At 48.6% G+C, this 115,343-nt stretch carries 97 protein-coding genes (2 of these 97 only partly in view); 61 read left to right on the top strand and 36 right to left on the bottom strand.

The window, feature by feature from the left end:
- Window positions 1-414, top strand: the 3' end of a protein-coding gene (locus B5M13_RS24175) for a rhamnogalacturonidase (protein ID WP_080058111.1). 915 nt of this gene lie to the left of the window's left edge; only the last 414 of its 1,329 coding nucleotides appear in the window; its start codon lies off the left edge, out of view; it ends in the stop codon at window positions 412-414.
- Window positions 415-428: 14 nt separating this feature from the next.
- On the opposite strand, the gene B5M13_RS24170 is transcribed toward B5M13_RS24175, so the two are convergent.
- Entirely contained in the window at window positions 429-866 is a 438-nt protein-coding gene (locus B5M13_RS24170) for a hypothetical protein (RefSeq protein WP_080058110.1), read from the bottom strand.
- A 223-nt stretch (window positions 867-1,089) separates the two neighbouring features.
- Between B5M13_RS24170 and B5M13_RS24165 the strand changes: the two genes are divergently transcribed.
- Window positions 1,090-1,590 (top strand): hypothetical protein, encoded by a 501-nt coding sequence (locus B5M13_RS24165; protein ID WP_080058109.1) that lies wholly within the window; start codon window positions 1,090-1,092, stop codon window positions 1,588-1,590.
- A gap of 148 nt (window positions 1,591-1,738) precedes the next feature.
- Entirely contained in the window at window positions 1,739-2,215 is a 477-nt protein-coding gene (locus B5M13_RS24160) for a nuclear transport factor 2 family protein (RefSeq protein ID WP_080058108.1), read from the top strand.
- 7 nt (window positions 2,216-2,222) lie between these two features.
- Here the strand turns inward: B5M13_RS24160 and B5M13_RS24155 are convergent, their stop codons facing one another.
- Window positions 2,223-2,738, bottom strand: a complete 516-nt coding sequence (locus B5M13_RS24155) for an acyl-CoA thioesterase (protein WP_080058107.1) — start codon at window positions 2,736-2,738, stop codon at window positions 2,223-2,225.
- A gap of 184 nt (window positions 2,739-2,922) precedes the next feature.
- Between B5M13_RS24155 and B5M13_RS24150 the strand changes: the two genes are divergently transcribed.
- The 7 genes from B5M13_RS24150 (at window position 2,923) to B5M13_RS24120 (ending at window position 13,757) form a co-directional block, all read left to right on the top strand.
- Window positions 2,923-3,930 (top strand): fasciclin domain-containing protein, encoded by a 1,008-nt coding sequence (locus B5M13_RS24150; protein WP_080058106.1) that lies wholly within the window; start codon window positions 2,923-2,925, stop codon window positions 3,928-3,930.
- A 248-nt stretch (window positions 3,931-4,178) separates the two neighbouring features.
- Complete coding sequence (polA, locus tag B5M13_RS24145) at window positions 4,179-7,259, top strand: DNA polymerase I (protein ID WP_080058105.1); 3,081 nt, start codon at window positions 4,179-4,181, stop codon at window positions 7,257-7,259.
- A gap of 139 nt (window positions 7,260-7,398) precedes the next feature.
- Complete coding sequence (locus B5M13_RS24140) at window positions 7,399-9,141, top strand: serine hydrolase (RefSeq protein ID WP_080058104.1); 1,743 nt, start codon at window positions 7,399-7,401, stop codon at window positions 9,139-9,141.
- A gap of 380 nt (window positions 9,142-9,521) precedes the next feature.
- A complete protein-coding gene (locus B5M13_RS24135; protein WP_080058103.1) occupies window positions 9,522-10,697 on the top strand; it encodes an MFS transporter in 1,176 nt (391 codons plus the stop codon).
- Between the two features lie 92 nt (window positions 10,698-10,789).
- Window positions 10,790-11,740: an SPFH domain-containing protein gene (locus B5M13_RS24130; protein ID WP_080058102.1), complete on the top strand. Its 951-nt coding sequence runs from the start codon at window positions 10,790-10,792 to the stop codon at window positions 11,738-11,740.
- A 54-nt stretch (window positions 11,741-11,794) separates the two neighbouring features.
- A complete protein-coding gene (locus B5M13_RS24125) occupies window positions 11,795-12,532 on the top strand; it encodes a universal stress protein (RefSeq protein ID WP_080058101.1) in 738 nt (245 codons plus the stop codon).
- A 241-nt stretch (window positions 12,533-12,773) separates the two neighbouring features.
- On the top strand, window positions 12,774-13,757 hold the full coding sequence (locus B5M13_RS24120) for a glycosyltransferase family 8 protein (RefSeq protein ID WP_080058100.1): 984 nt from the start codon (window positions 12,774-12,776) through the stop codon (window positions 13,755-13,757).
- A 23-nt stretch (window positions 13,758-13,780) separates the two neighbouring features.
- On the opposite strand, the gene B5M13_RS24115 is transcribed toward B5M13_RS24120, so the two are convergent.
- From B5M13_RS24115 to B5M13_RS24090, 6 genes are read right to left on the bottom strand one after another with little or no spacing between them, the layout of a single operon-like run.
- Complete coding sequence (locus B5M13_RS24115; protein ID WP_080058099.1) at window positions 13,781-14,230, bottom strand: GNAT family N-acetyltransferase; 450 nt, start codon at window positions 14,228-14,230, stop codon at window positions 13,781-13,783.
- A gap of 9 nt (window positions 14,231-14,239) precedes the next feature.
- Window positions 14,240-14,716: an OsmC family protein gene (locus tag B5M13_RS24110; RefSeq protein WP_080058098.1), complete on the bottom strand. Its 477-nt coding sequence runs from the start codon at window positions 14,714-14,716 to the stop codon at window positions 14,240-14,242.
- 4 nt (window positions 14,717-14,720) lie between these two features.
- Entirely contained in the window at window positions 14,721-15,047 is a 327-nt protein-coding gene (locus B5M13_RS24105) for a cupin domain-containing protein (protein ID WP_170061186.1), read from the bottom strand.
- A 39-nt stretch (window positions 15,048-15,086) separates the two neighbouring features.
- Window positions 15,087-15,731, bottom strand: a complete 645-nt coding sequence (locus B5M13_RS24100) for a LysE family translocator (protein WP_080058096.1) — start codon at window positions 15,729-15,731, stop codon at window positions 15,087-15,089.
- A 12-nt stretch (window positions 15,732-15,743) separates the two neighbouring features.
- Window positions 15,744-16,193, bottom strand: a complete 450-nt coding sequence (locus tag B5M13_RS24095; RefSeq protein ID WP_170061185.1) for a GNAT family N-acetyltransferase — start codon at window positions 16,191-16,193, stop codon at window positions 15,744-15,746.
- A gap of 47 nt (window positions 16,194-16,240) precedes the next feature.
- Complete coding sequence (locus tag B5M13_RS24090; protein WP_080058094.1) at window positions 16,241-16,864, bottom strand: pyridoxamine 5'-phosphate oxidase family protein; 624 nt, start codon at window positions 16,862-16,864, stop codon at window positions 16,241-16,243.
- A gap of 118 nt (window positions 16,865-16,982) precedes the next feature.
- Between B5M13_RS24090 and B5M13_RS24085 the strand changes: the two genes are divergently transcribed.
- The 5 genes from B5M13_RS24085 to B5M13_RS24065 all read left to right on the top strand — a co-directional run bounded on the left by B5M13_RS24085 (window position 16,983) and on the right by B5M13_RS24065 (window position 24,324).
- Window positions 16,983-18,497 carry an aminotransferase-like domain-containing protein gene (locus B5M13_RS24085; protein WP_080058093.1) on the top strand — a complete coding sequence of 505 codons (1,515 nt, stop codon included), beginning with the start codon at window positions 16,983-16,985 and terminating at the stop codon, window positions 18,495-18,497.
- A gap of 143 nt (window positions 18,498-18,640) precedes the next feature.
- A complete protein-coding gene (locus tag B5M13_RS24080) occupies window positions 18,641-19,567 on the top strand; it encodes a bestrophin family protein (RefSeq protein WP_080058092.1) in 927 nt (308 codons plus the stop codon).
- A gap of 230 nt (window positions 19,568-19,797) precedes the next feature.
- The gene (locus B5M13_RS24075) at window positions 19,798-22,464 is read left to right on the top strand and encodes an ABC transporter permease (protein ID WP_080058091.1); all 2,667 of its coding nucleotides are present in this window, start codon (window positions 19,798-19,800) and stop codon (window positions 22,462-22,464) included.
- Between the two features lie 87 nt (window positions 22,465-22,551).
- Entirely contained in the window at window positions 22,552-23,460 is a 909-nt protein-coding gene (locus B5M13_RS24070) for a helix-turn-helix domain-containing protein (protein WP_080058090.1), read from the top strand.
- Between the two features lie 99 nt (window positions 23,461-23,559).
- A complete protein-coding gene (locus B5M13_RS24065; protein WP_080058089.1) occupies window positions 23,560-24,324 on the top strand; it encodes an SDR family NAD(P)-dependent oxidoreductase in 765 nt (254 codons plus the stop codon).
- A gap of 120 nt (window positions 24,325-24,444) precedes the next feature.
- On the opposite strand, the gene ygiD is transcribed toward B5M13_RS24065, so the two are convergent.
- The 5 genes from ygiD to B5M13_RS24040 all read right to left on the bottom strand — a co-directional run bounded on the left by ygiD (window position 24,445) and on the right by B5M13_RS24040 (window position 27,370).
- Window positions 24,445-25,278: a 4,5-DOPA-extradiol-dioxygenase gene (gene ygiD, locus B5M13_RS24060; RefSeq protein WP_080058088.1), complete on the bottom strand. Its 834-nt coding sequence runs from the start codon at window positions 25,276-25,278 to the stop codon at window positions 24,445-24,447.
- 64 nt (window positions 25,279-25,342) lie between these two features.
- A complete protein-coding gene (locus B5M13_RS24055) occupies window positions 25,343-25,867 on the bottom strand; it encodes an NAD(P)-binding domain-containing protein (protein ID WP_080058087.1) in 525 nt (174 codons plus the stop codon).
- Between the two features lie 114 nt (window positions 25,868-25,981).
- Window positions 25,982-26,563 (bottom strand): Crp/Fnr family transcriptional regulator, encoded by a 582-nt coding sequence (locus B5M13_RS24050; protein WP_080058086.1) that lies wholly within the window; start codon window positions 26,561-26,563, stop codon window positions 25,982-25,984.
- A gap of 54 nt (window positions 26,564-26,617) precedes the next feature.
- Window positions 26,618-27,019: a hypothetical protein gene (locus B5M13_RS24045; RefSeq protein WP_245859465.1), complete on the bottom strand. Its 402-nt coding sequence runs from the start codon at window positions 27,017-27,019 to the stop codon at window positions 26,618-26,620.
- A 30-nt stretch (window positions 27,020-27,049) separates the two neighbouring features.
- Window positions 27,050-27,370 carry a thioredoxin family protein gene (locus tag B5M13_RS24040; RefSeq protein WP_080058084.1) on the bottom strand — a complete coding sequence of 107 codons (321 nt, stop codon included), beginning with the start codon at window positions 27,368-27,370 and terminating at the stop codon, window positions 27,050-27,052.
- Window positions 27,371-27,560: 190 nt separating this feature from the next.
- On the opposite strand from B5M13_RS24040, the gene B5M13_RS24035 reads away from it, so the two are divergent.
- Together B5M13_RS24035 and B5M13_RS24030 are read left to right on the top strand one after the other, a co-directional pair.
- The gene (locus tag B5M13_RS24035; RefSeq protein WP_080058083.1) at window positions 27,561-28,778 is read left to right on the top strand and encodes a PAS domain-containing sensor histidine kinase; all 1,218 of its coding nucleotides are present in this window, start codon (window positions 27,561-27,563) and stop codon (window positions 28,776-28,778) included.
- Entirely contained in the window at window positions 28,756-29,814 is a 1,059-nt protein-coding gene (locus B5M13_RS24030) for a response regulator (RefSeq protein WP_080058082.1), read from the top strand. Before B5M13_RS24035 ends, B5M13_RS24030 begins: the two co-directional genes overlap by 23 nt.
- Window positions 29,815-29,957: 143 nt before the next feature.
- Here the strand turns inward: B5M13_RS24030 and B5M13_RS24025 are convergent, their stop codons facing one another.
- Both B5M13_RS24025 and B5M13_RS24020 read right to left on the bottom strand, forming a co-directional pair.
- On the bottom strand, window positions 29,958-30,323 hold the full coding sequence (locus B5M13_RS24025; RefSeq protein ID WP_080058081.1) for a hypothetical protein: 366 nt from the start codon (window positions 30,321-30,323) through the stop codon (window positions 29,958-29,960).
- Window positions 30,324-30,407: 84 nt separating this feature from the next.
- Window positions 30,408-32,663: a T9SS type A sorting domain-containing protein gene (locus B5M13_RS24020; protein WP_080058080.1), complete on the bottom strand. Its 2,256-nt coding sequence runs from the start codon at window positions 32,661-32,663 to the stop codon at window positions 30,408-30,410.
- A gap of 90 nt (window positions 32,664-32,753) precedes the next feature.
- Between B5M13_RS24020 and B5M13_RS24015 the strand changes: the two genes are divergently transcribed.
- The 6 genes from B5M13_RS24015 to B5M13_RS23990 all read left to right on the top strand — a co-directional run bounded on the left by B5M13_RS24015 (window position 32,754) and on the right by B5M13_RS23990 (window position 41,764).
- The gene (locus tag B5M13_RS24015; RefSeq protein ID WP_080058079.1) at window positions 32,754-34,070 is read left to right on the top strand and encodes a UDP-N-acetylmuramoyl-tripeptide--D-alanyl-D-alanine ligase; all 1,317 of its coding nucleotides are present in this window, start codon (window positions 32,754-32,756) and stop codon (window positions 34,068-34,070) included.
- Window positions 34,071-34,233: 163 nt separating this feature from the next.
- On the top strand, window positions 34,234-35,541 hold the full coding sequence (locus B5M13_RS24010; protein WP_080058078.1) for an AAA family ATPase: 1,308 nt from the start codon (window positions 34,234-34,236) through the stop codon (window positions 35,539-35,541).
- Between the two features lie 100 nt (window positions 35,542-35,641).
- Window positions 35,642-36,235, top strand: coding sequence for an RloB family protein (locus B5M13_RS24005; RefSeq protein ID WP_170061184.1), 594 nt, complete (start codon window positions 35,642-35,644; stop codon window positions 36,233-36,235).
- A gap of 247 nt (window positions 36,236-36,482) precedes the next feature.
- On the top strand, window positions 36,483-39,224 hold the full coding sequence (locus B5M13_RS24000) for an NHL repeat-containing protein (RefSeq protein ID WP_080058076.1): 2,742 nt from the start codon (window positions 36,483-36,485) through the stop codon (window positions 39,222-39,224).
- A gap of 57 nt (window positions 39,225-39,281) precedes the next feature.
- Window positions 39,282-39,920 (top strand): GDSL-type esterase/lipase family protein, encoded by a 639-nt coding sequence (locus B5M13_RS23995; RefSeq protein ID WP_080058075.1) that lies wholly within the window; start codon window positions 39,282-39,284, stop codon window positions 39,918-39,920.
- 182 nt (window positions 39,921-40,102) lie between these two features.
- Entirely contained in the window at window positions 40,103-41,764 is a 1,662-nt protein-coding gene (locus B5M13_RS23990; protein ID WP_080058074.1) for a beta-N-acetylhexosaminidase, read from the top strand.
- Window positions 41,765-41,833: 69 nt separating this feature from the next.
- On the opposite strand, the gene B5M13_RS23985 is transcribed toward B5M13_RS23990, so the two are convergent.
- Window positions 41,834-42,310 (bottom strand): GNAT family N-acetyltransferase, encoded by a 477-nt coding sequence (locus tag B5M13_RS23985; protein ID WP_080058073.1) that lies wholly within the window; start codon window positions 42,308-42,310, stop codon window positions 41,834-41,836.
- A 216-nt stretch (window positions 42,311-42,526) separates the two neighbouring features.
- Between B5M13_RS23985 and ahcY the strand changes: the two genes are divergently transcribed.
- From ahcY to purQ, 5 genes are all read left to right on the top strand, one after another.
- Window positions 42,527-43,837: an adenosylhomocysteinase gene (gene ahcY, locus B5M13_RS23980; RefSeq protein ID WP_080058072.1), complete on the top strand. Its 1,311-nt coding sequence runs from the start codon at window positions 42,527-42,529 to the stop codon at window positions 43,835-43,837.
- Window positions 43,838-44,116: 279 nt separating this feature from the next.
- Window positions 44,117-45,265 carry a hypothetical protein gene (locus B5M13_RS23975; RefSeq protein WP_245859464.1) on the top strand — a complete coding sequence of 383 codons (1,149 nt, stop codon included), beginning with the start codon at window positions 44,117-44,119 and terminating at the stop codon, window positions 45,263-45,265.
- Between the two features lie 126 nt (window positions 45,266-45,391).
- The gene (locus tag B5M13_RS23970) at window positions 45,392-46,132 is read left to right on the top strand and encodes a 5'-nucleotidase C-terminal domain-containing protein (RefSeq protein ID WP_170061183.1); all 741 of its coding nucleotides are present in this window, start codon (window positions 45,392-45,394) and stop codon (window positions 46,130-46,132) included.
- Window positions 46,110-47,036 (top strand): bifunctional metallophosphatase/5'-nucleotidase, encoded by a 927-nt coding sequence (locus B5M13_RS23965; RefSeq protein WP_080058070.1) that lies wholly within the window; start codon window positions 46,110-46,112, stop codon window positions 47,034-47,036. The genes B5M13_RS23970 and B5M13_RS23965 overlap by 23 nt, the downstream gene beginning before the upstream one ends.
- A gap of 108 nt (window positions 47,037-47,144) precedes the next feature.
- The gene (gene purQ, locus B5M13_RS23960) at window positions 47,145-47,831 is read left to right on the top strand and encodes a phosphoribosylformylglycinamidine synthase subunit PurQ (RefSeq protein ID WP_080058069.1); all 687 of its coding nucleotides are present in this window, start codon (window positions 47,145-47,147) and stop codon (window positions 47,829-47,831) included.
- Window positions 47,832-47,909: 78 nt separating this feature from the next.
- Here purQ and B5M13_RS23955 read toward each other — a convergent pair whose 3' ends face one another.
- Entirely contained in the window at window positions 47,910-48,803 is an 894-nt protein-coding gene (locus B5M13_RS23955; protein ID WP_080058068.1) for a cyanophycinase, read from the bottom strand.
- A gap of 213 nt (window positions 48,804-49,016) precedes the next feature.
- On the opposite strand from B5M13_RS23955, the gene B5M13_RS23950 reads away from it, so the two are divergent.
- Both B5M13_RS23950 and B5M13_RS23945 read left to right on the top strand, forming a co-directional pair.
- Window positions 49,017-49,259 carry a helix-turn-helix domain-containing protein gene (locus tag B5M13_RS23950; protein ID WP_080058067.1) on the top strand — a complete coding sequence of 81 codons (243 nt, stop codon included), beginning with the start codon at window positions 49,017-49,019 and terminating at the stop codon, window positions 49,257-49,259.
- A 218-nt stretch (window positions 49,260-49,477) separates the two neighbouring features.
- On the top strand, window positions 49,478-49,705 hold the full coding sequence (locus tag B5M13_RS23945; protein WP_155297322.1) for a hypothetical protein: 228 nt from the start codon (window positions 49,478-49,480) through the stop codon (window positions 49,703-49,705).
- A 41-nt stretch (window positions 49,706-49,746) separates the two neighbouring features.
- Here the strand turns inward: B5M13_RS23945 and B5M13_RS23940 are convergent, their stop codons facing one another.
- On the bottom strand, window positions 49,747-50,133 hold the full coding sequence (locus tag B5M13_RS23940) for a hypothetical protein (RefSeq protein WP_080058065.1): 387 nt from the start codon (window positions 50,131-50,133) through the stop codon (window positions 49,747-49,749).
- Between the two features lie 131 nt (window positions 50,134-50,264).
- Window positions 50,265-51,278: a LacI family DNA-binding transcriptional regulator gene (locus tag B5M13_RS23935; RefSeq protein ID WP_080058064.1), complete on the bottom strand. Its 1,014-nt coding sequence runs from the start codon at window positions 51,276-51,278 to the stop codon at window positions 50,265-50,267.
- Window positions 51,279-51,635: 357 nt separating this feature from the next.
- Between B5M13_RS23935 and B5M13_RS23930 the strand changes: the two genes are divergently transcribed.
- The 9 genes from B5M13_RS23930 (at window position 51,636) to B5M13_RS23890 (ending at window position 69,190) form a co-directional block, all read left to right on the top strand.
- Window positions 51,636-54,683, top strand: coding sequence for a SusC/RagA family TonB-linked outer membrane protein (locus tag B5M13_RS23930; RefSeq protein ID WP_080058063.1), 3,048 nt, complete (start codon window positions 51,636-51,638; stop codon window positions 54,681-54,683).
- 105 nt (window positions 54,684-54,788) lie between these two features.
- Window positions 54,789-56,264: a RagB/SusD family nutrient uptake outer membrane protein gene (locus tag B5M13_RS23925; RefSeq protein WP_080058062.1), complete on the top strand. Its 1,476-nt coding sequence runs from the start codon at window positions 54,789-54,791 to the stop codon at window positions 56,262-56,264.
- Window positions 56,265-56,370: 106 nt separating this feature from the next.
- Entirely contained in the window at window positions 56,371-57,507 is a 1,137-nt protein-coding gene (locus B5M13_RS23920; RefSeq protein ID WP_179950459.1) for a hypothetical protein, read from the top strand.
- A 1-nt stretch (window position 57,508) separates the two neighbouring features.
- Complete coding sequence (locus B5M13_RS23915) at window positions 57,509-59,314, top strand: FAD-dependent oxidoreductase (protein WP_080058061.1); 1,806 nt, start codon at window positions 57,509-57,511, stop codon at window positions 59,312-59,314.
- Window positions 59,286-60,287: an FAD:protein FMN transferase gene (locus B5M13_RS23910; protein WP_080058060.1), complete on the top strand. Its 1,002-nt coding sequence runs from the start codon at window positions 59,286-59,288 to the stop codon at window positions 60,285-60,287. Before B5M13_RS23915 ends, B5M13_RS23910 begins: the two co-directional genes overlap by 29 nt.
- Window positions 60,288-60,334: 47 nt before the next feature.
- A complete protein-coding gene (locus B5M13_RS23905) occupies window positions 60,335-62,854 on the top strand; it encodes a glycoside hydrolase family protein (protein ID WP_080058059.1) in 2,520 nt (839 codons plus the stop codon).
- Window positions 62,855-62,961: 107 nt separating this feature from the next.
- On the top strand, window positions 62,962-64,686 hold the full coding sequence (locus B5M13_RS23900; protein ID WP_080058058.1) for a sodium:solute symporter family protein: 1,725 nt from the start codon (window positions 62,962-62,964) through the stop codon (window positions 64,684-64,686).
- Between the two features lie 186 nt (window positions 64,687-64,872).
- Window positions 64,873-66,921, top strand: a complete 2,049-nt coding sequence (locus B5M13_RS23895) for a glycoside hydrolase family 2 protein (protein ID WP_080058057.1) — start codon at window positions 64,873-64,875, stop codon at window positions 66,919-66,921.
- Window positions 66,899-69,190, top strand: coding sequence for an FAD-dependent oxidoreductase (locus B5M13_RS23890; RefSeq protein ID WP_080058056.1), 2,292 nt, complete (start codon window positions 66,899-66,901; stop codon window positions 69,188-69,190). Before B5M13_RS23895 ends, B5M13_RS23890 begins: the two co-directional genes overlap by 23 nt.
- 94 nt (window positions 69,191-69,284) lie before the next feature.
- Here B5M13_RS23890 and B5M13_RS23885 read toward each other — a convergent pair whose 3' ends face one another.
- Window positions 69,285-69,935 carry an HAD hydrolase-like protein gene (locus tag B5M13_RS23885; protein ID WP_080058055.1) on the bottom strand — a complete coding sequence of 217 codons (651 nt, stop codon included), beginning with the start codon at window positions 69,933-69,935 and terminating at the stop codon, window positions 69,285-69,287.
- A gap of 208 nt (window positions 69,936-70,143) precedes the next feature.
- Between B5M13_RS23885 and B5M13_RS23880 the strand changes: the two genes are divergently transcribed.
- Window positions 70,144-71,109, top strand: coding sequence for a lipid A deacylase LpxR family protein (locus tag B5M13_RS23880; RefSeq protein WP_170061182.1), 966 nt, complete (start codon window positions 70,144-70,146; stop codon window positions 71,107-71,109).
- Between the two features lie 561 nt (window positions 71,110-71,670).
- Here B5M13_RS23880 and B5M13_RS23875 read toward each other — a convergent pair.
- The 3 genes from B5M13_RS23875 to B5M13_RS23865 all read right to left on the bottom strand — a co-directional run bounded on the left by B5M13_RS23875 (window position 71,671) and on the right by B5M13_RS23865 (window position 80,389).
- Window positions 71,671-75,093 carry a VCBS repeat-containing protein gene (locus B5M13_RS23875; protein ID WP_080058053.1) on the bottom strand — a complete coding sequence of 1,141 codons (3,423 nt, stop codon included), beginning with the start codon at window positions 75,091-75,093 and terminating at the stop codon, window positions 71,671-71,673.
- 277 nt (window positions 75,094-75,370) lie between these two features.
- Window positions 75,371-77,227 (bottom strand): RagB/SusD family nutrient uptake outer membrane protein, encoded by a 1,857-nt coding sequence (locus B5M13_RS23870; protein ID WP_080058052.1) that lies wholly within the window; start codon window positions 77,225-77,227, stop codon window positions 75,371-75,373.
- 18 nt (window positions 77,228-77,245) lie between these two features.
- On the bottom strand, window positions 77,246-80,389 hold the full coding sequence (locus tag B5M13_RS23865; protein ID WP_245860096.1) for a SusC/RagA family TonB-linked outer membrane protein: 3,144 nt from the start codon (window positions 80,387-80,389) through the stop codon (window positions 77,246-77,248).
- 666 nt (window positions 80,390-81,055) lie between these two features.
- On the opposite strand from B5M13_RS23865, the gene B5M13_RS23860 reads away from it, so the two are divergent.
- From B5M13_RS23860 to B5M13_RS23845, 4 genes are all read left to right on the top strand, one after another.
- The gene (locus B5M13_RS23860; RefSeq protein WP_245859463.1) at window positions 81,056-85,282 is read left to right on the top strand and encodes a hybrid sensor histidine kinase/response regulator transcription factor; all 4,227 of its coding nucleotides are present in this window, start codon (window positions 81,056-81,058) and stop codon (window positions 85,280-85,282) included.
- Between the two features lie 61 nt (window positions 85,283-85,343).
- The gene (locus tag B5M13_RS23855) at window positions 85,344-86,357 is read left to right on the top strand and encodes a hypothetical protein (protein ID WP_245859462.1); all 1,014 of its coding nucleotides are present in this window, start codon (window positions 85,344-85,346) and stop codon (window positions 86,355-86,357) included.
- 89 nt (window positions 86,358-86,446) lie between these two features.
- Window positions 86,447-87,811 carry an enolase C-terminal domain-like protein gene (locus B5M13_RS23850; RefSeq protein ID WP_080058049.1) on the top strand — a complete coding sequence of 455 codons (1,365 nt, stop codon included), beginning with the start codon at window positions 86,447-86,449 and terminating at the stop codon, window positions 87,809-87,811.
- A gap of 40 nt (window positions 87,812-87,851) precedes the next feature.
- Entirely contained in the window at window positions 87,852-88,289 is a 438-nt protein-coding gene (locus tag B5M13_RS23845; RefSeq protein WP_170061181.1) for a YybH family protein, read from the top strand.
- A 138-nt stretch (window positions 88,290-88,427) separates the two neighbouring features.
- Here B5M13_RS23845 and B5M13_RS33565 read toward each other — a convergent pair whose 3' ends face one another.
- Both B5M13_RS33565 and B5M13_RS34470 read right to left on the bottom strand, forming a co-directional pair.
- On the bottom strand, window positions 88,428-88,568 hold the full coding sequence (locus B5M13_RS33565; RefSeq protein ID WP_155297321.1) for a hypothetical protein: 141 nt from the start codon (window positions 88,566-88,568) through the stop codon (window positions 88,428-88,430).
- Between the two features lie 142 nt (window positions 88,569-88,710).
- Window positions 88,711-88,836, bottom strand: a complete 126-nt coding sequence (locus tag B5M13_RS34470) for a hypothetical protein (RefSeq protein ID WP_262508056.1) — start codon at window positions 88,834-88,836, stop codon at window positions 88,711-88,713.
- A 156-nt stretch (window positions 88,837-88,992) separates the two neighbouring features.
- Between B5M13_RS34470 and B5M13_RS33560 the strand changes: the two genes are divergently transcribed.
- Together B5M13_RS33560 and B5M13_RS23840 are read left to right on the top strand one after the other, a co-directional pair.
- Window positions 88,993-89,157 carry a hypothetical protein gene (locus B5M13_RS33560; RefSeq protein ID WP_155297320.1) on the top strand — a complete coding sequence of 55 codons (165 nt, stop codon included), beginning with the start codon at window positions 88,993-88,995 and terminating at the stop codon, window positions 89,155-89,157.
- Window positions 89,158-89,177: 20 nt separating this feature from the next.
- Complete coding sequence (locus B5M13_RS23840) at window positions 89,178-91,526, top strand: mechanosensitive ion channel family protein (RefSeq protein ID WP_080058047.1); 2,349 nt, start codon at window positions 89,178-89,180, stop codon at window positions 91,524-91,526.
- A gap of 8 nt (window positions 91,527-91,534) precedes the next feature.
- Here B5M13_RS23840 and B5M13_RS23835 read toward each other — a convergent pair whose 3' ends face one another.
- Complete coding sequence (locus B5M13_RS23835) at window positions 91,535-93,025, bottom strand: cellulose synthase family protein (protein WP_080058046.1); 1,491 nt, start codon at window positions 93,023-93,025, stop codon at window positions 91,535-91,537.
- Between the two features lie 299 nt (window positions 93,026-93,324).
- On the opposite strand from B5M13_RS23835, the gene B5M13_RS33555 reads away from it, so the two are divergent.
- From B5M13_RS33555 to B5M13_RS23820, 4 genes are all read left to right on the top strand, one after another.
- The gene (locus tag B5M13_RS33555) at window positions 93,325-93,504 is read left to right on the top strand and encodes a hypothetical protein (RefSeq protein WP_155297319.1); all 180 of its coding nucleotides are present in this window, start codon (window positions 93,325-93,327) and stop codon (window positions 93,502-93,504) included.
- The gene (locus tag B5M13_RS23830; protein ID WP_080060061.1) at window positions 93,501-94,526 is read left to right on the top strand and encodes a sensor histidine kinase; all 1,026 of its coding nucleotides are present in this window, start codon (window positions 93,501-93,503) and stop codon (window positions 94,524-94,526) included. The genes B5M13_RS33555 and B5M13_RS23830 overlap by 4 nt, the downstream gene beginning before the upstream one ends.
- Before the next feature lie 306 nt (window positions 94,527-94,832).
- Window positions 94,833-95,297, top strand: a complete 465-nt coding sequence (locus tag B5M13_RS23825) for a response regulator (protein WP_080058045.1) — start codon at window positions 94,833-94,835, stop codon at window positions 95,295-95,297.
- Window positions 95,298-95,466: 169 nt separating this feature from the next.
- A complete protein-coding gene (locus B5M13_RS23820) occupies window positions 95,467-96,603 on the top strand; it encodes an acyltransferase family protein (RefSeq protein ID WP_080058044.1) in 1,137 nt (378 codons plus the stop codon).
- Between the two features lie 49 nt (window positions 96,604-96,652).
- On the opposite strand, the gene aac(6') is transcribed toward B5M13_RS23820, so the two are convergent.
- On the bottom strand, window positions 96,653-97,093 hold the full coding sequence (gene aac(6'), locus B5M13_RS23815; RefSeq protein ID WP_080058043.1) for an aminoglycoside 6'-N-acetyltransferase: 441 nt from the start codon (window positions 97,091-97,093) through the stop codon (window positions 96,653-96,655).
- A 124-nt stretch (window positions 97,094-97,217) separates the two neighbouring features.
- Here aac(6') and B5M13_RS23810 point away from each other — a divergent pair, with 124 nt between their 5' ends.
- The gene (locus tag B5M13_RS23810; protein WP_080058042.1) at window positions 97,218-98,063 is read left to right on the top strand and encodes a 3-keto-disaccharide hydrolase; all 846 of its coding nucleotides are present in this window, start codon (window positions 97,218-97,220) and stop codon (window positions 98,061-98,063) included.
- Window positions 98,064-98,115: 52 nt separating this feature from the next.
- Here B5M13_RS23810 and B5M13_RS23805 read toward each other — a convergent pair whose 3' ends face one another.
- Together B5M13_RS23805 and B5M13_RS23800 are read right to left on the bottom strand one after the other, a co-directional pair.
- The gene (locus B5M13_RS23805; protein WP_080058041.1) at window positions 98,116-98,490 is read right to left on the bottom strand and encodes a DUF3244 domain-containing protein; all 375 of its coding nucleotides are present in this window, start codon (window positions 98,488-98,490) and stop codon (window positions 98,116-98,118) included.
- Window positions 98,491-99,173: 683 nt separating this feature from the next.
- Window positions 99,174-99,515: a winged helix-turn-helix transcriptional regulator gene (locus B5M13_RS23800; RefSeq protein ID WP_080060060.1), complete on the bottom strand. Its 342-nt coding sequence runs from the start codon at window positions 99,513-99,515 to the stop codon at window positions 99,174-99,176.
- Window positions 99,516-99,640: 125 nt separating this feature from the next.
- On the opposite strand from B5M13_RS23800, the gene B5M13_RS23795 reads away from it, so the two are divergent.
- From B5M13_RS23795 to B5M13_RS23785, 3 genes are all read left to right on the top strand, one after another.
- The gene (locus tag B5M13_RS23795) at window positions 99,641-100,051 is read left to right on the top strand and encodes a DoxX family protein (protein ID WP_080058040.1); all 411 of its coding nucleotides are present in this window, start codon (window positions 99,641-99,643) and stop codon (window positions 100,049-100,051) included.
- A gap of 197 nt (window positions 100,052-100,248) precedes the next feature.
- Window positions 100,249-101,175 carry a helix-turn-helix domain-containing protein gene (locus tag B5M13_RS23790; protein WP_080058039.1) on the top strand — a complete coding sequence of 309 codons (927 nt, stop codon included), beginning with the start codon at window positions 100,249-100,251 and terminating at the stop codon, window positions 101,173-101,175.
- A 217-nt stretch (window positions 101,176-101,392) separates the two neighbouring features.
- Window positions 101,393-102,277: an NAD(P)H-binding protein gene (locus tag B5M13_RS23785; RefSeq protein ID WP_080058038.1), complete on the top strand. Its 885-nt coding sequence runs from the start codon at window positions 101,393-101,395 to the stop codon at window positions 102,275-102,277.
- Between the two features lie 137 nt (window positions 102,278-102,414).
- Here the strand turns inward: B5M13_RS23785 and B5M13_RS23780 are convergent, their stop codons facing one another.
- Window positions 102,415-102,813, bottom strand: coding sequence for a T9SS type A sorting domain-containing protein (locus B5M13_RS23780; protein ID WP_080058037.1), 399 nt, complete (start codon window positions 102,811-102,813; stop codon window positions 102,415-102,417).
- Window positions 102,814-103,025: 212 nt separating this feature from the next.
- Here B5M13_RS23780 and pgeF point away from each other — a divergent pair, with 212 nt between their 5' ends.
- Both pgeF and B5M13_RS23770 read left to right on the top strand, forming a co-directional pair.
- Window positions 103,026-103,823, top strand: coding sequence for a peptidoglycan editing factor PgeF (gene pgeF, locus B5M13_RS23775; RefSeq protein WP_080058036.1), 798 nt, complete (start codon window positions 103,026-103,028; stop codon window positions 103,821-103,823).
- Between the two features lie 44 nt (window positions 103,824-103,867).
- Complete coding sequence (locus B5M13_RS23770; RefSeq protein WP_080058035.1) at window positions 103,868-104,110, top strand: GlsB/YeaQ/YmgE family stress response membrane protein; 243 nt, start codon at window positions 103,868-103,870, stop codon at window positions 104,108-104,110.
- A gap of 75 nt (window positions 104,111-104,185) precedes the next feature.
- On the opposite strand, the gene B5M13_RS23765 is transcribed toward B5M13_RS23770, so the two are convergent.
- Window positions 104,186-105,325 (bottom strand): acyl-CoA dehydrogenase family protein, encoded by a 1,140-nt coding sequence (locus B5M13_RS23765; RefSeq protein WP_080058034.1) that lies wholly within the window; start codon window positions 105,323-105,325, stop codon window positions 104,186-104,188.
- 363 nt (window positions 105,326-105,688) lie between these two features.
- Between B5M13_RS23765 and B5M13_RS23760 the strand changes: the two genes are divergently transcribed.
- Together B5M13_RS23760 and B5M13_RS23755 are read left to right on the top strand one after the other, a co-directional pair.
- Window positions 105,689-107,020, top strand: a complete 1,332-nt coding sequence (locus tag B5M13_RS23760) for a UDP-glucose dehydrogenase family protein (RefSeq protein ID WP_080058033.1) — start codon at window positions 105,689-105,691, stop codon at window positions 107,018-107,020.
- A 244-nt stretch (window positions 107,021-107,264) separates the two neighbouring features.
- The gene (locus B5M13_RS23755; protein WP_080058032.1) at window positions 107,265-108,245 is read left to right on the top strand and encodes a UDP-glucuronic acid decarboxylase family protein; all 981 of its coding nucleotides are present in this window, start codon (window positions 107,265-107,267) and stop codon (window positions 108,243-108,245) included.
- 128 nt (window positions 108,246-108,373) lie between these two features.
- Here the strand turns inward: B5M13_RS23755 and B5M13_RS23750 are convergent, their stop codons facing one another.
- Window positions 108,374-109,723 (bottom strand): sensor histidine kinase, encoded by a 1,350-nt coding sequence (locus tag B5M13_RS23750; protein ID WP_080058031.1) that lies wholly within the window; start codon window positions 109,721-109,723, stop codon window positions 108,374-108,376.
- A 291-nt stretch (window positions 109,724-110,014) separates the two neighbouring features.
- On the opposite strand from B5M13_RS23750, the gene B5M13_RS23745 reads away from it, so the two are divergent.
- Window positions 110,015-110,770 carry a hypothetical protein gene (locus B5M13_RS23745; RefSeq protein WP_080058030.1) on the top strand — a complete coding sequence of 252 codons (756 nt, stop codon included), beginning with the start codon at window positions 110,015-110,017 and terminating at the stop codon, window positions 110,768-110,770.
- Between the two features lie 247 nt (window positions 110,771-111,017).
- On the opposite strand, the gene B5M13_RS23740 is transcribed toward B5M13_RS23745, so the two are convergent.
- A complete protein-coding gene (locus tag B5M13_RS23740) occupies window positions 111,018-112,025 on the bottom strand; it encodes an ankyrin repeat domain-containing protein (RefSeq protein WP_080058029.1) in 1,008 nt (335 codons plus the stop codon).
- 157 nt (window positions 112,026-112,182) lie between these two features.
- Entirely contained in the window at window positions 112,183-112,500 is a 318-nt protein-coding gene (locus B5M13_RS23735) for a hypothetical protein (protein ID WP_080058028.1), read from the bottom strand.
- A 303-nt stretch (window positions 112,501-112,803) separates the two neighbouring features.
- On the opposite strand from B5M13_RS23735, the gene B5M13_RS23730 reads away from it, so the two are divergent.
- Window positions 112,804-113,235 carry a hypothetical protein gene (locus B5M13_RS23730; RefSeq protein ID WP_080058027.1) on the top strand — a complete coding sequence of 144 codons (432 nt, stop codon included), beginning with the start codon at window positions 112,804-112,806 and terminating at the stop codon, window positions 113,233-113,235.
- Window positions 113,236-113,339: 104 nt separating this feature from the next.
- Here the strand turns inward: B5M13_RS23730 and B5M13_RS23725 are convergent, their stop codons facing one another.
- Both B5M13_RS23725 and B5M13_RS23720 read right to left on the bottom strand, forming a co-directional pair.
- A complete protein-coding gene (locus B5M13_RS23725; protein WP_080058026.1) occupies window positions 113,340-113,519 on the bottom strand; it encodes a hypothetical protein in 180 nt (59 codons plus the stop codon).
- A gap of 94 nt (window positions 113,520-113,613) precedes the next feature.
- Window positions 113,614-114,693: a sensor histidine kinase gene (locus tag B5M13_RS23720; RefSeq protein ID WP_080058025.1), complete on the bottom strand. Its 1,080-nt coding sequence runs from the start codon at window positions 114,691-114,693 to the stop codon at window positions 113,614-113,616.
- Window positions 114,694-115,027: 334 nt separating this feature from the next.
- Between B5M13_RS23720 and B5M13_RS34255 the strand changes: the two genes are divergently transcribed.
- Window positions 115,028-115,343, top strand: partial view of a hypothetical protein gene (locus B5M13_RS34255; protein ID WP_245859461.1) — the 5' end (the start) only. It continues 746 nt past the right edge of the window; 316 of the gene's 1,062 nt are visible here — the first part of the coding sequence; it begins with the start codon at window positions 115,028-115,030; the stop codon falls past the right edge of the window.

Below are 115,343 nucleotides of genomic sequence, written 5' to 3'. Positions count from 1 at the left end.
AGTGAGGCCATTCATAACCGGAACATTATTATGCGCAACTGCCATGTCAGCGAAGCCAGCCGGGTGTTGTGGCTCAAGATGCGGCCCGATACACCACAACTGTATGAATACATTACCGTAGAGAACATAAAGGGCCAGGCACACAGCCTTTTATACGCGAAGCCGTGGACACAGTTCTTTGATTTACAGGGCCGAAAAGATATTCCCCTTTCGTATTCTGATCATATAACACTGAAAAATATAGAATTGACGTGTGACACGTTCTTTGATGTAGCGGTCTCGGAAAACGACAAACTGACCAACTTCACTTTTGAGAATTTCAGGGTAGAAAGCAAAAATGCCGCTATCGACAAACATATTGTCTGGGGGCTTACGCTCAAAAACGTGCGAATTAACGATAAGCTGTTGGAATAATAAATACGTTGAATTTATTGCTTCTGCAAGGCCCAGACGTAACAGCCCGAACTGGCAGTAGGTCGTTTGACAAACGGAAAAAATTGGGATGGCCGGTCTTTGCCATTGCAGTTGATAGATACCTGAACCACGAACTTTGGGGCGTTCTGGAGGATAGTTTCGGAAATGATGATTCGCTCATTCGACGCATTTTTGTATGTGCTTTTTGTCAAGTCATTAGAAACCGTGTCTTTCTGAACATAAATATCGTAGATAAGCTGGCCTGACGAATTGCCCTGATAATTAGAAGATATCAATAGAGCGCCTGGGTAGCCGCTCTCGCAGGGGGCCTGTGCTACTAATGTAGTTGGCGGTTGGCAAACAGCCGTTTGGGGGTCCGTATTATCTGTTTTGTGGCAGCCTGTAAGCAGAAGGATTACCAGAAAAAGGGGGAGGGGCAGAGTCGTTTTCATGTCTATGCAGATGTGTTGAGTAGTATAACACTAATCGTATAGAAATGTCTATTGAAACTACCTGTAGCAGTTAATTCGTCTCCGGTAATCGGTTAATCTTGTATACGATAATTTTGAAATTGTCTGTACATTCACACTTTTTAGGCCTCTTTATACCTAAAAAACATGGCACAGCGTTTGATAGAAAAGCTGTGAACAAACCCATCACTATAATCTTATTATCATGGCTACTCGCTACGCCGTTCGATCCTTTTGCACTACGTTAATAGCGCTGTTCGCTATTGGTTTCCTGGCCACATCCTGTAAAAAAAATGGGGGTACTGATGTTGTCGATCCCCGCGATCAGTACCTGGGTGTATATACCGGGAACTACCGATCAACTCTGTACATCAACAATACGCTGCCTGCTGGTGACCCTGAAGTAGGAACGGTACAGATTACTGTCTCTAAAGCACAGGAGGCTAATCAGGTTACGCTGGACATGCTTTTCAATGGAGCCACGAAACAGACTTTAGCGGCCGAATTGACCAACGATACGTTTACGATTGTGAACAAAACCAGCGAACCGCTTGCCTTTGGTGGTAAAACCTACGATGCCCAGTATGTAGCGCAGGGGCAGTTTGTGGTAAAAGAGAAAACATTTACGTTGAACACAACGGCCGAAACCGTACAACTCGGGGTGACACTCACTAAACGAGGAGATATTACGGGTACGATGAAATGATCAGTTAATCGATCCTTGTGATACTAACATGTGAACCGGCCAATGGCCGGTTTTTTTATGGATCTGGCAAAAACGGTAGAATAGCAGAAGGCTGTTCTTTGATGGGAAATGAACCAATTCGTTTTAACCGATAGATCGAGTCTTTGACATGAAATACATCTTAGCATTTTGTCTGGCTATCTGCTGTCAGGGTCTCTGGGCACAAGCTCCTGTTGCGTCATCGGCTGCGGCAACGGCCTCTCCCAAATCGATACCAGCCGACGAAAAGGCTGTTATCGACACCGAGAAAAAACGATTTACTGCCCAGATTGATAAGGATTTGACAGTTCTGGATCGAGTACTGGCCAACGATTTGGTATATAATCACTCCAGTGGTGCTTCAGATACCAAATCGTCATTCGTTGAGTCGATTCGGAGTGGGAAAACGGTTTACCGCGCTATTGATATAGAAGAGCAAAATGCACGTATTTATGGCAATACGGCCGTTATTAATGGCCTATGCCTGCTCAAAGCGACCAGCAATGGCAACGAAATCAATAACCACCTCCGATACCTATCGGTCTATGTAAAAAAAGGAGGGCAGTGGCAAATGGTTGCCTGGCAGTCGCTAAAACTAGCTAATTAATCCCGGTTCAGACTCTAAGAAATTCTCTTAATTCTGTAGCGTCCTGTGGATTCATACGTCCGGCCAGGACTAGCCGCAGTTGCCGTCGGCGGAGTGCACTTTCATAACGGGATTTTTCATCGTCGGTTTCCGGGATCACAGCAGGTACTTCAATCGGCCGGCCACTCTGATCAACAGCCACGAACGTATAAAAAGCACTATTGGTACTGACCCGAATACCCGCCGGAATGTCTTCGGCCCATACTTCGATAAATACTTCCATCGATGAGCTGAAAGCACGGGTTACCTGCGCTTTCATGGTAACGATGTTGCCCAGCCGGATCGGTTCCGAAAAAGAGACGTTGTCGACCGAAGCGGTCACCACAATACGATTGGAGTGTTTCTGTGCCGCAATGGCTGCGGCAATGTCCATGAAGTGCAACAGGCGCCCACCCATCAGATTGTTCAACGTGTTGGTATCATTGGGCAGGACCATTTCGGTCATGACCGTCATCGATTCGCGGGCAAATTTTGGTTGAGGCATTTTTATTTTCTTTAGTGAATAGTAGTCAGGAGCGAAGAGTTATGAGTGAGCATGACTACTGTAGTACAAAGGAATTATAAAACGGTTATAATCGATGATGGGCTGCCAAACAAAACTATTGGATTGTCGTTCTTTGAATACGAGTACCCTGTTTTGATCATATTCACCAATTCAAAAATCAATCATGCACACGTATCGTCAGGCACCCATTCTGCGAAGCTGGGGCTTGCTAGGCATCTTTGCTCTCATTCTGTCCATTTTCGTTTCATCCTGTAAAAAAGACGACAGCAATCTACCAACGCTTTCGACCATCAATGAATTGATAAGCACGGGCAGCCAGTTTACCTTGCTTAAAGCGGCTGTAGCCAAAGCTGGTTTTGATGCCACGCTGAGTCAACCCGGCACGTATACGGTATTTGCCCCTACCGATGCGGCCTTTAAATTGCTGGGATATAGCGATGTCAACGCCATTAATGCAGCCCCAACAGATCTGCTAAAAACCATCCTGCAATATCATGTGCTAAGCACTCGGTTAGCCTCTACTGATCTTGCAGTAGGGGTAAATACCCCACAGCAAACCCTGGCTGGAGCACCCGTTTACATGTCAAGAGTAACCTCTGCTTCGTCGACTACAACATCCGTCTCGTCCAGCACAATTTCGATTAATGGAGCGCATGTGTTACAGGCCGACGGCCAGGCTAGCAACGGTGTTGTGTATGCGATTGATCGGGTGCTAATACCACCTGCTTTTGGCAACGTAGTAGCAACGATTCAAAATATTCCGTTGTTAATACCTTCAGCATCGTTCAAATTGCTTACGGCGGCTGTTGCCAAAACCGGGGCCGTAAGCTCACTAACAGCCGCTGGGCCGATTACGGTATTTGCCCCTACCGATGCGGCTTTTAAAGCTGTGGGCTATGATTCGGCCGCTATTGCAAAGGCTACTGTTCCAGCCCTGACCAATATTCTAAGTTATCACCTGATTGGCGGTCGTACGTACACGCCATTAATTACCAACGGTTCCAGCCTGACAACCCTGCAAGGTGGAACGATCACGGCAGGAATCAGTACAACGGCCCTGACCGTAACCGGTAAAGGTAACGGAGGCACGGCATCCAACATTACCGGCCCCGATATTACGGCTACCAACGGCGTGGTGCATATCATTGATCGCCTGTTGTTGCCACAGTAGAGGGTTTAACCGCAACGGCGCAGAGGGTTCGTAAAGGCTGCAAGGAAGAATAGTATCTATCTTTGTGGTCTTTGCGAACCCTCTGTGCCGTTGCGGTTAAACCCTATTGAGGAGGAATCAAAACCCGCAGGAAGGTGTTTTATTGATACGTACTATCTCTCCTGAATTCATCAATTTGTTTACTCGAAAGCGCGTGATTGTCGGTAAGTCTTTCGACCTTTGGCGAATTGATTTGTGACTCCTATCGAATGGCTAAACCACAGAAAAAACTCTTTTTACTAGATGCGCTGGCCCTGATTTACCGCGCTCATTTTGCCTTTAATAAAGCTCCACGGATTTCTTCGCGAGGGGTCAATACGTCAGCCGTGTTCGGATTTATGAACGCTATGATTGAAGTGCTGACGAAAGAAAAACCTACCCACATCGGCGTTGCCTTCGATTCGCCTAAAAAGACGTTTCGGCACGAACAGTTTCCGATGTATAAAGCGACTCGTCAGTCACAGCCGGAGGATATCAGCGTAGCCATGCCCTATATCAAACGGATTGTAGAGGCCATGCACATCCCCATTCTGATTTTGGAAGGTTACGAAGCGGATGATATCATTGGTACCATCGCCAAGAAAGCGGCCCTGGCTGATTTTGAGGTGTATATGATGACGCCCGACAAAGACTACGGTCAGTTGGTCGAAGAGCATGTCCATATCTACAAACCGGCTTTCATGGGCAAGCCAGCCGAAAAGCTGGGCGTTAAGGAGGTGCTGGAGCGCTGGCAGATCGAACGGATCGAGCAGGTGACGGATATGCTTGGCCTGATGGGCGATTCGGTCGATAATATTCCGGGTATTCCAGGGATTGGCGAAAAAACAGCGCAAAAACTCATTGCCGATTTCGGTACGATTGAAAATCTGATTGCCAGTGCCGACCAACTGAAAGGAAAGCAGAAAGAGAACGTCGTCAATTTTGCGCAGCAAGGCTTGCTGTCGAAACAACTGGCAACCATTCATCTGGACGTTCCGGTCGATTTCGATGAAGACAAACTCCGGCATACGGAATATGATAAGCCACGTTTGGCCGCTTTGCTCGATGAACTGGAATTCAGGCAGATGAAAACCCGGCTGCTTGGTGCTGACTACGACGAAAAGCCACTGCCTGATGCTTTTAAAGCCAGCGGTAAATCTGGTCAGATGAACCTGTTCGATTCGCCAGGTGATGCCTCTCCGGCGTTCTTGCCGTTTCCGAATATGAGTGCAGTGAACCCGTCGGGGTCTGGCGATTTACCGTTTGATTTTGATGGCAAATCTGCATCCACGAACCCTCCCGCAAAACAGGAGAGAGGAGAAAAAAGTAAACGGACGCCAGTAAAAGTGCCCGTTGCGTCCGCTTCAGAAGCTTCTCCCGGAGCGGTTACGGAGACGATCACGACGGACGACAGGCCGGGTGCCGAAGTGACCGAAGAGCCAGCGTATCTGGACGTTTATCCCGACTACGAACTGGACGAAAACCAACCCGAACGCCGTAAAACGATTCTATCGGTCAAACATGATTATCGGCTGGTCGATACACCTGAACTGCGGGCGAGTCTGGTTCATTATCTGAACCTTCAGGAAAGCATCTGTTTCGATTCGGAAACTACGGCTATTGATCCCGTTGAAGCCGATCTGGTTGGATTGTCATTTGCCTATCGGACGGGCGAAGCCTTCTACGTACCCGTACCCGACGACCGGGCCGAAGCACAGGCTGTTGTCGATCAGTTCAAACCCGTGCTGGAAAATCCCGCTATCAGTAAGATTGGGCAAAATCTGAAGTATGACCTGCTGATGTTGAAAAAGTACGGTGTGGAAGTACAGGGTAAGTTGTTCGATACAATGATAGCCCACTACCTCATAGAGCCTGAAATGCGCCATAATATGGACATGATGGCTATGACTTACCTGAATTACAGCCCGGTCGAAATTGAGTCATTAATTGGTAAAAAAGGAAAAGGACAATTGACGATGCGCGATGTAGACATTCAGAAGGTGGTGGACTATGCCGCTGAAGACGCTGACATTACCCTCCAGCTGAAAGAAACGTTTGCCCCCCGGCTCGAAAAAGATAATTTACACAAACTGTTCGATCAGGTAGAGATGCCACTCGTTCGGGTCCTGACCGATCTGGAACTTGAAGGGGTAACCATTGATACCAACGCCCTCGCCGAACTGTCGGCCACATTGGAAACGGACATGCGGCAGGTGCAGCAGGAAATTTATACGATTGCCGGTGAACCGTTCAACATCGGGTCGCCGAAGCAGTTGGGTGAGGTTCTGTTTGAAAAGCTCAAGCTCGATAAGAACGCCAAAAAGACCAAAACAGGCCAGTATGCTACGGGGGAAGAAATCCTGTCGAAGCTGGAAGTAGAGCATGAAATAGCCCGGAAGATTCTGGACTACCGTGAACTGATCAAGCTTAAAAATACCTACGTCGATGTGTTGCCGACGCTGATCAGTAAACGAACAGGCCGGATTCATACGTCCTTCAATCAGGCCGTAGCCGCTACCGGACGACTATCATCGGTAAATCCGAACCTGCAAAATATTCCGATTCGTACCCCGCGTGGTCAGGAAATTCGGAAGGCGTTTGTGCCGCGTGGGCCGGAGTTTCTGATTATGTCGGCCGACTATTCGCAGATCGAGTTGCGGATCATGGCGGCTTTCAGTGGCGATAAAACCATGCTCGATGCGTTCAATAACGGTGTTGATATTCACACCCAAACGGCCAGCAAGGTCTTCCATGTAGGGCTGGCCGAGGTGACGAGCGATATGCGCCGGAAAGCCAAAACAATTAACTTCGGGATTATATACGGCATATCATCATTCGGCTTGTCGCAACGGTTGAAAATTCCCCGTCGAGAAGCCGCCCAGATCATCGACGACTATTTTGCGGAGTTTCCGGCGGTAAAATCCTATATCGACCAGTGTATCGAGAAAGCACGCGGTTTTGGCTATGCCGAAACGATCCTGGGGCGTCGGCGGTACCTGCGCGACATTAATTCCCGCAACCAGACCGACCGCATGTTTGCCGAACGAAATGCCGTGAATGCGCCCATTCAGGGGAGTGCTGCCGACATGCTCAAGATTGCCATGATTCAGATACACGAGTTCATGCTCCAGGAGCGTTTGAAATCAAAAATGATTCTGACCGTACACGATGAATTGGTGTTCGATGCACACCGCGACGAAATCGAGTTCCTCAGCGTTCGGGTTGACGACATCATGAAAAACGCTATTCCAATGGCCGTTCGGATGGAAACCGGCATCGGTGTAGGGGAAAACTGGCTGCTGGCACACTAGCTATAGCTTTGACAGAAATAAAACCTGCTTTAATCATGTGTTAGAGCAGGTTTTTTATTGCCGGAAAAGAAGCTTACAAGAGATGTGCAACCATAAAAAGACTATTTTGCCAACACCTTCACATAACCATCCTGATTGTATGAAACAGCAAGCTACGTCTATGTTCATTCGAATACTAATCGCAGGTTTTTTTCTGGTGAGTTCACCCGCCCTGGCGCAGCAGAAAGCCGATAAAATCGATGCGCTCATTCAGCAATACGTAGCCAATCGTCAATTCAACGGAACGGTACTGGTGGCTGAACAGGGCAAGGTAATTTTCAGAAAGGGTTATGGGATGGCCAATATGGAGTGGAACATTTCCAACACGCCCGATACCAAATTCCGGCTCGGTTCCATCACCAAGCAGTTTACGTCGATGCTTATCATGCAACTGGTTGAAAAAGGCAAGATTAAGCTCGATGGGAAGGTGACGGATTACCTACCCGATTATCCCAAAGCGACGGGCGATAAGGTAACGATTCATCACCTGTTGACGCATACATCGGGCATTCCAAGCTATACAGGTTTCCCTGATTTCTTTGAGAAGATGAGCCGGGACCCATACACGCCCGATGCGTTTGTGAAGAAATTCTCCGACATGCCGCTTGAATTTGAACCCGGCTCGACGTTTTCGTATGATAACTCGGGCTATTTTCTGCTGGGTGTTATCATTGAGAAAGTAACCGGCAAATCCTATGCGGAGGTGCTTCAGGAGGCTATTCTGAAACCCCTGCAAATGCTGAATACGGGTTATGATCTGGCCGATCCGATTATTCCGAAGCGGGCATCGGGTTATGAAAAACGGGGTGGTCGTTATGTGAATGCTCCGTATCTGGATATGACTATTCCCTATGCGGCCGGGTCAATGTATTCTACCGTAGAGGATTTGTACCGTTGGGATCAGGCCTTGTACACCGATAAGTTGTTGTCTGCTCAATCGAAAGAGACAATGTTTACGCCCTTTCTGAGCCATTATGCTTACGGCTGGGGTGTAAGCAAGACGAAGATTGGCTCGTTGAAAGATAGCCTGCTCCTGATTGAACACACCGGGGGAATCAATGGCTTCAACACCATCATTAGCCGGATACCTAAAGATAAACAACTGGTTGTGCTGCTGAATAATACGGGCGGGGCTCCGCTGGGAAGCATTCGGAAAAATATCCTGAATATTCTCTATAATCAGCCAGTTGAAGCACCCAAAAAGCCCATTGCTGATGCCCTGCGTCAACCTGCTCTGACCGACCCGCTCGATAAATTACGAACCACATTTACGACGTTGAAGGCCGATAAAGCCTACAGCTTGAGCGAGAACGAGATGAACGGTCTTGGGTACGAACTCCTAAGCGAGGGAAAAGTACAGCAGGCCATTCATGTATTTACGCTCAACGTAGAGTCGTTTCCGCAATCGTATAACGTGTACGACAGCCGGGGCGAAGCCTATATGAAACTTGGCGATAAAGCAGCTGCTATCCGGGACTATAAAAAATCACTAGAACTGAATCCACGTAATACGGGTGGTATCGGGAAACTGAAGGAGTTAGGCGAAATCGTTGAAGCGCCGAAAGATGCAACTGTGGATGAAGCTACGTTGGAATCCTATGTGGGTACGTATGAACTGGCTCCCACCTTTGCCATCGTCATTACGCGGGAGGGGAGTCAGTTATATGGTCAGGCAACCGGACAGCAGCGGTTCGAGCTTTTTCCTGAATCAAAGACTAAATTTTATCTGAAAGTGGTGGAGGCCAAGGTATCGTTTGTTCGAAATGAAAAAGGTGAAATCGACCAGTTGATTCTTCACCAGAACGGGCGTGATATGCCGGGGAAACGAGTTCCTAAAAAGTGAAGCGGAACTCCGAGTTATAAACCGGCCGAACAATTACTAGTTGGAAGCTTGTTTGAACGTTTGTTCTAGTTACTTTTTTGTCACCCCAACGTAGGAGGGTCCTTCGGAGATTATTATTTCACATTCTCTGAAGGACCCTCCTACGTTGGGGTGACAAAAAAGCATATTAACCGATCATATCAATCATAAAAATCAATGTCCTATTCGATTGACGCGTCATAATTGGATTCGCAGATCAATAAGTTTGAACATTCGTAGGCTGAGGAACATTTTTGTATTTTTTCTATTTGCGTAATAGTATACTATCCGAAATGCGGGTAGTTGTGTGAGTTTTTCAAGATGAGGCACTCACGAGCTGTTAGAAAATAGAACGCTGCAAAATGAAAAAAAGCTTACTGCCTCTTACCATCGGAGGCTTCGGAATCGGTATGACTGAGTTCGTTATGATGGGAATTCTGCCTGATATTGCTACGTCTTTACATATTTCGATTCCAACGGCTGGGCACCTGATTTCGTCCTATGCGCTGGGGGTAGTGTTGGGGGCACCTTTGCTGGTTGGCATTGCCGGAAACTACCCGCCGAAAAAGATTTTGCTTGGCTTGATGGCGTTGTTTACGTTCTGCAATGCGCTCTCGTCGTTTGCACCGAACTACGAAACCATGATGATTACCCGGCTGTTATCGGGCCTGCCGCATGGGGCTTTCTTTGGCGTTGGGGCTGTTGTCGCCAGTCGGCTGGCAGGTCGCGGTAAAGAAGCACAGGCCATTTCGATGATGTTTGCCGGACTTACGGTAGCCAATATTATTGGTGTACCGCTGGGAACGTACATTGGACACACCATGAGCTGGCGACTGACATTTATGATCATTGCTGGTGTTGGGTTGGTCACAATGGCTTCCATTTATAAACTGCTGCCAAATCCTCCCGTCGTAGGTGAGTCGAACCTGCGGAAAGACCTGAAATTGTTTACGTACGTTGAGCCCTGGCTCATTCTGGGCATCACGGCCATTGGCACAGGGGGATTGTTTGCCTGGTTCAGTTATATCGCTCCATTGCTGACCGAGGTGGCTGGTTTTGAAAGCGGTCAGATTACCTGGATTCTGGTGCTGGCTGGTTTAGGCATGGCCGTCGGAAACCTGATTGCCGGACGTACTGCCGACCTGATTTCGCCCAGCAAAGCGACAGCCCTGTTTCTGCTGTTGATGGTGCTTTCACTGACGATCGTCTATTTCGTAGCACCCTTCAAAGTGCCTTTACTAGTTATGACATTTGTAACGGGTGCCATTGCGTTTTCGCTGGGCGCACCGATCCAGATTCTGATGATCCGGGCATCCAATGGGTCCGAAATGCTGGCTTCGTCGGTCAGTCAGGCCGGATTCAACATGGGTAATGCCCTGGGAGCGTATCTGGGCGGGTTACCGATTGCGGCCGGTATGGGGTATACCTCGCCAATGTGGGTTGGGGCCATGCTTGCGCTGACAGGTTTTGGCATGGCAATGATGGTCTATTTCCGTCATAAAAACGCCGACCAATATGCCCTGGCGACTGGCCATTAGGATGTACCGTTTGAGCAATAGTTTGCGCAGAACATCAACGGATTCCGTACCTTGAGACGGAATCCGTTCTTTTTTCTAAACCTAAACACTGCATGGACTTTCTGTTAGTACTATTCATTCTGGCGATTATCGTCCTTTATCTGTCAGTAGTTATTGTCCGGCAGGGCACAGTAGCTGTTGTTACCGTTTTTGGAAAATACACCCGTGTTATGACGCCGGGGCTTAATTTTAAAATCCCATTTATCGAATTCATTTACCGCCGTATTTCCATTCAAAATCGCTCGGTCGAGCTAGCGTTCCAGGCCATTACGTCCGATCAGGCCAATGTCAATTTCAAAGCGATGCTGGTGTATTCTGTTTTGAATCAGGCCGAGGAAACTATCAAAAATGTAGCCTTCAAATTCATTGATGAAGCCTCGTTTATGCAGGCGTTGATCCGTACTATCGAAGGGTCCATCCGTAGCTTTGTCGCTACCAAACGGCAATCGGAAATTCTGGGTTTACGTTCCGAAATCATTGAACACGTAAAGGCCCAGCTCGATACGTTGCTCGAAAGCTGGGGGTATCATCTGATCGACTTACAATTGAACGACATTGCCTTCGATGAAGTCATCATGCGATCGATGGCGCAGGTGGTAGCCTCCTCGAACCTGAAGGCAGCTGCTGAAAACGAAGGTCAGGCGTTGCTGATTACTAAAACAAAAGCAGCCCAGGCCGAAGGAAACGCCATTCAGATTTCGGCTGAGGCTGAGAAAACAGCCTCTCAACTGCGTGGGCAGGGGGTAGCACTGTTCCGCGAAGAAGTTGCTAAAGGAATGGCCGAATCGGCGCGGGTGATGAATGAGGCCAAACTGGATGCGTCGCTGATCCTGTTCTCGATCTGGACGGAAGCGATCAAGCATTTCGCCGAAAATGGCAAAGGAAATGTCATCTTCCTTGATGGCTCAACGGATGGTATGGAAAAAACGATGCAGCAACTGATGGCCATCCAGAAATTGAACGGAGACGACGCGAATGGGGCTGTTCAGGCAGGAAAACGTTGAACATAGTTTTAGGGTTTACGGTTTATGGTATACCATAAACCGTAAACCTGTCTTATGACAAACCTGCTTTTTCCTACAGACTTTACTGCAAATACGCGAGCCGCTCAGGATTGGGTGCGGTTATTGGCGCATAAAACCGGCGCTACGGTTACGCTGTTGCACGTTTATCAACCCATAATTCCTGATACTACGTTTCCAACGGTTGGAAGCATTAGTGATCCGGGACTGGGAGCGGTAGCCGCCATAGAATTAGAAGACCTAAGTCGGCAACGGCTTAGCGAACTAGCCGATCAATTGCGGGCTGATGGTTTGTCGATTAAGCTGGACTGGCGAATTGGGTTGGTGGATGACAGTATTCTGGAAGCCGCTCGTGAGCATTCGGCCGACTTAATCGTGATGGGACGCAGTGATTTAAGCACCTTATTCGATCGTCTGGCAGGTAGTGCCGTTTCGGATGTAGCCGATGCAGCGCGGTGCCCGGTTCTGATCGTACCGACAGCTCCTGATGGAGTGGCCTTTCACCCGGTGCAGGTACGGACTATTGCTTATGCCATGCAAGCCCAAACGACGCGGGCTTTAGTCGAAGATCAGACCGAAATGCTTGTAAAGGCCTTTGATGCCCAACTGCTTATTGTTACAGAAGATAAGCTGGATACAACTCCTGCTGATCTGATTGTCATGCAGTTATATCGGCAGGAGGGCTTTCTGGATAAACTCCTGCATCCAAACCTGGTTGGGTCATTGATCGAGAAATCGGATGTGCCTGTATTGGTGTATCATCAGACTGAATAGGCTAGGGTGGAGTCGTAAGTGTAAGATAGCTACTTCACATTGAGGGTCAATCCGCTCGCATATCTTGTTCCTGATTATGCCTTTTACTAAATATTTTGTATCTGTTTTTTAGATAAGGGGTCTAATAGGTGAATGCTAGCGCAAAAGATAATTTGCCTTAGTCGTTTAATCGTTTAAATAGTATTAAACGCCTTAACGGTAATGCGCTACTGATTGAATTAAATAGCTATCTAATCCACTCATGTCACCGAATCAGCCTTTACCACTTGTTACTATATGCGACAATAGGTTTGCTCTTTTATTAGCAGCGTTAGTCAAATCGATTGAAATCAACCTGACAGCACCCGCTCAATTTGATCTTTATCTGGTCAATGATGGCATCGATTCGGCAAACCGAGAAAAACTGCTACAGTCTATTAATCCGGAGGTGTTTAACGTACATTGGTTAACAATCGATGAGGCTATACCAGTCGGTATGGCTTTACCCATTGATCAGTCTACGTTTCCCCTAAATGTCTACATTCGGCTGTTTATACCGTTTTTTATTCCGCAGCACCTGACTAGAGTGGTGTATATGGATGTGGATATGATTGCTCACCAGGACATAACGGCCCTATGGAAAGTCGATCTGGGTAATAAACTGCTGGGGGCTGTGCGCGATCGGGCCGAAGTGATCAGTAGTTCATGGGGAGGCTATCAGAATTATCGCGAATTGGGTTTGCATCCTGAAACGCCAATTTTCAATTCGGGATTGCTGGTGATTGACCCCATTCGCTGGCGTCAGCAGCACATCACTGAGCGCGTGTTGACGTGCCTTGCGCAGAATGCCAAGTATGCGGTATTTGCTGATCAGTATGGGTTGAATGTCGTTTTGGCAAATCAGTGGCTCGAACTTGATCGGGCTTGGAATACCTATGCACAAAATGACATAGCTGATCCGTATGTGATTCATTTTACGGGGATAAAGCCTATTTATCGCTCCTACACTTTTAATAAGGCTTATCAGGAAGAATTTTTTTTGTATTTAAACCAGACCGCCTGGCGAGGCTATGCACCCGTTAGCGGGTGGCGTCATGTGCTGCTCAAGCAAATCCGCAAAGTGGGCAAACGATTATACCATCTGGTCAATCAATTAAACCCATTTAAACGCAATACTGAAAAAAAAAGGCAGGTAGTGCTTAGCATGAATGGCCTCGACAAACTAGATGCTGCGATAACTGACTGATTGGCGAAGTGATATGGGTTAGGCTAACGGTTGACGTAAGTTAATACCATAAAATACAGATCGAGGCCAGGGGCCCAGAAATCAGGTTTGGTGTATTGGAGCTGAAATCCAAATTTCTCAAAAAATCGATAAGCTACCTGTGAAGTGCGGCATTCAATCCGCTGAATTCCCGGTTGCTGCCAAATCTGTTGAAGGTTGTGCTGTATTAATGCAGTGCCAAGTCGTAACCCCTTTAGCATTGGGTCGGTCAAAATCCAGCAAATGTGTGCGACCGTCTGGTCGTCGGTAAGGTAATAGCCACAGGCTCCAGCTACAGTGCCCTTGTACTCAATTACAAAATAGGGGTCGGTGTACGTTTGTAGAAACTCGGCGTATTCATCCTGTTCGTTTTCTCCGAAGGCTGTAGGGACATTCCTGGCGAAAACAGTCAGAAGCGGAGCAATGTCAGCTTGGGTAAACGGGCGGATGATCATCGGAATGAATTAGTTACTAACAGCGTGGCAGGTTGGTTCATGACGAACCGGGAAATTGCAGGAATTGGCAATAAAGCAAAGCTGGTTGGCTTTATGGTGAAGCTCGTTGGCTTTCTCGATCATCGACGCATCGGCAACTACCACCGACGGATAGAGCGTAACCTCCGTAAAATGGCCACTACCATCCGAGGTTTCGACCATCGTACCTGTTGCCGTATCTGTGTAATCAACCACCACCACACCGGCATCGGTACAGACATGCAAATACCAAAGCATATGGCAGGAAGATAAGGAGGCCACCAGTAATTCTTCTGGGTTATAGCGGGTTTTGTCGCCCCGAAAGGCCGGGTCCGATGAGCCCGGGATGTCAGGTTTATTCGCTGCCAAGATCACATGAGCCCGTTCGTAGGCCCGGTAGCCGCTGGTTCCTGTACCCGTATTCCCCGTCCAGGTTGTCTTGATTTCGTAGTGGTGTTGTTTTGTCATTTACTTATATTTTTTCTCCTCCAATAGGGCCATAAAATAAGACCCAAGTGGCAAAATCTTCGGTAAAATTTTCGAATCGATGTTCCATACCTGCCGGAACGAAGAGCAGATCGCCCGGCTTGACCGACATGCTTGTTCCTGCATAGAGAAACGTACCACTGCCTGTCGTAATAACATAGATCTCATCGCGTTCATGCGGTTGCTGTTTGTCAATCCGATCCGGTTTATAATATTCGACTACCAGGCTACCATGACGAAAAAGTTCAACAAATTCGGTAGGAACTGTCTTAAGTTGGCGAACGCCATCGTCGGGCGAAAATAGATTACGCATTAGATCGGCCATACATAATGCTGATTTATAGACACTAACTCATTTGCCTTTGTCGACGGCCATCCGCACGGCCAGACCCATCAGGATACTCGCTACTCCCCATTTCTGAACTCGAATATAGCCCGGGCGGGCCTGAAACCAGCGGGCCATCCGAGCTGCCGACAAGACGATTAATAGATTGACGGTTGCGCTGACGAACAGTTGGGTAATGCCTAACTGAACAGTTTGCGTCCATAAGGAGCCATATTCGGGGCGGGTGAACTGCGGAAAAAACGACACGTAAAATACCGCTACTTTCGGGTTGAGCACATTGGTCAGAAAGCCCATTCTGAAGAGTTTCCCTGCCGAATCGGTTGAGGTGGCTTCAACAGTTTTACTGACTTCAAATGGCGAAACACTGCCTGGCTTGATAGCTGCCCAGGCCAAATAGAGCAAGTAGCCAACACCAAGCCAGCGAAGAAGTTCATAAACAACAGGGATTGCCAGAAAGATAGCTGTAAGACCCGCCGAAACGAACAGAATATGCACCCAGAAACCCGTCAGTACACCCGCCAGTGATACCAATCCGGCTTGTCGTCCCTGAGTAATGGAGCGAGAAATCAGGTAAATCATGTTAGGTCCGGGCGTTACGACTAGCCCCAGAGCCGCTAAACTAAACAGCAGTAGTTCGCTGATCGGCAGCATAAAATAAAGGAATTACGTTCCCAGAAATAAGATCATTTGCTCTTCATCGTAATACGCATCACCGTCTTTCACCGCTTTAGGCTCGAGGGCGAACGAATGAAAGCCTATGGATTTATAAAGTTGCCTGGCGGGCCTATTGCTGGCAATTACAGTTAGGGTAATTTGTTCCATGTTCGGTAATTGCTTCGCCCGACGAATCGTTTCCTCAATCAGTTGACGGCCAATACCCTGCCCAGCGTACTCATGGGCTACATACATGGCAAACAGCAATCCCTTATGCCGGAGCTTCTGACGATTATATCCTTCCCGGCGGAAACTTACCGACCCTGCCAACTCATCAGCGTCAGTAAGCATACCAAGCGTAAAACTGTCAGGCAACCCAGCAGTCGGAAACGATTCATGGACTTGATCAGCAGGACTAATGCGGAAACAATCCCGATGCAGGATAAAACCTTTTCGCATAAAGGATTGATAACCAAAGTTGTTGTCTGCTGTTAGTTCGGCCAATCTCATATCAGATAGTCGGGCAGGGGTATCGTCGCATCGCCCTCTTTGGGTATGGGTGTCTGACGAACGGTTTGCAAGGGTATTACACCTGCCCAGGTTGGCAACTGTTCATCTTCAGGTTCATCGTTTGGCCCGCCTGTTCGAAGTTTGGCCGATGCTTCATGCAGCGCGAACGACAGCACGGTTGTTTTACGCATTTCGCTGTCGGTGGTAGGGCGGAGATCGGCCCAGCGTCCGGGAATCAGATGGTCGGTGATGAGCGCCATTGCTTCCAATCGTTCGGCCTCGTCGGTTACCTTCTCAGCATTGGCGAAAATAACAACCGAGCGGTAATTGACAGAGTGATGAAAGGCCGACTTAGCCAGCACCAATCCATCGGCCAGCATAACGGTGATACATACTGGTGCGCCCCGCTCAATGGATCGGATAAAGTGACTGCCTACTGATCCATGAATGTAAAGTTTATCGCCTTTCCGGGCGAAAGCGGTAGGAATCGCCATTGGTTGCCCATCAATGGCATAACTAACGGTGCAGAATAGGGCCTCATCCAGAATAGGATGAATGGTGGCTTCGTCGTACTGAGCACGCTTGGCCAGGCGGCTGGGTGTTGTGCGGGTGGTTTGCATACGTGTAACGCGGCCGGGCTGGCATCCAGCATCCTGTCCGCATAGTTTTTCAAAACAAATGTCGTTCTTTACCGGACTATTAATCTCATCCAGTTTTTAGAATTGTACTAGTCCGGTTATGCTGCCTTTTAAATCCCTTATTCAACTTGACAAATCGTCGGCGACGCCCGTGTTTGTACAACTAAGCAATCAACTGGGGCAACTTATCCGGGCAGGTACGCTGGCATCGGGGCAGCGATTGCCCGGTACGCGACAACTGGCCGAATTACTCCAGTTGAATCGCCAGACAATTGTGGCCGCTTACGACGAAGGCTTAGCGCAGGGCTGGCTCGAAAGTCGGTCGGGGAGCGGCACCTATGTAGCTGCTCATTTTCCCGATGTAAAGCCGCAGCCCTTACTTCCCGGTCAATCGGAAACAGTCACTGAATCGCCACAGGATAAGCCCGGCTACCTGTTTGAAACGAACCCATTGCTGGTACGGCCTTTGTTAACCTATTCGGCAGGGCTTCATCTGGATGATGGTTTCCCTGATATCCGGCTGGCACCGATGGAAGAATTAGGGCGCGCTTACCGATCCTATTTTCGGTGGGGAAATCCGCAGCAACATTTCGGGTATGCCGATACAAAAGGGCATCCGCTGTTGCGGGAACAACTGTCGGTCTATCTGAACGAAACCCGTGGATTGCGCACGAAACCGGATAATATTCTTATTACGCGGGGGAGTATAATGGGCCTGCACCTGACCTGTCAGACACTGCTACAGGCTGGGGATAGAGTGGTAACGGGCGAAACAACCTGGTTTGGCGCCACTATGAACATTCGCAAAACGGGCGCTTCGATTCTGACAGTTCCCGTCGATCAGCATGGAATGGATATGGATGCGCTGGCCGAACTATGTCAGAAACAGCGAAGCGTCGCCCGGCCCATTCGGATGGTGTTTGTAACCCCTCATCACCATTACCCAACAACCGTTACGTTACGCGCCGACCGCCGGATTCGGCTATTACAACTGGCTGAACAATATGGCTTTGCGGTTCTGGAAGACGATTATGATTATGATTTTCACTATCTGAGTCGTCCTATATTGCCACTCGCCAGTGCCGACCAACGGGGTATGGTCGTTTATGTCGGATCGCTGACCAAATCGGTAGCACCCGCTTTCCGAATCGGCTATGTAGTAGCACCAACGGCCTTAATCAACGCATTGGCCCAACTCCGGCGCATCATCGACCGGCAGGGTGATCCTATGCTCGAATTTGCGATCGGGCAGTTATTCAAAACGGGTGATCTGAGACGCCATTTCCGAAAATCGCTTCGGGCTTACCATGCCCGGCGAGATCATTTCTGCGATTTGCTGGCAACCGAACTAAAGGAGGTGGTTCAGTTCACAAAACCCGATGGCGGAATGGCCGTCTGGACAACCTTCGACACAGTCATTGATATGGATTCCCTGGCACTTCAGGCAAGCCGGGAGGGACTTTCACTGGCAAGCGGAAGCATTCATAATCCGCCGGGCCAGAGGCTGAACGGTACGCGGCTGGGGTTTGCGTCGAGCACAGAAGACGAACTGGAGCAAGGCGTAGCTATCTTGAAGAAAGTAGTCGAAAAATTTCGTTATACCGATTCCCGATAGTGAGTATCTATACAGATTCAATTGCTGGTGCGACCAAACGTACAGGCCATTGGCTAACCTTTCGAACCGCTTTTCATAGGTTATAAAGCTGGTATTTCGGCTGTGTGAGTATATTACAGGTAAATCGTCTTCCTCCATATCCCGTGATTATCTATCAGGCTAAAGATTGGGCAGGGGCCCTCCGGCATTTTCATACGAGTTATAGTATTCAGGTGTTGTTACGGCGGGTAGGCTTTGTCAGTGCCTATGGTCTTCTGCTCACGCTGGTCGATCAGCATGTTGCCGATGTTCACTTACCCTTCGATGGAACGCTTTTTTCCCTATTAGGTATTACACTTAGCTTGTTGCTCGTATTCCGCACCAACACCGCGTACGACCGATTCTGGGAAGGACGTCGGCAATGGGGTTCGCTGGTCAATTATAGCCGGAATCTGGCCGTTCTACTCGATTCATTGCTGCCCGATGATGCCATCACCAACCGTACCTACTTTGCGCGCTCGCTGTCCAATTTTGCCCTGGCACTGAAAGGCCATTTACGCTCCGGTGTCGATTTTGCCGAGCTGGATGATACAGGTGACGATGAGCGTCAATCGCTGGCTCAGTATGCTCATGTTCCAAGCCGGATTGCGGCTTTGATTTTGCGCCGAACCCAGGCATTACGTCAGGATAACCTCGTAAACGATGCCGATCTGATCACGATTCGACTTTATCATCAGGCATTGCTTGACATAACCGGTGCCTGTGAACGTATCAAAAAAACACCAATTCCCTTCTCATACAGCTTTTTCATCAAACTATTCATTACGGCCTATGTGCTGTTGATCCCGTTTGTTCTGGTAAAATCGTATGGGTATTTCGCTATACCCGCCACCACCCTGGCGGCCTATGCGCTGATTGGTATTGAGATGATTGGCGACGAAATCGAAGAACCCTTCGGACTGGACTGCAATGACCTGCCCCTGAACCAGATTGCCCAGACTATCCGTCGGAATATGCATGAGATCCTGGGCGTTACTCCACTTACTAGCGAAGCCCCCAAACCGGAAGTCGACTACATAAAAGTTAATTAATAGTAGGTAGGAGGGTTGGGGCAGAGGAATAATGGACTGACCTGCTATTGGTTCATCTTCCTATGTCCGCTGCCTACTTTGTCTCGTCCGGTTAGGGACGAAAGCTGTCCGTAAGCGGACAGCTTTCGCCTGGCTATAAATCAAGAAAAGCCCTTTTGAGCCCCTGAGAGCCTGTTTTTATTTCTGGCAGTTGATTTGTACGATAAAATATAGACTAATGTTCTAGGGAGATGCGTCGATCACCACCGCGCTGGGCAGAGCAGTTATTAATCTGGTTACATCCGTCCGAAACACTGGAGGAAGTACAGGGCGATCTGGACGAACTGTACACGTACTGGTATCGGCGGGCGGGTGAACCACAGGCCAGTTTGCGGTATGTGTTGAATGTCATTTCGGCCGTTCCGCCCTTTGTTCGGCGTCGGCATTCCCAGTCAAGTGAATACCCCCAACCCTCATCACTCCATCCGTCTATGTTATCGAATTACCTCAAAATTGCCCTGCGTACACTCTGGCGGAGCAAAGGGCATGTGGCTATCAACGTTATCGGGCTAGCGGTAGCGTTCTGTATCTGCACGTTTTTATTCTTAACGAGCTATCTGCAACTCACCTTCGATTCGTTTCATACAGATGGTGACCGGATTTTCCAGACGTACTATTTCTCAAACGATCCCGAAAAACCCAGCAAATCGGGTACTATGCCCCTAGCGTTATTGCCTGCTCTAAAGACAGATTTTCCTGAACTGGAAGCCGGAGCACAGATTGTCCAGGGGCGCAAAAGCCTGGTGGAATACAAAGGTGTTTATTTCGATAAGCTGATTACGCTGACCGACCCGGATTTCCTGACCATGTTTTCGTTTCCGATGCTTAAAGGAAGTCGTACCAGAGCGTTGCACGACCTGAGTAGCATCGTGATCAGCGACGACATGGCGAAGGCAGTATTCGGAACCGACGATCCAATGGGCAAAACCTTGCTGGTGGGTAGCAATGGCGATCAGAAGCAGTACATCGTGACTGGGGTTATGGCAACGCCCCCTTACAACTCGTCAATTCAGTTCGATGCACTGGTCCGGGTCGAAAATGTGCCGAATTATCAGGCACGAAAACAGAATTGGTACGATAATTCGCACCGGGTTTTCCTCAAGCTACCGGCTCAGATTAACCAGGCCACGTTTGAGGCTCGATTAAAAGCCTTTACAAAAAAGTATCTGGGCCAAAACCTGGATAATCTGAAAAAGAAGGGTGCTAAGCCCGATAGCCAGGGCGATCTGTTTACCATACGCTTGCAGAAACTGGCTGATGTGCATTTTGATCGGGAGATTGATGGGAGAGGGGCCCCTATCGCCATGATCTATGTACTGCTGGGGATATCCTTTTTTATTCTGCTGATTGCCTGCATCAATTTTATCAATCTGAGTATTGCCCGGTCGTTTATGCGTGCGCGGGAGGTGGGTGTGCGGAAATCGCTGGGCGCACTGAAAACCCAGCTTTTTGTTCAGATATGGAGCGAATCGACGCTTATCTGTCTGGTTGGTTTTGGTATTGGCTTATTACTGGCTTACTGGTTTCTGCCGGCGTTCAATGCTTCGTTTCAGGCCCGATTGGAATTACACTACCTTTTCCAGCCCGGTTTTATAGTGCTTATTGTGGGGGTATTTCTTCTGGTTACATTACTGGCAGGTGGTTATCCGGCCTGGCAGATGGCGGCATTCAAACCTGTAGAAGTGCTGAAAGGGAAAATCTCGCTCAAACGGCCGGGCTTTCTGCGCAATTCACTGATTGTAACCCAGTTTTCGTTGTCGACGTTGCTGGCCTGCGCTACGATTATCGCTTTGCAGCAGGTTGATTTTCTGCGTGAGCAGCCGCTTGGCTTTCAAAAAGAACAGGTCATCAGCATTCCGGTTGGTAACCAGGCCAACGGTCGGCAGGTACTCCAACGGATGCGGAACATATTGGCAACCGACCCGACCGTTGTGGCCGTAACGGGCACCGACATTAATTTGGGGCGGGGTAAAGATCGGGTAAGTTCGCGGAGTAGCGTAGGCTTTACGTTTAAAGGTCGGGAAATCTCGTCCGATCTGCTCCTCGTCGATTATGACTACTTCAAAACGTTGAATATAAAGCTGCTGGCCGGTCGGGATTTTAACCCTACCTATGCTGCCGATTCGGTAAACCGGGTTGTGGTTACGGCAAGTATGGCGAAGCTGTTGGGTGAAAAGAACCCGGTTGGGATGTTCTATCGGGATGATGCCGACACATCGGGCGCTCAAACCCAGATTATTGGTGTGGTTCCCGATTTTCACCTGTATTCGCTGGCCGATCAGGCCAAACCGATTACCATACACATTTCGCATGCCGAACCGATTCGGTACATTTTTGTGCGGGTATCGCCCCAAAGTCTGGCCAGTTCGATGGATCGGATGAAGCAGGTTTGGAAAGACATAGCGCCCCAGTCGGAGTTTATGGGTACGTTTCTGGATGAGAACGTCGACGCGTGGTACCAGAGCGAGGAGATGATGTCGCGGGTGTTTAGTCTGGCATCCAGCATTGCTATACTGCTGTCATGCATCGGCCTGTTTGCGGTAGCCTTGATTGTCATCGAGCAACGAACCAAAGAAATCGGTATCCGTAAAGTAATGGGGGCCAGTATTCCCGGTATCATCGTGGTGCTCTCGCGCGATTTTGTAAAACTGGTTCTGATTGCTCTGGCCATTGCCATTCCCCTGGCCTGGTTTGGAATGGACAAATGGCTTTCGGGCTATGCCTACCGAATCGATATCAATCCCTGGGTGTTTGTTATCGTTGGCTTGTCGGCGTTTCTGATCGCCATTGCAACGGTTAGTTTCCATAGCATTAAAGCCGCCCTTGTGAACCCGGTGAAGAGTTTGCGAAGTGAATAGTCGAATTTGTCTGGTAGAGACAGGGTATGCCCTGTCTCTACAACGCGGAAAATGCCTATATTTGATTTTTACAAATTAGGCAGGCAAATGGAGACGACCACGCTGGAAGGGTTTTACAAGGAAATTGCTACACTTATTCCCGAAGATCTTAACAAAGAGATTGGGCACTTCAATGTATTTAATATTGACGAAGTCCATGCAAAAATCAAGAAGAATCCTCGTCTGATGCCCTATAATCGGCGGGCTTATTACAAAATCAGCCTCATTCGCGGGCGGAGTAAAGCCGAGTACGCCGATAAGGTCATTGATATTGAGAAGAGTGCGCTTCTGTTTGCTACGCCCAAAATTCCCTATCACTGGATTCCTCAGGAGGAAGGGCTATCGGGCTATTTCTGCATTTTCACCGCCGATTTCCTTATTCAGCCTAAAAGTGGAATTGTGCTGGACGAGTTGCCGATATTTAAGCCCGGTGGGTATCCTGTTTTTCAATTGTCGGACGAGAACATCGAAGACCTGCTCTACATTTTTCGGAAAATGTACCGGGAAATCGGGTCCGATTACGCGTATAAGTATGATTTATTGCGAAACTACGTTCTCGAGCTAATCCACTACGGCCAAAAACTACAGCCTGCAACGGCTTTATATCCCGCGCATACAGCCTCTACGCGGGTTTCGTCGCTGTTTATTGAACTACTCGAACGTCAGTTTCCGATCGAGTCGCCCCAGCAGAAAATCAGTTTACGGACCGCCAAAGATTTTGCCGACCGGCTTTCGGTGCATGTCAACCACCTGAATAAAGTGCTTAAAGAAAATACGGGCAAGACCACTACCGATCTGATTAGCAGCCGGATTGTTCAGGAAGCCAAGATTCTGTTGAAACAAACCGACTGGAATATCTCTGAGATTGCCTACAGCCTGGGTTTTGAAGAAGTAGCGCACTTCTCCAATTTCTTCAAAAAACAGACGTCGCTGGCCCCGCTTGCTTTCCGGAGTTAACGCCTTGATTTGAATTTTGCAAACTTCGGATTGATTCGCGCAAACACCTACGCTACTGGTTGATTTACCTTTGTCTCATCAAAACAAAAACCAAGTACAATGATGAGCAATAGTAAAATCGCATTAGTTACCGGCGGTAGCCGTGGATTAGGTAAAAATATGGCGCTGAGCCTCGCCCAAAAAGGAATCGATGTTATTCTGACCTATCATACCCAACAAGCCGAAGCAGAGGCCGTTGTTGCCCAGATTGAGCAGGCCGGGCAGAAAGCCGCTACTTTACAACTGAACGCTGGTGATGTAAAAAGCTTCGATGCGTTTTTTGCCCAACTGAAAACCGTTTTGCAGGAAACCTTCGCTACCGATCATGTTGATTTTCTGATCAACAATGCGGGAACAGCACTGTACAGTGCTTTTGCCGAAACGACGGAAGAACAGTTCGATACCGCCCTGAATATCCATTATAAAGGCGTGTTTTTTCTCACTCAGAAAGCCTTACCCTTTATTAATGATGGTGGCCGGATCATCAATATTTCGTCGGGACTTGCCCGTATGACGTACCCAGGTTCGTCGGCGTATGGGTCGATGAAAGGCGCCATCGAAGTACTGTCGCGGTATATGGCGCTGGAATTGGGCCCTCGTCGTATTGCCGTCAATGTGGTAGCTCCGGGCGCTATCGAAACGGATTTTGGTGGCGGTCGCGTGCGGGACAATAAAGAGATCAACGCCCAGATCGCCAGCCGAACAGCGCTTGGTCGGGTTGGTCTCCCCGATGATATTGGCGGAGTAGTGGCCTTCCTCTGTACCGACGAAGCGCGTTGGATCAATGCTCAACGGATCGAAGTGTCTGGTGGACAGGGGCTGTAGGGCGAGGTGCGTGGAGCGTGGGGATGGCACGGAATAGTAAGGCGATCACCGTATGGTTCCTGAACAATCTCTGCCATCCCTGCCCCACGCTCCCTACTCCACGCACCTCGCTCCCGGCACCTAGCCCAATTTCACCGATGTCATCGTTAACGAACCGGCAACAGCGCGGTCGTTGAAGAAGGATACCGAATCCTGGCTGCCTTTCAGGCCGAGCGTGTAGAGTAACGGTAGATAGTGCTCAGGTGTGGGAATAGCCAGCGCAGCCTCCCGACCCAGCAGATTATAGTTGATTAAGGGCTTGGTGTCGCCATCGCTAATCAATTGTTTGAACCGATCATTTAGCGACAGGGCCCAATCGAAGCCATAGTTGGGGACGTTCATCTTATCCCAGGCAACCATCCGCAGGTTGTGTACCATGTTGCCACTGCCCATAATCAACACGCCTTTTTTACGGAGTGCATACAGTTCACGAGCCAGATCGTAATGGAATTGTGGTCCTTTTGTGAAATCGATACTCAGTTGCAGAACCGGAATCTTCGCATCGGGATACATATGCCGAACAATGGTCCAGGTGCCGTGGTCAAGCCCCCAGTCGTGTGCTAGTTCCACATGAGCTGAGTGAATCAGCGAAGCCGTTTCCTGGGCCAGCACGGGGCTGCCGGGGGCGGGATACTGTACATCGAACAGTGCTTTCGGAAATCCGCCAAAATCGTGAATGGTTTCCGGAAAATCCATCGCTGTGATTTTAGTGCCCCGGCTGAACCAGTGCGCCGATACCACCAGAACAGCCGTTGGCGTCGGGATTTCGGTCGCTATTTTCCTCCAGCGACGGCTAAATTCATTGTCTTCGATCCCATTCATGGGCGAACCGTGTCCAACGAAAAGTACCGGCATTACCGGCCCTTTTTCATCCAGGTCAGCAGTAAATTTTTTTAAATCGGATAAGCTATTCATAGTTATGGCCCCAGTTAACATCGTTTTTATAAATCGATCTCGTCTCATCATGATAGGCGTTCGGTTAAACTGACCAGTCTTCTACCACAATCGGAGTGAGCCTCGCAACGGTCAGTAAGTCTGCAACAGTGGCTATGGCTTCTTCATGCTGGCCCGTAATAAAAGCCGTATCGGGTAACGTGCCGTTCTCAGAAGGTGCGATCCATACATGCACAAGTTTCGAATTGGGTAGCCATTGCTGGAGTTCCTCGCCAGCGTGTGTGTGTGCTGGGTGATCAGGTCTGGCCAGCGTTGCGAGGTTGATAACAAGTTTACAGGTTGCTACCTGCTTAATCTGCTCCGCTACGGCTTTTTTGGCTGATTCGGGAACGGCCAGAACCAATACATCGGCTTCCCAACAGGCCGTTACCTTACAGTCAATAGCTTCAATATCAGTGCTGGTTGATTTCTGCAAAAGGCTTTCGACCAGCATCTGCGCTTTCGATCTATCCTGATCGAACAGGAGCAATCGATACAACTGCTCTGCCAGTCGGACGGCAAAAGTCGAACCTGTACTTCCCAAACCAATGATGGCGATTGTTGGCTTCATGATGATTCGTCGTCATGTCGTTTCTAATTGACTGACAGGACAAAATTACCATCAATGTACCGCCGAAAACGATGGCTTAGGACAAGAAAAAACGTTGTACTAGATCAACGAAAATCAATCGGAATGGGGTTTCCGGCCTCGAATACGGCTCAGAAAGGCGGGCGTGATGCCCAGGTACGAAGCGATCATGTGCTGGGGTACACGCTGTACGATGGCTGGGTAGCGGTGGATAAAATCTGCGTACTTTTCTTCGGCCGACTGGCTCAGGGCGCTTTTGATCCGGCGTTGGGTGGCTATGTAATTATTCTGTAGAGTAATCCGAAAAAAACGCTCCATTTTAGGAACGCTTTCTACCATTACGTCCATATTGGTCCGCTCCAGTAGCAGTAACTCCGAATCTTCCAGGGCATCGATCTGAGTATCTGAGGGCTCCCCCGTAAGGTAGCTGTACATATCGGATATCCACCAGTCTTCGGGCGCAAACTGAAGAATATGCTCTGCGCCTTTCGTATCGACGGTGTAGGCACGCAATAGCCCTTTTTCGACAAAAGCAATGGCCTTACAAACATCACCTTCCTGCAACAGGTCGTGCTTACGGCGAAGTTTCTTTGGAATGAAAAGTGTTTTCAGAAGGGTAAACTCATCGTCGGTCAGGCTGACCAGACGCGAAATATGCTGATAGAGCTGGTCGTACATTGTATGAGAGGAAGATCACAGCAAGTATACGACCAGCCGCATTAGCCACCAAACTTACAGCATATTCAGGCTCATCATGCCCGACAGAAATTGCAGGCAGCCGTCTTTTACACGCGTAAATTCATGCATAAATGCCGTTGTATGGCGCTCAATTGTAGCCGAAAGGCCAAAATGGGTATCGGAGCAAATCTGGGCTTGCCGGATGGGTGGGCAATCGGCTCCGGTACAGATCAGATTTCGATTGAGCTGATCCAGTTTGGCCTGTAAATGACTTAAATCCTGGAAATAATCAACGGCATCGTGGCGGAGACTTCGGCTGTTGTAATGATTCATCACCTCGAGCAGCAGTGCCCGAAGCTGGCGAATTTCTTCGGCCTGCTGCTGGATAATCTGTTGCCAGTGCTGATGTTCCTGATGGCAGGATGCGGTTGTGACCGACTGAGTTGCCGAATTCATGGTTGAGTTCATGAGGGTTTGCGAAAATGATTACTTGGTGGATGTCTGGATCAACTGAGTTTCTAACTGATTGACAAGATCGGGATGGTCGACTGGGCCAGCATAGCGCCATAGCTCCAGGCCACGTTTTAACAGAACAAACGCTGGTAAAGAGGTTACACCAAAACTCCGTACTACTTCGGGATGGCTGCTTTCGTTCACCCGCATGATTTGCACGTTCGGGTATAGCACCGAACGCATTTTATCCAGAAGCTGGTCCACGTCAGTTCGTTGTGCCGTCGAAGATGACGTAAATACCAACAACACAGGCACTTGTGGAACTGTTGCCACTACGGATGAGTAAGGTACCATGACAATAAGCCAATTAATAGCTCAAAGTTGCCCTTTTTCGCTTCGGCAGGAGGTGATACAGATCAGTATCCTGACTGATTATAATCAGTCGGCTACGTTGGCTAGCCCTTTACTTTGCACCTGGAAGTAATTTTTGTCAGGTCGCTCAGATTTTTCCTACTCAGGCTGGGTGCTAATTGTCGTATTTATCATGTTCGACGACTCATTTGAGGCCGTTTTTACCCACGCCACCATCGGTATAATTGTTTCGGATGAACAGGGGCGTATCGTATCGTCTAATCGACATGCTCATACCTTATTTGGGTATACAAAAGAAGAAATGAAAGGGCTATCGATCGACGCACTCGTACCTAATCCGGTTGCTCATCGGCATGCTGAGCTACGATCCTCGTTCAATGCGCACCCCCAGGTCCGTTCTATGGGGCATGGACGCGACTTGTATGCAAAACGCAAGGACGAATCGATTTTTCCTGCCGAAATCAGCCTGAGCTATTTTTATCGGGAAACCGTACTGCTGACTGTTGCTTATATAATTGATATTACGGCCAAAAAAGAGGCCGACCTGACACTATTGGCTCAGAAAGCCCGGATTGAACAGCTCAATGCCGAGCTGGAGCAGAAGGTCGTTGACCGAACGCACGCCCTGATGGCAACGCTTCACCAGCTTGAGCAGTCGAAAGACGAACTGGCTAAAGCTCTGGCGGTTGAGCGAGAACTGGGCGAGTTGAAGTCACGCTTTGTATCGATGGCGTCGCACGAGTTTCGAACCCCGTTGAGTGCTATTCTAACATCGGCTTCCCTCATTGAAAAATACCCCGCAACCGAACAGCAAGACAAGCGAATTCGGCATATCCAGCGCATCAAATCATCGGTGTATCACCTTAACACCATTCTGGAAGAATTTCTATCGGTTGGGCGGTTGGAGGAAGGTCGTCTGGAGGCCAACTGGTCGTGGGTTGAGCTTACCGGCTTGATCAACGAGGTTGTAACGGATTTGCAGGATATGCTGAAAGTGGGTCAGCGTGTTCAGATGCAGATAAATTGCCCGAAGCTGATCCGAAGTGATCCATCGCTCTTGCGTAAAATAGTGGTCAACCTGCTATCGAATGCTATAAAGTATTCTGCTGAAAATCAGCTTATTGACTTGGTTGCTGTTTGTAACGAAACCGCCTTTCAACTGACCATTCGGGATCAGGGAATCGGTATTTCAGAGGATGATCAGAAACATTTATTTGAACGTTTTTTCCGGGCTAAGAACGCCACCAATTTCGCGGGTACCGGCCTCGGACTTCATATTGTTGCCAAATACCTTGAACTGCTGAGCGGGACCATTGTACTGACCAGCCAGTTAGGGGAAGGCACTACTGTAACGATTACATTCCCTTATGAAAACCATTCTGCTAATTGAAGACAACGACGATATCCGGGAGAACACCGCTGAAATTCTGGAGCTGGCCGGGTATACAGTACAGACTGCTAATAATGGTAAAGTCGGTGTAGAGCTGGCACTCGCCGGCCGGCCTGATCTGATTATTTGTGACATTATGATGCCCGTACTCGATGGATATGGCGTTCTGCATATTGTCAATAAAAATCCTGATCTGGCGAGCATACCCTTTATTTTTTTGACGGCTAAATCGGAACGTACAGATTTCCGAAAAGGTATGGAGCTAGGTGCCGACGACTACTTGACCAAACCTTTCGATGAGTCGGAACTGCTCAGTGCGGTAGAGGGGCGTCTGAATCGATTTTCCAAGATCCGGTCGGAAAGCTATAATCTTAAACAGGAGGGCTTGAACGAATTTCTGGACGATGTAAGTGCGGTTGAGGGACTACAACGGCTGTCTATTGATCGTAAACCGCATTTTATGGCCAAGAAACAGTTTGTGTATACGGAAGGCGACGAACCTACCCGGCTTTATTTCCTGAAAAGTGGCCGGGTAAAAACCATTCGGACCAATAACGATGGAAAGGAATTGGTAACTGGTATTTATGGAGCAGGCGATTTTTTTGGCGATCTGGCCCTGCTCGAAGAAAAGTCTTACACCGAATCGGCGCTAACGCTCGATGATTCGGAGTTGATTTATATTCCCAAGGAAGATTTTCGGCATTTGCTGACGGTTCATCCCGAAGTGGGACGGGCGTTTGTGAGGATGCTGGCGGGGCGCATCAGCGATCGGGAAGATCAGTTGCTGGGTATGGCTTATAGTTCATTGCGTCGGCGGGTGGCGAATGCACTCTTACGCTTGCAGGAGCCCCTTCCCAATGGCGAACCCGCTCCACCTATCCAACTCTCCCGTGATGATCTGGCATCGGTAATCGGGACGGCTACCGAGTCATTGATTCGAACACTCAGCGAATTCAAACACGATGGACTGATCGAGATCACAGGTGCCGGTATCCGGGTACTGCAACCGGATAAACTACGTCGAGCAAACTGGTGATCGGCTCATCCGAGTACTACTGCAATCAGACAGGTGAACTGCGGTAGATAAAGTAGGATAATTGAAGAGCTAACAAAAAGCCGGCCTTGAGAATAATAGCTCAGTACGGCTTTTTGGTTTAATATCAGGCGGCAAAGATTCTGCTAATACCGCTCATTGCCTTCTTCTTCCTCTTCGGCCAGTTCGATGATCTGCTCATCGATGTCATCATCGGAAAGGTCGGTATTAGCAAAGTCATTCGTAAATTCATCATCCTCCGCATCGTTCGATAGTTCATCGGTGGCATGCCGGGCTGTAGCTGTATCCGTATGCAATACCGTGTCTAAAGCTTCCTCATCGCCAGGATTCATGATATCCGGGTCATTATTAACGCCCAGACCTGTATAGATGGCGGTATCATCACCCTCATCGTTGGGCGGCAAATCATTATGCTGGGGCGATACACCCTTCATCGAATTGCCCATCGCCTGATTTGGGCTCTGCATATCGGCGTTGTCTGTATTTTCCATAGTTGTATAACTGATTAGAAAGGGTAGATCAGGATGACCATGTGTAATTAATCACTAACTAGTTATGAAAAAAAGAGTTTGGATTTATTTCCAGACCACAATTTTCTGAACCTGTGCCGGACGATTTTCTCCCGTTAGCCGGAGCAGATAGTTGCCATCGGGTAAGTTGCCAAGGTCCAGTATCGTGTCGGCATCAATGGCTACAGGTTGTATCGGCAACATCGTCTGCCCTGACAAGGAAAGCAACTCCACCTGTCCGGCAAAAGGTGGCCGTACGGTCAGATAACGATCGGTTGGATTCGGAAATACCCAGGGGCTGGTGGGCTCGTCGGTCGTGCCCGTAATGACCACTTTCTGGGAGGTATTTTTCAGATAACGAAGGCCGCCTGATGCGCTGCCCAGAATCAGATCGGGAAGTTGGTCGCCATCCAGGTCCCCAACGGTGGCAATCAGCCCTTTTCCCGGAACGCCGATCGAGGCCAGTGAATCAATCAGCGTGAGCGACTGGTCGGGTTTTTCTGGGAACTGATACACCCGAACGGTGCCATTGTCAGCGGCTGCAATCAGTTCGTTTTTCTGATCGCCATTCAGGTCGGCCACTACCAGCGACCGAGCTTTGGCATACGTATAATCATCGTTGGTAAAGCCGCCAAAGAACTGGTTTTGTAATTGGAACGATGGAGCCGTGGCTGTGCCAACATTGCGGTAATACTGAATAGTGCCCAGGCTATAATACCCAACCAGCATATCAACTTTGCCATCTTTATCCACATCTGTTATGGTCAATAGATCATACGGACCCACTACGTCTGGCTTAGGCCAGCGTAGAGCATTCGCCTGGTTATACTGAGCAGCCGCCCCTTTGGCTGCCGTGTTGAGCAATACTCGAATTTCGAGGGCATTGGTCCCAACTCCTGTCAGGATTAGGTCAAGGCTTCCATTGCCATCCACATCAACAAAAGAAGGGACTGTATTGGTTAGCGTCAGGGATTTGGAAATGCCCAGGTAATCGGTTGTGACCAGCGAAAAGGCTGGATTTTGCAGCGTGCCTTTATTTTCGAACTGCCAGATACCTGCCCGATAGCTGCTGCCCAGCCCAACCCCACCGAAGCCCACCAACATATCCAGATCGCCATCGCCATCCAGATCGGCCAGGGCAGGGGCCGCTCGTTCGCCCAGGTCGAGCATGTCGTTTTGCAGAAAATCTTTCTGGCTCAGTTGGAAGACGGGTTTTTGAGTCGTACCCGTATTCTTATAAAACCAGTTCGATGCCCGAAAATCGAAAGCATAACCGTCGTTGGAACTGACATTCGGTGACGCCATTAAATCTTTCTGGCCATCTCCGTCTATATCTTCCCAATAGGTGGCCGGAAAAGCTGGGAACAGAATAGGGGCAGCCGTCGGAAACAGGCTGTCGTAACTTACAAAATTGGCTTTATCGTTGTTGGGACCTGCATTTTTCAGGCGGGCTATATTTTCACAAGTGACAAAGCCGAACAGCAGATCTTTATGCCCATCGCCATCTGTATCGACAACGGTGAGGGTGTTACCCGTATGCAACGGTTTAGCAAGTCTGGCATTACTGGCGCTTGGTTGAGCTGCGATTCGTCCCCCGGCATTGTCATCGCAAAAGAAACCAAACGTGAAATCATTACAGAATTCTTTTCGGAAATGCCCCCAGCAGGTTCCACCCGTTCGTTGAAAATCAAGTCCTTTGGTGCCCGTTCGCTCAACGCTCATGTTTTGCTGATAGGCCAGAATATTACCGTCCGAATCGAACGTAATGATGTCGATATCACCATCATCGTCGAAGTCCGTAATAGCCGGGATGTCGGTACCTGCTACATATAAAGGCTGGTTGCCCGCAAAGCCTATAGTTTTCAGTGGATTAGCTACTGTCTTAAACACAACCTGTCCATTCTGCGATTCATTATGCATTACCTGCACACCCGCCGAGCTGGTAGCAAACACATCTTTCCGACCGTCACCGTCATAATCGACCAGCAACAGCCAGCTATATACATTAATCGGAAACGCTGTTTCGTATTCGGGGGCGTACCGCCAGGCTATTCCGCTGCCGGTAGGATTGTCGATGGCGACAAAGGTATTGACCTTTCCGGTACTCCGGTCGAACACGACCAGATCGTCACGGTTATCGTCGTTGAGTCGAATGGTTGAGTACTGTGTCGAATTGAGCCCCCCTGCCCAGGGATTGAGCAAGGCTTTTCCATTCGCACTAACCGTCGGATTTTGATCGTACCGAAACCCGATTTTGCCTCCCGACTGGGCATGGATAAAAAAGGGTAGCATCAAAAAACAAAGCGTAAATAGCTTTTTCATCTAATTTTGGGCCTTTGCAAATCGGCTGAGTTCAGTATACCAGCCAATTCACGAAAACAACGAACGAAGCATCTATTTAAGTCTATCGGCATGGTGTCCACAGAACAACTCTATCAGAAATTTTTGGAATGTACCAGTATTTCCACGGATACGCGTCGAATTACGCCCGGTTGTTTGTTTGTGGCGCTGAAAGGCGACAAATTCGATGGAAATCAGTTTGTCGAGCAGGCGTTGGCGTCTGGGGCTCGCTATGCTCTAGTCGATGATGCTGATGTCGCTGCTCGTGAGTCGCTGGCCGGTTCGTGCCTGCTCGTTGCCGATGCATTGACCGCTTTGCAGGATTTGGCCCGGTATCATCGACAAACGTTTACGTTTCCAGTGATCGGCCTGACGGGATCGAATGGTAAAACCACTACCAAAGAACTGATTGCAGGGGTTTTATCGAAAAAATATCGGACGTATGCTACAGTAGGCAACCTGAATAACCACATTGGCGTACCGCTTACGCTGCTGGCTATTAACGACCAATACGAAATGGCCGTTGTGGAGATGGGCGCTAATCACCAGAAAGAGATTGAACTGCTTTGTTCCATTGCCCAACCGACACACGGCCTGATTACCAACGTAGGTAAAGCCCATCTGGAAGGGTTTGGCGGTTTCGAAGGGGTAAAAAAAGGAAAAGGAGAACTATATGATTACCTGGCCCAACAGGGGCGGACGGTATTTATCAACTCGCGTGATACTGTATTGACAGCCCTCTACCGTGAGCGACTCAAAACACACCGCCCCGAAACGACCTTTGCCGAAGCTGTCTTTTATCCGGGCGAACCCGTGGAGTTGCTCCAGGAGTCACCCGTTGTCATTTACCGGGATGCTGTTGGGCACCAGGTTACGACGCATTTACCCGGACGTTATAACTTCGAGAACATGCTGGCGGCTCTGGCCATCGGCGACTATTTTGGCGTAACCCCCGAAGAAGCGAACCGAGCCATTGCTGATTATAACCCGACAAACAACCGTTCACAGGTAATTACGAAAGGCACAAACACAATCCTGCTCGACGCCTATAATGCGAATCCTAGTTCGATGGCGGCTGCCATTCGTCAGTTTGCTGCTACACCTGCGGCTCATAAAGCCGTGATTTTAGGCGATATGTACGAACTGGGCGACGAAAGCGAGGCTGAACACGCAGCGTTAGGTAGATTGATTGCTGAAGGAAAGTTTGAGCGAGTAATTCTGGCGGGTAAAGACATAAAATATGCGTTATCGTATCTCCCCAAGGCTTTCTATTTCCCTGATAAGTTTTCCCTGCACAACTGGTTGATGGACCATCCCATGACCGATACACACATTCTGGTAAAAGGCTCGAGGGGTATGAGCCTGGAGTCGGTCGTGCCCTTTATTTAGAGATGAATATTTAGAGAGCTTTAAGGCGTGCTGTTTGAGATGTCAGGCTTGAAAGGATCGTACGCGAGGAAGAACAATTTTTTATAATTTGTTTGCTCATAATGCACACAATTGTAAAATGTATCGTTTTTTTGTTGTATTATAACCCAAAAAGGCTTCTATTATGCTTGTAAAGTTCAGCGTTCGTAACTATAAAGTATTCCGAGATAGAGCCGAATTGAGCCTTGTTGCTTCCAGTTACGATAAAGAAACCAACAGAGAAAATATTATTGAAGTCCCCAAATTTGGTTTAAGCTTACTTAAAAGTGCAGTTGTTTATGGGGCCAATGCTAGCGGAAAGAGTAAACTGATCGAAGCATTGGGCTATATGCGTAATTTCATTCATGTTTCCTCTAAAGATAGCCAAAAAGGGGATGCTATACCTGTTGAGCCATTCCGGCTAAGCACTGTATTCGAAAATGAACCGTCAGAATTTGAAGTCACATTTATCCATAAAGAGGTATTATACCGCTATGGTTTTGAAGCAACTCAGCGTGAGATTATTTCTGAATGGTTATATTATCGACCTAACACAAAAGAAATAGAACTCTTCTATCGTGACCATCAGATAATAGAGCTACATAAACGTAGTTTCAGCGGTATAGTCAGTCAATTGGTTAAAGGAAACAACATTCGGGAAAACGCCTTATTATTATCTGTAGCTGCACAATTCAACGATGAACGGGCAGGGGGTGTTTTTGACTGGTTCAATAAACTACGAATTACATCTGGCTTAGATGATGAAGATTATGCAAGATACACACTGGAGCAAACTCAGCAGGCAGATTATAAGCAAATTGTTCTAAAACTATTGCAGGTAGCTGATCTTGGTATTCAGGATTTTGAAGTTCGTACGTTTGAGCGCTCTAAACTTCCATTTAGTTATTTATCTCATAGTCAGGAAGACCTGAAACATGAATATCAAGCCTTAGAGGATGAAGCTCGGACAATTCATAAAAAGTATAATGAGGAAAATCAGGAAGTTGGTAGTGTAGTATTCTCATTAAATGACGATGAATCGTCGGGTACCCAAAAGTTTTTTGCTATTGTGGCCCCAATAATAGATGCTTTATTCGACGGCTCTGTATTTGTAGTGGATGAGCTGGATGCCAAACTACATCCTAATCTGGTATGCTTTCTCGTTGATTTATTTCATTCGTCATCAACAAACTATAACAACGCTCAACTTATTTTCAATACGCACGATACGAACCTTCTTAGCTCGGGTAATTTTCGTCGGGATCAAATCTGGTTTACAGAAAAAGACCGTTATGGAGCTGCTAGTCTCTATTCGCTTGCTGATTACAAACCACGAAAAGGAGAAAATTTTGAACGGAATTATATTGAGGGCCGCTATGGAGCCATTCCATTCTTAGGCGACTTTTCCCGGCTTTTCACTCAAGAATCAGTATATGCGAGAACGGAGGAATAAGCTGGCTATTCAGCGTGAAGACCGAGAATCTGCCAGGGCCCGCCGACGTAGCCAAACTGACCTGACTCGTGCCGCACCCACTCGCGAGATTAAACCTACCTTGCTGATTGTATGTGAAGGCCAAAATACGGAACGAAGTTACTTTGAGCAATTTCGGCTTTCATCAGCTAGAATTGAGCAATATGGCGGTAAGAAAAGCCCAACGCATGTTGTAGAATTTACTAAGAAAGTAGCCACTAAAAAAGAATACGATGAGGTTTGGTGCGTCTTTGATAAAGACGACTTTACAAATGACGACTTTCTGAAAGCCATACAGGAGGCTGAGAATCAAAAGTTCAGCGTAGCCTGGTCAAATCAGTCATTTGAATACTGGCTTATTTTACATTTTGAGGACAATCATGGCGCTAAAATGCCCCGAACAGATTACGAGGCTAGAATCAATTCGCATATCAATCCGTTACGGGCTCATTATGATGGGAAAGGTAGTAAACTAATTACGTCTGCTTTTTTTGATGTGCTAAGCGGCTTTGATCTTTTGAAAAACGAAAGCCGAGTTCAATTAGCGATTGATCGTGCAGGTCGGAGAGATGGAGAATGCCGAAGAGCAGGTATAAATCCGGCTGAGTCAGAATCTTGCACAACGGTTTATAAACTAGTAAAACGCTTCCTAAAGTATAGTCAAATTGTCCCATGACCAATAAGCACGTATTGGTAAAAGGCTCGCGGGGCATGAGCCTGGAGTCGGTCGTACCCTTTATTTAATTATGGGTAGCGGTTCATTTCCCTTAATACAGGGTTACTGAAGCTGTACTTAGGAGTGAGAGTGGCCATTGAATCGATTTGTGCTAACTGATTGATAGTTAGGTATAAATTTTGATGCTAATGAGGGTTGTACGCGTGTGTCGACTAGATGCGGCTCGTTTCCTCAATCCTTTTTCGCTATGAAGGGTCCTCTCCTTAACTACTTTGTCCGAATACTGACCGTAAGTGCTGTTTTCGCAATGGCACCTACTCAACTCATTGCTCAGGTCATTACGACCGTAGCGGGTTCTTCTCTAAAAGGTGATGGCGGTCCGGCTACGGGGGCTAACCTATCGAATCCATTCAGTGTAGTCATGGATGGAAACGGGAATCTGTACATTGCCGACCAGGGCAATCATCGGATTCGTAAAGTCACGCCAGCGGGCAGCATTACAACCGTAGCGGGCAATGGTAGCTATGGGTCCGGGGGGGATGGAGGGCAGGCGACAGCCGCTAGTTTAGCGAATCCAACAGGCGTAGCCGTTGATGGAAATGGCAATGTGTATATCGCTGATTCGCAGAATAATCGCGTTCGCAAAGTAACACCGGCGGGTAGTATTACGACCGTAGCCGGTACCGGAACATCTGGTTTTAGCGGAGATGGTGGATCAGCTACGGCCGCCAGTTTAGCCAACCCAACCGGCGTGGCGGTGGATGGATCGGGTAACCTCTATATTGCTGATCAACAGAACCATCGTATCCGAAAGGTTGATTTGTCAGGTACTATTACAACCGTAGCAGGTAGTGCTACAGCGGGTTTTGGGGGCGATGGAGGGGCGGCAACCGCTGCTAAATTGAATAGCCCAACCGAAATAGTCGTCGATGGAAGCGGTAATCTATACATTGCCGACTCGCAAAATAATCGGATTCGTAAAGTGTCGGGAGTGGGTAGTATTACGACTGTTGCGGGAAACGGCACGGCAGGTTTTGGGGGCGATGGGAGTGCGGCTATTGCGGCAAATCTGAATAATCCATTTGGCGTGACTGTGGATGGGAGTGGGAATATATACATCGCCGATGCCAGCAACCATCGGGTTCGTATGGTAACCTCTGCTGGTATTATCAGTACAATAGCTGGCGATGGTACGGCTGGATATAGTGGTGATGGAGGGGTTGCTACGGAGTCAAGTTTGTATTCGCCCGGAGGGGTAGTGGTCGATGGGAGCGGGAATGTATATATTGCTGATTCGCAGAATAACCGGCTCCGAAAAGTATCGACGGGGGGCACCATCTCAACCGTAGCCGGTAATGGGACGATCAACTACAGTGGTGATGGAGGGAAAGCCACATCTGCCAGTTTATCGAACCCCTTCGGGCTGGCCGTCGACGGAAGTGGTAATCTATATCTGGCTGACCAGCAGAATCAACGGATTCGAAAGCTCGCAACGTCTGGCACCATTACAACCGTAGCCGGAAATGGTACCTATGGCTTTAGTGGCGACGGGGGAGCGGCAACAGCGGCCAGCCTGGCTAATGCAGCTGGTGTTGCCATTGATGGCAGTGGTAACCTGTATATTGCTGATCAGGGAAATAACCGAGTGCGTAAAGTAACACCGGCGGGCAGTATCACGACTGTAGCAGGTAATGGTTCAGCCTCGTTTAGTGGCGATGGGGGAGTAGCTACGGTGGCTGCCCTGAATTTTCCGGCAGGTGTAGTCGTCGATGGCAGTGGCAATCTGTATATCGCTGATTCGCAGAATAACCGCGTTCGCAAAGTAACACCGGCGGGTAGTATCACAACCGTAGCCGGTACCGGAACGGCAGGTTATAGTGGCGATGGCGGATCAGCTACGGCTGCTAAGCTAAATTATCCGGCTGGCGTGGCGGTGGATGGAAGCGGGAATCTGTACATTGCTGACCAGGGCAATCATCGGATTCGTAAGGTTACACCAGCGGGTAGTATTACAACCGTAGCGGGTAATGGTACGTTTGGGTTTGGTGGTGACAATGGACCCGCCACAGTCGCTAATCTGGCTAACCCTGCCGATGTAATTATTGATACGCATGGCAATCTCTATATCGCTGATACACAGAATAATCGTGTTCGTAAAGTGTCCACGAATGGAGTCATTACGACCGTAGCGGGCAATGAGTTTTATGGCTTTAGTGGCGATGGGGGGCTTGCTACTGCTGCGAGTTTGGCTAATCCGTTGAATGTGGCCATTGATAATAACGATAATCTCTACATTGCTGACACCGATAACCAGCGGGTACGCAAGGTGGCAGGCCCGGCTATTGTGCGGATCAGTCCGGCCAATCCAGGCGCTGTGTGTTCGGGAAGTCTGGTTAGCCTGACAGCGACAGCCGCTAACTTTACACCTTCTTCGTATACCTGGAATAGTCAGCCAACTGGGCTAACGGCCACAGGAAGTACACCTTCTTTTACAGCGCCAACGGTTAATAGCCCAACTGTGTACACGGTTACCGTAACCGCTACGGATGGTACGAACAGCCCGACGGCCAGCGTTACCCTGGCTGTGAATCCAATCCCCAGCCTGACGATCACAGCCAACCCCAGTCTTACCATTACAGGTGGGCAATCGACCACACTCACGGCTTCGGGCGCTACCACCTATCTTTGGTCGACCAGTGCCACGACTGCTTCCATTGTACTAACAACCTCCGGCGTATATTCTGTGACGGGTACGGCATTAGGGTGTTCATCATCGGCCAGCAGGACTGTGTATGGTGTTATTGCCAGCGTACACGATGGAAACTGGACGAGCAGCAGCACCTGGAACTGTAACTGTGTACCCGGTCGCTATGACGACGTTACGATTTCGGTAAGTCATCATGTAACGGTAAGTCAAGTAGTTCAGGCGAAGCGGTTAATAGAAAACGGTACATTACTTTTTGATGCCGGGGGGCGTATTTCTTTCTAATCGGGAAGTGAGTTTAGCGTTAGCTATGACTTTTAGTAAAAACATCCACTAAAAGCAATGCCACGTCTCTTATTGTTGCTTCTTTTTCCTCTTTGCCTGTTTGCGCAGGAACACGCGTTTGAATCGGAGATTCGGGCGTTTGAACAGGCTGATAAAACGACTCCGCCACCCCGAAACCCAATCGTTTTTACAGGAAGCTCGTCAATCCGATTATGGGAAAATCTTGGCAATTACTTTCCGAATAAACCTGTTTTACAACGAGGTTTTGGTGGCTCGCAGCTGAGCGATGTGATCTATTACGCCGATCGTGTCATCGTGCCCTATAAGCCGAAGCAGGTCGTGTTGTATGCGGGCGAAAACGATGTTGCTGCCGGAAAAACGGGGCAGGAAGTATACGAACGTCTGGTTACGCTGTTCGAGCACGTTCGCCGGGAATTGCCTAATACGACGTTTACGTTTATCTCCATAAAGCCTAGTCCGTCGCGTCGGAAGTATTTTTCGGAAATGGATAATGCCAATCGGTTGATTCAGGCGTACCTGGCGAAACAGCGAAATACTCAGTTTGTCGATATTCGCCCGGTCATGCTGTTGAAAAATGGACAGCCTGTCCCCGAACTGTTTCGATCCGATAGTCTACACATGCTTCCGGCAGGCTACGAACGATGGCAAAAAGTGCTTAAACCGTATTTGAAGTAATTTTTTACCAGAACGAATGCTATAATCTGTATGGTACGACCCCAAGGGCGCTAAGAAGCTGTGGGCGTTAGTCAATTTACAGCGGTTTGCCCAGGTCGCTTCGTTAGGGCGGTGGTAGATTTAAGTGCGGCATCTCCCAAAACCTCGCGTACCTTTGTGCGATACCCCTTACTTTTCTACCTATGAAAAAACTGTTTTTCTGTTTGATTGCCGTCATTGCGGCAACACACGGACTCTATGCCCAGAAGGCAACCTATGCCATTATCCCAAAACCTGTTCGGTTGGAGGAACGTAATGGAAGTTATACCTTGCCCGCCAAACCAACGATTTCGATTCAAGCAACAAATCCTGAAGTCCGTCAGATTGCCCAGATGTTGGCTGATCAACTGGGTAAATCGACCGGGAGAGCAACCTCCGTCGCAACCGGAAAGGCATCGAATGGAATTGCGTTTGTTCAGACAAAAGATGCCGTATTAGGTGCCGAAGGTTATACGCTCACTGTATCGCCAAAACAGATTCTGATTTCGGCTGCCCAGCCACAGGGATTTTTCTACGGGGTTCAGTCGCTCATGCAGTTGATGCCAGCGGCTGTGTTTAGTCCAACCAAGGCAGAGGGCGTTGCCTGGACGGTGCCTGCCTGTATGGTCGAAGATCAGCCTCAGTACGGGTATCGGGGTTCCATGCTCGATGTCGGGCGGCATTTTTATCCGGTGTCGTTCATCAAAAAATACATCGATCTTCTGGCGCTGCATAAAATGAACGTGTTTCACTGGCATCTGACCGAAGATCAGGGCTGGCGCATTGAGATCAAAAAGTACCCGGAACTGACCAAGTTCGCATCGATTCGTCCTCGCACCATGGTGGGCCATTACCGCGATCGGAAATACAGCGATAAGCCTTACGGTGGTTTTTATACGCAGGACGACGTACGTGAGGTGGTGAAGTATGCCAAAGAACGATTTATAACGGTAATTCCTGAAATCGAAATGCCGGGTCATTCGGTAGCCGTTCTGTCCGTGTATCCCGAACTAGGCGCGAACCCCGACCGGGTTATTCCTGTCACAGGTACCTGGGGCGTTCATGATCAGGTTTTGTTTCCGCGTGAGGAGACGTTCACCTTCCTGGAAAACGTATTGACCGAAATAATGGATCTGTTTCCGAGTCAGTACATTCATATTGGTGGCGATGAGTGCCCCAAAACGGAGTGGAAGCAGAGTAAGTTCTGTCAGGAGTTGATGAAGAAAGAAGGCCTGAAGGATGAACACGAATTGCAAAGCTATTTTATTCGGCGCATCGACAAATTTGTTACCTCGAAAGGGCGACGGATCATTGGGTGGGATGAAATTCTGGAAGGCGGTCTTTCGCCCAATGCTACCGTGATGAGCTGGCGGGGTGTAAACGGTGGTATTGCGGCTGCCCGGCAAAATCATGACGTGATCATGAGTCCAACTACGTATTGCTATCTGGATTATTACCAGACCGATCCCAAAACGCAGCCTGTAGCCATTGGTGGTTTGTTGCCGCTCGAAAAAGTGTATGGTTTCAACCCCTCCGTTACGGACAGCCTGACGACTGAGCAGGCAAAGCATGTGTTAGGTGTACAGGCCAACATCTGGTCGGAGTATATGCCCACCACGCATTACGTGGAGTATATGGCGTATCCGCGTCTGCTGGCTGTTGCTGAAACCGCCTGGACGCCCGGTGAAGCCAAAAATATCGACGATTTTAAGCAGCGTCTGGACGTGCATAAAAAACGGCTCGACTACCTGAAAGTCAACTACTTCGAAGCGCCTATCAACAAGAGCTTCGAGTATGTCTGGCCTGGGCAAACGGCACAGAAATAGATTTCGGTATTTAGTTTACGTTGACCTAGCCCCTGGCTCGTCCGCGATACAATCGTGGACGAGCAGAAATCACAAGCTCATTTCCATCCGAATATTGGCCCGCGCATACGGAGTTGGCACGCTGGGTACTTCACGAAATCCTACGCTGGCGTACATGGTCAACGCTGGCGTCAGGACTCGGTTCGATTCGAGCCATACGGTTTTGACACTAAGCTGGCGGGCATAGGCGATAGCCGCCTGACATAGCTTTTTCCCAATACCTTTTCCCTGCACCGTTGGCGAAACGGCCATTTTGGCTAGCTCGAATTCAGTGTTGCCCTGATCCAGCGGACTCGTATTGATCATGGCCACACAGCCAACAATCTGATTGCCTGACTGAGCCAGAAAGATCTGCCCATTTCGAGGTAATACATGGATTTCAGGATGATCCAATTGCTCTACGTCGTGAGGTTCGACTGTAAAATAACGTGAAATCCATTCAAGGTTAAGCCGTTTAAAATCAGGTTGGTATTCAGGTGAGTAGGGTATGATAGAAATTGTATCCATCGTTAATTCACTGTTTTGTTCAGGTTTAAAAGGTGAGTATGTTGATTAGTAGGAGGTTGCCATTAAATCAGGTGTTGGTTAAAGTATATTCCAATCAATAGGGATTCTGCAAGTCGCTTCTTATTTTTGCACTTTACTAAGAAATCAAACACTACGGAGAAATAGTCTATCGAATCGTATCTTCGTAATAAGGCCGAAAATCGGTCGTAAATCTATATGCAAACTTCAACTTACGTTCCTTACAAAGTTAAGGATATTGCGCTGGCCGAGTGGGGCCGCAAGGAAATCCGGCTTGCCGAAGCCGAAATGCCTGGTCTAATGGCCCTTCGTGCTGAGTATGGTCCGACGAAACCGCTCCAGGGAGCCCGTATTGCTGGCTGTCTGCACATGACGATCCAGACCGCTGTGCTGATCGAAACACTGGTTGAACTGGGGGCCGATGTTACCTGGTCGTCCTGTAACATTTTCTCGACGCAGGATCACGCAGCTGCGGCTATTGCTGCGGCTGGTATTCCGGTCTATGCCTGGAAAGGAATGAACGAAGAAGAGTTTAACTGGTGTATTGAGCAGACACTGTTCTTCGGCGAAGACCGGAAGCCACTCAACATGATTCTGGACGATGGCGGTGATCTGACCAATATGGTGTTTGATGTGTATCCTGAACTGATTCAGGGCATTAAAGGCCTCTCAGAAGAAACGACCACGGGCGTTCACCGGTTGTATGAGCGCATGAAAAACGGCACCTTGCATTTACCTTCGATCAACGTGAATGACTCGGTAACCAAGTCGAAATTCGATAACAAATACGGTTGCCGTGAATCGCTGGTCGACGCTATCCGTCGAGCTACGGATTTGATGCTGGCCGGTAAAGTGGCTGTTGTAGCTGGTTATGGCGATGTAGGGAAAGGTTCGGCTGAATCGCTGCGCGGGGCTGGCTGCCGGGTTCTGGTAACGGAAATTGACCCAATCTGCGCGTTGCAGGCTGCTATGGATGGTTATGAAGTGGTTACGATGGATGAAGCCGCTACGCGTGCGCAGATTTTTGTGACCGCTACGGGTAACGTCAACATTATCAAAGGCCGCCACTTCAAAGCCATGAAGGATAAGGCTGTTGTTTGTAACATTGGGCATTTCGATAATGAAATTGATATGGCCTGGTTGAACGAAAATTACGGCCATACCAAGAGTCCAATCAAGCCGCAGGTTGATATGTATGAGGTAGAAGGCAAAGAAGTGATCGTATTGGCTGAAGGCCGTCTGGTGAATTTGGGCTGCGCGATGGGCCACCCCAGCTTCGTGATGTCGTGCTCGTTCTCGAACCAGACGCTGGCTCAGATCGAACTGTGGCTAAACTCAGATAAGTACGAGAACAAGGTATACGTGTTACCGAAGATCCTTGACGAAAAAGTAGCTGCTCTGCACTTAGCTCACGTAGGTGCTAAACTGGAGCCGCTGGAGCAGGAACAGGCCGACTATATTGGCGTATCGGTTGCCGGTCCGTTCAAATCAGAAATGTATCGGTACTAAGAATAAATAGATGAATTTGGAAAAGGGAAGCAGAGGGTGACAATCCCCTGCTTCCCTTTTCTACTTTACAACAATGCCGCGCTTTTTTGCCTACTTTTTGTTAGTATTGAAACAACGAAACGGCATATGGTCTGGTTATTCTCTGATATCCGATACGATGTCAAGAAAACTTCCTGAATGATCAGTAGGTTTATGTACTTTATTCAGAGTTGAATTGCGACTAATCACTTTATAATAAAGTACTTATTTCTAAATTTACGCGCTGTCTTCACTTGTCTGATGATGAAACGTCTACTCCTGGTACTGTTGTTGTTTCCCTTACTCGTTTCGGGGCAGGTGACCATCGACACGCTGCACTGGAGTGCGACCCGTCGGCTGGAATTAGCAGATTTTCATTCGCCCACCCAGCCCGGTTTAGGGGGCTCAGAGTTTTATTATCAGATTGGGTATGAGGTTCGGCCTACATCACTCTGGGGCCAACCGGCCGTTGAAGCGTTTTGCCTGATGTTCCGTAATCTATCCTGGGTTTCGGAAACGGCTCGTAACGAACGGACATTGGCGTATAATCAGGTGCTGTTTGATCTGGTTGAAGTGCACACCCGCCAGATGAAGGCCAAACTAATTGCGCTGGGAGCCGACCGTCGATTTAAACAACAGGCTCGCCAGATCGAGTACCTGACAAATTCGGAACTGGGGGCGGAGGTCAACCTGTTTCGGGCCGAAACGGGTGGGGGCGATGATCAGGAAGCCTTGCTGCGCTGGGAGAAACAGGTGGTTCAGCGGCTGCACGACACGCCCGACCTGGTAACCACCTACCGGGCCTCAAAAATAGGCTACGGGGTATTTTTTGGCGGTGGGGGTATACTGGCAACTGGCCCCTTAGCGCAAACCATTCGTTCGGCAGGGGGCGTTGTGTTTGGAATTGACATTGCCTTTCAGCGAACCATGCTCATGCTGCATCCCACGCTGTATAATGGCACATTACGGCAAGGCTTTTCGCATCAGAATCAGACCTGGGAAAAAGATATGCCCATCAGCCCTATGTTGTTCGAAGCAGGGCTGGGGCGCATTGTGCATGATGGTCCACGAACCCGAATAATTCCATATCTGGGTTATCTATTGTTTGACTTGTCGCCCCGCGATCGGAAAGACGAACGCTATCAGGGACTATCCTTGCTAAGTCACGCGCCCACATTGGGTTTGGCTTTTGATGTAAAACTTGGTAACAACGCCCCAAAAAATGATCGTACCGAAGTAAGTTTCTGGTTTATACGAACCAAGTTATCCTACAGCCCCATCCTTGATGCTAAACCGTTTTCGGGTGGCCTCATTAACCTGCAGATTGGCCTGGGCGGCTTCGGACGTGTGCGCAAGGTGAATTACAAACCCGAACCAACGACCATTACGCCACCGGGTAAAACCATTTAACAGATTAATGGTAGCTGGCCGACGCAAGTGCAGTAAAGCCAGGACTATATTTTAATCCGCAGGCTAAGTACTAAATACAATTTCTTAATGCAGGATAAGCAAGAGTTTCCGAACTTGCAGATGCCTATGAAAAAATACATTCTTATCCTGACTTTGGCCATCTTGTCGGCCTGTAAGTCGGGTTATCATCTAACAAACCGAACTGCCAACCGAATCGGTGTCGATTCGCTGGCGGCAACATCTGACCCAAGTCTCAACAGCTTTCTCCAGCCGTATCGGCAGAAGCTCGACCAAACGATGAACGAGGTCCTGGCTACCTCAACAGCACCCATCGAAAAAAAATTACCAGAGGGCCCTCTTAATGATCTGCTTACAGATGCACTACTTCAGCAGGCGTCCCAACGCTACGGAAAACCGATCGATTGCTCTCACCTCAACTATGGTGGAATCCGGGATAATTTACCCAAAGGAGCTATTACCACTGGGTCTGTTTTTGGGGTTATGCCGTTTGATAATCAATTGGTTGTGCTCACGCTTACGGGCGATATGCTCAGGCAGTTTCTGAATCATTTTGCCGATGGGCATGGACTGGTTATGGGGGGCGTCAAGATAACCCTGCATGATAAGCAGGTACAGTCGGTTACGTTTACCAACGGCCGTACCCTTCAGCCGAATGAAATCTATACGGTTGCGCTGAGTGATTACATTGCCAATGGGGGTGACAATACCGATTTTCTAAAAAAAGCCGTCAAACGCGAAGATATAAGTTATTTAATCCGGGATGCGCTCATCGACTATGTTCGTCAGCGGGGCAAAACCGGGCAACCTATAACCCCCACTACGGATGGACGCATTAGCATCGAATAGACGCCAGTTTCTGAAACTGCTGGGAACTGCCGCTGTTGTTGGTTCGGTAGCGCCTGAGGTGCTGGCCAATACCAATACTCGTAAAGACACGTCGCTAACGATTCTGCATACCAACGATGTGCATAGTCGGCTGGACCCGTTTCCGATGGATGGGAGCCGCAATGCCGGAAAAGGTGGTGTGGCGCGTCGGGCTACACTGATTCAGAAAATTCGCCAGGAGCAAAGCAATGTGCTGCTCTTCGATGCGGGGGATATTTTTCAGGGAACGCCTTACTTTAACCTGTACAAAGGAGAGCCTGAAATTTTGGCTATGAACAAACTGGGGTATGATGCCGGAACCATTGGTAATCATGATTTCGACGGAGGTATCGACAATATGGTGACACAGTTTGGTAAAGCGAGCTTTCCCCTGCTGATTGCCAATTACGATTTCAAAAACACGGTCATGGATGGTAAAACCATGCCGTTTAAACTATTCGACAAAGACGGGATTCGGATAGGTGTTTTCGGTTTGGGTATTCAACCCGCCGGACTGATCCCGAAAGATGCTTACAAAGAAATGAAATACCTCGACCCAGTCGATATCGGTAACGACATGGCCGCGCAACTTCGGAACGACAAAAAATGCGACTATGTGATTTGCCTGTCGCACCTTGGTTTCAAATACAACGATGCCACTGTGTCGGACAACGTACTGGCTGCCAAAAGCCGGAATATCGATCTGATCATTGGCGGGCATACGCATACTTTTCTGGATGCGCCCGTAGCCGTTACTAACTTAAGTGGTCAGCCCGTCTGGATTAACCAGGTTGGTTTTGCAGGTATTAATCTGGGTCGTATCGACCTTACCTTTGAGCGAGGAAAAGCAGTTTCTAATAGCGGAACCGCCGTTGAAGTAAAGTAAAGTCCGTACCTTTGTAATTGATTGAAAGAGCGAAAGAGTGAATGAGCGAATGAGGCTGGTTCAATGTATCGCTCTTTCAATCAATCACTCTTTCGCTCTTTCGCCACTATGAAATTCGGTGTTGTTGTATTCCCCGGCTCGAACTGTGATCAGGATGCTGTCGATGTTTTGAAATTGATGGACCAGGAGGTTATCAAACTCTGGCATAAAGACCATGACCTGCAAGGTTGTGATTTTATCATCCTGCCGGGTGGTTTCTCCTACGGTGATTACCTGCGTACAGGGGCCGTTGCTCGCTTTTCGCCCATCATGAACGAAGTGATTGCCCATGCCAATCGGGGTGGTTATCTGATGGGTATTTGTAACGGGTTTCAGATTTTGGCCGAAGCGCGTCTGGTGCCGGGTGTATTGCTTCAGAACAGCAGCCAGAAGTATGTTTGTAAGAACATTTATCTCAAGCCTGAATCGAAGGATGCACTGCTGACGGCTGGGCTGGATAAGGCGGCCTACAAAATTCCCATTGCGCATGGCGATGGTCGTTATTTTGCCGATGCCGATACGTTGAAGGCGCTTAATGATAACGACCAGGTTCTGTTCCGCTACTGCGACGAATCGGGTGTTGTTACCGAATCGGCTAACCCCAACGGTAGCTTAGAAAATATCGCCGGAGTGAGTAACAAGGCTAAAAATGTGTTCGGTATGATGCCCCACCCCGAACGGGCCGCCGACTCCGTTCTTGGCAATACCGATGGACGGCTCATTCTGGAGCAACTCCTGAAAACGGTGTTGGTATAATAATCTGGTGTTGCCAGAAATGGTCAGGAGTAGTCAGGTGTTGATCTCACTTAACTAGTCTTGACCATTTCTTATTTTTTATTTCGCGGGTTCGTTGGTACGGTTGGGTTGCGTAGGAATAACTTTGCGCGTTTTGAGATCAAACTTCTGGCCTTTGCTCAGGTAGTAAAAGGGGCCGCCGGTACTGTTCATGCCCGATGGATATTTGGCACTGCTGGTAATCTGACCCGCTTCGTAAATACCTACATACGAAGCTCCCATGACTTCAAACGTATTTTTCTGGACGAGAATAGCCGTCCCCTCGTCGATACCGATGCCCAGTAGTTCAGGCCGGGCTTTGATGACATCAATCAGGTCGAACTGACGATTCCGGCGCATGACATGCTGGTCGATGGTAACGTTATGAATAAAGTCCAGCCCCTGGGTATGATCGCCAACCATGATCGAATTGCCTTTGGTATCGCCCCGAACCATAAATGATCCCTGAATAGTGGCTCCAGCCGACGTGCCACCAATAATACCGCCCCGACTGAGCAGTGCGTTGAATTCTTTATGAGCCAGGGTGTTCAGGTACGAATCGGCCAGCCGCCAGTGCCGACCGCCTACGAACCAGATGCCGGTGGCTTTTCGAATCGGGGCCACAAACGATTCCTGATTCGCTACTTTCGGATCGCGGGTATGCAGGATGGTAATGGTTTTTACGCCCAGGCTCGTCAGTTTCTCTTTCTCGCGGGGGGCGCTGCTGGCGGCTGAATCTTCCCCGGCTGTCGGGATAATGATAATATCGGCTTTGTCGGGGCCACCCGCCAGTTCAACAAATTTGTTCCAGAGTTCAGGACCCATAGCGCCCCCACCAACGATCATCAGTGAACCCTGCTCAGGGCCAATAGTTGGCGACGTGGAGGACGTCTGCGCCCGACTTAGGTGGCTTATCAGCAGGAAAAAAAAGAGGTAGACGAAGTGCTTTTTCATGTCAGATTGTAATTTGGTTAATTGTGTATTCGACACATTACCAAAGTTAACGGAAACCGTGCTCCCATGAAATAATCAATCCTAAATCTATATCATGTTTCACCGCTCATCCGCGATTGTATCGCGAACGAGCGGGAACGGTTATTCATAGGCCAGCGCTTTGCGTGTGATGAGTCGATTGGCTCGTTGGGCAGAGGCTGAAGACAGTGCGTTATGTTAAAAGTGATTAAAAACGAAGCAGAATATGAAGCCGCTTTAGAGCGGGTATATGAGCTAATGCAGATGGATCTGGTGGAGGATTCGCCTGAATCGGACGAATTGGATGTCCTTGCCCTATTTGTGGAAGATTATGAAAATAAACACTACCCTGTATCCGCACCAACTCCTGTAAAGGCTATTCTATTTCGACTGGAACAACTAGGTAAAGATAAAAGCGAGACTGATTACATGATTTGATTTTATAAGGCACTTTGGTAATATACGACCGGAGTGCCTTTTTCTTTAGGTGCTCAATAATTAACGCAAGGCTAACACTTCTGTAAAACCATCCATAAACCCAAACCTACCAATTGTCCGGTAAAAATCGCCTGATATGTACTTGCGCTTTAGGTCAGCAGAGCTTGTCGTAGTTTTGTTTCGCTAACCTCGTTTTAACTACTACTCAAGTAAAGATCATGAAGTCCTTGTTCCCTTATGTCGTAATGGGTGCTTTATTTGTGGCCGGTAACCGCCTGGTTGATCGTCAGCAGCAGTACAAATGTTCAGAACGGGTTCCTGCCCAGGAGACTTCACCGTATGGGGCGTTTACAGCCAATACCGGCGTTTCAAAAATGCAGCTTACCAATAGTCCGACGAAGCCGGTTCTGGCTGATCAGCGGGCATTGAAAAATACACCCATGTAATGCGAGTTTATACGAGCCTGTAGTGCCGGTTGATCACTCGATCAATTTGATGAATAGGGGATTATAGAAGGTTTGTTCAATCGTTTCTTCCGTCGTTTCTTTTGCGCGGTGAGCTGGCAGAAAATCGTTTGCATCAGATCGGTTTGGCCAGTATAATCGGCGCGGGGCTGAAACCAGTAATTGGTTAGCTCGATTTCTTCAACATTCTCCAGTTCGACCAATTGCCATCGACTTGGCGTGTGTGCATCTGGTACGATGTCCAGGCAGTACCCATAAATGGTTAGCTGCTTTCGACCTTCTTTGGGAAACCCGAACTGATACGGCTCCAGGGTTCGCCAGCTTTTGTTCTGTTTAATCTGAATGACTCGCTGAGTCGTAATGGCCGAGTCGATAATGCTCCAGACGGAATCTGGTTGAGTAGTATTCATGATTGTTCAGATATGGGTATATAGAGGAGATAGTTGATCTGAACATATCATATACCATGCCAATTTTTTGAGGGACTAAAATGTTTTTTAAAAGGTTTATTTATCTGTGTAACAGACGATCTGTGTTTTGCTTAGTTAACAGTCGATCCGCGAACAATCAGGCGGGTAGGAAGGACTATCGTTTCCGATGCCGGGCGTTCATCATCGGCCAGTAATTGTTTGATAAGGAGCTGAGCAGCCTGTTTGCCCAGTTCATCGACTGGTTGGGCAATGGTCGTCAGACCGGGTTCGATCAGTGCCGAAATGGGGTCGTCACTAAAGCCAACAATAGCCAGATCCTGCGGAACCCGAATACCCCGGCGTTTGGCAACGTTCAGGGCCTCAAGGGCGGTCGGGTCATTGATGGTGAACAAGGCATCGGGCGGATTGGGTAAATTCAGCAGGTGATTCACGTAGATATTGGCCTTGTCCAGATTTAGATCGTACGAGATAATCAGTTCCGGGTCGATGGCGATTCCGTTCTGGGTCAGGGCATCACGATAGCCATTTAATCGACTCCGACTGTTGGTAAGCGTGTCCGGGCCCGCCAGATGCGCTATACGTCGTCGACCCGTTTTGATCAGGTGATCGACTGCCTGAAAAGCGCCATTATAATCATCGACCGTCACTTTCGATACGTCCATATCCTCACAAACGCGGTTAAAAAACACGACCGGGATGCCCTTCCGCTGAAATACACGGAAATGGTCGAAGTTGCGGGTTTCTTTGGTGTGCGACACAATCAGCCCATCGACTCGGCTAGCCAGCAGCGCTTTGGCATTCGTCACCTCCGTTTCATACGACTCATTGGAATGGCAGATCACCACGTTATAGCCCGACCGGGCCAGTTCTTCCTGAGCGCCAATAATGACTTTGGGAAAGAAAAAGCTAATGAATTCGGGGACCATGATGCCTATTGTGCTGGTTCGGTTGGTTAAGAGCGAAATAGCCAGTTGATTCCGCTGATAATCTACCTGAGAGGCCATTTCCAGCACGCGTTGGCGTGTCTTTGCATTAACGTTTGGATGCCCCGTCAAGGCTCGTGATACGGTTGATTTTGAAATACCTAATTCGCGGGCAATGTCAATGATGGTTGTCTGATGCATTCGGCAGGTTAGTAGTAAGTGAATTGATAAAATATGATTTATCTAATATTTGTACCAGTGGCTTCTATTGGTATAAGTAAGTAACAACCCAGTTCTACTACAATTATTGGGAACATTCCCAAAAAATTGGGAATGTTCCCAATAAAAAAAGTCAAAAAAATCTTTGTAGAATCATTGTTTGGCGGTAATATCAATCACTGGATAAGAAAATGCTTGTTTTTAAGCCTTTTTCAGCCGTTTTCTCAGCTTAATACATGCCAAGTTATGCGCTAGCCAGTGAAGTCGATAATTTGCTAGATTTTGTATTTTTTTGATTTTAATATTCCCAAACCGAACAGGCAGGAAACTGCTTACCCAATGAAATCTATTCTACTACTACGAACTACGATTGGGCTATTTTGTCTGATAACCTCGCTGGCAGGGTATGCTCAATCGTCCCGCACTGTAAGCGGGCGCGTGACCGATGCATCAAACAATGGGGGGCTCCCCGGCGTCAACGTCCTGGTTAAGGGAACCCAGCAGGGAACAACAACAAACGCTGATGGACAGTATTCCATATCGGTACCGTCGGGCACGGCCACGCTAACTTTCTCGTACATTGGCTTCGTCACCCAAGAGGCAGCCATTGCGAATCGCAGCACAATCAATATCGCCTTGCAGTCGGACGACCGGTCGCTGAATGAAGTGGTTGTGGTGGGCTACGGTACTCAGCGGAAGATCGAAACAACAGGGGCTATTGCCTCGGTAAAGTCGGCTGAACTAGTACAAACTCCCGTTGCCAACGTGGCCCAGGGCTTACAGGCACGCGTCGCCGGGGTACAGGTTAGCCAGAATACGGGTGCTCCGGGTGGAAATATCAGCGTGCGTATTCGGGGAACAAACTCCATCAATGGGAATTCAGAACCTCTGTATGTAGTGGATGGGATTCAGATTTCCAACGGCACTAACAATAGTGGTGAGATTAACAACGTAAGCCCCCTTTCTACCATCAATCCGAATGATATTGAGTCGGTTGAGATCCTGAAAGATGCTTCTGCATCTGCTATTTATGGGTCAAGAGCTGCTAATGGGGTAGTGTTGATTACGACCAAGCGGGGTAAAACAGGCGCTACCCGTGTCACCCTCGATAGCTATTATGGGGTACAGAAGGTAAATAAGACATTGGATCTGCTGAATGCCGCTGAGTTCGCCCAGGTAGAAAACGAGACCTTTAAAAATAACTACTACCCAAATCCAGCTTCGCTGGGTGAAGGAACGGACTGGCAGAAAATCATATTCCGGGAAGCGCCCATTCAAAGCCACCAGTTGTCAATTAATGGTGGTTCGGAAAAAACACAACTGGCGCTTTCGGCAAACTACTTCAATCAGGACGGGATTATTATCAATTCCAATTTCAAACGATATTCTTATCGTCTGAACGTCGATCATCGGATCAGTGACCGGGTGAAGATTGGAACCAGTGTTTTAGGAAGTTATGTCGTCAATTCGGGCGTTACGACTGGTAACCAGTCTATTGGCGATGCAGGTGTGGTAACCGGTAGCGTATTGGGGGCTGCCGTTGGGGCACCACCTACGCTACAACCCTATCGGGCCGATGGCTCTATCTTTCCATTTGGTGAGCAGGCAAATGGCCAGTATCGGGAGGTAATCAACCCGCTGAATTACACGGCTATCCTGAATCAGACGGCTATTCGGCGGACGCTCGCTAATTTGTATGGAGAAGCGAATATCCTGAAAGGGCTTACCTACCGGGCTTCGTTCAACATCGATATGCAGAATAGCCTTCGGGATACGTATTCGCCCCGTTCGATTGTCAACAAATCCGACTTGACGGACAATTCGGGATCTGGCTCCAAAACGAATACCAACAACCTGGCGCTTTTGCACGAAAGTATCCTGACGTATAATCACACCTTCGCACAAATTCATTCGTTCAAGGCTACGGCCGTTTTTGCCACGCAGGTTGAAAACTATAACATGAACCAGATCAATGCGACTGGCTTTCCGAACGATGCCACCCAGAACGAAGCCGTGCAACTGGCGCTGAACCGTACCGTAACCAGCAATCGCACAACCCAACGACTGGATTCATACCTGGGGCGGATCAATTATGGCTATAAAGACAAATATTTCCTGGACCTGACCGCCCGTGTGGATGGATCGAGCCGGTTTGGTGCTAATCATAAATATGGGCTATTCCCAGCGGCATCGGCTGGCTGGCGAATCATCGAAGAGCCATTTGTGAAATCGGTTACCTGGTTGTCCGATTTAAAACTGCGGGCCAGCTACGGTATTACCGGAAATGCTGCGGGTATCGATCCCTACCAGTCGCTGGCAACGGTTTCGGCATCGGGTAGCGATTATAACATCAACCACGCGTATGCCACTGGTATCAACCCGTCGGGTATTGCGAACCCTGATTTGCGTTGGGAGCGTTCGGCCCAGGCAGATATTGGTCTTGATGTAGGCTTCCTGAATAACCGGATTAGCCTCATCATGGACGTGTACCAGAAAACGACTAAAGACTTGCTCTATGTAAAAACATTGCCACTCAGCTCCGGCTATAGCACCATTGTGGGCAACTTTGCTTCTCTCGAAAACAAAGGACTTGAACTGGCCGTCAATGCCCGAATTCTGGATGGTCCGCTGAAGTGGAGCGTTTCGGGAAATATGACGTTCAACCGCAACAAACTGCTGGATCTGGATGGTGGTACAACCCAGGAGCGATTCGTTACCTCCTATTCGGTTCTGCAGGTGGGTAGCCCACTTGGTCTGTTTAAAACCTATGTGTTTGATGGGGTCAACCAAACGGGAGAAGCTATTTTGCCCGGTTATGGGGGTACGTTAGGTAGTCAGAAAGTAAAAGACATCAACGGCGATGGCACCATTTCGGCTGCCGATCAGATTATAACCGGCAATCCAAACCCAAACTTTATTTACGGCTTCTCAACGAACCTGTCCTATAAACACTTTGACTTCAGCGCGTTTTTGTCGGGTTCCCAGGGCAACGATATTTACAACGCCAGCCGTCTTTCGTTTACCCTGCCGTTGGGGCAACGCAATATGCTGAAAGGGGTTGTTAACCGGTGGACGCCAACGAATCCGAGTAATGAATTTCCGGCTCCGGCACAGGGTGGCCGTATGCCGGTCAGCAATTATGTGGTGGAAGATGGCTCGTATCTGCGCTGTAAGAATGTTACACTGGGCTACAGCCTTCCCAAAATCAAAGGGATTCAGCAGATTCGGGTATATGTAAGCGCCAATAACCTATTCACGATCACGAAGTATAGCGGTTTCGATCCTGAGGTAAATACCTATGCAGGATCGAACACAGCCATTGGTATCGACAATCTCGTGTATCCACAGGCGAAATCATTCCTGGGCGGTTTGCAGGTCACATTCTAAAGAGTGAAAGAGCGAATGAGTGAATGAGCGAAAATCGTCAGTCATTCTTCAAATGAAGCAGTTAATCACTCTTTCGCTCTTTCACTCTTTCACTCTTTATAAACCATGAAAAAAATCCTTATCCCTATACTCGCGGCCATTTGCGTAGCAGGCTGCAAACTGGACGAAACCATTTACTCGTCCATCTATACCGAAGCGTTTTACAAAACGGCGGCTGATGCCGAAAAAGGGCTGATTGCCGCCTATGATCCGATTGCTGATATGTATAGTGGTCCGGCAATGACGCTGGTGCCTGATTTCAGTGATGATCAGACCTATCCGCGCGGTGTGGTAGGCCGTAATACGCTGACACTCTTCTCGTATGACGTCAATTATACCGTACAGAAGAGCAATTCCCGGACCAATGAATCTCCCCAGCAAATCTGGGCGTCGAGCTACGATGGTATTGAAAAAGCCAACTGGATTATTGCCAAAGTGCCCGATGCCGTGATGGACGAAACCCGCAAGAAACAGATCATTGGCGAAGCGTATTACCTGCGGGCATTTTACCTGTGGGCATTGACCAAGAATTTTGGTGATGTTGTGATCAAAACAACGCCCAGCTCTTCAGAAGCGGCTGCCATAGTAGGGAAAAGCCCGAAAGCTGAGGTGTACAAACAGATATACAGCGATCTGGATCAGGCCTTTGCAGCCGGATTGCCCTCGTATCCTGCGGTCGATAAAGGTCGTCCATCGAAAGAGGTGGTGAATGCGCTTTACGCCAAAGCCGCTCTGTACAACGAAGATTGGGCGAAAGCGCTCGAAAAAGCCCAGGCAGTCATTGCATCGGGTAAGTATGCATTGATGCCCGATGTGCGTAATGTGTACAAATACGATCAGGAAGATGCCGCCCGGATTGAAAACATGTGGGCTTATGAAGTCGATCCGATCTCGCCCGGTCGTACGCACCAGTTGACAGGGCTTTGTGGCCCTCCCGGTAGCGCAGGCGCTGAGTATGGCCGAACCACCTTCGGATCGATGTTTGCCTATATGTCGTTTTTCAATTCCTTTAACCCGGCCGATAAGCGACGCCAATTGCTCGATACGAACTACGTGGATCGAAGCGGGAAGATTGTACCCCAAAAGAATATTACACCCATCACAACCGACGGCGTGTTGATCAAGAAATATCAGGACCCGAACACGACTACGGGTATGATCTGCAATATCCCTATTTTACGTCTGGCCGATATGTACCTGATCGCTGCCGAAGCTGAAGCGCGGTTGAACGGCGCAACGCCAACCGCATACGGATACATCAACACTGTTCGGAAGCGGGCCGGGTTGCCGGATTTGCAGACGGGGCTGAGTAAAGATGCCTTCGTCGATGCGGTCATTCAGGAGCGTGCCTGGGAGTTCTTTGCCGAAGGTGACCGCTGGTACGACCTGACCCGTACGGGCAAATACCTGACGGTGATTCCGAAAGCTGTGAATAGCGTTTACCCGTCGCGGCCCGTTACGGCTAAGAACAAATATTTCCCGATTCCGCAGGATGAATTAAACGCTAACCTGAAGCTGGAGCAGAATCCAGATTGGAAGTAGCAAGTAGCCATTAGCGTTTGAGCGATTGCCTGGGTGATGAACTTTAATATGAACGATGGACGTCTCGACTGATTATAGGCTGTTAAAGTACCGTAGGTATGGAAGGTTGGTAGCTATTCGATCCTTTGTCGCTCATGCGCTCGTTTTCACCCTTTCGCTCATTCCCTCTTTCGCTCATTCACTTACTACTGAACTCGATTCGGGAAAAATTCGTGAGTTTACGATCCGTGAAAACGACACCACTACGTACACGCTAAAGCTGGCGTTAGATGAGGCTGGACAACCTGCCTATTTCTTCCGAAACGTATTTACGCCGGTTTGCCTGACGGGTGAATGCAAACCAGTCTACATCAATTTTTACTGGGATCTGCTGGGCAATTATACCCGGTATGATTTGCCACCCCGCGAGGTGCTGACGAAGATGGATCATGAGGAGTTTAAGCCAGTCGATTACGAAAAGCTACGGGATATACTCGCCAACCCGAATTCTATTCTCAAGGATGTAGCGATGAATGATCTGATCGGGAAAGGAACAGAAAATCTGGCCGATTCGGTCGATGCCAAAGCGGGGGCTACGTTGAAAACCACTAAAAATGAGGTGATTGAAGGGGCTGTCTATACGTGCTATACACTCTGGCATATTGCTCACGGATCGGTGGTGGCCGAGATTCGACGTATAACGGAGACCTATCAGGACGATGCGTTATTGCACCGATTCCTGGCCAGTACCAATTATCATTACCAGTATTGGGCTATGGAGCAGGTAATTACACCAACGGGCGATATTTATGCAGATTTTAAACCCGATATTCTGAAGGTGATTGAAGGAAAAAACCTGTTTACGGCTCGGTATGCGTTGCAAAAAATATCGGACCGATTCCTGAGTAGCGACACGCAGCAAACCTGGTTGTGGCACACTTACCAAAAAGCCGGGTATCTGCTTCAGATCGCTATTCTGAAAAAGCTGTCTACCATTCCCTTGCGCCCTGTATTGGCTAATTCCGTCGCTCAGCAGTTGCCGAATGCCAATCAGGAGCAGTCGACCATGATGCTTAAGCTGCTGTCGGGACAATCGAAACTCGACGACAAAACGCAACAGGTACTGGCACAACAACTCGATAGCCCAAACGAGGAGTACGCGACCGATGTGTATCGGATGCTGGCCCGGTTCCATCCTAAAAATGAAGCCGTCAGAAAGCGTATGAAAGCGTTCGAATCAACCGTTATGCAAACCAACAAGTAAGATGAAAACAGGTGTCAATATGCTGGTTTTTCTGCTGTTATCGCTGGTGTCGTTAGCGCAGGAGCCTATTTTTCTGGAAACAGAATCGTTCGAAAACAAGGGCGGCTGGGTTATCGATCAACAGTCGTTTGTGGTTCAGGGGTCATCTTACCTGATGGCGCACGGAATGGGTCGGCCGGTAAAGGATGCGACCACCACGGTTCGTTTCCCCAAAAAAGGGAAATACCAGATTTGGGTACGCACCAAAGACTGGGCACCATTTCCGAAAGGGCCGGGTACGTTTCAGGTGAAGCTCGACAACCAGGCGTTACCAATGACGTTTGGCGAAAGTGGGTCCGATGAATGGAAATGGTATTATGGTGGTGAAACAAACGTTCAGAATGAGCAGGTTACGGTAACCTTACACGATCTGACGGGTTTCAATGGCCGTTGCGATGCCATTCTGTTTACGAATGTTCCCAAATTCACTCCTCCCAATAAACTGGCCGATCTGAACGCGTTCCGCAACAAACTCCTCAACCTGACGGGTACTGTCGCCAACGCAGGGCATTTCGATCTGGTAGTTGTGGGTGGTGGGATTGCCGGAACCTGTGCGGCCATTTCAGCAGCCCGGATGGGATTAAAAGTGGCACTGATTCAGGACCGCCCGTTATTAGGCGGCAACAATAGTTCGGAAGTTCGGGTGCACCTAAGGGGCGAAACCGACCAGAACCACTATCCTAAACTGGGCCGTATTGTTCGGGAGATGGACAACGGTGATCCGGGCAATGGTAATCCGAATGGGAATGAATACGGTGATGCTCGAAAAATTGCTATTGTGAAGGCCGAGCGAAACATCACGTTGTTCCTGAACACTCATGTGTACAAAGTCGAAAAAGACAAGGATAAAGTAGTGGCCGTGGTAGGCCGGGATATTGCGACCAACAAAGAAACACGCTTCGAAGGTACCTACTTTGCCGACTGTACGGGCGATGGAACCGTTGGGTATCTGGTGGGGGCTGACCTTCGGTTTGGTCGGGAGAGCAAAGCCGAAACCGGAGAGTCATTAGCGGCCGAAAAGGCGGATGATTTTACGCTGGGCACGTCTAATCTGTGGGCATCGCTGGAACGCGACACCGTTTCTTCTTTTCCCGAAGTGCCCTGGGCGCTGCCGTTTTCGGACGAATACCACATCGACGAAGCCCGCTCCGACTGGCAATGGGAAACCGGTTTCGGGAATTACAACACCATCACCGACGCTGAAAAAATTCGTGATCATAACCTACGGGCCATCTACGGAAACTGGTCGTATCTGAAGACGAACAAAAAAGAAAAATACGGAAAACGCGAACTGGGCTGGGTGGCTTACATCGGTGGCAAACGCGAGTCCCGGCGGTTGATCGGCGACCATATTCTGAACCAGATGGACATTCAGGAGGGTAAACAATACCCCGATGGAACCGTAACTGCTACCTGGACCATCGACCTGCACTTTCCAGATCCGAAGAATAGCAAGTATTTTGAAGGACAGGAGTTTTTTGCCGGAACGAAGCACATCAAAGTGGCACCGTATACCATTCCATACCGTTGTCTGTATTCCCGCAACATTTCGAATCTGTTTATGGCCGGGCGCAACATCAGCACCACGCACGTAGCGTTTGGTAGTACGCGGGTGATGCGCACCTGTGGCATGATGGGCGAAGTGGTTGGGTATGCTTCCTATGTGGCAAAGAAATACAATACATCACCACGGGGGGTGTATCAGGAGCACCTGCCGGAATTTATGGCGATCATTAAAGATGAACCAGCAACGGCGAGTAAACCATAACTGGTACCAGATTCTTTTTGGGCTGACGATGGCGATTGTTCCTTCCAATGCGGATGCACAATCGCCGATGGTCAGTGTGCAGGGAGAAGCGCAGGGTACAACCTACCATGTAAAATACAGAGACCCGCAGCAGCGCAATCTGAAGGAAAAAATCGATTCGTTGCTGTTGGAAATTGATAAATGCCTGTCGCTGTACCGACCCGATTCCGAATTGTCACAATTCAATCGGACTAGTTCGCATCGGTTTCAGCGGCCTTATTTCTATCCGGTATTAAAGAAATCGGAAGCGATATTTCGGGCAACAAAGGGCGCTTTCGACCCAACGGTATTACCACTGGTTGAAGCGTATGGATTTGGCCCTAAAAAGCCAGCGCAGACCGATGTGATCAATGTGGATTCGTTACTGCAATGGGTTGGTTTCGGGCAGATCGTATTTGATTCGCTGTCGGTCCGAAAGCAGAAACCGAATGTACGGTTGGATTTCAACGGGATTGCCCAGGGATATTCGGTCGATTTGGTCACTGGGCTTCTGGAGGATCATGGAATAGAGCACTACATGGTAGAAATAGGTGGTGAAATTCGGGCGAAAGGGCAGAAGGATAAGGCGCAACCCTGGGTAGTAGGGATCGATAATCCAATACATCCTAACCAATTGCAGCTAAAGGTGAAGCTAATGGATCGGGCCATGACTACTGCCGGTAACTACCGAAATCAGTATCAGGCCGATGGCCAGTTGTTTAGCCATATTATCAATCCCAAAACGGGAGAAATGGAGCAAAGCTCAGTCCTTAGCGTAACGGTGTTTGCGGCCGATGCCATCACCGCCGACGGGTACGATACCGCGTTTATGGTGATGGGACTGGAAAACACGAAGCGATTTCTGGAACAGCATAAAGAACTGGATGCCTACATTATTTACGCTGATAACGGGCAGCTAAAAACATTTGCAACCGCTGGATTAACGGACTTATAACCGTTGATCCAAAGCGATCAGGTTAATGACAATAAACAAAGAACATAATGCCGCTTAAAGGTCTTTTTATTTTTCTGACATTAACCGTTCTCCGGGTTCAGGCACAATCGTCCCAGACGTTGTCGCTGGCCAATGATCGGGTAAAAATCGATTGGCAGACGTCTGCGAAAGGATGGACGATCCGAAAGGTATCGATCCGCAAAGCGAATCGCTGGGTTGACATGCCCGCGCCATCCGGCGAAAACACGCTGCTCTATGCCGCCGAAAAACCATCCGATAAGCCGGATACGACTTTCCGGGATATTACGGGAGCGGTTTTCCCGGGTGAGAAATACCATTATCAGCAAGAGCAGTGGGCCGAAAGTACCAATCCGGTTTCCCTGAACAAAGCTGGGCAGGCTTACTTTTTCTTTCCGAAAGAGGCTAAGCAAATCGGTAAAAATAACCTTCAGTTTCGGCAGGAAACGGACGTGGCCACGATTCGTACCGAGTGGTCGTTTGATCCGAAGTTTGGGTCAGATGTGATTGTTAAGCAAACCGTTACGCCGAAGAAAGAAGGGTATTTCTCGCTCGCCAGCCCGACACTAGCCACGTTGACAGAACAAAATCTAGCCTGGGCTACGGTGCCAGGGTATTTTCAGGGCAATGCCTTTCAGAAAAACTTCGCGCTGGCCTACGCCTACGGGCACGGTATTCCGACTTTGCCCGCCATTTATCGTGAGCGTTGCGCCAGTACCCTTTGCCCTATGCTGACGGGTAAAAATGGAATTACCCTCTCGGTGATTCCCGAACCGGGCCTGGCTCGCGACCCCTGGGCGGTTGATAAAATCACCCAGACAACCTGGAACATTGGCCTGTCGCACATGAACCGCAAGGCGCAACTTTCGCCTACGCTGTACTACCCGATTCTGGGTGAACCGAAATCGGCACTAAAAACGGGGGAGAGCGTAACCTACACATTTCGGTATAGCCTGATGGATGGCGACTGGTTCAAAGCGCTGAATCATGCAGTGTACGACATCTATCGGTTCAAAGAAACGTTGGCCTTGCGGCAAAGCAAACAATCGCTGACCGACCGCATTCAGAAAATGCACCATTACCTGACCGATCCCAAAACGTCGATGTGGAATATTGAAGCGTTTGAAGGCAAAAAGATTGGGGCGCAATCGTACCTGGGTGGGGTAGTCGGTTCCAATAAAGACGCTATGAAAAACTCCGACTATGGAGCGATGTGGATGCTGGCCAATGCGACAAAAGACCCATTGCTGACCCAAAACGTTCTACCCTATGCATTGAACTTTAAACTAGCGCAGCAGGAGACGGGAAACAACTTTTTCAAGGGGGCTGTAGAAGGACAATACTATTTAGCCAAGTCCAAAAAGTTTGTGGAGGAGTGGGGCGAGGTGGTCGAACCGATTGCACTAACTTACTACACCATGCTCGATATGGGCAACATGCTCCTGTTTGAACCCACGAATGCCGAGCTAAAGGAACGTCTGCGCTTCGGAGCGGATCGGCTGATCGATTGGCAAAAACCGGATGGGCACTGGGCAGTTGCCTACGACCGGCATACGGAAAAGGAAATCTTTAACGATATTCGGGACCTTCGGCCAACATTCTACGGACTGATCGTAGCGTATCGACTGTTGGATGAGCCGAAATACCTGGCTGCTGCCCGAAAAGGAGCCGACTGGTTTCTGAAAAATGCCATTGAAACAGGTAGCTTTCTGGGCGTTTGTGGTGATGCCCGCTACGCACCTGATTTTGCTACTGGACAGTCGGCTCAGGCCCTGCTGGATTTATACGACCTGACCAAAGACACTCGCTACCGGGATGGAGCCATCAAAGCTGCTAAAATTTATACGACATCGATTTATACACATCCTATTGCCAATCACGCCCTAAAAATCGTCAATGGTGTGCAGCGGGAGGATTGGGAGATCAGCCAGACGGGACTAAGCTTTGAACACGGGGGTATTTTCGGATCGGCCAATCGAGCGGGACCGATTCAGTTATGCAGCCATGCCGGCTTGTTCATTCGGATGTATGGCCTGACAAAAGAGCCCATTTTTGCCGATATGGCGCGGGCTGGAGCTATCGGGCGGGATGCCTTTGTCGATGCTAAAACGAGTGTAGCTTCCTATTACTGGAACGCCATGAATCGGGGCGCGGGGCCTTACCCACACCATGCCTGGTGGCAAGTGGGTTGGCTGACCGATTACCTGCTGGCCGAAGCCGAATTGCGGTCGGGGGGAAAGGTGACATTTCCGCGTGGGTTCGTAACGCCTAAAGTGGGGCCACACCAAACCTATGGCTTTGCTCCGGGAACAGTGAATGGCGAAAAAGCCAATCTGATCATCGACGAAAATCTTGTAGCGATTGACAATCCATCCGTCGATTACATCCTGGCGAAATCCGTGCAAAGCGGTAAACTATTCCTGGTGTTACTCAATAACCGGGCACAAGCCAGCGATTTTACGATGACCGCTAAAGACGGAAAGCCCGTGAAAAAGCAATTACCCGCTTTCGGTATCGACGTGATAACGCTTGAGAATAAGGAATTATAGGTTGGTAAGTACGGAAATGAACGCTGTGTCTTATGGCTTTTGAAAATCATATAGATCATAAAAATCAGCGTTCTATTTTTTAACTGCCTTCATAAACGAATATACTCTTGAATACAACCATCGATACCACCGTCATTGTCATTTTCTCGGCCTTTGTGCTGGGAATCGGTATGCTCTTCGCCCGGACAGGACGGAATCTGAAGTCGTTCTTTGCGGGGGGAGAGGCCGTCCCCTGGTTTATTGGTGGCCTCTCGCTGTTTATGAGTTTCTTCTCAGCCGGTACCTTCGTAGCCTGGGGTTCCATCGCCTACAAACATGGCTGGGTGGCTATTACCATCCAGTGGACCATGTGCATCGGTGCCTTGGTGACAGGTCTGTATCTGGCTCCACGCTGGAAAGCAACGGGGGCCTTGACGGCTGCCGAGTTTATACGCGAACGGTTGGGGGCTACGGTACAGAAAGCCTACATCTTCATCTTCACGCTGGTATCGCTGTTTATCAAAGGCTCGGTATTATATCCGGTTGCCAGGTTGGTCAGTTCATCGCTGAACCTGCCACTGGTACCCTGTACCATCGGGCTGGGGCTGTTCATGATTGCCTATACGGCCGTAGGTGGGCTTTGGGCCGTGATGGTTACCGATATTTTGCAGTTCGTGGTCTTGTCGGCAGCGGTGTTTATTCTGCTCCCCTTATCGCTCGAAAAAGTAGGCGGTTTTGACAGCTTTACTCATCACGTTCCCGACGGCTTTTTCGACTTGTTGAACGGTGAATATACTTTTGGCTTTGTAGCGGCTTTCGTGATCTATCATATCTGCTACATCGGTGGCAACTGGACCTTTGTGCAGCGATACACGAGCGTCGATAGCCCAAAATCGGCCCGGAAGGTGGCGTTTCTGTTTGCTGGGTTGTACCTCATCAGCCCGGTCATCTGGATGATGCCCCCCATGATTTATAAGGCCATCAATCCATCGCTGACGGGCCTGGATACCGAAAATGCCTACCTCATGATCTGCAAGCTCGTGCTGCCGCCGGGTCTGCTGGGCCTGATGCTGACAGGTATGTATTTTTCGACCTCAGCCAGTGCCAATACGGCTCTGAACGTGGTATCGGCGGTGTTTACCAACGACATCTACAAAGGCATCGTGAATCCGGCGGCATCGGACCGGCAACTGATTCGAGTGGCACGGGGTTCGTCGTGGGTGTTTGGTCTGGGTATGATCGGTATTGCCCTACTGGTTCCGGCTGCGGGGGGTATTGTTGAAGTGGTGCTGAGCATCTCGTCTATTTCGGGTGGGCCGCTGCTGGCACCACCGCTCTGGGCGCTGTTCTCAAAGCGGCTAACCAGCCGGACAACGCTCTGGGTTACGGGTATTAGCCTGACCGTCAATCTGTTTTTTAAAGTGCTGTCGCCCTTATTGCTTGATTTTAAACTTACCCGTGCGGCTGAAACCATCATCGGCGTAGGCTTGCCATTGCTGCTGCTGCTGGGCTATGAATTATGGGCGCGGTCGAAGGATCAGATTGCCGACGAATACAACCGATACCTGATTGCCCGACAGCAAAAACGCGACGACGCAAAGGCCGAATCAACCGAAGAACGTCTGGAAGTTCGGAAACAAAATCGCTTTGGCTTACAGGTTATTGCCGGGGCGCTGGTATTTACTGCCCTGATGCTGTTTGGGCTGAGTGCGCTGGCGACGATGGGCGGTAGCATTACGGCGGGTATTGGCGTAGTTATTCTGTTCGCTGCCCTCATTCCCTGGCGAGCGGCTCAACAGGTACAATTATCGGATGAGGAGTCAACTAAGAAACTCGTCGATTCGAATAACTGATAAATGGGGTAATTGACCATTTTTTGTCATTCCGAGGAACGAGGAATCTTCGGTGATTGCCAAACATATCCTTATCCGAAGATTCCTCGTTCCTCGGAATGACAAAAATGACACCGAAATAAAAGTTCAAATAGGTTCTTTAACTATACACTAAAGCATATCGGATCGACGAACTGCTTTTGCCTCATGACTTACCTACGAAACATTCTGATTACCTTATTCATTGGCGGATTGATTCCTTTTGCCAATGCTCAGTACACCATTCGTGACCCCAAAGCGATTCCGTTACATGGTGAATGGTCCTTCTGTATGGACCCGATGGCCGTAGGCGAAACCAACAAATGGTATCGGGAAGATTTTCCAACGGGCAACCTGGACAAAGTGACCGTACCGCACTGTTTCTCGACCGATCCGCGCTATCAGTTTTATACCGGAGCCGTCTGGTATCGCCGGACTTTTCCGTGGAAACCCGCATCGGGTAAACGCGTATTGCTCCATTTCGATGCGTCCTATTATGAAACGACAGTTTGGGTGAATGGACAGAAAGTGGGCACACACGAAGGCGGTTATACCCCCTTTCATTTTGACATTACTCCATACCTGAAAGCCGACAACAATACACTGGCGGTATCAGTCAATAACAATACGTGGCGGATAGGTACGATACCCGGTGCAAAGGACAATGGACAGCCTAACGACCCATTCCCAGGCTGGATCAACTACGGCGGTCTTATTCGGCCAGTATACCTGACTGTAGAGCCGGAGGTATATGTCGAAAACCTGAAAACGGACGCCGTTCCCGACCTGGCAAAAAACACGGCTACCCTGAAAATTAAAACCCGTGTTCGTAATTCAACGGCACAGGCCGTAACGCCCAAACTGGCCTTTCGGGTAATGCAGAATGGGAAAGCGATTCCGCTAACCTGGAAGCAGACGGCGGGTACTGTTGGAGCCAATCAAACCGCCATTCTGGAAGCTGAGACGGCCTTGAAATCAGCCGATGTAAAGCTTTGGAGCATCGACCAGCCCAATTTGTATGAGGTACAGGTGATTGCGGCTACGGATACCGTTCAGACCCACATTGGCATTCGGAAAGTGGAGGTGCGGAATGCGCAACTGCTGCTTAACGGTCAGCCCATCAAAGTCGCTGGAGGGAACCGCGTGGTCGATTATCCGGGATTGGGTTCGCTGGAGCCCGATTGGCTGGTGGAGAAAGATATGCGGCTGATGAAAGAAACGGGTATGGAACTCCATCGGCTGACCCATTACACGCCTTCCGAAACCGTTTACGACTGGGCCGACCGAAATGGCATGCTCATCATTGCCGAAGCTGGGAACTGGCAGTTGACACCCCGGGAAATGGACAACGATACCATTCGGGCGAAGTTTCGGCAGCAGTTTCGCGAGATGGCCGAACGCGACTGGAACCACCCGTCGGTGATTGCCTATAGTGTGGGGAATGAATATCTGTCGGAGCAACCCGCTGGTCAGCGGTGGACCAAAGACATGATTGCCTATGCCCGTGAGCTTGATCCTACCCGGTTGTATACGTTTGCGTCGATGCGGCTGAACACACTGCCCAAAAAGCCCGAAGATGAGGCCAGTCAGTACTGCGATTTTGTATCGACCAACACCTATGGCAATCACCTGAATGTGCTGAAACATATTCACTCGCTTTACCCGGATAAACCCATTTTTATCAGCGAATATGGCACCCGCGCCGATGGGAAAGATGGCGAAGTCGGGCAGGTGGCGCATATCGAAAAATTTCTGGCCGATGTGCGGCAACTACCGTATGTGGTGGGCGCATCGTGGTGGTCGTTCAATGATTACCTGAGTCGGCACAACGGGACCAATCCCGACGGTACGCGTCCCTGGGGGCTGGTGCGCGGTGATCGCTCAAAACGACCCTTATACAAAGCACATCAGACAGGTATGGCTCCGGCCATACTCGAAAAAATAAGCTGGGAACCGGGGCCTGAAGGTGTTCACACCCTGAAACTTCGGGTGACGGCTCGCAACGATTTTCCGTCTTATGCGCTGAAGAACTATGGTATTAAAACCCCTGTACTGACTATTCCTATTCCCGACCTGCAACCCGGTCAGCAAGCCGATCTAAAGATCCCGGTGCGGGGCTTCGACAAAACGTTAACCGTGGACATTGTTAAACCCACGGGCTTTTCAATTCTCACACAAACCTTCGATTTAAAAAATGATACGCGAACAGGCAACTGATAAACGTACCCCTAAAACGATTCACCATAGTGCTGATCTGGTTGTGACGGGCGGTGGATTAGCGGGTGTATGCTGCTCCATTACAGCGGCCCGGGCGGGTATCCGCGTAATTCTGGTTCAGGATCGGCCCGTACTGGGAGGGAATTCGTCGTCGGAAGTGCGGCTTTGGGTACTGGGGGCCACCTCACACATGGGTAATAACAATCGCTGGGCGCGCGAAGGTGGGGTGATCGACGAATTGCTGCTCGAAAATCTATATCGCAATCCCGAAGGCAATCCGCTCATTTTCGATACCATTCTACTGGAAAAAGTGGTGTCGGAGCCGAACATTACGCTGCTATTGAATACGGTGGTGTACGAGGTTGAAAAATTGGCCCCCGATACGATCAGTAGCCTGAAAGCCTATTGCAGTCAGAACAGTACGGCCTATGAACTGGTAGCCCCTTTGTTTTGCGATGCATCGGGCGATGGTGTGGTTGGGTTTCAGGCAGGAGCCGCTTTTCGAATGGGTGCTGAGAGCCAGGAAGAATTTGGTGAAAAATTTGCACCCACGGCCGAATATGGCGAGCTGCTGGGTCATTCGCTTTACTTCTATACCAAAGATACGGGTCGGCCGGTGCGGTTCGTACCACCTTCCTATGCGTTGGACGATATTACCAAAATTCCGAGGTATCGACGGTTCAATGCCCAGGAATACGGTTGTCAGCTCTGGTGGATCGAATACGGTGGTCGACTCGACACCGTTCACGATACCGAAACCATCAAATGGGAGCTGTGGAAGGTGGTTTATGGCGTTTGGAACTACATCAAAAACTCCGGCAAATTCCCCGAAGCTGACACCATGACGCTTGAATGGGTTGGCCAGATACCCGGCAAACGCGAAAGCCGCCGATTCGAGGGCGACTATATGCTTCGGCAGCAGGACGTCGTGGAGCAACGGTCGCATCCCGATGCCGTGGCGTTTGGGGGCTGGAGTATCGACCTGCATCCTGCCGATGGGGTTTTCTCCGAAAAACCGGGCTGCAATCAGTGGCACAGCAAAGGCATTTACTCGATTCCTTATCGGTGCCTGTACAGTCAGAATATCAGCAATCTATTTCTGGCCGGGCGTATTATCAGTGCGTCGCACGTGGCTTTCGGTTCATCGCGGGTGATGGCTACGGGGGCACATGTTGCCCAGGCGGTAGGAATGGCGGCTGCACTCTGTACGAGCGATCACCTGCTCCCCCGCGATCTGACAGCCCCTGCCCGCATGCAGACATTACAGCAGCAATTATTGAAAACGGGCCAGCATATACCCGGTCTGCATCTGCGCGATAGCCAGGATTTAGCGCAACAGGCACAACTGTCGGTATCCAGTGAGTTTGTCCTAAATGAATTGCCACCCAATGGCCCGTTGATGCCGTTAACGGATTCAGCAGCGCAGATGCTACCGCTTCCGGTCGGGCCTATTCCGAAACTGACAGCGTTTGTAACGGCAGATCGCGACACCACCTTAATCGTTGAATTGCGACGCAGCAGCAAACCGTTTAACCACACCCCCGATATAACCCTCGAAACCCAGACGCTGGCGTTACGAAAAGGTCGGCAGGAAGTACAATTGTCATTTACCAGTCAGCTCGATGAGCCACAGTATGTGTTCGTTATGTTCCTGAAAAACCCCCATGTTCAGTTGCAGTACAGTGAGGTACGGTTAACGGGCGTGCTTTCGGTATTTAACAAGACCAATCCGGCCGTATCGAACTATGGCAAGCAGGAGCCTACGGAAAATATCGGCGTCGATACATTCGAATTCTGGTGCCCTCAACGCCGACCAGCCGGGCAAAATATTGCGCTACGGATTGAGCCGGGTATTCGGTTGTTTGGGGCTGAAAATGTGCGAAACGGTCTTCAACGCCCCCTTAGTCAGCCCAATGCCTGGGTTGCGGATTTGACTGATCCGAATCCAACACTTGCCCTGAATTGGCCCGAAACGAAACGGATTCAGCAGGTCGAGTTATTTTTTGATTCCGACTATGACCATCCGCTCGAAACGGTAATTATGATTCACCCGGAAACGGCTTCGCCTTTTTGTGTGAGCGAGTATGTGCTCTGCAACGATCAGCAGGAGCGCATTTCCACGGTCACGAACAACCACCAGAGTCGTAATACCATTCGCTTCGATCCCCCCATCGACACAACCAGCCTGACTATCCATTTGAAACGAGTAACTGGTAATAAGGAGACCAAAACCGTTCCGGCTGCGTTGATGGAAGTTCGGTGCTATTAGGGTTGAACCGCCAGGACGCGAAGACGCAAAGAAGTAACGTTTCCTTGCGTCTTCGCGTCTTCGCGTCCTGGCGGTTTTTTTAAAGGTACTATGCTTAATGAGGAGTCGGGTGTTTGCCGCACACAGCGCGGAGAATATCATCCACTGTGGTAAACAGGTCAATACCCGAGTAAGTGCTAAAAATATCGCTTCGGGTAAACCCCCAGGCTACAGCGCCAAATGCCATGTGTTCCTTGTGGGCTGCTTCCAGGTCCCGAACTTCGTCTCCTACACAAAGTATGTCCTGGGGCGAAATGCCACTTTTAGCTGCCACTTTCCTGAATTGACTGGATTTGCCAAAAATAGCGGTGCCACACCGGTAATAACGGATCAACGATGCGCTTTCTGGCCCGAGTACGCGACGGATATTTTCCTCCGAGTTGGAACTGACAATAGCTAATTGAACGCCCTGGCTGGCAAGCTGCTTGAGCAAATCAGTAATCCCATCGAACAGTTGAATTTGATGGATGTTATCGCCCATCAATCGAATAAACGTGCGGGCCACAAATGGCATTTTCCAGGCTGGCATACCAACGTGTTTCATCATCTGGCGCACGTTAAGTCCTCGTATCTCATCAACCTCTTTAAGGTCAATCCGCTTAAACTGATAGATGTCGGCCAGGGTATTGAACGCCTGTCGAAAGAACGGGAATGAATCGGCCAGTGTGCCGTCGAAATCGAAAATGACTAATTTGAAGTTTGCCATGCGTACACAGACCGAACAGAGTAGCTGAACGGTGCTTTACCGATTTGCCCGCTTAAATTAGTCCAGAAAAATGGCTCATACAAAAGGATGGTAAAGGCACGGACCGTCTTCCATACAATTTGGAGAAGCGGTTCTGATGTTGGGTACAAGTAGGAAACCGGAATCTGGTTATTTACTCAATTACTTGCTCTTCGTGATGATTGACCGGATGGCCCGACAGCTACGACTTTTTTTTCTGATCTTTTGTGCGGGCACATGTTTTGGTCAGCAGCATCCATATGAGTTGAACGTTTCGTCCGAAAATGACAACTATTGCTTGAATCTGCATGATGGATACTACACCAATGGCTTGTTTGTCACGCTGAATTACGCACCCGTCGGCCTCAATAACCGCATCCGTGAAACGAGCCGACTCTCGAAAATAGTCGGTCAGTATCAGGCAGGGCAGATGATCTTTACGCCAGAGTTTGTGACACCGAAAACTACGAAAGATTTGATGGATCGTCCGTTTGCCGGGTACTTGTATGCGCAGAAAGGGTTAACGTTTTTTTATAAAAAAGGACATGTCCTGAAAACGTCTGTCTCAGTAGGTACGATTGGGGAAAATTCGCTGGCAGAACAAACCCAGATTTTTATCCACAAAACGTTTGATCTGCTTCATCCCAAAGGCTGGAACTATCAGATTCACAATGAAGTTGGCGTTAATCTGCAGGGGCAATACTGGCATGAGTTACTGCCCGCTTGCTGGCGTAAATCCCGATTCGATCTGCATAGTCTATCACAGCTAACGGTTGGCAATACCTTTACCAACGCATCGGCTGGACTACTGTTTCGGGCCGGTCGATTTACCCAACCCGATCAGTCATCATGGTTCAATGCCCGTGTTGGTCGGGAGGCATCGCATACATCTACGGAATTTTATATGTTTGTGCAGCCTGCTTTTCAATACCAGTTGTATAATGCAACCGTACAGGGAGGGTATTTTACCAACGATGCCGGTGCCATTTTATCACCGCTTCGGCATTGGGGCTATCGGTACGACATTGGCCTTTTGTTTTCGCCCCCTCGCTGGACGTTTCAGATTATGTATACCTATAAACAGCGGGAAGCGGCAACCATGCGGCACAATGAGCAATTCGGTGGTCTGACAATGGCGTACCGATTCGGAAAATAATAGCGTAAGATAAATCTACTTCACGCTAATACGCTATTGATTTGATTTTATAGAAGCTGAAGCTGTTTGAATTTTTTAGAAACAATTATAAATGAGCGTTTTTGTCATGCTGACGAAGGAAGCATCTTCGGTAGCTACAACAATGCTTCTACCGAAGATGCTTCCTTCGTCAGCATGACAAAAAGGTTACTGTTTTGGCTCAATTCATAAACGCTTAAACAGCTTCCCTGTTTTGATTGAGTCAATTTTCAGCATTTTGTCCAGTTAGAGTGAGGGCAGATTGAAGCACCTGCCACCACCAACTCAAAACAGCTTCTTAAGCAGTTGCACCCGCTATGAATTAGAAGCATAAAAAAGCAGGCCCTAATAAGAGCCTGCTTTCTGGTTTCAAACCTAACCTAAACAAAACATACAACCTGTTCAGACCAGCGGGATACTTGGGTAGCCCGGCACGATTATGCGGAGTAATACGTGCGCCATTGCTACTGTAAACTTAGCCCCGCAGAGGGGAATAGAGCGGGTAGCAACTGGTCAAAAAACGGGCGTAAAATGGTCGAGGTTCTATTTTTTTGATTTTGCAGTTACTTGATAGGCTCGCACCGCCTGCTGATTGATCCCAAATAACAGCTTGTTGCCGATTGATAGTACGGATCGCACATCACCTGTCAGTTGAAAGCCAGATTGAGCCTGTGGAACAGCCTGGAAATTTCCTTTCCCATCGCCTTTCAGCAACAAACCATAATTGGCATCGGCTCGACCGAAACGCAGACGAACCTGTGACGTATTGCCACAGAGCAACAAATCTTTATGGCCATCCTGATTGTAATCGAGTGGTGTGATCGTAAAAACAGGCGAAATCTGAGCAGCTATAGGCAACGGCTTTTCAGTCAGTTTCCCACTGGAAGTGCTTATAAAACAGCTTGTTTTTAGCTCATTGGCCGTCAATTTAGCGGCATCATCCAGTTCTTCTTTTTTGAATACATCGTTTAGCGTGGCATTAGAATAACTGTCGTAATTAGTGAACCGGAATCGAAGCATGCCTAGCTGGTCGAGCAATTCGTCGCGGGTGGCGTGGGGGTAGCTTTTACCCTGCACATACAGGCACAAAATCGGGTCGATTTTGCCGTTTTTGTCGAAGTCCTTGTAAATAAGTTCGGCGGGCTCGGTATCACTGGCGCGGCATTGGGTATTTAGCCCCTGATTGCCGACCACCAGATCGGCCTTGCCATCACCGTTCAGGTCATCGACCAGCAATTTGTTCCACCAGCCCCGGTATTCTTTGTCGAAGTAGGTTTTGGTCTGATCGGTGAACTGATTACCGCTCTGACTCAGTACCGTTATGGGCAACCATTCGCCCACAAGTACCAGTTCGGCTTTTCGGTCGGCATTCAGATCGACCCAGGCTGCATCGGTAACCATTCCAATCTGCGCGAGTGTAGGAGCCAGTTGGGCTGTCTGGTCCGTAAAATGACCTTTGCCATCGTTGATGAGCAGGTAACTTTGGGGCGCTTCAGGGTAACGACCCGGTACAACCCGACCACCTACAAACAAATCAGGTTTGCTATCGCCATTGATGTCAGTGGCTCGCACACAGCTTTTGCTGCTGAGCATGGCGGGAAGAGCGTTCGGACTTTTGGTGAAATTCCCCTTGCCGTCGTTCAGATAGAGTCGATCCTGTAGGCGGGGATCGCCGGGTAGTACATCGCCATATCCACCCCGGCACACATATAGGTCGGCATGGCCATCGGCATTGGCATCGAAGAAAAGGGCGTCGGTATCCATCCCCCCTTTATCGGCCATAAAAGCAGGTTGTGCAGCCTGCCGGAATCGATTACCTGGTTGCTGAGTAAACAAAGCTCCGGCCTGATCGCCACTACCGCCAATGAACACATCCTCTAAACCATCGCCATTGACATCGGCTTTGGTTAGACAAGGGCCATTGAACGACTGCGCGTTGACCAGCAAAATCTGTCGTTTGAAATCATTGGTTCGGTTGATGGGGTCTGTAAACGGAATCGGTGAAGCGATTTCCTGAAAGAGTGGGGGAGCAGGTGGAGTAACGGGTAAAGGAGTCCCAGCTTCTTTTTCCTGAATAGTCAGAATCTGATCGGCTTTTACCCCTTTGAGTACCTGACTTTTACCCATTGGCCAGACAATCTGGACGGAGTCGATAGTGGCATTGGTTCCTAAGCCCACATGCAGTCGGGGCGACATGCTGGACTGGTAGCCGCGTATGGGCATCTGTTCCACATATTGTTGACGACCAGCCTGGTAAACAGTTACTTTGGCCCCAATCCCCTGTGTATTGGCTCCTGCACCGACCAATTTTGCCGACAGATAATGGTGTTTTCGTTCGGCGTTGGCTTCGTTCTGGAAAATAAAGGCGGGCTGATTGGTATTGTTGACGATTAGATCCAGGTCACCATCGTTATCAAGGTCGGCATAGGCGGCTCCGGTGCTGTTGGATGTTTGGGTAAGGCCCCAGGCGGCTCCGACATTCGCAAAGGTTACCTCGCCCGATGGATCTCCACCCCGGTTGCGAAACATGTAGTTCGAGACATTCGACGACGGAATTTTGTGGACTAGTTCCAGCACATCTTCACGACTGAAATTGGCCGGGCGATTGCGCATGTAATCCGTCATAAATTTCAGAAAGTCCTGATTTGTATAGTCGCGTACATAGCCATTGGTCACGTATAGGTCTTTCCAGCCATCGTTGTCGTAATCGGCCAGTAGGGGCGACCAGCTCCAGTCCGTATTCGAAATACCCGCCAGTTGACCAGTTTCGGCGAAAAGTGGTGTAGCGCTTGGTGCAATGTGCGAAGAGTTCGAGTTTTTTTTCTCACTTCCTGCCCCCTGCTCCCTGCCCAGGTTCAATTGCAGCATATTCCGCATATGCTGGTAGTAAAAACCCGAGGATACCGCGAGATCGAATTTTTCGTAGTTGTCGGGGGCCATCAACAGTTTCTGCCTACGGTTATCTTCCGGCAACATATCAAGGGTTAGAATGTCGGGCAGGGCGTCGTTGTTTACGTCGGCCACATCGTTGCCCATCGAGAAGTGGGAGGTATGCCGGATGCTGCGGCTAAGTTGGTTCGTAAATGTTCCGTCGTGGTTGTTGAGGTACAGGTAATCGGGAATAGTATAGTCGTTGGAGATGTAGAGATCGGGCCAGCCGTCGCCATTTAGGTCTGAAACACCCAGCCCCAGTCCATAACTTAGAACAGAACTGCTCAGGCCTGATTTTTCGGTAACGTCTTCAAAATGATTGCCCGTATTTTGCAGCAAACGAACACCAATTTCGGGATTGCTTTGCTTGAGAAGTGCCGCTGTAGGGCCAGGGTCAAGCACGGGTAGCAGACGCGGGTTATGGTTCAGCAGAAACAAGTCCAGATCACCATCGCGGTCGTAATCGAAGAAGGTGCCCTGTGTAGTCTGGCCAGGTCGGTCCAGGCCCCACTGTGTAGTCTGTTCTGAAAAATGCGGAATTCCCTGTGCATCGGCCCCCTCATTAATGAATAACTGCGGGATTCGTTTTTGGGGAGGTAAACTGCCTGAATAGCAGATGAATAAGTCGAGTCGCCCATCGCCGTTAACATCGGCCATCGACACGCCCGTCCGCCAGGGCCCTTCGCGTCCGGCTACTCCGGCGGCAGTCGTCACATCCGTGAACTTCATCTGCCCTTTATTCAGATACAACTGATTGGGAACCATATTGCCGCTGAAATAAATATCGTCCAGACCATCGCCATTCAGGTCGCCCACGGCTACACCGCCCCCATTGTAGAAGTACTCGTACATCAATACATTGGTGTTGAGCCCTTCGGTCAGGTTGTTGGCGAATGTAACCCCGGTTTGCTCAGGCGTTAAGGAGGTAAATAGCGGTGTTCCATCGGTCTCAGCAGTATTGGATGAATCCGAATGTTTACAACTCGTCAGGCAAATGATTCCTAGCAGGAGCCCTAAAGAAATAGCGGTTTTCACGTAATGTAGGCGTTAAATGAATCATTGATTGTCATAGATAGTCATTTTTGGACATTACGCTGTAACCTGTTCGACAAATGGCTATCTATGACAATTAATGAGTATTGATACTAAAAATTAACGAAAAATGCCAGCACTCGTAAGCGCTGGCATTTTTCGTCTGGACTTGCGCAGCCATTTTACTAGGAATAGTCAGGGGAATAATGATTGAATTGCTGAATGATTGAATAGTTGATTTACTCGCATTCAATCATTCAGCAATTCAATCATTCAATCATTAATTATATCCCGGATTTTGAACCAGTTTATTGTTCCGGTTGATTTCGTCGCGGCTGATCGGCAGGAAGTAAATCTTATCGCTCCACTTCCGGTTTTCCTTACCTGTTCCCAAATCCTGTACGCTGTAAGTATAGTTGTAGTTGTCTTTACTATACTTGTACGTCGTGACGGTTTTGCCCGGTTTCAGTTTACCTGTGATAACGATAATTTTCGCCTGACTGCCTAATGCCTGAGGAGCTATCATCCAGCGCCGGACGTCGTAGAAACGCTGATCTTCGAAGAGCATTTCGATGTTCCGCTCGTTCTGATAACGGGCTACCAGGGCGCTTCCCGATTCGGTAATAGCTGGCATACCCACCCGGAAACGTACCCGGTTGATCCAGGTTTTTGCTTCGGTTTCCTGGCCTAGTGCCAGACAAGCCTCGGCATAGTTTAGCACAACTTCCGTAAAGCGGATTTGAATCGATGGTACTTCTTGACGGATGTTCATGTCGACCAGCGTTGGATCGGGGTCCATGAACTTGCGGATGGCGTAGCCTGTCCAGGTACCATTCCAGTTTTCGATGGTGCTGTTCCGGGTATCCAGACCTGCATAAGGGGTAGTGGTTCCACCACCCGTTCCGACTTCGTAGAAGCCTGTCTGGATCTGACCAGCTGGGTCGATACCAGCTCCATCGGGTGTACGAGGCTTCCATTGGGCACCATCATACAGGATCGACGCATAGAAGCGTGGGTCACGATTTTCGTATGGCGCAGCGGCATGGGTTGGGTTTTTCCAATCGAACTTCGTACCATCCATCATTTCGTAGCTATCGACCAGTTGTTGGGTTGGTTCGCTGGAGGTCCAGCCATGATAGCCATTAGGCATGTTGTTGCGTGGATACCAGGAACCCCAGTCGTCGAACGATGCTCGGATATAATATTTCAGGAAAATACCATCGGCTTCACCACCATTGCGTGACAGATACATGTTGATGTAGTTCTGCTGACCTTCGGCAGCCGTAACGGGAGCAGTCAGGTTCAGTTTGTAGCCGTACAGATTCAGGTCCATAACCGCTTTCGCTGCATCTTTAGCTTTTTGCCAGCGAGCCGTACGGTCGCCACTGACATAACCGAGTAGCTCAGGCTTGTCGAAGCTGGCAATAACCGACGATTTAACTTTGGCCGTCGGAATGTCGTGCAGGTCGCTGGCAGCGTACATCAATACACGGGCTTTTAGTGCCAGTGCGGCTCCCTGCGTAGCCCGTCCGGCTGCCAGAGTTTTGCCTTTGAGGAGCAGAGCCGCCGAATCGAGGTCGCTTACGATCGCATTAACACACTCTTCATACGTATTCCGGGCAACACCGAAATCGGCTTCATTCAGCGTATACGCATTTTTAATGATGGGTACACCGCCGTAATACCGTAGAAGTTGATTGTAGAAATAACCCCGCATGAAATACATTTCACCCTTCATTCGGTCGGCAACACCGCTGCTGTTATCGAACTTAGGCTTGGCCAGGTTAGCCAGCGCAATATTGGCCGCCCGGATACGCTGATACATAGCGCTCCATTCCATCGTATTCTTAATGGTCCCCAGGTTGGAGGGGCTTACATTGGCTTCGTTAACATCCTGCTTCCCGAAGCTATACAGGGCGTTGTCGGTTTGGCAGTCGAAACTCATCTGGTCCAGAACGCCATCGCGCAGGCCGTTATATACGTCGGTGACAAACGCGTCGGCAAGAGCCTGGTCGGACCAGACCGCTTCACCCGATACTTTATCGAGTGGCTTTGTATTGAGGAAATCCTGATTGCAGGCTACCAGCGTAACACCCAGCAGCAGACAGAAGGACAGACATTTAATAATATAGTTCATAATGTGGTTCAAATTCGTTTAGAAACTGACTGACAAACCGGTGTTGATGATCCGGGCTTGCGGATAGTATTGGGCGCTACCACTGGTTGATTCGGGATCGAACAGACCTTTCATCGATGGGGAGTAGGTTGCCAGGTTCAGCCCGTTTACGTACACCCGCAGATTGTTCAGCCCGATTTTATTGGCAAACGTAGCGGGAAGGGTGTAGCCTAATTCAACGTTTTTCAGACGAATATAGTCGGTGCTTTTGAGCCAGTAGCTGGTTCCGTTGGAGAAGTACTGGTTGCTGCGGTCAACAATGCGGGGGTCGGTCGAGCTGGGGTTATTGACCGTCCAGCGGTGGTCGTAGCTCCATTTCAGGAAGTTACCAATCGTACCTGATTCGGTTTGCAGGAAGATCTGACCACCTGTCGAAGCCTGTAACAGGACGCTGAAATCAAAGTTCTTCCAGCGCAGGTTACCTGAAAAACCGCCCTGGAACCGTGGCTGGTTGTTACGGTCGGCCCGAACGCGGTCGTCACCATTGATCTTGCCATCACCATTGATATCTTTCAGTTTCATATCGCCTGGGCGCAATACGCTGGCCCCTACACCGCTATAATCGAGCTTGTTAGCATCAATGTCAGCCTGTGATGTGAAAATACCGTCGTATTGGTACAGCAGGGTTCCATTGGCCTGGTTCGGATCGTTGACGTTGCTTGGAATGGGCTTGCCAGTCGAACGTTGCCATTCAGGCGCACCGGGCGTTTCGTCCCAGAACGTGATTTCGTTTTTAGCATAGCCACCGTTGACGCTCACCGAGTATTTTACTTCGCCAACCTGGCCGTTGTAACCTACACGGAACTCATACCCCCGGTTGGTAACCTTCCCAATGTTGGTAGCGGGCAGGGTAGCGCCCGTTGTTTGTGGGATCGACGCGCTTTTCCGCCAGAGGATGTTCGACCGTTTGTTCAGGAAGACGTCGAATTCGAAGAAAATCTTGCCGTTCAGGGCCGATCCTTCCAGACCGATGTCGGTGTTGTTAGCCACTTCCCAGGTCAGCGTGGTATTGGGTACGCCATTTTCGTACAGCGTTTGCGCCACCTGATTACCGATCACATAGCCCCAGTTTGAGTTGACAACATCACCGTAGGCATAGGTTGGCAGGTAATCGTACTCACGCAGCGCGTTGTTGAAATACACCTGGTCGTTACCTAACTGACCCCACGATGCCCGCAGTTTGAGGGAACTGATAGCGGAAAGGCTCTTCTTGAAGAAGTTCTCTTCGGAAATACGCCAGCCAGCCGATACGCCAGGGAAGAAGCCCCAACGGCTGTTGGCCGGGAACATGTACGAACCATCATAACGCCACAGGAATTCGGCCAGGTACTTTTCTTTGTAGTTGTAAGCGGCACGACCAAAATAGCTCATCCGGGCGCGTTCCCAGGCAGCGGTTGTGTTGCTGTTTTTCTCGGCACTACCACCCGCAAACAGCTGGTCGATGGCGGTCGAGGCAAAGTATTTCCGGAAAGCCGAGAACCCGTTCGAATTCGATTGCTCTTTGGTGATACCGGCCAGCAAGGTGATGGCATGATTACCGCCAAAGGTATGGTCGTAGGACAGAATACCTGATAGCAGCGAGTTGAACTGGTCGTTGGTGTACTGGTTCAGGGTTGCCTGCGCTGGGCCTTTGGCTACTTTTTGCAGAAGCGGCTGGTTGTTGGCATCGTAGGATGTGTAATCCCAGCTATACACATACCAGGGTGTTTGCCAGGTTTTGCCTTCCTGTAGGTACTTGTCCAGGGCGACGCTGCCGGTGAGTTTTAGCCCCGGTATCCAGGGGTTGGTGATGTTGACGCTGGCATTGCTTTGCAGATAATAGCGGGTATCTTTGTCATACCCGGTTGCACTGCTCGTAACCAGTACAGGCTGCTGACCATTCTCGATATCAGGAGCGGGTAAGCCATTGGGCCAATAAGCAGGCTTATTGGGATAGCCACGCATCAGCATCCGGAAAATAGCACCGGCGCCAACCGTTGGGAAGAAGCGGTTTTCCTGACGGCCCACCACACCAATTACAGTACTGATGTGTTTGCTGATTTTCGCATCCAGATTCAGCCGGAAATCGTACTGCTTGTAGCCCGTTGCTGAGTTTTTGTAATAGCCATCCTGATTCTGGTAGTTGGCAGATGCGAGGTATTTGATATTTTCGCCACCTCCCGACAACTGGAGTGTATGCCGCGACTGGGGCGACCAGTTTTTCAAGGCAGCACCAAACCAGTCAGTATTGGGATACTTCCAGGGGTCAGAACCATCCTGATACTTCTTGATTTCGTCGGGTGTATACGCTGCCTTGGCAATAGCGCCATTATCGGGGCGAGTGTAACTTCCGGTCGAGGCAAACGCAGCCGAAGCATCCTTCCAGTATTGGGCAGGCAGGTTATACAGGTTGATCTCGTTGTTCAACTGTGCATACTCAGCTGCCGAAGCCATTTTTGGGATCACTGTGGGTTGCGCCCAGCCCTGGTTGAAGCTGTAAGACAGTTCAGGTTTGCCGGTCTTGCCATGTTTGGTCGTGACCAGAATAACTCCGTTAGCTGCCCGCGAACCGTAAATAGCAGCCGACGCATCTTTCAGCACGGAGATGCTCTCAATATCGGCCGGGTTCAGTCGGTCAATACCCCCAGCCCGCGCTGGTACACCATCGATAACGATCAGGGCGTCGTTGTTACCGAGCGAGTTTGTTCCGCGAATCCGAATGGTTGAGCCGTCATAACCCGGTTCGCCACTGGCGTTGGTGGCAATAACGCCCGGCATCCGGCCAGCAATGGAGTTGGTCATGTTGACCGCTGGCGATTTCACCAGATCCGTCCCTTTTACAGTGGCTACAGAGCCTGTTACCGTCTCTTTCTTTTGTTCGCCATACCCTACTACAACGACCTCATTCAGCATTTTATCGTCGGAAGCCATGCTGATGTTGATTTCACTCCGATTGTTAAGGGCTATTTCCTGACTCACAAAACCAATGTAGGAAAACACCAGTGTTGAAGTCCGGCTGGGTACGTTCAATGAATAGCCGCCATCGGCAGCTGAAACGGTACCCGTTGTTGTTCCTTTGACCACAATACTTACCCCTGGCAAAGCCAACCCCTGTGCATCAGTAACCTTTCCGCTTACCTTCATTTGGGCAAAGGCTGCGGTAGACAAAAGCAGACAGAACAGAAGCAGAGAATGAAACGCAGGTCGTAGGGGTAATGCCGCGTTCCTTTGGAAGATACTCCTTCGTGATAAGAAGACCTTCTGGCGTGTACATGGTTTTTGCATAAAGTTTAATTAAAAAATGGATAATGAAAACTGGTTAACATAGCGGATAGAAAGAAGGTATAGTGGTGTACAACCTGAATACATGTCTAGGCAGAATTGCTCTGAATTTTAAAAAGTATTTAGGCTATTGATGATTAGTGAGTTATGCAACTTAGTAAAGGTTGCATAACTGATGCGGTCTTATGCTGACAGAATAGATAGTTGCTATGGATGATTTTACTAAGCCAGGTTTATTTAGATGGCCATTTGATTGTATTGCAAAAATATGTTGGTAAAACACAATTAATGGGGGGGTGATTGTTCGAAATAGGGGGGTAAATTGTTCCCTTACTCGTCTTTTTAGAAAAAGATTTGCACTATCAGTAACATATGGCGCTTTCGTAATTGATTGATTTATTATAGAAAAATTAGCATTTTTCGCTTTATTATTCAATACTTGTATGCAAGGTTACACTTGTTGCATACACTGTTCCGGCCCGTTGAAGGCTAAGTATTATCCCTTAAACGAATACCTTCCTGATGGTTATGAAAGGACTCTACATTATCCTGATTACCACCTTTTTTACATTCTGTCTTAGGCTGTCGGGGCTCGCTCATACAGACCCGAGCCCATTTCGCTTTGAACACATAACTGTCAATGAAGGCTTATCCCATAGTGATGCTATGGCTGTTGTGCAGGACCAGCAGGGCTTTATCTGGATTGCTACGAACAAAGGCGTAAATCGGTATGATGGTTATGAAATAAGGCATTATCTGCTACCTATTGATAATGAAAATGGATTGTCAAATAATCGGGTCCGAACGTTGCATGTAAGTCCGCAGGGAGTACTATGGGCAGGTACCGAAGGGGGAGGGCTCAATGTGTACAATCCAAATCAGGACCGATTTGTGCGGCTAACGACCCAATCAGTACTGTCTGCCAGCCGATCAGTGCTACAAGCATTGAACCAGTCGGAGATAACAGCCCTGGCGGCCGACCGTAAGGGTATGATCTGGGTAGGTACAAGGCAGCATGGCTTGTTTATAATTCGAGCCAATCAGGAAGGGCAACTCCAAGAGCTAAGTCGGGTTAAGCTAGCTAATAGCAGATCGGTACGAACTGAAATTACCGATCTGACCATCGATCCGGTCGGGCATGTATGGATTGCTACGTACAATGAGGGGCTTTTTGTGGCTTCCATTGATCAGCCAACGGCCACTGCTGCGCTGTCGAATCCGTTTACTGATGCGCATATCCTGGCTCTAACGCTCGATCATGACAATGGCATGTGGATCGGCACCGATAGGCATGTCCTGTGGGTATCAAATGATAGTCTACGTACGAAGCAGTTGGACAGGCCCTATGAATTACCCCAAACATTTCAGAGTATTGGCTGTCTGCATAAAGATTCGTTTGGTCGGTTGTGGGTAGGTACCGATTTTGGCCTTTCCATGGTTCCAGTTCGGTTTTCGGTGGGTAAACCGCCTGTTTTCACGGATAAAGTGACAACCTACCTACCGATGGATGCCGATCCGAATAGCATTAATTCGGGCCGGGTGCATTGCATTTTTGAAGATCGGTTTCAGGTGCTTTGGCTGGCGGCATCGGCAGGCGGATTAAACAAGATTGATTTGCGCCAAAAACCGTTTGGGCATTTGAGTCGTCGCTTAAGTGAATATCCCACACTGGCAAATAATTACATTAATGCGCTTTATAAGGAAGATGATAAAGGCTTGCTCTGGATAACCACGCGCAATGGGATTTCCAGTTATGATCTGAAAGCCAAAACCTACCGAAATTATTTTGATCGACAGTTACCGGGTAATGTCACGGGCATGGATGTGTCCTGTATTTTTCAGGATTCAAACGGCACGCTTTGGTTTAGTGCTCGTTATGACGGACTAATTTCGATCCGTCGGCAGAATGGCCGGGAGATCATCAAAACCTTCCCGCATCATGATGGTCTATATCACTATATAGAAAGCATTGCTGAAGATAAATTCGGTATGCTCTGGACGGCTTCCTTTAGCTATGGACTTACCCGCATGAACCGCGATGGTCAGATAGTGGCCAGATATACCAGCCGGAATAGCGCGTTACCTTCCGATCGGTTTACGTTTTTGCTTTACGATCCGGCTGACAATGTGCTTTGGGCCAGTACGCAGGATGCCGGTGTGCTGAAACTACGGGTACAGCCTGATCGACTGGTACTACTTCAGCAGTTTAAGCATGATACACACAATCCGACCAGCCTACGGGTAAACTATGCCTGGCCTCTGCTTAAAGATCGCCGGGGAGTCATATGGGTTGGAACCATTGGGGGAGGATTACATCAGATTGTTCGGAATCAGAAGGGGCAGGAAGAAATACGTTCCTGTGCCGCCTGGCTACCCGACAGTGATGTAGAAAGTATTATTGAAGATAGTCAGGGTAACCTATGGCTGGGGAGCGAAGGGCTGATTCGGGTGAACCCCGTGACACATCAGGTGATTCGGTATAATGTGGTGGATGGGGTACAAAGTAATTCGTTTAAAGTAGGAGCCGCGTGTAAGTCGAGGGATGAAACCCTGTATTTTGGCGGCATCAACGGTATTACCTACCTCCAGCCTCGGGCAATTCAGGCCAATCCATACCCACCTTTTGTGCGAATTACCGGCTTGTCGATTGCCAATCAGCCGATTGGTGTTGGGCAGTCCGTAAATGGCCGGGTTCTGATTCAGAAGCCACTCAACAAAGCGCAAACCCTTCAGATAGAAGCGGCTGAAAATGACTTCTCGATTTCATTCGTTGGGTTAAACTTTGCTAACCCTAAAAAACACCGCTATGCTTATCAATTGGTTGGCTATAACGACAATTGGGTGCAACTCGCTCCTGGGCAGCGAACGGCCAGTTTTGCCAACTTACCCGCCGGAAATTACATGTTTCAGGTGAAAGCCGAAAATGGCGAGGGGCAATGGACGCACCATCCGGCTACCTTACGATTGACGATTCTGCCGCCCTGGTGGAAAACCTGGTGGGCGTATTCATTATACACACTGCTGATAGGCGGGGCATTGCTACTGGCCCGACGGGTTCTGTTGCAGCAGCAGGCCTTGAAAAACAAGATTGCGTTCGAACATTTTCAGTATGAGAAAGAGAAAGAACTCAGCGACCTGAAACTGGAATTTTTTACCAATGTATCGCACGAGTTACGCACACCATTAACCCTAATCCTGGGGCCTATGGAAGAACTGGCGGCATCGGCCTGGAAATTCAATGGCATGAAGGATAAGGTATTGCTCGTCCATCAGCAGACCCGCCGACTACTGTCGTTAATTAATCAATTGCTGGATTTTCGTAAGATGGAATCACAGCACATACCGCTCCAGGCTGTCAAAAGCGATGCCGTTTCATTTCTGGTTGAGCTATTCCTGATGTTCAAGCTTAAAGCGGAGGAACAACAGATTCATTACACCATCGATACGCTTCCTGAGCCTGTCATGCTTTACTTTGATCGGAGTAAACTCGAAGTGGCGGTTATCAACGTACTCTCTAACGCTTTGAAATATACGTCGGAGGGCCATGGCGTTCATTTGAGTATCCGCGTGGTTGGTGATGTAAAGCAACCGGCTCGTTTTCAACAGCAAAAACTTCAGACCAATTACCTCGATATTACCGTTCGTGATGAAGGAATCGGCATAAAACCGGAAGAACTCAGCCGCATTTTTGATCTATATTATCAGGCGTCGCATACGGCCAATATGCGGGTGGTTGGAACGGGTATTGGGTTATCGCTGGTGAAACAGTTTATTGAACGACATGGGGGTGAAGTGTCTCTGACCAGTCAGGTAGGGCAAGGTACTACCTTCGTCATCCGACTGCCTTTTGGTAAAGATCACCTGGCCACATCTGATCTGGCACTCGATGCATCAGGTCCCGCTTTATCGGTACACCCTCAGCCATTTATCGATGAGATTACAGTAGCGCCAACCGACTTAGCCTCTGCCACATTGCGTCTGCTAATCGTTGAGGACAACAGCGATGTAAGGCAATACATTACGCATTTGTTTGCCGCCAAATTTGAAGTATTTACGGCTGTCGATGGCATCGATGGCTGGGAGCAGGCTCTGCAACTTATGCCGGATGTAATCATCAGTGATATTATGATGCCGCGTAGCGACGGGCTCGACCTTTGCAAAAAAATTAAACAGCACCCGAAAACACTGCATATTCCGGTCGTACTGCTTACAGCCAGGGTGGCTGTTGTGCATGAAATTGAAGGGTTGGAAACGGGCGCCGACGAGTACATCAGTAAGCCGTTCAACCCTGATCTGCTCATTGCCAAAGTGAATACCCTGGTGCATAATCGCCTGAAACTGCGCCAGTATTATCAACAGAAAATCCTGCTGGAGCCTACAGAAGTCTTAATTCCTGATGCAGATAAAGTATTTCTGGAAACGGCCATGAGCATTGTTGAAAAGAATCTGGGCGAACCTGAATTTTCGGTACTGGAATTAGTCAAGGAAATGGCGATGAGTCGGTCGGTGTTTTATCGACGTATCAAAAGCATTACTGGCCAGTCGGTGGTGGAGTTCATCAACGATGTTCGCATGAAACGGGCTGCTCAGTTGTTGGCCTCCAGCCAGCTTCGTATTTCGGAAGTATGTGCACTGGTTGGGCTGGAAGATGTCAAGTACTTCCGAAAGTCATTCCAGCAGGTTCATGGGGTATCGCCATCTGAGTATGCCCGAAAGCATAGAGCCGAACGCGACGTGCAACCAGAAGTTTGCTGAGGACAGCATAAGTAAGTCAACTAATTTCTGGCCTTTTTCCATGGAAATAGAGCCGGATTTTATGAAGACCACTCGTTCAGCATCCGTTACGACACTTGTTCAATGGCTGTTACGGCACTCGTTCGCACTTTGCGGTTTGCTGGCCGTACTATCCATCAGTATGCGCCCTGCGTTCGATAGTCCTGTAACGGAGATTACTAACGGATTGGTTCGGGCACAACTCTACCTACCCGATGCTGAGACGGGCTACTATCGGGGTACGCGTTTCGACTGGGCGGGGGTGGTAGCTAGCCTTGAGTACAAAGGACATACGTATCATGGAAAGTGGTTCGATACCTACAGCCCTACGCTACACGATGCGATCATGGGACCCGTTGAGGAGTTTGGTCCATTGGGTTATACCGATATAAAACCGGGTGGTACATTCGTGAAAATCGGAGTGGGGAGCCTGACCCGCCCCGACGAAAAGCCGTACAATGCCTTTACCTATTATCCGATTGCGAATCCGGGAGTGTGGACTATAACGAAGAAGGCCGATCAGGTGCAGTTTGTTCATACGCTGGCCGATACAGCCTATGCCTATTCATACCGGAAAACGCTGACGCTAACCAAAAATAAGCCGGAACTGGTTATTAAGCATAGCCTGAAAAATACCGGAAATCGGGCCATCGAAACGACGTCCTATAATCACAATTTTTTTGTCATCGATCAACAGCCGACGGGGCCAGGGTATGCAATCAAATTTCCGATGTCAGCCTTATCGACTGATGGCGGAAAAGGGGTTACTGACCGGGTTCGCTTTCAGAATGGACAGCTTGTTTACCTCAGTGATCTGGCGAAAGGCGAAACCGTTTATTATCCGAATCTGGCTAATGGGCAATCCATGCGGTATAACCTCACAGTCGACAATACCAAAACCGGCGCTGGTGTAACCGTAACCGGCGACCGGGACATTTCCCGCATGGTGTACTGGTCGTCGTCGACCACGGTAAGCCCTGAACCGTATGTTACGATCAAAATCGAACCTGGGCAGACGTTCAGTTGGCAAATCGCTTATCAGTATTACGTAAACTAATGTCAACACAAAGACACGGAGAAGACGTAGAATCTCCCTGCTACCTTGTGTTTAACCCCTTTTTTTAAGCCTTTAACTACATCGCCAACATGAGTCAATCAGAAATGCCGTTGGAAACCAGTCGACGGAATGCGCTAAAGTTAGCCGGGTTAGGGTCGGCCGCTGGTATTCTGGGTTTGTTCGATAGTCCCAAAGCCAGAGCCGAAACCTACGAAACCCCTGCCTATGCCAAAGGCGTAGCTCCTGTTACCATCAAAAACGTCCGGGCTATTACAACGGCTCCCGGTGGCCCGAACCTGGTGATTGTGAAGGTCGAAACCTCTGAGCCAGGTTTGTATGGGCTGGGTTGTGCTACGTTTACCCAACGTGCTCATGTCGTGATTCCGGCCGTCAATATCTACCTGAATGAGTTTTGCGTAGGCAAAGACGTCGACAACATAGAAGATATGTGGCAGTCGGCCTATGTTAGTTCCTACTGGCGAAATGGCCCGGTGCTGAACAACGCCCTTTCTGGACTCGATCAGGCGCTCTGGGATATTAAGGGTAAACGAGCCAACATGCCGGTTTATCAGCTTCTTGGCGGCAAGAGCCGGATTGCGGTCGATACATATACCCACGCCAGCGGTCCCACGCCCGAAGCCATTGCCGATAAGGTACAGGAGTTTATGGCGATGGGCTTCCGGCACGTTCGCATTCAGCAGGGGGGCTATGGTGGTGTAGGGGCTATGCAGGAGTTAAAGCCCGATTTCAAGACGGCTGGATATGGCCGTGAAACCGACGATTTCTCGGATCAGAAAACTTATCTGAAACGGGTGCCTAAGATGTTCGACGTCGTACGCAAACGCTGTGGCGAAGATGTGCAGCTCCTGCATGATATGCATGAGTTAACCGAGCCCATTGATGCCATCAACATGATTAAAGGTCTGGAAGAATACCGCCCCTATTTCATTGAAGATCCGTTCTCGCCCGAAAATATGAACTGGTTCAGGCAATTGCGACAGACGACGGCGGTACCTATTGCGATGGGTGAGTTGTTCAACAACATCAATGAGTTTAAAGAACCAATGGCCAACCACCTGTTCGACTTTATTCGAATCCACATCTCACAGATTGGCGGCATTACACCCGCGATGAAAGTGGCCCGACTGGGTGAATGGTTCAACGTTCGGACAGCCTGGCATGGGCCAGGTGATACCTCGCCAGTAGGACACGCAGCTAATAACAACATCGACATCGCCGTCTGGAACTTTGGGATTCAGGAGTCGCAAATGTTCAGCGATAAAGTAAAGGAAGTATTTCCCGGTTGCCCGACGATCAAAAACGGGTATTACCAGATTAATGAGACGCCAGGGTTGGGAATTGATATCAATGAAAAAGAAGCGGCTAAATACCCCATCGGCACCAAGTCGCGCTGGACAGTCCGCAAAAACGACGGTACGATTTTAAAGCCCTAAAAGCATAGTGAGGCCCGTATTTTATAAACGAATGACCGATATGAAAATCGTCAATATTCTGCCTGCTCTATGTGTATTCCTATTGCTAAGCTTCGTAAGTCAGGCTAAACCAAAACCTTCGGCCGAAGAACAAATTCGGCAGGCACTCGACTCAACCTCGGCGGGTTGGAATCGAGGCAATCTGCAACAGTACCTCAGCGCCTACACGCCTGATGCTCAGGAGATGGGGCCTAACGGGCCACGAGGGGGCGTTGAGGTAATTGAGAATACCATGCGCAACGGTTTCTGGAAAACAGGTAGGCCGCTTCAACAACTTCGTTACGAGCATGTTAGCGTTCGGCTTTTAGGAAAGGCTAATGCGCTTGTGACGGGCCATTACGTACTTAGCGGAGGGAGTAAGCCGGATCGAACTGGCTGGTTTACGACAGTTTGGGCTAAAACCCGTGCAGGTTGGCGGATGATTTTCGATCACTCGTAAAGTGAGCGGCTAACGTCGACTTTCCGAAAAGTGTAAACCTTTCGGAAAGTCCGTTTTAGGATTTGACACGGTTAGGGTTTATTGCGCGGTTCCGATTGTTTGTGCCGATAGTCTGGTACCAGACTATCGGGCATAATATTACTGGCAGCGACCTTGCAGTTTGTTTCTGAAGCCCGAAACCACTTTCTCTTCATTTGCCTGCTGTGTTTCATACCCATCTTTAGCCACTTTTGCCGGGTCGTCCAAACTTCCTTCTTTCACAATTTTCGCATTTCCCATCTCCGCTTTATGGAAAAATCGGTATCGGTTGAGCCCGCTAAAAGGGCCGTTACGTTTGTTCCTTTTCCCTCATTCCGAATAGCTTCGGTATAGGATAACCGTTTTGGTTGCATGATATACCACCTGAAAGGGACCCGGTAGCTTACTGGTGGATAATATCCAGCTCACGATCTAGGTCGGTGTCCACATACTGTTTGCTAAGTGCCCCTAATGCATCCGTTTTGATTAAGGCCAGAGAGTTGGGTTTTGGCGCATCGTGTTGTTCCATACAATTGCTACATTGAGGGTTACGGTGCTGATAAATTACGAAAAATGGAGGACGATAGCCAGCGACTTATGCAAACAATCTGATGATTTGTCTTGCGTTGCTCGTAAGGCCGTTACCTAACAAACACGGTGCAAGGGGACGAATAGGCTAGACCTGATGTTCGCGCATCCTCCAGAACATAGTCAGTGTCAGAAAGCGTATATCGAAAGCGTTGTGACTGCTCTGGTCGAACAGGAAATGGCTAATTGGGTTAATAAAGACAATAGCATCTGGTTAAAGGAAGCAATAGGATCGTCGAAACCAGGTGTTGTAAAGCGGTGATTGACGATGAATTGTAACGTATGAAGAAAGTCAAAAAGGTTCTAAGCAGGCTAATGCTGGTAAGCCTGTGTATAACGGTTAGTGGATCTATCTTGTCAGCGCAGGATACGACTCAGACGAATGAAACGGCACTAGGTCAAACCATTCCAGACACCTTATTATTTAAGATTCAGCGGGCGCAGTCGATTATTACGGAGATACGGGCTACCAATAAAAAAGGATACGGCGTTGCCCGTATACGTGCAGGATTGGCTGATGTCAAGGCGAACATTGCGCCTATTGCTGCCGATCTACGAAACCACCGAAAAATCGTTGATGCCAAGAGTCTTGCCAATTATAACCTGATTCTGAACGATGCGCTGGAGCGGCTGAGGGGTTGGCGAACTGCGTTGGCTAAGTCGAATAATGATTTACAAAGCCAGCTCGATCAGGTTCTCAGCCTGAGTGGGGATTCGCTATTGATTGTGGCGGCCAATGATTCGACCGAAAAGAAGCTGTACGTCGGGCAGTTAACCGATATTCGATTACAACTTCAGGAAGCTGGTACACGTACAACTGCCCGTCTGGATACGGTAAGTCGGTTGCTGGCTGACGTATCAGGGACGTATCTGAATGTCAGTACTTTACAGACGTCTATAAGTGATCGTTGGCAGAAGTCGAATGAAAACGCGTTGCTGAAGGAGTCACCCTACCTGTGGGATGCCCCCGCTACCTTTACCATCGGCAATGTACAGGCAATTCTGAAATCGAGTTATCAGGGGCAGGATAAAATTCTGAAGTACTTTTTTGCATCCACCTGGGATAACCGGTTTTTGCTACTGCTGCTGACCGGGTTGTTTTTTGCCTGGGTTTTCACCAACTATAAAAAAGCCAATACAGCGTTGATGAGGCCGAAGATCGGCCCGATCCAGTTCGATAGCCTGATGCCGGTGCCTATCGTGGCCTCGTTAATTGTATTGCTCAATCTGACTCCCCTGTTTGAGCCCGAGTCGCCTGCTATTTACATTGAAATTACCCAGTTTTTGTTACTGATCGTGCTGTCCATTCATCTCTGGAAACGCTTTTCGAAGCATGACCTCAGCATGTGGCTCCTGAATGCTGGGTTGTATGTGTTACTGCTGATTACCAACACCCTGATTAGCGACGCGCTGTTCATGCGGCTTTGGCTCATTGTATTGAACGCGGCCTTTTTTTATATCGGTGTCGTGTTCTCCAGACGGTTACACCGGCGTTATCTGAGTGAACGCATGATCCGGCCAGTCGTTAAACTATACCTGGTGTTGCAGGGACTGGCTATTTTGCTCAATATGTTTGGCCGAATCAGTTTGGCCAAGCTGTTTAGCATCACAGGGGTTATTGGACTGGTTCAGATTACAGGTCTGGGTGTTTTTATTGAAGTAGTTCTGGAAGCACTCGAACTCCAGATTAAGCTGAGTGCCTGCTCGGGGGGAGTTTTCTCACGGGTCAATATTAACCACACCCAACGGTCATTCAAAAAGGGCCTGGTCGTACTGGCTGTTGGGTTATGGCTGCTGGTATTTTTTATTAACCTGGGCGTTGCCGATAGTATCTATAACTTTTTCAGCCACATACTGACCCGACCACGCACGTTTGGAAGCATCACCTTCACGCTCAGTAGCGTACTTTCATTTGCGCTTATTATCTACCTGTCGAGTCTGTTGCAACGAAACATCGGTCTATTCTTTGGCGAAAGTAAGCTCACCAGTTCAGATGGGCAGGTTGACCAGGTCAGTTCGGTGCTTGCCTTAACCCGTCTGGTCGTTGTAATTGCCGGGGTATTGCTGGCCTTTGCCGCTTCTGGCCTGTCAATCGATAAGTTAACGGTCGTGCTCGGAGCGTTGAGTGTCGGGATTGGACTGGGTATGCAGAATATCGTCAGCAACTTTGTGTCGGGTATTATTCTGATCTTCGAAAAGCCTTTTCAGATTGGTGATTACATCGAAATAGCTGACAAAAAAGGCCGCATTCGCGACATTGGTATCCGGTCGAGTAAAATGATAACTGTGCAGGGATCCGAAGTTGTGATTCCTAATGGTGATCTGCTGTCGAATCGGCTCGTCAACTGGACCTCCGGCGATACTTATCTGAAAACGGAATTTACACTAAAAGTGAATCTGGAAACTGACTTGAAAACCGTTGACGATATTGTAACGAAAGCCGTGTCGCAGCAGGAGGGAACGATTCAAAATCGCCCACCCGAACTACTTGTTACAGCCGTCGGTGGCGATAGTGTGGAACTGACCATCCGGGTCTGGATTAAAAGCATTTATAGTGAAGCCGATATAAAAAGTAAGCTGTTACAGCAGTTGATTCGTCAGTTTAGAGAAGCTGCAATCAAGCTCATGTAGAGACCCGTTTAAGCCTGCCCAGGCTCAGACCCCTGCCGTGCCTGCGATAATGAATAGAGAAATACCATGCCGAACCCCGTTACGAGCATGATGTGCAGGAAGAACATGCGAAAATCGTCGGTGTAGATGCCCAGGGCTAGTCCGGTCAGAAAATAAATAGTTAGCGCTCCTTCGGCCAGCGTTAGCCAGCTTAGTTGTCGATTCAGGTATTTGTTGGCCTTCCAGCCATCCGTTGCATTTCGAACGTTGAATTTAGGTGTACGGACAAACGGTGTTTTCCGGCCCAGATACCCTTCGATGACGGCAATGGTATTGTGGAGTGAAAGGCCCATCATCAGCGACGAATACATTGGGAAATACCAGAAAAATTTGGCTCGGGACGTTGGTTTTAATAACCAGAACGGGATTCCATAGAACGTAATGAGAATGAGCAGGCTTACCTGAAACAGGCCGATAATGAAGAACACATTCTCCCATTCGGGATGCTGGCTGCGAATGTAAAGCAAGGGTACACTCAGGACGCTTAGCACCAGCACCAGGATGAAGGTAGCACTGCTAAAGAGGTGAAAGAGGGCGTGTAATTTTATCCGAATGGACAAATCCGGGCTTCGGAGTACCCGGCCAATGAGCTTGCGGGCGCACTCGGCAGCTCCCTTCATCCATCGGTACTGCTGCGATTTGAGCGCATTCATAGCAACCGGCAACTCGGCGGGAGAGCCAATGTCTTCGCGATACACAAATTTCCACCCTTTCAACTGTGCCCGGTAACTCAGGTCCAGATCCTCTGTAAGCGTATCGCTTTGCCAGCCTCCGGCATCCACAATGGCCTGCCTGCGCCAAACGCCCCCGGTTCCATTGAAATTGGCCAGTAAACCAGCCGCATCCCGACCGCTTTGTTCGACGGTAAAGTGAGCGTTGAGTCCGAAGGCCTGTAATTGGGTCATGAGCGAAAACTCCTCGTTCAGATGTTCCCATCGCGTTTGTACGATACCTACCTGAGGGTCCCGGAAGTGTGGAATCGTTTTCAACAGAAAGGCCGGGTCAGGTACAAAGTCAGCATCAAAAATGGCAATGAATTCGCCTTTGGCCGTGGCAAGTCCATGGGCCAGCGCCCCCGCTTTGAACCCCGTTCGGTCGGTTCGGCGAATCTGCTGAACATCGAACCCTCTGGTTGTCAACTCTGCCACCTTTTGAGCCACTACCGCCACCGTTTCATCTGTAGAGTCATCCAGTAATTGAATGTCGAGTTTATGCTGGGGATATTGTAGCTGGCCAACCGCATCCAGCAGCCGTTCCACCACATATAACTCATTGTAGATCGGCAACTGAACCGTTACACGGGGGAGTTCATCAACAGGGCCAGGTTCATGCCGAAGCGCGGCCTGCCGACGCTTTTTTTCTGACCGCAGGTAAATAAATATCAGGCTCAATTGGCCACAGTTGTAAATAAATAGGAGTAGCAGTGCCAGCCCGTATAGCAAAAGGACCAGAAGTTCCATGATGGGTATGTAGAAGTTTTTCGAACGTTGTGTGCATGGTAACTGCCTGATTAAGGAAAGGGTTACAGGAAGCGCATGACAGGGCTATAAAAGTTCGTTAACTGTCCTTCTGGTGGCCTGTAGTTGAGAAGGAATGGGTGTTGCATTATAGCATGTTGTTTTGTTTGTATATTGTACGGTTTCTTCTGTACCAGCCGATTAAATCAATTCGGTACGCTTAATAAGCAAATGAAGGTTTATTGGTGTATGAGCTTGGTCGAGAGATAATTACTCATTAGTTTGCCATGCGTTTCACGACTATGAACCCTCTGCTACCTACCTCTTTCTTTTTGGTAACGGCATCACTCCGTATTCAATTCATCCTCGATTTAGCAAAACGGGAGTTGAGTCAGATAGGATTGTCGAAACGGGAGTGGATTCTGCGGAATGGGCATTCGTTTCGGAAAGGCAAGACGGTCTGGGAGGGCTCTGGATCATGACTTCGGCAAGGGATGCCCGGTTACGATGGTTCGGACCGATTGGCCTTTTCATGTTCGGAAATCTGTTTTTCCGATCGTCATTCTGGTTAACGTCAGAAACCACGGCGCTCGTCCAGTCTACACTGGTGGGGCTATGTGCTGGCTGGATTTTCTGGCAGTTGAACCGATGGGCCATTGGCGAAATTCAGGAGCGGCTGCCGGGGTTGGAACGTACCCGGAAACGGCTGTTTATGTGGCTGTTACTGACGCCTTTAATTGTAAATGCAGCGGTTTTTTCACGGTACGGTTTACATATACTGCTGGGGTCGAGGCCAGCCTGGTGGCTGGGTACGGTCGATTACCTTAATTCGTTCGGTATTCAGTTGTTCTATCATGGGGTTTATTTCAGCATTTATGAAGGCTGGTATATTCTGGATCAATGGCGGCACATCCAGCGGGAAAAAGAGGAACTGATAAAGATTCAGTGGCAAACCCGGTTCAATTCCCTGAAAAGCCAGGTTAATCCCCATTTTTTATTTAACTCCCTGAACGCGCTGTCGGCCCTGATCGAAGAGTCGCCGGTACAGGCGAGCCAGTTTGTCGATGAACTGTCCAGTATGTATCGGTATCTGCTCCAGGCCAATGAGCGTGAACTGGTTTTGCTGAGTACCGAACTGACCTTTATTGAGTCGTATGCACATCTGCTGCAAACACGACACGGCGACGGCCTTTCGATTCGGGCACAGGTGCCACAGAATTACCTTGCTCATTCGATTCCTCCTCTGACGCTTCAATTACTGGTCGAAAATGCGGTCAAACATAACGTGGTGTTAGCCAGTCGTCCCTTATTAATCGAAATCGATACTACCCAAAATGGACATCTGCGGGTACGAAACAATCTTCAGCGTAAAAATGCCCGTAATGCCAGCAATGGCGTTGGATTAGCCAACATCTCGGCCAAATACCGAATGCTAACGCAGACCGAAATCGAAATTCGGGAAGAAGAAGAGTACTTTACAGTTCTATTGCCCTTGCTGCCTTAGCCTTCAGGCAAGCCAATATTTTTTCGCACTCACCAGAAGTAGAGCAACTAAAAGCAGCCGAATAAACGACCGGGGATTAGGCTATCGTACCCGGTTTGTGTGCATGACAGTAATGATTTGATGCGTACAGAACTAACCTATTGAACGGTAGTTTATTCTGTATGCATGTTGATTAAAATTATAGGAAAGCGAATCGTAGGAGACGAGAATACAACAGCCACAATCGATAGGCTATACAGGGTAGTTATAATTAGACACTCTGGTAAAACTATTTTATTTGTTATTTTTGCTTTTATAAGCCTGTGTATGTTCGCTTCATTCCCGATTCTTTTAGTTGATGACGACCCGGCAATAGCTGATATTTTAAAGCGAGTTGCTGAGCGTGTTTTTCCTGAGGCTACCATAGCCCATGCCCGTGATTTTACCGAGGCTGCTGCTTATCTGGCTAATGTAGATAAGGATGTGTTTCGGTTGGTGTTGCTGGATATTGACCTCAAAACGGATTCAACAGGCTTTGATTTTTTATCCTTGCTGCGCGATCAATCCTTTGGTCAACTGGTGCCGGTCATTGTGCTTTCGTCAAGTCTGGAAGAAAGTAAGGCGCGGGAGTCTTATCTGCGAGGGGCCAATGCATTTACCAATAAACCGTTTACGTATGCTGCCTGGAAAACCTACGTCGAGCAACTACGGTCATACTGGTATGAAACGGTAACAATCCCCCAGATTCGGTTTCGGCAAGGCCCCGATGCGTTTTCGCCTTCAAATTTTTAATTCACTCATTAAAGTGTTGCGTTTCAGAAAGGCTGACCGGCTTCTTAGCAAAGTAAACCGGGTGGGTTCGATTTGCTCCGACATGATTGGCCAAACGCAGCCAACACGCCCAATCGGAAGGTCTACACTGTAATCAGCTTCCAATTATGTTCTAACCCATCTACAATCAATGGATAAAAACGGGCTTTCTGCTACTGCCTTTACGGATACAAAACCGCATTACAACATACTTGACGGATTTCGGGGCGTAGCGGCATTAACCGTTGTGTGCTTCCACATCTTCGAAGCCTTTGCTACCAGTCATGTAGACCAGCGAATCAACCATGGCTATCTGGCTGTCGATTTCTTCTTTATCCTGTCCGGCTTCGTTGTCGGTTATGCCTATGATGACCGATGGGATACAATGACAATAAAAGACTTTATCAAACGTCGATTTATTCGCCTGCATCCTATGGTGGTAATTGGGGCACTGATTGGTGCGGCTATGTTCTATTTTCAGGGTTGTGCTACCTGGGACGTTTCCAACGTATCGCCATCCCGATTAGTAATAGCTACGCTCATAAATATGCTTCTAATCCCGGCAACTCCTGATTTTGAAATCCGGGGCGTTGGTGAAATGTACCCACTGAATGGGCCGAGCTGGTCGTTATTTTTTGAATATATCGGTAATATTCTCTATGCATTCTATATCCGTACGCTTTCGACCACGGCGCTTTCTCTGGTCGTTTTCCTGGCTGGTTGCGGATTAGCTGCCTTTGCCATTTTTGGGCCACTCGGCGACATATGCGTTGGATTTTCGCTAACCGAAGAAAATATGATCGGTGGTTCACTACGGCTTTTATTCTCATTCCCGGCTGGGCTTCTGCTGTCCCGCGTGTTCCGGCCTGGGCGTGTAAAAGGGGCTTTCTGGATAGGTAGCCTGGCTATTGTCAGTGTATCAGCCATACCTCGAATCGGTGGTAGCGACAATCTATGGCTGAACGGTATATATGACACCGTATGTGTTGTTTTTATCTTTCCTGTACTGGTTTATCTGGGCGCTTCAGGCAAAGCAATGGATAGAGTTGCTAGCCGGGTGTGCAACTTTTTAGGTGATATTTCGTATCCTCTGTACATGGTTCATTACCCCTTCATCTATTTGTATTATGCGTGGGTAAAAAATAAAAACCTCACTTTCGAACAATCGTTGCCTGGTGCTATAGCGCTTGTCATGGGTTCTGTACTATTGGCCTATGTGTGTTTAAAGCTGTATGATGAACCTGTACGCAAATTTTTGACAAAGCGTCTTTTACGACTAAATCAATAAGTTATCAGTCTGAACGGCTTATTTAACTTCTCTGGCAGCAATAAAAACACTACAGGGTTTTGATGAATTGAATGACTCGTTCTACTTCCTCAAAGCCGGCCTTCTTGTGAAACGCTTCCCCGGTCGAATTCGAAAGCTGTACGTCGGAAGCGAGTTCTAGGCAACCTTTGTCACGCGCCCATTGCTCGGCTCGCTGAACAAGCGTATAGCCAATTCCCTGTTGTTGATACCCTGGCTCTACATAAATGCCTTCCAGAAAGGCGACGGGGATTTTTGTGGCACCCGGTACATAGTCGGTTCGTAGGGATAGATTCATAAAGCCGATGGCTACGCCCTGACTGTTCCGTACCAGAAATCCGTCTTCTTTCGCTGACTGATGAATGTTGGTCAGTATCACTCGTAATTCATCCGAATCGGAGTCGGGCCAGAGTGCTAGCGCTAGTTGCAGCCATTCGTCCAAGTCATGGAGCGTTGCTATGTGAATCGTCATACAACTGTTAGTAAGGTAATGGAACCCATCAGGTTCATGATTATTTTATAGAAAACCAGACAATTTCGGCTACTTTGGCTTTTTTGTACAGGATATCGTTTGTACTAATCGATCAACACCCCCTATGCGCCAACTGCTCTTACCAATTTGTGTATGGTTTATGACCACCGTTTGTGTGGCTCAGTCTGCCAAAACCAAGCTAGCCGATCGTTGGATTCAGCTTTTCAACGGAAAAGATCTTGCTGACTGGTCCGTGAAAATAACAGGTCATCCGCTGAATGATAACTATGGAAATACCTTCCGGGTAGAAGATGGTAAACTGGTTGTGCGCTATGACCAGTATACCGCTTTTGATGAGCAATATGGCCATATTTTCTATAAAAAGCCTTTTTCTGCTTATTTACTAGTCGTGGAATACCGATTTGTTGGCGATCAGGTGAAGGGTGGGCCTGGTTGGGCCGTTCGAAATAGTGGCGCTATGCTACACGGACAGGCTCCTGAAACGATGGGGCTCAAGCAGGATTTTCCTGTCTCGCTGGAGATGCAACTGCTGGGGGGCGATGGGAAGCATGAACGGCATACCGCAAACCTGTGTACCCCTGGTACGAATGTGGTAATGAATGGAAAACTGTTTACTCCACATTGTATCGACTCCAATTCGAAGACCTACGCTGGCGATCAATGGGTTCATGCCGAAGCGTTGGTCTTGGGCGATTCGCTCGTGAAGCATATTGTGGAAGGCGATACTGTGCTTTCGTACGAAAAGCCACAAATTGGTGGTGGGAACGTGATCAACTACGATCAGGCCGTTAAGAAGGATGGGCAGTTTATCCGCGAAGGTTACATTTCTCTCCAAAGTGAAAGCCATCCGGTCGAATTTCGTAAAGTAGCTTTATTCGATCTGTCACCCTATATGCGGAAGCCCAATGAATTACGGGCTATTCTGCGTCAGTTAAAGACCCGTCTGTAAACATAAAAACCCGGCCTGAGCCGGGTTTTATGAGGTGTCTGGTTGCCTGAACTTATTGCATGGCAATGGTGCGACCTGTTTGCTGAACAGCCTGGGTCGACAGATTCAATTGCTTGGTGATGCTACCTTCCGACGATTTGATCTCTAGTTCGTAATCGCCGTCGGCTAGCTCTTCTACATTTAGTTTGACCGCATATTTGGCTTCTTTCCGGCCAATGCTTTGCTCATAGAGGACTTTGTTGTTCTTGTTCTTCAGCAGGACGACGACCGGCATATCGGTCGATTTCTGCACAGCCACCCGAATTTCGTGGTTGATGGTTACGTAGGCGCTGGCATCGAACGATAGCGTTTTGGGCGTAGTTGGGTTGAACAGGGTAGAAGCACTCAACAGGATTGAAGCGGCCAGGGTATTCAGTAGTGGTAACATGGTAGTTGCTGTGTTTAGCGTTTAAGGATGTTGTTTACTGGTATGCCCTAGTTAATCCAAAGCCTGTGCCAATTAGGTAATACTCTTGATAATCAATGAGTTATTTCTTGTGCCATTTTCCTGTTCTGTCCGCTTGTGGACAAAGGTTGTTCGCTGTCGGACAAAGCGGACAAATTAGTATGACCAGAAAGCCCTTCTAAGGCCATTGCCGCTGATAGGCACTGACGATAATCAGCACAGGGTATGACGCTGGTTAGTTCGAGCCCTATTTCAACGGCTATTTTTGTAATACCAATAAGAGTTTTAAAGCCCCTAGTAATCAAAATCCCCTTACCAGATTTTCTGGTAAGGGGTTTGTTCTGTAAGCACCTGTCCAATCGGGCATCAGGAGAACTTTTGGGACAACATGTTAGGCTGATACGTGCCATAAACAAAAAATGCTGACCCTAACTAGAATCAGCATTTCTTAATTACCCATAAGATAAGACCTTTCTCACCAACCGCCAGATCAGTAGAAAGGCTGTATAAACAGATAACGAAAATTCACCGCGAAAAGATTGATTAAGCGGTGGATTTTATTGAAAAATAACGAATTAGCTACTTGGTTTTCTGGTTGTATAAGCTGGCGTTGACGCTCTCAAAGTACCTTGCAAGCCACAAGTGCGGCAGGGTAAAGGCTGCCCTTATTCTTTACCAATAATTTCCCGTCGGTGGGCTTTTCCCCAGTAATGAAGGGCCTCGATAAGGTTTTCGAGCGATAGCCCGTGGGCGGTAATGGAGTATTCTACCGTGGGTGGGAATGTATCATACACATCCCGTTTAACGAGCTTATTCTCTTCTAAACTTTTCAATTCCTTTGACAGGGTTTTGTCTGTAATCCCGGCTACCTCTTTGGCCAATTGCGTAAACCGTTTAGGGCCAGAGGATAGTGTGAATAAGATCAGTAGCTTCCATTTGCCTTCTACGGCCTCTAACGCATCGTTGATCGAACGTATCGATTTGGGGCAACCTTCACCAGTTAGCATGTGTTTGTACAGTTTCTGTTCCTGCATTACTATCCTGATGGCTAGTATCAGCCGATTTGGATAGCGCTTTCAGCCAGAAGGCAAGGAGAAATACTTTTGTTCCATTCATGCAAAATCTCTGTAGAATGGTAACACCGAAACAATCACAGCAAGTTATTCATATCTTCCTTTGGATTGTCCAGCTCCTACTAGCTGTCAGTTTTATCTGGGCAGCCTGGATGAAGCTGTTTCAACCCATCGACAAACTATCGGCGATGTGGCCGTGGACAGGGCAAATTCCGGCAATGCTGGTAAAAGCGACTGGCATCATTGATATATTGAGTGCTCTGGGGCTAATTCTTCCTGCATGGCTGCGCATTCGGCCCATTCTTACGCCTATAGCGGCTAGTGGCATCATTGTGCTTATGCTGTGTGCCTGTGTCTTCCACATTATACGGGGAGAAGTCTCGGTTATTGGTGTCAATATCGTTTTTGCCAGTCTGGCGGCTTTTATAGCCTGGGGACGATTTAAGAAAGCCCCGATTAGGTCGGCATAAATGATAGGGGTTGTTGGTTAATGTTCTAAACGTGTTTACCTACGAAACGGCTACAACAAGTCAGGATTTGGATACAGAACTGGCTGCTAAAATCTTTTTCTTTGCATAGGTTCTTATGAATATCAACCGTTGTGATGTAACCGATCTATAGCAAGGTGTTTGTAAATGGTATTGATCAGAAATCAGTATATTGAGCTATGGTAAAAATAGGACTGTGCCGGATTAAAACGATTGCTGAATTTCATCAGTTCAGAGGCTTGCCCAAGCCTGAGCATCCGTTGATCAGTGTGATTGATGTGGCTCTACTGAAGCAATTGTACGAATTTGAGCCCACCAGTTTAGTGTTCGATTTTTATTCCATTGCCCTAAAAAGGAACTTCAATGGTAAAATGAAATACGGGCAGCAGGAATACGATTTTGATGAAGGCCTGATGACGTTTATGTCGCCCGGTCAGGTTTTTAGCATTGATGCGGGTAAAGATGGTACTGGAACCAGGCTCCAATCGGGCTTGCTGTTGCTCATTCATCCCGACTTTTTATGGAACACTACTCTGGCAAAAACGATCAGGCAGTACGAGTACTTTGATTATTCAGTTAATGAAGCACTGTTTTTGTCGGAAAAAGAAGAAACGATCATTGCCGGTATCATGCACAGCATTCAGCAGGAATATCATGCCAACATGGACCAGTTCAGCCAGTCGATCATCATTGCTCATCTCGAACTCCTGCTTTCGTATGCCGATCGGTTTTATCATCGGCAGTTCATTACCCGGAAAATCACGAATCATAAATTACTCGATCGGCTGGAGCATCTGCTGTCCGACTATTTCAATAGCGACGCGTTGGTTACGAAGGGGTTACCCACTGTTCAGTCAATTTCCGATGCCTTGAATGTATCGCCCAATTACCTGAGTACCCTACTGAAAGTGCTGACCGGGCAGAGTACCCAGCAGCATATTCACAACAAACTGATCGAAAAGGCCAAAGAAAAACTGTCGACAACGGATTTGTCGGTTAGTGAAATCGCCTTCACCTTAGGGTTCGAGCATTCGCAGTCGTTCAGTAAACTGTTCAAGAACAAAACCGCTCTGTCGCCACTCGAATTTCGCCAGTCGTTCAATTGATATGATCAACGTGACTTAGGTTGAACCGCTAGGCCGCCGGTGCGGTAAAAAAGTCTCGGAATCACCGAATTGTATCACTACGTGAAACCCCTACAAGATTAGAATAGGTGAGCGGCTGAGAGGAACGCTAACAAACGGCTACAATAACCCAGGATTCGGCTACAAGACACCGATCAGGCATTTCGACTTTTGTGTAGCAAACAAAAACGAAAAAACGATGAACGTTGTCATAACCGGTTCACTGGGGCATATCGGTAAACCCCTCACGGAAGAATTAGTCCAGAAAGGCCATGCCGTAACCGTGATCAGTAGTAAACCCGACAGGAAAGAAGCCATTGAGACGCTGGGAGCAACGGCTGCAATTGGCTCGCTGGACGATGTTGATTTTCTGACAGCAACGTTGGTGGGTGCAGATGCTGTATTTGCGATGGTACCGCCCAGCTTTGCCGAGACGGATGTGGTAATCTATTACCGCCGAATCAGCCAGCACTACGTTCAGGCTATTCAGAAGACGGGGGTAAAGCGAGTCGTGTTATTGAGCAGTTATGGAGCCCATCTGACTAAAGATACGGGCTTTATTCTCGGTGCACATCATGCCGAAATATTGTTCAATCAACTGACGGACGTGGCTGTCACCCATCTCCGTGCGGGTTATTTCTACTACAATTTGTTCAGCTTTATCGACATGATTAAAGAGGCTGGACTAATGGGCGCAAACTATGGTGGCGATGATCGGATAGCACTCGTATCGCCCATCGATATTGCGGCCGTCGCGGCTGAGGAGTTGGTGAAACCCGCTACGGGTAAAACCATCCGCTACGTGGTAAGTGATGAACGGACAGCCAGTGAGATTGCTCAGATACTGGGCACTGCCATTGGTAAGCTTGATTTGCAATGGCTGGTTTTTACCAGCGAACAAATGCGGGAAGGTATGGAACAACGTGGCTTGCCAGCTCATATCATTGAGAGCTTTGTTGAGTTAGGGGCTAGTCAACACAGTGGGGCTCTGTTGGAAGATTACAATCGGCATAAGCCAACATTAGGAAAGGTCAAGCTGGAAGCGTTTGCAACAGAGTTTGCGACGGTTTATCAGAGCCAATAATTGCTGCTTTAGCCATGCATGTCAGAATCCATGCTGAACGTATTTAGTAGTTAGAGGGCTCCTGTAAATAGCCAGCACCCGAAGGGTTAATTCCTTCGGGTGCTGGCTATTTACAGGATGGGTGGCTATTTGTAGTGTTATTGTATCGCAACGACCCGGTTCACGATAGATGGTTTGTGGGTTGAAAGTTTGACCGTCTGGGTGGTGGTTTCTACGCCATTAGTCACTTCCAGCTGATAAATACCATCTTCCAGATCATTCAGATTTAATTGAGTCCGGTAAATTTCCTCTTTTTTACCTAGGCGATAGTTGTACAGAACCCGGCCATCGGAACTTTTCAGGCGAATATCCACAGGGCCGCCTTTTTCTTTATCGAGCGCAATATTCAGTTTACCACTGACCGTTGTGTAAATGCCGGTTTTAAAGGTAGCAGCATGAGCCGCTTTGGTACCCGGATTGGTTTCGGCAAACGTGGCAATTGTAGAAACAAGTCCCAGCGAAAGGGCTAAAGCGAAGGTTTTGACGAGCGTTTTCATTGTAGTATGTTGTTTATGTTATGTTCTAAGCAGGCCGGGATCTTCCCGATTGGTGAAACAAAGATATAGGCTGTGGATGGTACTATGTAATGCAAACTACTGGAGCGGTTTTCTGATTGGATGAATGGTTAGAAAATAGGGTCGATTGAGCAAACGGCTCAGTTGGATTGCTGGTGGTTAGCTTGCAACTTTGTTGAGTAATCTGTCTGTATATGGCCTTATCCCTGGTTTCTTCCGAAGCTTCCTGTCGCGTTCCGGCCTTATTTGCCGACGTAAAAAACCTAATTGCTGCAGAAAGTACCCGGCATGGTGGCGTTAGCCCGGCTCCATTTGCATCACTCAATCTGGGTATTAACACCGCTGACCAGCCTGTTAATGTAGATGAAAACCGACGTCGGTTCTTTGCCGCAATCGGTGCCAGCGCCGACCAGTTGGCTTCTTCATATCAGGTACATGGTACTGAGGTGTTGTATGCCCTTGAAGCCGGCCGATACGAAGGTTATGATGCGCTCATTACCAATAAGCCAGGAATACTGGTTGGCGTTACGGTTGCCGACTGTGTACCTATCCTGATTTACGACGCTAAACAGCAAGCCGTAGCGGCTATTCATGCGGGTTGGCGTGGAACAGTCGGGCAAATCGTAACTAAAACGCTGGCCTGCATGCAGCAACAATTTGGTACCAGGAGCATTGATTGTTTTGCCTACATCGGCGCCTGCATTGATGAATGCTCTTTTGAAGTCGGCCTGGAAGTAGCCGATCAGTTTGACCCAGCATGCAAACGACAGGATGAAACAACGGGGAAATACTTTGTCGATCTGAAAAAAGCCAACGCGCAACTGTTAGTCAAGTTCGGGATTCCGGAAGCACAGATTGAAATTTCGCCTTTTTCAACCGTGATCAACAACCGTGATTACTTCTCATATCGAGCCGAAAACGGCAATACTGGCCGGATGCTGGCCGTAATAGGGATAAAAAATAAACAAATCGTTGCGGGTACAGTTATATAGCTGTTTTATTACAAATTACTAGTGTTCACTCAACGATAAAAGTCATGGGAATCTTAGTGTCAATTTTAGTTGGTGCCGTAGCCGGTTGGCTGGCCGACCTCGTGTTCAGACGGTTTTCGTTTTCCTTATTCGCTGAAATCCTGCTGGGTATAGCCGGAGGGTTTGTGGGCGGTTGGATTTTTGGCCGCGATGGCGGTATTGTCGAGCAGATACTGACTGCCTTTGTAGGCGCTGTTATTATTCTGGGTATTGCTGCCCTTATAAAAGGTCGGAGCAGTACAGTATAGCTGGAATATAGATAAAAGAAAAGAGCTGGATAGAGGTAGGGAATTCCCTACCTCTATCCAGCTCTTTTCTTTTATCTATTTCAGAATCTGCCTCGAGATCACTATTTTTTGTATTTCGCTGGTGCCTTCACCGATGGTACATAGTTTGGCGTCCCGGTAGAATTTTTCAACCGGAAAATCTTTGGTATAACCATACCCACCAAAGATCTGTACAGCTTCGTTGGCTACCCGTACAGCCGTTTCTGACGCAAACAACTTCGCCATGGCCGATTCTTTTGTGACAGGTCTACCGGCATCTTTTAGGTCCGCGGCCTGATAGGTAAGTAATTTAGCCGCTTCGATGTCGGTTGCCATATCGGCCAGTTTAAAACTGATTCCCTGAAAATTGGCGATGGGTTGCCCAAATTGTTCCCGCTCCTTGGCATAAACCAAAGCCGCTTCATAGGCACCTATCGCAATGCCCAAACTTAGGGCGGCTATTGAAATACGACCACCATCCAATACTTTTAATGACTGAACAAACCCATCACCTACTTCCCCTAAACGCTGACTATCGGGAATGCGGCAATCCTGGAATAGCATTTCGGCGGTTTCGGAAGCGCGCATCCCCAGCTTGTCTTCTTTGCGGCCACCCGAAAAACCGGTAGTACGTCGCTCTACAATGAAGGCTGTTGCATTGTGCTGGGTGTTGGGTGGGCCTGTACGGGCTATAACCACAGCTACATCACTGCTTTTTCCGTGGGTAATAAAGTTTTTTGACCCATTCAAAACCCAATAGTCGCCATCTTGGGTAGCCGTTGTGCGCATATTGGCCGCATCAGAACCCGTATTGGGTTCGGTTAGTCCCCAGGCTCCCAACCATTCACCCGTGGCCAGGCGGGGCAGGTAGGTCTGTTTCTGGGCTTCGTTACCAAATAGCAGGATATGATTAGTGCATAACGAGTTGTGAGCAGCCATCGACAAACCAACGGCTCCATCAACCCGCGACAGCTCAACGATGGCCGTTACATATTCGCGATAGCCCAATCCTGACCCTCCATACGATACGGGTACCAGCATTCCCATAAGCCCCTGTTCACCCAATTGCCGGAACAAATCGGATGGGAAATGCTGATCATCGTCCCATTGACGACTGTAAGGACGAATAAGTCGTTCACTCAGTTCGCGGATAGATTGGGATATTAATTCTTGATTTTCTACAATTTCGTTTGTCATAAAAAAAAGCCGCCTGATGAAGCGATTAAGTAGAAATTTAGTGATAATATGGTACAAGTCCAAGCTTTTTTTAGAATCGTACTATGTGTTACCAATTGGCGATTTATTTGCTTTATTGAAGTGTTTAGAGATATTAAAATGTGTATTAATAAACTAAGAGATACTTTTTAAATTTTTATAGTGTCATATTGACAATTTAAGAAATGAGGCTTTGGTAAGTAATTTATTCTGGTGAGCCAATTTGCCGATTAATCACTATTAGGTAAATAGTAGGGGGAGTTATTGAAAAACTCCTATTTTTGTGACAACGGACATCAACAAAACGTCTATAAAATCTTGTAAAAAAATTAGCTAACTATATTTATGAAATTAGCAGTTGTAGGAACCGGATACGTAGGTCTTGTTACCGGAACATGTTTTGCTGAAACCGGCAATCAGGTTACGTGTGTTGACATCGATAGCAGAAAAGTTGAGAAACTAAATAACGGGATTGTCCCCATTTATGAGCCGGGCCTCGAAACGTTATTTCACCGCAATGTTGAAGAAGGGCGCCTGTCGTTCACTACTGATTTGGAGGAAGGTATTAAAGGAGCTGAGGTAATCTTCCTGGCCCTGCCAACCCCACCCGGCGAAGACGGTTCTGCCGATCTGAAGTATATTCTGAAAGTAGCCAGCGACTTAGGGCCGATTCTGAGCCAATATGCTGTTATTGTCGATAAGAGTACAGTGCCGGTCGGAACGGCTGAGAAAGTATACGCCCACATTGCTGATAACGCCAAGGTTGATTTTGATGTCGTTTCGAACCCCGAATTCCTGCGGGAAGGGGTGGCTGTTGAAGACTTTATGAAGCCCGATCGGGTAGTTATTGGTACCAAATCAGAGCGGGCAAAAGCGGTCATGAACAAGCTGTACGCGCCATTGGTACGCCAAGGTAACCCCGTCATTTTTATGGACGAACGATCGGCAGAAATGACCAAATATGCTGCCAACGCATTCCTGGCCACGAAAATTACCTTCATGAACGAAATCGCGAACCTGTGCGAACGTGCGGGTGCTAATGTCGATGACATTCGTCGGGGCATCGGTACCGACAGCCGGATTGGGAAGCGATTCCTGTTTGCTGGTATCGGTTATGGAGGTAGCTGCTTCCCTAAAGATGTACAGGCACTAGCCAAAACAGCTAAAGATTTCGACTATGATTTCAAGGTGTTGAAATCGGTTATGGAGGTAAACTATCAGCAGAAAACGAAGCTAATGCCGCTTATCCTGAATCACTTCGGTGGTGATTTAAAAGGCAAAACCATTGCAGTCTGGGGGTTGGCGTTTAAGCCCTATACCGACGATATCCGGGAGGCTCCCGCGCTGGATAACATTCGGGCGTTGCTGGATGCCGGTGCAAAAGTTACGGTGTACGACCCTGAAGCCATGGATAATGTTCGTGAGCAGATTGGCAATGCGGTTACCTATGCCCACACACAATACGCTGCCCTCGACGACGCCGATGCCCTGGTGATTATTACCGAATGGCCGCTGTTCCGTACTCCCGATTTCGAGAAGATGAATCTGCTGCTGAAAAACCGAGTCATTTTCGACGGACGGAACGTATATGAGCTTGACCAGATTCGGGAACAGAATTACACCTATTATTCCATAGGTCGTGAGCCGATCTTAGCACCCGTCGAACAGAAAGTTTAGCGGCTATTTAACTATTTATACATCGTATACGGTCGTATTCTTACTCAATCGTATGCGATGTATTCTATTTTTGTGCCAACTTTGATTGATCCGTCTATTGCTGGGTATCAATCTGAAGATTTAAATTATACTTTCTTTGAGTTTTTACAATACGAGTTTAAAGTAGTTGTGTGCAGGTAAATCGATGTCTGTAGAGCAATCGACAGGTATGGGTCTATCCACTCATTTCACAAACCAGACTTTAATGAAGCGTGTACTGATCACCGGCGGGGCCGGATTTCTCGGATCGCACCTTTGCGATCGGTTTATTAAGGAAGGCTATCATGTGATTGCCATGGATAACCTCATCACTGGGGACATCCGCAACATTGAGCATTTATTCCACCTGCCCAATTTCGAGTTTTATCACCACGATGTATCCAAATTCATCCATGTGCCGGGTCAACTGGACTACATTCTGCACTTTGCCTCGCCAGCCAGCCCGATCGACTACCTTAAAATCCCGATCCAAACGCTGAAAGTAGGATCGCTGGGTATTCATAACTGTCTAGGATTGGCGCGGGTAAAAAATGCCCGGGTGCTGATTGCGTCTACATCGGAAGTGTATGGCGACCCAACCGTTCATCCTCAGAATGAAGAGTACTGGGGCAATGTTAACCCTGTGGGCCCTCGGGGTGTGTACGACGAAGCAAAGCGGTTTCAGGAAGCCATGACCATGGCGTATCATACTTACCATGGGGTGGAAACCCGTATCGTTCGGATTTTCAATACCTATGGTCCGCGTATGCGTCTGAACGACGGTCGGGTGTTGCCGGCGTTTATCGGGCAGGCACTACGGGGTGAAGACCTGACCGTGTTTGGTGATGGCAGTCAGACGCGTTCATTCTGCTACGTTGACGATCTGGTCGAAGGAATTTATCGGTTGTTGCTGAGCGATTATGCCTACCCAGTCAACATCGGAAACCCATCTGAAATTACCATCAAGGAATTCGGTGAGGAAATCATTAAACTAACAGGTACCAATCAGCGACTGATTTTTAAAGATCTGCCTAAGGACGATCCGAAACAGCGCCAGCCCGATATTACCAAGGCAAAAGCGATTCTGGGCTGGGAGCCAAAAGTCTCACGGGCAGAGGGTTTACGCATCACCTACGACTATTTCAAGAGCCTTCCCGAAGAAGAGTTGTACCGGGCGGCTTATCATCGTGAGTTTGTGAAGAAGTAACCATACGAACCCGACGATTCTTTGGCGGTGCCAGAAGAATTGCGTACTTTTACTTGAGTAACTGCTTTGGCAGTACACCTTTAGCTGTCTAATAAAAACCTGCGGGCCTTTGCGCGCAGGTTTTTTTGTTACGATTCCGTGACGATACTGGCTGTAACTGATTGCGGCATCAGTAGGGGGAGAGTAACCTGAAACCAGCCATTCTGCTCTTCAATGCGTGGGGCGGACTGATTCAACAACTTGTACTTATCGGCAATATTCGACAACCCTACCCCGTTCGATTCTACTCGGATCGTTTTTCGTTGCAGGGTGTTTTCTACGATCAACTGCTGGGCCGGGGTTGTTCGAATGCGGATATGGAGTGGCGTTTGGCGAAGTACAACGTTATGCTTGACTGCGTTTTCGACCAATAGCTGGAGCGTCAGGGGAGGAAGTAGGGAATCTTTATAGCTTTCGTCAACATCGACGTCTAAACGAACCGAGCTGCCAAACCGCGTTTTGAGCAGGTGGAAGTACGAGCTAATAAAACTCAGCTCAACACCCAGGGTGGTCAGTTCAGCGTCGTTGCTTCGCAATAAATAGCGGTATACCTTCGACAGTTCGTCGACAAACTCACCCGCCTGACCCGGATTTTCATCGATCAGCGATGATAGGGTATTGAGGCCGTTAAACAGGAAGTGCGGATTAATCTGACTCTGCAAAGCCCGCATTTGCATCTCCGTTTTTTCCTGCTGCATTTTCCGTAAGGCCAGGTCAGCCTCCAGAAATTCACGATGGTGTTGTTCCCGTTCGCGTTCCAGTTCCTTTTCCACAACGGCTTTATTGACGGCTTCCCGCCGATGTCGATACGAAATGCCCAGCGAGAAAAAGATTAAGTCGAGGACAACGCCCGTCTGAACGAACAGATCAGGATGCTGCCAGAACGGTAAATCGACACTGATGTTAGGCGAATGAATCAGCAGGATTGTTGTAATGGCGTGGTTGACTAATAAGGAAGCCGTACCCGCCACAAAGAAACGTGCGACCACATCTTTGGACCGGAAAAACGAGTACACGATGTAGGCACCAACTGATAGCAGCGCAAAGCGAACTGGCTGTAGCAGAATGGTATGGAGTTTAGTCTGCCAGAAATCCGTAAACAGGTAGATATAGGTCTTTACGACACAATAAGCGACCAGCAGGCCCTGCACAATAATGACCCAGCGAAGAAACCGGGGCCGATCTTTCAGGTTCAGAAAGATTTTGGCCAGTTCAAGGTAAAGGATGTAGCCGGAGTAGGAGAGAATCAGCTTATAGAAGTTGGAAATATTGTAGGGTAACGAGAAATGGTTGATCGTGAAATAGATTGCCCAGATCAGCGTGTACACCGAATAAATGCCATAGATGCGCTCCCGGTACATAAACCATTGCACCGAATTGGCCAATAACATGGCCAGTACCATGCCCAGAAAGAGCGGAGACCAGGCTTCGTACGTCATTAATTGACTTGTTGGTTTTCAAGAGGGTAAACAAAGATACAAAAACCAGCCTGTATTCATTGATACCCAGCTACTGAGCGGTTGATACAGTATAGGATTGGTTGGTTAAATGGTTTGATGGAAAATGCGATAGCGGTATCGTCTAGACATATTAGTGCTGTTGTTTCAAATACCGTCTGTTACAGTTCAGGGGAGTGTTTTCGCAATTCAGGCAGTGGGCTCTGGCCTACCGGGGGTGGGTTGTTGTAGGTTTGTATCGTTCCTTACGAAAACCAAAAACAACAACGACTAATGAAAACGACTACACAATTGACAACCCTGGCCGTGGCTATTGTTCTTTCGGCTTCCTCGGTACTGGCTCAGCAGCCGGTTCGTCGCACAGCGACCAAACCAGCCGCCCGTCCTTATTCATCGGCCAGCCGCCCAGCCACCAGCACAACCGCCCGCCCAGCCACTGCTCCGGCAACGGCCCGCCCCCAGCAACAGCCGACACAGGCTCAGGCTGCCGCCCCCGCTCAGGAAACCCCGGTAGCTCGCCCGGCTGAAACACGTTCGCAACCCGTAGCACACTCAGCTCCTGTACGGCCCCGCACAACGTATTCACGTGGGCATAAGAACGTGTATGTGAATCTGGGGCTGGGTTTGGCAACGTACTACGGGGGCGGTTTCCCGGTGGGCGTATCGGTGGAAGCGGACGTGAAAAACAACTTTTCGGTTGGCGGCTCTATCGATTATTACCATTACAATTATTACTACTCCAGCGGGTATAACTTCGTGTATTTCGGTGCTCGTGGATCGTATCACCTGGGTGAAGCCCTGAACGTGCAGTCGAACAGTTTCGATCCGTACATTGGCGCATCGCTGGGATTCCGGTATGCAGGTTCGGGCTATTCCGATTACTATTACTACTCTAGTGGTTATAACAGTGGTGTTTGGGTAGGTCTACACCTCGGCTCTCGCTTTATGTTCAGTCCTAAAGTTGGTGCCTTTGCTGAAGTGGGCTACGGCGTTTCGGCAGTGAAGCTAGGACTAACTGCGAAATTTTAATCAATCAATTGACCTTCCTCTAAAAACTAAAAACAACAAAGACAATGACAACAACACGACAACTCCGCACAATTTTCAGGGCACAGCGTTCGCGCTTGCTGGGGATGGAGACGACAGTAATCCGCCCGACCCGGCGTACCTCTGTCTTCACGACCGGTCGATAAGCAAAACGTACCTTACCAATGCAGCGCAGGAGCCTCCTTGAAGCTCCTGCGCTGCATTGGTAAGGTACGGACAAACTAGTTGGTCATTTTTGGGCCAGCTTTTCAATCAGGCGGTCTTTAAAGGCAAGCAGTTCAGTAGGCAGATGTTGCCCATGCTTTGTATAGCCCGACTCTCTGTAGCTGAGCACGTTTAAGGCTGTTCGGTCACCCTGAGTCACATAATCAGGAATCGCGCCTTTGTCCAGAAGTAGGTTGCCGATTTCCCATAATTCATTGTCAACGGCAAAAATCAGGGGTGATGTTTCGATGGTCAGTTCGTTGTGAGGTGATTTAGCATTTGGATCAGCACCTCGATCCAGTAACAGCGCTACCTTTTTGGTTTTATCAGTATGTTCATTGCCCGAATACAAAGCCGCAAGCAGCAGTGGTTGCCCTTTTTCGTCTGTCATGTCAGGGTTCGCGCCATTTGCTAAACACCAGGCCAACAGCTCGGTTGGGCCTTCCATGATCCGAAAGGGCGTAGGCGTATGCAGGCTATCTGTATTTTCGAACGTGGCTCCTTTTTCAATCAGTAGCTCCATAACGTTCAAACTTTGGGGAGACAAGTTCTGCATGGCCTGAAAGGCAGCGAAATCCAGCAAAGTAGTATGCTCAACCCCCGACTCATTGAGCATTGGCAGCGGTTTTTCAAGAGCGGCTTTGAGATCATTGATATTCTGGGCCGCAATGGCTGCTGCCACCTGCTGACGGCTTTTATCCTGAAAATAAAAAGACCCATTCTGACGAGCTATATCCTCGGCCTCATAAGTGTTTTGGCGCCAGCCTGAAATCATCGGGCTGACGACCAGGTTGATTAAAACCAGAATGAGGGGTAGTCCGCCCAGAACCATCGCCGTAATTCGGGCGAACGAGTAGGGGAGGAGATTTAAACCCGAGAGTAAGGCCAGGAAAACAAAACCCAGAAAGATAAGTCCGGCTGCCATGCCCTTTCCGGCTGCGTCTTGTTGCGATGTGGAAGGTATTAACACAACCAGGATTAAGATGGCATAGATACCAACAATGACCCAATTGATAAGTGTGATCGTTTTCATACCCCAAAGTACCCTGTTCAATGAATAACTGCCTAGTGGAATTGAATAACGGGTAGCTTTGGGTTACTAACTGACGACTCTTCGTTTACCAGGTGAGCAATTGTACTAACTATAGTTAGATAAGCAGCGCAATTACTCACTTGATGGAATAGCTGCCTCAAAGTCCGTTAATGATTCGGGCGTAGATGTTGTTGAGCCGGTTGACATCATAGGTGCCCCCGCTGTCATCGGCCACACTCACCGTGATGTTGGAGTAACTGCCCGCATTGGCACTGATACGGCTGACCCCACATTCATCGTCGAGTTGGCCCCCACTCAGGCTGAATTGTACCTGCTGAGTTCCTACCGTGTTGCTGAGCTGCCGCCCGATTACTGACCGGAGAAATCGATTTAGCGGTAAGGCTGAATCGGCCAGATACAGGCTGATGCGTGGTTGACGGTGTTGGAAAAGGATAGAGAAACTGGGTGTACTCACAATCGATAATATCCGTGCTTTTTGAGTCAGGAAAGCAAATGATTTGTGCCTGAAAGACTAGTATGAGTTGATAAATTATTGCGTGTAGTTATCTGAATTTTACTTTTAGGTCACCTGATTCTGGAACTAACGATCAGTTTCGAAGCCTTCGCTTCATCCGGCAGATTTTCCTGTTGAGCCTTCTCTTTTGACAGTTGGTGCATAAGCTACTTCGGCAGGCGCTACCTATAGGCCACCTTTGCATCATCAGACCGGTAACCACCGGCCATCAAAAGCCTCTTATAACCAAAAACAACAACTACTATGAACACACGATTCTCTTTCCGCTTTTTTACGATCCTGGCGATTCTGTTCGTCGCGTCTTTGTCCGCCTGCAAAAAATCGGGTACGGATCTAAATCCCGATCTGGGCGCTCGGGTAGCGGGTACCTACACTTTTTCCGAACTGGCAACAGGTGGGCAAACCTATCCGGCCAGTGAAACGAACCTGAAAGGGACGATTACGGTAACCCGCCAGTCGGCAACGACAGTATCGATCAAAATGAACCTGCTGCTGAAATCGAACAATGCGGTCTATGCCGATGATGCCGCCAGCAATGTGTCGGTTGTGGAAACTGGCGGAACGGTTGAGTTACGGTACAACGACAACGTGATTGCCAAAGTAAACGGGAATAAACTTAGCCTGGAAGGCGAAGATGGCAGTGGTGAAGTGTTTACCATATCGGCTACCAAATAATCAGTAAGACTCTATCTGCACCCGACGTTAAGGTATTGATAGCAAAAGCCCCGGCAAGTTGATCGCCGGGGCTTTTCTGTTCGTAAGGGTACAGGTGCTGTTAGTTAGTGGTGGCTGCGTCCTGAACCGCTTTTCTTGCCACCACCCGACGTTTTGTTGACCGTTGCCCAGGCCCGGCGTTCCGCTTCTTCCTGCGATACACCCCGATCTTCATACCCTTCTTCGATGTGTTCGGCCTGCCGCTTTTGTTTGTCGGTATACGCCGATTTGTCTCCTCTTGGCATAATTAATAGGTGTTTTGTTGCATACCGGGATAACTCCCTTCCAGCAACTTTGTTGGCTGCCCAATCGCGATAATTAGGCAATGATCCGGCTGGATTAGAGGGCTTTTGCCGGGCTGAGTAAGGGCAGGAGCACCATGAAATAGTACCCGTCGTCGGAAACGACGGGCGTGGTGTGCGTAAGGAGTCGATATTTGGCGGTTATGTTCGACAGGCCGACCTGATTGGAGAGAACCCGTCCGGTTTTTCGCTGAAGATTGTTCAGTACCAGAAGCTGGCCGTCGTCTGTGGTTTTGATATCGATAGCAAGCGGTTTACTGGCCAGAATGACATTGTGTTTGACGGCATTTTCGACCAGCATCTGTAATGTGAGCGGAGGAAGCAGGAAGTTGGTATAGCGGGGGGCTACATCGACGCTTAAAAAAATACCAGCCCCGTAGCGAGTTTTTAGCAGGTGGAAGTAGGATTGAATAAACGACAATTCCGTTTGCAGCGTCGTGAGTGAGCCCGCATTGGTCTGCAGCAGGTATCGATATACATTCGCCATCTGATCGACAAATTCTTCAGCCTTTTCAGGATCGTCGTCAATTAGCGACGATAGTGTATTCAGGCTATTGAATAGAAAATGGGGATTTACCTGGCTCTTCAGGCTTTCCAACTGACTCTGAATATTGATTTTTTTCAACTGCTCCTTCTCAAAAGTATTCTCCCGCCATTTTTTTAGGGAATAAGTGCTTTCGTCGATACTTACCGATAATAAATTCGCCAGGATGTTGATCAGCGCAATACGGCTAATGGGTAAGGCCGTAGCGTCGTAGGTATAGCCAAACAAATGAAAATGTCCGTAAAGTCCAATTGTGCCAAAAACGAAACAGGGCGTTACCAGCATAAAAGCCGCCAATAATCTCCAGACTCGCTGCCAGGTCTGGTCAAGGTCGGGATAACGACGAATGACGTGCTGAGTAAGTTGATCGAGTGTAAACAGACAGGTGCCTGCAATGGCCAGGTTTAATACCGTCGCTGGGATAAACGTCTTTACATCCGACCAGTATTGATCGCCTATGACCCAGTAGGTTAGAAGGGGAATAAACCAGGGAAACAACAGCAGAAAATGCCACTGAGTCTGGGGACGAACGTGCGGTAGACGCCGATAGAAAGCCGCAACGGACTGAATCATGATAAACTGACTAAACCAGATCGGATTGTTACGCCTGCAAATAGAGACTATTTTTTGAAAACGGCACCCGCTTTCAGCATGAAGTGTCGTTTATGCTGGCTGTCTCGTTGAAAACGAAGCAAGAACCGTTTGCTGGTGGCTTTAGTCAGTGGTTGCCGTGGTGTACTGGTGGATATGAGCGATACGGATGTTCAAAAAGTAAAGAATAAATCAAGAATTTACAGTAATGCGTTGCCTGTCAGTTTCTTATGAAGGAATATGCATTTGGCCTAATTTTTGTCTTTAGGAGATTTATCAGGATTGATGTACCTCTTTTTGAATAGTAAGAAGACATATGGCCAATGATACATCTGTAACAGCCTTAAATAGTGAGTTCTCTGCCGAGTCTATTGTTTACGATACGTACGTATCGGCCGCCAATGCTGACTTTAAACCCGTTGGGGATATTCCGGTTCAAATAATAGTAGCCAATCCCAATCTGTTTACACCCGTAGTTCAGTGGAGTAATGGCAAAGCTCGTGTCGTGAATACCGCTCAGTTTACGCTGAATCCCGGAGAGTCTACCTTTTATTTCATTGGGGGAATGCCCGCCGTTAAGAGCTTGCCTACTACGTATGACTTCAGGCCGGGGGATAGCATCTCGATTCAGT

This window comes from Spirosoma aerolatum (assembly GCF_002056795.1).
GTDB lineage: Bacteria > Bacteroidota > Bacteroidia > Cytophagales > Spirosomataceae > Spirosoma > Spirosoma aerolatum.
The sequence above is the reverse complement of the archived record's forward strand: the minus strand, read 5'-3'. Positions and strand labels throughout refer to the sequence as shown.

Bases quoted from the DNA above. Each gene is read 5' to 3' on its own strand.
- B5M13_RS24170 (WP_080058110.1), bottom strand. From the start codon at position 866: ATGAAAACGACTCTGCCCCTCCCCCTTTTTCTGGTAATCCTTCTGCTT.
- B5M13_RS24165 (WP_080058109.1), top strand. From the start codon at position 1,090: ATGGCTACTCGCTACGCCGTTCGATCCTTTTGCACTACGTTAATAGCG.
- B5M13_RS24160 (WP_080058108.1), top strand. From the start codon at position 1,739: ATGAAATACATCTTAGCATTTTGTCTGGCTATCTGCTGTCAGGGTCTC.
- B5M13_RS24155 (WP_080058107.1), bottom strand. From the start codon at position 2,738: ATGCCTCAACCAAAATTTGCCCGCGAATCGATGACGGTCATGACCGAA.
- B5M13_RS24150 (WP_080058106.1), top strand. From the start codon at position 2,923: ATGCACACGTATCGTCAGGCACCCATTCTGCGAAGCTGGGGCTTGCTA.
- polA (WP_080058105.1), top strand. From the start codon at position 4,179: ATGGCTAAACCACAGAAAAAACTCTTTTTACTAGATGCGCTGGCCCTG.
- B5M13_RS24140 (WP_080058104.1), top strand. From the start codon at position 7,399: ATGAAACAGCAAGCTACGTCTATGTTCATTCGAATACTAATCGCAGGT.
- B5M13_RS24135 (WP_080058103.1), top strand. From the start codon at position 9,522: ATGAAAAAAAGCTTACTGCCTCTTACCATCGGAGGCTTCGGAATCGGT.
- B5M13_RS24130 (WP_080058102.1), top strand. From the start codon at position 10,790: ATGGACTTTCTGTTAGTACTATTCATTCTGGCGATTATCGTCCTTTAT.
- B5M13_RS24125 (WP_080058101.1), top strand. From the start codon at position 11,795: ATGACAAACCTGCTTTTTCCTACAGACTTTACTGCAAATACGCGAGCC.
- B5M13_RS24120 (WP_080058100.1), top strand. From the start codon at position 12,774: ATGTCACCGAATCAGCCTTTACCACTTGTTACTATATGCGACAATAGG.
- B5M13_RS24115 (WP_080058099.1), bottom strand. From the start codon at position 14,230: ATGATCATCCGCCCGTTTACCCAAGCTGACATTGCTCCGCTTCTGACT.
- B5M13_RS24110 (WP_080058098.1), bottom strand. From the start codon at position 14,716: ATGACAAAACAACACCACTACGAAATCAAGACAACCTGGACGGGGAAT.
- B5M13_RS24105 (WP_170061186.1), bottom strand. From the start codon at position 15,047: ATGCGTAATCTATTTTCGCCCGACGATGGCGTTCGCCAACTTAAGACA.
- B5M13_RS24100 (WP_080058096.1), bottom strand. From the start codon at position 15,731: ATGCTGCCGATCAGCGAACTACTGCTGTTTAGTTTAGCGGCTCTGGGG.
- B5M13_RS24095 (WP_170061185.1), bottom strand. From the start codon at position 16,193: ATGCGAAAAGGTTTTATCCTGCATCGGGATTGTTTCCGCATTAGTCCT.
- B5M13_RS24090 (WP_080058094.1), bottom strand. From the start codon at position 16,864: ATGCAAACCACCCGCACAACACCCAGCCGCCTGGCCAAGCGTGCTCAG.
- B5M13_RS24085 (WP_080058093.1), top strand. From the start codon at position 16,983: ATGCTGCCTTTTAAATCCCTTATTCAACTTGACAAATCGTCGGCGACG.
- B5M13_RS24075 (WP_080058091.1), top strand. From the start codon at position 19,798: ATGCGTCGATCACCACCGCGCTGGGCAGAGCAGTTATTAATCTGGTTA.
- B5M13_RS24070 (WP_080058090.1), top strand. From the start codon at position 22,552: ATGGAGACGACCACGCTGGAAGGGTTTTACAAGGAAATTGCTACACTT.
- B5M13_RS24065 (WP_080058089.1), top strand. From the start codon at position 23,560: ATGATGAGCAATAGTAAAATCGCATTAGTTACCGGCGGTAGCCGTGGA.
- ygiD (WP_080058088.1), bottom strand. From the start codon at position 25,278: ATGAATAGCTTATCCGATTTAAAAAAATTTACTGCTGACCTGGATGAA.
- B5M13_RS24055 (WP_080058087.1), bottom strand. From the start codon at position 25,867: ATGAAGCCAACAATCGCCATCATTGGTTTGGGAAGTACAGGTTCGACT.
- B5M13_RS24050 (WP_080058086.1), bottom strand. From the start codon at position 26,563: ATGTACGACCAGCTCTATCAGCATATTTCGCGTCTGGTCAGCCTGACC.
- B5M13_RS24045 (WP_245859465.1), bottom strand. From the start codon at position 27,019: ATGAATTCGGCAACTCAGTCGGTCACAACCGCATCCTGCCATCAGGAA.
- B5M13_RS24040 (WP_080058084.1), bottom strand. From the start codon at position 27,370: ATGGTACCTTACTCATCCGTAGTGGCAACAGTTCCACAAGTGCCTGTG.
- B5M13_RS24035 (WP_080058083.1), top strand. From the start codon at position 27,561: ATGTTCGACGACTCATTTGAGGCCGTTTTTACCCACGCCACCATCGGT.
- B5M13_RS24030 (WP_080058082.1), top strand. From the start codon at position 28,756: ATGAAAACCATTCTGCTAATTGAAGACAACGACGATATCCGGGAGAAC.
- B5M13_RS24025 (WP_080058081.1), bottom strand. From the start codon at position 30,323: ATGGAAAATACAGACAACGCCGATATGCAGAGCCCAAATCAGGCGATG.
- B5M13_RS24020 (WP_080058080.1), bottom strand. From the start codon at position 32,663: ATGAAAAAGCTATTTACGCTTTGTTTTTTGATGCTACCCTTTTTTATC.
- B5M13_RS24015 (WP_080058079.1), top strand. From the start codon at position 32,754: ATGGTGTCCACAGAACAACTCTATCAGAAATTTTTGGAATGTACCAGT.
- B5M13_RS24010 (WP_080058078.1), top strand. From the start codon at position 34,234: ATGCTTGTAAAGTTCAGCGTTCGTAACTATAAAGTATTCCGAGATAGA.
- B5M13_RS24000 (WP_080058076.1), top strand. From the start codon at position 36,483: ATGAAGGGTCCTCTCCTTAACTACTTTGTCCGAATACTGACCGTAAGT.
- B5M13_RS23995 (WP_080058075.1), top strand. From the start codon at position 39,282: ATGCCACGTCTCTTATTGTTGCTTCTTTTTCCTCTTTGCCTGTTTGCG.
- B5M13_RS23990 (WP_080058074.1), top strand. From the start codon at position 40,103: ATGAAAAAACTGTTTTTCTGTTTGATTGCCGTCATTGCGGCAACACAC.
- B5M13_RS23985 (WP_080058073.1), bottom strand. From the start codon at position 42,310: ATGGATACAATTTCTATCATACCCTACTCACCTGAATACCAACCTGAT.
- ahcY (WP_080058072.1), top strand. From the start codon at position 42,527: ATGCAAACTTCAACTTACGTTCCTTACAAAGTTAAGGATATTGCGCTG.
- B5M13_RS23975 (WP_245859464.1), top strand. From the start codon at position 44,117: ATGATGAAACGTCTACTCCTGGTACTGTTGTTGTTTCCCTTACTCGTT.
- B5M13_RS23970 (WP_170061183.1), top strand. From the start codon at position 45,392: ATGAAAAAATACATTCTTATCCTGACTTTGGCCATCTTGTCGGCCTGT.
- B5M13_RS23965 (WP_080058070.1), top strand. From the start codon at position 46,110: ATGGACGCATTAGCATCGAATAGACGCCAGTTTCTGAAACTGCTGGGA.
- purQ (WP_080058069.1), top strand. From the start codon at position 47,145: ATGAAATTCGGTGTTGTTGTATTCCCCGGCTCGAACTGTGATCAGGAT.
- B5M13_RS23955 (WP_080058068.1), bottom strand. From the start codon at position 48,803: ATGAAAAAGCACTTCGTCTACCTCTTTTTTTTCCTGCTGATAAGCCAC.
- B5M13_RS23950 (WP_080058067.1), top strand. From the start codon at position 49,017: ATGTTAAAAGTGATTAAAAACGAAGCAGAATATGAAGCCGCTTTAGAG.
- B5M13_RS23945 (WP_155297322.1), top strand. From the start codon at position 49,478: ATGAAGTCCTTGTTCCCTTATGTCGTAATGGGTGCTTTATTTGTGGCC.
- B5M13_RS23940 (WP_080058065.1), bottom strand. From the start codon at position 50,133: ATGAATACTACTCAACCAGATTCCGTCTGGAGCATTATCGACTCGGCC.
- B5M13_RS23935 (WP_080058064.1), bottom strand. From the start codon at position 51,278: ATGCATCAGACAACCATCATTGACATTGCCCGCGAATTAGGTATTTCA.
- B5M13_RS23930 (WP_080058063.1), top strand. From the start codon at position 51,636: ATGAAATCTATTCTACTACTACGAACTACGATTGGGCTATTTTGTCTG.
- B5M13_RS23925 (WP_080058062.1), top strand. From the start codon at position 54,789: ATGAAAAAAATCCTTATCCCTATACTCGCGGCCATTTGCGTAGCAGGC.
- B5M13_RS23915 (WP_080058061.1), top strand. From the start codon at position 57,509: ATGAAAACAGGTGTCAATATGCTGGTTTTTCTGCTGTTATCGCTGGTG.
- B5M13_RS23910 (WP_080058060.1), top strand. From the start codon at position 59,286: ATGAACCAGCAACGGCGAGTAAACCATAACTGGTACCAGATTCTTTTT.
- B5M13_RS23905 (WP_080058059.1), top strand. From the start codon at position 60,335: ATGCCGCTTAAAGGTCTTTTTATTTTTCTGACATTAACCGTTCTCCGG.
- B5M13_RS23895 (WP_080058057.1), top strand. From the start codon at position 64,873: ATGACTTACCTACGAAACATTCTGATTACCTTATTCATTGGCGGATTG.
- B5M13_RS23890 (WP_080058056.1), top strand. From the start codon at position 66,899: ATGATACGCGAACAGGCAACTGATAAACGTACCCCTAAAACGATTCAC.
- B5M13_RS23885 (WP_080058055.1), bottom strand. From the start codon at position 69,935: ATGGCAAACTTCAAATTAGTCATTTTCGATTTCGACGGCACACTGGCC.
- B5M13_RS23880 (WP_170061182.1), top strand. From the start codon at position 70,144: ATGGCCCGACAGCTACGACTTTTTTTTCTGATCTTTTGTGCGGGCACA.
- B5M13_RS23870 (WP_080058052.1), bottom strand. From the start codon at position 77,227: ATGAACTATATTATTAAATGTCTGTCCTTCTGTCTGCTGCTGGGTGTT.
- B5M13_RS23865 (WP_245860096.1), bottom strand. From the start codon at position 80,389: ATGAAGGTAAGCGGAAAGGTTACTGATGCACAGGGGTTGGCTTTGCCA.
- B5M13_RS23860 (WP_245859463.1), top strand. From the start codon at position 81,056: ATGAAAGGACTCTACATTATCCTGATTACCACCTTTTTTACATTCTGT.
- B5M13_RS23855 (WP_245859462.1), top strand. From the start codon at position 85,344: ATGAAGACCACTCGTTCAGCATCCGTTACGACACTTGTTCAATGGCTG.
- B5M13_RS23850 (WP_080058049.1), top strand. From the start codon at position 86,447: ATGAGTCAATCAGAAATGCCGTTGGAAACCAGTCGACGGAATGCGCTA.
- B5M13_RS23845 (WP_170061181.1), top strand. From the start codon at position 87,852: ATGAAAATCGTCAATATTCTGCCTGCTCTATGTGTATTCCTATTGCTA.
- B5M13_RS33565 (WP_155297321.1), bottom strand. From the start codon at position 88,568: ATGGGAAATGCGAAAATTGTGAAAGAAGGAAGTTTGGACGACCCGGCA.
- B5M13_RS34470 (WP_262508056.1), bottom strand. From the start codon at position 88,836: ATGGAACAACACGATGCGCCAAAACCCAACTCTCTGGCCTTAATCAAA.
- B5M13_RS33560 (WP_155297320.1), top strand. From the start codon at position 88,993: ATGTTCGCGCATCCTCCAGAACATAGTCAGTGTCAGAAAGCGTATATC.
- B5M13_RS23840 (WP_080058047.1), top strand. From the start codon at position 89,178: ATGAAGAAAGTCAAAAAGGTTCTAAGCAGGCTAATGCTGGTAAGCCTG.
- B5M13_RS23835 (WP_080058046.1), bottom strand. From the start codon at position 93,025: ATGGAACTTCTGGTCCTTTTGCTATACGGGCTGGCACTGCTACTCCTA.
- B5M13_RS33555 (WP_155297319.1), top strand. From the start codon at position 93,325: ATGAACCCTCTGCTACCTACCTCTTTCTTTTTGGTAACGGCATCACTC.
- B5M13_RS23830 (WP_080060061.1), top strand. From the start codon at position 93,501: ATGACTTCGGCAAGGGATGCCCGGTTACGATGGTTCGGACCGATTGGC.
- B5M13_RS23825 (WP_080058045.1), top strand. From the start codon at position 94,833: ATGTTCGCTTCATTCCCGATTCTTTTAGTTGATGACGACCCGGCAATA.
- B5M13_RS23820 (WP_080058044.1), top strand. From the start codon at position 95,467: ATGGATAAAAACGGGCTTTCTGCTACTGCCTTTACGGATACAAAACCG.
- B5M13_RS23810 (WP_080058042.1), top strand. From the start codon at position 97,218: ATGCGCCAACTGCTCTTACCAATTTGTGTATGGTTTATGACCACCGTT.
- B5M13_RS23805 (WP_080058041.1), bottom strand. From the start codon at position 98,490: ATGTTACCACTACTGAATACCCTGGCCGCTTCAATCCTGTTGAGTGCT.
- B5M13_RS23800 (WP_080060060.1), bottom strand. From the start codon at position 99,515: ATGCTAACTGGTGAAGGTTGCCCCAAATCGATACGTTCGATCAACGAT.
- B5M13_RS23795 (WP_080058040.1), top strand. From the start codon at position 99,641: ATGGTAACACCGAAACAATCACAGCAAGTTATTCATATCTTCCTTTGG.
- B5M13_RS23790 (WP_080058039.1), top strand. From the start codon at position 100,249: ATGGTAAAAATAGGACTGTGCCGGATTAAAACGATTGCTGAATTTCAT.
- B5M13_RS23785 (WP_080058038.1), top strand. From the start codon at position 101,393: ATGAACGTTGTCATAACCGGTTCACTGGGGCATATCGGTAAACCCCTC.
- B5M13_RS23780 (WP_080058037.1), bottom strand. From the start codon at position 102,813: ATGAAAACGCTCGTCAAAACCTTCGCTTTAGCCCTTTCGCTGGGACTT.
- pgeF (WP_080058036.1), top strand. From the start codon at position 103,026: ATGGCCTTATCCCTGGTTTCTTCCGAAGCTTCCTGTCGCGTTCCGGCC.
- B5M13_RS23770 (WP_080058035.1), top strand. From the start codon at position 103,868: ATGGGAATCTTAGTGTCAATTTTAGTTGGTGCCGTAGCCGGTTGGCTG.
- B5M13_RS23765 (WP_080058034.1), bottom strand. From the start codon at position 105,325: ATGACAAACGAAATTGTAGAAAATCAAGAATTAATATCCCAATCTATC.
- B5M13_RS23760 (WP_080058033.1), top strand. From the start codon at position 105,689: ATGAAATTAGCAGTTGTAGGAACCGGATACGTAGGTCTTGTTACCGGA.
- B5M13_RS23755 (WP_080058032.1), top strand. From the start codon at position 107,265: ATGAAGCGTGTACTGATCACCGGCGGGGCCGGATTTCTCGGATCGCAC.
- B5M13_RS23750 (WP_080058031.1), bottom strand. From the start codon at position 109,723: ATGACGTACGAAGCCTGGTCTCCGCTCTTTCTGGGCATGGTACTGGCC.
- B5M13_RS23745 (WP_080058030.1), top strand. From the start codon at position 110,015: ATGAAAACGACTACACAATTGACAACCCTGGCCGTGGCTATTGTTCTT.
- B5M13_RS23740 (WP_080058029.1), bottom strand. From the start codon at position 112,025: ATGAAAACGATCACACTTATCAATTGGGTCATTGTTGGTATCTATGCC.
- B5M13_RS23730 (WP_080058027.1), top strand. From the start codon at position 112,804: ATGAACACACGATTCTCTTTCCGCTTTTTTACGATCCTGGCGATTCTG.
- B5M13_RS23725 (WP_080058026.1), bottom strand. From the start codon at position 113,519: ATGCCAAGAGGAGACAAATCGGCGTATACCGACAAACAAAAGCGGCAG.
- B5M13_RS23720 (WP_080058025.1), bottom strand. From the start codon at position 114,693: ATGATTCAGTCCGTTGCGGCTTTCTATCGGCGTCTACCGCACGTTCGT.